95 protein-coding genes, 2 tRNA genes and 1 pseudogene (2 of these 98 cut by a window edge) are annotated in these 115,343 nt (G+C 60.6%); 57 read left to right on the top strand and 41 right to left on the bottom strand.

Features of this window, described 5'->3' with window-relative positions; genetic code table 11:
• A protein-coding gene (gene serB, locus ACR52_RS18690; RefSeq protein WP_048727596.1) for a phosphoserine phosphatase SerB crosses the window boundary here: on the top strand, positions 1-663 show its 3' portion. Its footprint begins 552 nt before the window's first position; only the last 663 of its 1,215 coding nucleotides appear in the window; the start codon falls outside the window, past its left edge; it ends in the stop codon at positions 661-663.
• 130 nt (positions 664-793) lie between these two features.
• Here the strand turns inward: serB and asd are convergent, their stop codons facing one another.
• From asd to ACR52_RS18675, 3 genes are read right to left on the bottom strand one after another with little or no spacing between them, the layout of a single operon-like run.
• On the bottom strand, positions 794-1,654 hold the full coding sequence (gene asd, locus ACR52_RS18685; RefSeq protein ID WP_048727595.1) for an archaetidylserine decarboxylase: 861 nt from the start codon (positions 1,652-1,654) through the stop codon (positions 794-796).
• A gap of 16 nt (positions 1,655-1,670) precedes the next feature.
• Positions 1,671-2,486, bottom strand: a complete 816-nt coding sequence (locus ACR52_RS18680; protein WP_048727593.1) for a rhodanese-like domain-containing protein — start codon at positions 2,484-2,486, stop codon at positions 1,671-1,673.
• A gap of 57 nt (positions 2,487-2,543) precedes the next feature.
• Positions 2,544-4,079: an HDOD domain-containing protein gene (locus ACR52_RS18675; protein ID WP_048727591.1), complete on the bottom strand. Its 1,536-nt coding sequence runs from the start codon at positions 4,077-4,079 to the stop codon at positions 2,544-2,546.
• 166 nt (positions 4,080-4,245) lie between these two features.
• On the opposite strand from ACR52_RS18675, the gene motA reads away from it, so the two are divergent.
• Positions 4,246-5,097, top strand: coding sequence for a flagellar motor stator protein MotA (gene motA / locus ACR52_RS18670; protein ID WP_048727588.1), 852 nt, complete (start codon positions 4,246-4,248; stop codon positions 5,095-5,097).
• 3 nt (positions 5,098-5,100) lie between these two features.
• Complete coding sequence (gene motB, locus ACR52_RS18665; protein WP_048727585.1) at positions 5,101-6,120, top strand: flagellar motor protein MotB; 1,020 nt, start codon at positions 5,101-5,103, stop codon at positions 6,118-6,120.
• Positions 6,121-6,318: 198 nt separating this feature from the next.
• On the opposite strand, the gene rsgA is transcribed toward motB, so the two are convergent.
• Positions 6,319-7,350: a small ribosomal subunit biogenesis GTPase RsgA gene (rsgA, locus tag ACR52_RS18660; RefSeq protein ID WP_048727582.1), complete on the bottom strand. Its 1,032-nt coding sequence runs from the start codon at positions 7,348-7,350 to the stop codon at positions 6,319-6,321.
• 108 nt (positions 7,351-7,458) lie between these two features.
• On the opposite strand from rsgA, the gene orn reads away from it, so the two are divergent.
• Both orn and ACR52_RS18650 read left to right on the top strand, forming a co-directional pair.
• Positions 7,459-8,001 (top strand): oligoribonuclease, encoded by a 543-nt coding sequence (gene orn, locus ACR52_RS18655; RefSeq protein ID WP_003171343.1) that lies wholly within the window; start codon positions 7,459-7,461, stop codon positions 7,999-8,001.
• Between the two features lie 393 nt (positions 8,002-8,394).
• Entirely contained in the window at positions 8,395-9,012 is a 618-nt protein-coding gene (locus ACR52_RS18650) for a trimeric intracellular cation channel family protein (RefSeq protein ID WP_172681530.1), read from the top strand.
• On the opposite strand, the gene queG is transcribed toward ACR52_RS18650, so the two are convergent.
• Positions 9,006-10,073 (bottom strand): tRNA epoxyqueuosine(34) reductase QueG, encoded by a 1,068-nt coding sequence (gene queG, locus ACR52_RS18645; RefSeq protein WP_048727576.1) that lies wholly within the window; start codon positions 10,071-10,073, stop codon positions 9,006-9,008. The two genes, ACR52_RS18650 and queG, sit on opposite strands and share 7 nt — an antisense overlap.
• A gap of 63 nt (positions 10,074-10,136) precedes the next feature.
• On the opposite strand from queG, the gene ACR52_RS18640 reads away from it, so the two are divergent.
• The 12 genes from ACR52_RS18640 to ACR52_RS18585 all read left to right on the top strand — a co-directional run bounded on the left by ACR52_RS18640 (position 10,137) and on the right by ACR52_RS18585 (position 24,481).
• Positions 10,137-10,997 (top strand): NAD(P)H-hydrate dehydratase, encoded by an 861-nt coding sequence (locus ACR52_RS18640; protein WP_048727572.1) that lies wholly within the window; start codon positions 10,137-10,139, stop codon positions 10,995-10,997.
• Positions 10,985-11,455 carry a tRNA (adenosine(37)-N6)-threonylcarbamoyltransferase complex ATPase subunit type 1 TsaE gene (tsaE, locus tag ACR52_RS18635; RefSeq protein WP_048727568.1) on the top strand — a complete coding sequence of 157 codons (471 nt, stop codon included), beginning with the start codon at positions 10,985-10,987 and terminating at the stop codon, positions 11,453-11,455. Before ACR52_RS18640 ends, tsaE begins: the two co-directional genes overlap by 13 nt.
• 15 nt (positions 11,456-11,470) lie before the next feature.
• Positions 11,471-12,892, top strand: coding sequence for an N-acetylmuramoyl-L-alanine amidase (locus ACR52_RS18630; RefSeq protein ID WP_048727565.1), 1,422 nt, complete (start codon positions 11,471-11,473; stop codon positions 12,890-12,892).
• Positions 12,892-14,805: a DNA mismatch repair endonuclease MutL gene (gene mutL, locus ACR52_RS18625; RefSeq protein WP_048727562.1), complete on the top strand. Its 1,914-nt coding sequence runs from the start codon at positions 12,892-12,894 to the stop codon at positions 14,803-14,805. Before ACR52_RS18630 ends, mutL begins: the two co-directional genes overlap by 1 nt.
• Positions 14,805-15,776: a tRNA (adenosine(37)-N6)-dimethylallyltransferase MiaA gene (miaA, locus tag ACR52_RS18620; RefSeq protein ID WP_048727558.1), complete on the top strand. Its 972-nt coding sequence runs from the start codon at positions 14,805-14,807 to the stop codon at positions 15,774-15,776. The genes mutL and miaA overlap by 1 nt, the downstream gene beginning before the upstream one ends.
• A 93-nt stretch (positions 15,777-15,869) precedes the next feature.
• On the top strand, positions 15,870-16,130 hold the full coding sequence (hfq, locus tag ACR52_RS18615; RefSeq protein ID WP_003188059.1) for an RNA chaperone Hfq: 261 nt from the start codon (positions 15,870-15,872) through the stop codon (positions 16,128-16,130).
• Positions 16,131-16,142: 12 nt separating this feature from the next.
• A complete protein-coding gene (gene hflX / locus ACR52_RS18610; RefSeq protein WP_048727555.1) occupies positions 16,143-17,444 on the top strand; it encodes a ribosome rescue GTPase HflX in 1,302 nt (433 codons plus the stop codon).
• A gap of 96 nt (positions 17,445-17,540) precedes the next feature.
• Positions 17,541-18,716, top strand: coding sequence for an FtsH protease activity modulator HflK (gene hflK, locus ACR52_RS18605; RefSeq protein ID WP_048727552.1), 1,176 nt, complete (start codon positions 17,541-17,543; stop codon positions 18,714-18,716).
• Entirely contained in the window at positions 18,716-19,582 is an 867-nt protein-coding gene (gene hflC, locus ACR52_RS18600) for a protease modulator HflC (RefSeq protein WP_048727549.1), read from the top strand. Before hflK ends, hflC begins: the two co-directional genes overlap by 1 nt.
• 293 nt (positions 19,583-19,875) lie before the next feature.
• Positions 19,876-21,063 (top strand): ATP phosphoribosyltransferase regulatory subunit, encoded by a 1,188-nt coding sequence (locus tag ACR52_RS18595; protein WP_048727546.1) that lies wholly within the window; start codon positions 19,876-19,878, stop codon positions 21,061-21,063.
• 54 nt (positions 21,064-21,117) lie between these two features.
• On the top strand, positions 21,118-22,407 hold the full coding sequence (locus ACR52_RS18590; RefSeq protein ID WP_048727542.1) for an adenylosuccinate synthase: 1,290 nt from the start codon (positions 21,118-21,120) through the stop codon (positions 22,405-22,407).
• A gap of 139 nt (positions 22,408-22,546) precedes the next feature.
• Positions 22,547-24,481 (top strand): methyl-accepting chemotaxis protein, encoded by a 1,935-nt coding sequence (locus ACR52_RS18585; protein WP_048727539.1) that lies wholly within the window; start codon positions 22,547-22,549, stop codon positions 24,479-24,481.
• A gap of 92 nt (positions 24,482-24,573) precedes the next feature.
• On the opposite strand, the gene ACR52_RS18580 is transcribed toward ACR52_RS18585, so the two are convergent.
• From ACR52_RS18580 to ACR52_RS18565, 4 genes are all read right to left on the bottom strand, one after another.
• The gene (locus ACR52_RS18580) at positions 24,574-26,139 is read right to left on the bottom strand and encodes an ABC transporter permease (protein ID WP_048727535.1); all 1,566 of its coding nucleotides are present in this window, start codon (positions 26,137-26,139) and stop codon (positions 24,574-24,576) included.
• On the bottom strand, positions 26,139-27,164 hold the full coding sequence (locus ACR52_RS18575; RefSeq protein WP_048727532.1) for an iron ABC transporter substrate-binding protein: 1,026 nt from the start codon (positions 27,162-27,164) through the stop codon (positions 26,139-26,141). The genes ACR52_RS18580 and ACR52_RS18575 overlap by 1 nt, the downstream gene beginning before the upstream one ends.
• 181 nt (positions 27,165-27,345) lie before the next feature.
• A tRNA-Leu gene (locus ACR52_RS18570) sits at positions 27,346-27,432 on the bottom strand.
• Between the two features lie 177 nt (positions 27,433-27,609).
• Positions 27,610-27,696: transfer RNA gene (locus ACR52_RS18565), tRNA-Leu, on the bottom strand.
• Between the two features lie 224 nt (positions 27,697-27,920).
• On the opposite strand from ACR52_RS18565, the gene rnr reads away from it, so the two are divergent.
• The 7 genes from rnr (at position 27,921) to dnaB (ending at position 35,194) form a co-directional block, all read left to right on the top strand.
• The gene (gene rnr, locus ACR52_RS18560; RefSeq protein ID WP_048727529.1) at positions 27,921-30,554 is read left to right on the top strand and encodes a ribonuclease R; all 2,634 of its coding nucleotides are present in this window, start codon (positions 27,921-27,923) and stop codon (positions 30,552-30,554) included.
• Entirely contained in the window at positions 30,551-31,306 is a 756-nt protein-coding gene (gene rlmB, locus ACR52_RS18555) for a 23S rRNA (guanosine(2251)-2'-O)-methyltransferase RlmB (RefSeq protein WP_048727526.1), read from the top strand. Before rnr ends, rlmB begins: the two co-directional genes overlap by 4 nt.
• 306 nt (positions 31,307-31,612) lie before the next feature.
• Complete coding sequence (gene rpsF / locus ACR52_RS18550; protein WP_048727524.1) at positions 31,613-32,035, top strand: 30S ribosomal protein S6; 423 nt, start codon at positions 31,613-31,615, stop codon at positions 32,033-32,035.
• Between the two features lie 28 nt (positions 32,036-32,063).
• Positions 32,064-32,294: a 30S ribosomal protein S18 gene (gene rpsR / locus ACR52_RS18545; protein ID WP_002551829.1), complete on the top strand. Its 231-nt coding sequence runs from the start codon at positions 32,064-32,066 to the stop codon at positions 32,292-32,294.
• Positions 32,295-32,330: 36 nt separating this feature from the next.
• Positions 32,331-33,224 (top strand): YybS family protein, encoded by an 894-nt coding sequence (locus ACR52_RS18540; protein WP_048727443.1) that lies wholly within the window; start codon positions 32,331-32,333, stop codon positions 33,222-33,224.
• An 18-nt stretch (positions 33,225-33,242) separates the two neighbouring features.
• Positions 33,243-33,689, top strand: a complete 447-nt coding sequence (gene rplI / locus ACR52_RS18535) for a 50S ribosomal protein L9 (protein ID WP_003171376.1) — start codon at positions 33,243-33,245, stop codon at positions 33,687-33,689.
• Positions 33,690-33,799: 110 nt separating this feature from the next.
• Complete coding sequence (gene dnaB / locus ACR52_RS18530) at positions 33,800-35,194, top strand: replicative DNA helicase (protein WP_048727438.1); 1,395 nt, start codon at positions 33,800-33,802, stop codon at positions 35,192-35,194.
• Between the two features lie 2 nt (positions 35,195-35,196).
• Here dnaB and ACR52_RS18525 read toward each other — a convergent pair whose 3' ends face one another.
• Positions 35,197-39,195, bottom strand: coding sequence for a dermonecrotic toxin domain-containing protein (locus ACR52_RS18525; protein WP_330219093.1), 3,999 nt, complete (start codon positions 39,193-39,195; stop codon positions 35,197-35,199).
• A 215-nt stretch (positions 39,196-39,410) separates the two neighbouring features.
• On the opposite strand from ACR52_RS18525, the gene ACR52_RS18520 reads away from it, so the two are divergent.
• From ACR52_RS18520 to ACR52_RS18495, 6 genes are all read left to right on the top strand, one after another.
• Positions 39,411-41,714 (top strand): YgiQ family radical SAM protein, encoded by a 2,304-nt coding sequence (locus tag ACR52_RS18520; protein WP_048727430.1) that lies wholly within the window; start codon positions 39,411-39,413, stop codon positions 41,712-41,714.
• A 109-nt stretch (positions 41,715-41,823) separates the two neighbouring features.
• Positions 41,824-42,756, top strand: a complete 933-nt coding sequence (locus tag ACR52_RS18515; protein WP_048727427.1) for a hypothetical protein — start codon at positions 41,824-41,826, stop codon at positions 42,754-42,756.
• The gene (locus tag ACR52_RS18510) at positions 42,753-43,202 is read left to right on the top strand and encodes a hypothetical protein (protein ID WP_048727423.1); all 450 of its coding nucleotides are present in this window, start codon (positions 42,753-42,755) and stop codon (positions 43,200-43,202) included. The genes ACR52_RS18515 and ACR52_RS18510 overlap by 4 nt, the downstream gene beginning before the upstream one ends.
• Positions 43,203-43,389: 187 nt before the next feature.
• Positions 43,390-46,680 (top strand): transglutaminase family protein, encoded by a 3,291-nt coding sequence (locus tag ACR52_RS18505; RefSeq protein ID WP_048727419.1) that lies wholly within the window; start codon positions 43,390-43,392, stop codon positions 46,678-46,680.
• A 197-nt stretch (positions 46,681-46,877) separates the two neighbouring features.
• A complete protein-coding gene (locus ACR52_RS18500) occupies positions 46,878-49,364 on the top strand; it encodes a circularly permuted type 2 ATP-grasp protein (RefSeq protein WP_048727416.1) in 2,487 nt (828 codons plus the stop codon).
• Between the two features lie 2 nt (positions 49,365-49,366).
• Positions 49,367-50,257, top strand: a complete 891-nt coding sequence (locus ACR52_RS18495; protein WP_048728172.1) for a transglutaminase family protein — start codon at positions 49,367-49,369, stop codon at positions 50,255-50,257.
• 188 nt (positions 50,258-50,445) lie between these two features.
• Here ACR52_RS18495 and ACR52_RS18490 read toward each other — a convergent pair whose 3' ends face one another.
• Positions 50,446-50,628 (bottom strand): hypothetical protein, encoded by a 183-nt coding sequence (locus ACR52_RS18490; protein WP_048727412.1) that lies wholly within the window; start codon positions 50,626-50,628, stop codon positions 50,446-50,448.
• 334 nt (positions 50,629-50,962) lie between these two features.
• Here ACR52_RS18490 and azu point away from each other — a divergent pair, with 334 nt between their 5' ends.
• The gene (gene azu, locus ACR52_RS18485; protein WP_048727408.1) at positions 50,963-51,409 is read left to right on the top strand and encodes an azurin; all 447 of its coding nucleotides are present in this window, start codon (positions 50,963-50,965) and stop codon (positions 51,407-51,409) included.
• A 44-nt stretch (positions 51,410-51,453) separates the two neighbouring features.
• Here the strand turns inward: azu and ACR52_RS18480 are convergent, their stop codons facing one another.
• The 4 genes from ACR52_RS18480 to ACR52_RS18465 all read right to left on the bottom strand — a co-directional run bounded on the left by ACR52_RS18480 (position 51,454) and on the right by ACR52_RS18465 (position 54,997).
• Entirely contained in the window at positions 51,454-51,795 is a 342-nt protein-coding gene (locus ACR52_RS18480; RefSeq protein ID WP_048727405.1) for a hypothetical protein, read from the bottom strand.
• 121 nt (positions 51,796-51,916) lie between these two features.
• Complete coding sequence (nadE, locus tag ACR52_RS18475; protein ID WP_048727402.1) at positions 51,917-52,744, bottom strand: ammonia-dependent NAD(+) synthetase; 828 nt, start codon at positions 52,742-52,744, stop codon at positions 51,917-51,919.
• A 3-nt stretch (positions 52,745-52,747) separates the two neighbouring features.
• A complete protein-coding gene (pncB, locus tag ACR52_RS18470; RefSeq protein ID WP_048727400.1) occupies positions 52,748-53,962 on the bottom strand; it encodes a nicotinate phosphoribosyltransferase in 1,215 nt (404 codons plus the stop codon).
• Positions 53,963-54,109: 147 nt separating this feature from the next.
• Complete coding sequence (locus ACR52_RS18465) at positions 54,110-54,997, bottom strand: LysR family transcriptional regulator (protein ID WP_048727396.1); 888 nt, start codon at positions 54,995-54,997, stop codon at positions 54,110-54,112.
• Positions 54,998-55,150: 153 nt separating this feature from the next.
• Between ACR52_RS18465 and amaB the strand changes: the two genes are divergently transcribed.
• The 9 genes from amaB to ACR52_RS18420 all read left to right on the top strand — a co-directional run bounded on the left by amaB (position 55,151) and on the right by ACR52_RS18420 (position 66,460).
• Positions 55,151-56,641: an L-piperidine-6-carboxylate dehydrogenase gene (amaB, locus tag ACR52_RS18460; protein ID WP_048727394.1), complete on the top strand. Its 1,491-nt coding sequence runs from the start codon at positions 55,151-55,153 to the stop codon at positions 56,639-56,641.
• Positions 56,642-56,932: 291 nt separating this feature from the next.
• Positions 56,933-58,216 (top strand): L-pipecolate oxidase, encoded by a 1,284-nt coding sequence (gene amaA, locus ACR52_RS18455; RefSeq protein ID WP_048727391.1) that lies wholly within the window; start codon positions 56,933-56,935, stop codon positions 58,214-58,216.
• A gap of 374 nt (positions 58,217-58,590) precedes the next feature.
• On the top strand, positions 58,591-59,727 hold the full coding sequence (locus ACR52_RS18450; RefSeq protein WP_048727388.1) for a branched-chain amino acid ABC transporter substrate-binding protein: 1,137 nt from the start codon (positions 58,591-58,593) through the stop codon (positions 59,725-59,727).
• A gap of 276 nt (positions 59,728-60,003) precedes the next feature.
• The gene (locus ACR52_RS18445; RefSeq protein ID WP_048727385.1) at positions 60,004-60,918 is read left to right on the top strand and encodes an ABC transporter permease subunit; all 915 of its coding nucleotides are present in this window, start codon (positions 60,004-60,006) and stop codon (positions 60,916-60,918) included.
• Between the two features lie 2 nt (positions 60,919-60,920).
• Positions 60,921-62,198, top strand: a complete 1,278-nt coding sequence (gene livM, locus ACR52_RS18440) for a high-affinity branched-chain amino acid ABC transporter permease LivM (RefSeq protein WP_048727383.1) — start codon at positions 60,921-60,923, stop codon at positions 62,196-62,198.
• A complete protein-coding gene (locus ACR52_RS18435; protein WP_046070666.1) occupies positions 62,195-63,070 on the top strand; it encodes an ABC transporter ATP-binding protein in 876 nt (291 codons plus the stop codon). Before livM ends, ACR52_RS18435 begins: the two co-directional genes overlap by 4 nt.
• Complete coding sequence (locus ACR52_RS18430) at positions 63,067-63,783, top strand: ABC transporter ATP-binding protein (protein ID WP_048727380.1); 717 nt, start codon at positions 63,067-63,069, stop codon at positions 63,781-63,783. The genes ACR52_RS18435 and ACR52_RS18430 overlap by 4 nt, the downstream gene beginning before the upstream one ends.
• Before the next feature lie 787 nt (positions 63,784-64,570).
• Complete coding sequence (locus ACR52_RS18425; protein ID WP_048727374.1) at positions 64,571-65,338, top strand: SDR family oxidoreductase; 768 nt, start codon at positions 64,571-64,573, stop codon at positions 65,336-65,338.
• A 216-nt stretch (positions 65,339-65,554) separates the two neighbouring features.
• A complete protein-coding gene (locus tag ACR52_RS18420) occupies positions 65,555-66,460 on the top strand; it encodes a cation diffusion facilitator family transporter (protein ID WP_048727372.1) in 906 nt (301 codons plus the stop codon).
• Positions 66,461-66,463: 3 nt separating this feature from the next.
• Here ACR52_RS18420 and ACR52_RS18415 read toward each other — a convergent pair whose 3' ends face one another.
• The 5 genes from ACR52_RS18415 to ureE all read right to left on the bottom strand — a co-directional run bounded on the left by ACR52_RS18415 (position 66,464) and on the right by ureE (position 70,173).
• Entirely contained in the window at positions 66,464-67,585 is a 1,122-nt protein-coding gene (locus ACR52_RS18415) for an AGE family epimerase/isomerase (protein WP_048727362.1), read from the bottom strand.
• 183 nt (positions 67,586-67,768) lie between these two features.
• Positions 67,769-68,341, bottom strand: a complete 573-nt coding sequence (locus tag ACR52_RS18410) for a HupE/UreJ family protein (protein ID WP_048727359.1) — start codon at positions 68,339-68,341, stop codon at positions 67,769-67,771.
• A 22-nt stretch (positions 68,342-68,363) separates the two neighbouring features.
• Entirely contained in the window at positions 68,364-68,978 is a 615-nt protein-coding gene (gene ureG / locus ACR52_RS18405) for an urease accessory protein UreG (protein ID WP_012721947.1), read from the bottom strand.
• Positions 68,979-69,001: 23 nt separating this feature from the next.
• The gene (locus ACR52_RS18400) at positions 69,002-69,676 is read right to left on the bottom strand and encodes an urease accessory protein UreF (RefSeq protein WP_048727352.1); all 675 of its coding nucleotides are present in this window, start codon (positions 69,674-69,676) and stop codon (positions 69,002-69,004) included.
• A complete protein-coding gene (gene ureE / locus ACR52_RS18395) occupies positions 69,673-70,173 on the bottom strand; it encodes an urease accessory protein UreE (protein ID WP_048727349.1) in 501 nt (166 codons plus the stop codon). Before ureE ends, ACR52_RS18400 begins: the two co-directional genes overlap by 4 nt.
• A gap of 278 nt (positions 70,174-70,451) precedes the next feature.
• Between ureE and ACR52_RS18390 the strand changes: the two genes are divergently transcribed.
• Positions 70,452-70,958, top strand: coding sequence for a C40 family peptidase (locus ACR52_RS18390; RefSeq protein WP_048727346.1), 507 nt, complete (start codon positions 70,452-70,454; stop codon positions 70,956-70,958).
• Positions 70,959-70,963: 5 nt separating this feature from the next.
• Here the strand turns inward: ACR52_RS18390 and ACR52_RS18385 are convergent, their stop codons facing one another.
• Together ACR52_RS18385 and ACR52_RS18380 are read right to left on the bottom strand one after the other, a co-directional pair.
• Positions 70,964-71,596: a TetR family transcriptional regulator gene (locus ACR52_RS18385; RefSeq protein WP_048727343.1), complete on the bottom strand. Its 633-nt coding sequence runs from the start codon at positions 71,594-71,596 to the stop codon at positions 70,964-70,966.
• A gap of 161 nt (positions 71,597-71,757) precedes the next feature.
• Positions 71,758-72,090, bottom strand: a complete 333-nt coding sequence (locus ACR52_RS18380; RefSeq protein WP_048727341.1) for a hypothetical protein — start codon at positions 72,088-72,090, stop codon at positions 71,758-71,760.
• 357 nt (positions 72,091-72,447) lie between these two features.
• On the opposite strand from ACR52_RS18380, the gene ACR52_RS18375 reads away from it, so the two are divergent.
• Together ACR52_RS18375 and ACR52_RS18370 are read left to right on the top strand one after the other, a co-directional pair.
• Entirely contained in the window at positions 72,448-74,517 is a 2,070-nt protein-coding gene (locus ACR52_RS18375) for an AsmA family protein (protein ID WP_048727339.1), read from the top strand.
• Between the two features lie 319 nt (positions 74,518-74,836).
• Positions 74,837-75,817 carry a hypothetical protein gene (locus ACR52_RS18370; protein WP_048727337.1) on the top strand — a complete coding sequence of 327 codons (981 nt, stop codon included), beginning with the start codon at positions 74,837-74,839 and terminating at the stop codon, positions 75,815-75,817.
• Positions 75,818-76,363: 546 nt separating this feature from the next.
• Here the strand turns inward: ACR52_RS18370 and ACR52_RS18360 are convergent.
• Entirely contained in the window at positions 76,364-76,894 is a 531-nt protein-coding gene (locus tag ACR52_RS18360) for a ferritin-like domain-containing protein (RefSeq protein WP_048727332.1), read from the bottom strand.
• 176 nt (positions 76,895-77,070) lie between these two features.
• Here ACR52_RS18360 and ACR52_RS18355 point away from each other — a divergent pair, with 176 nt between their 5' ends.
• Positions 77,071-77,961 (top strand): esterase/lipase family protein, encoded by an 891-nt coding sequence (locus ACR52_RS18355; RefSeq protein WP_048727328.1) that lies wholly within the window; start codon positions 77,071-77,073, stop codon positions 77,959-77,961.
• Here ACR52_RS18355 and ACR52_RS18350 read toward each other — a convergent pair.
• Positions 77,958-78,836 (bottom strand): DMT family transporter, encoded by an 879-nt coding sequence (locus ACR52_RS18350; protein WP_048727325.1) that lies wholly within the window; start codon positions 78,834-78,836, stop codon positions 77,958-77,960. The two genes, ACR52_RS18355 and ACR52_RS18350, sit on opposite strands and share 4 nt — an antisense overlap.
• A 97-nt stretch (positions 78,837-78,933) precedes the next feature.
• On the opposite strand from ACR52_RS18350, the gene ACR52_RS18345 reads away from it, so the two are divergent.
• The 3 genes from ACR52_RS18345 to ACR52_RS18335 all read left to right on the top strand — a co-directional run bounded on the left by ACR52_RS18345 (position 78,934) and on the right by ACR52_RS18335 (position 81,352).
• Positions 78,934-79,722, top strand: coding sequence for an AraC family transcriptional regulator (locus tag ACR52_RS18345; RefSeq protein ID WP_048727322.1), 789 nt, complete (start codon positions 78,934-78,936; stop codon positions 79,720-79,722).
• Between the two features lie 71 nt (positions 79,723-79,793).
• Positions 79,794-80,093, top strand: coding sequence for a PsiF family protein (locus tag ACR52_RS18340; protein WP_048727319.1), 300 nt, complete (start codon positions 79,794-79,796; stop codon positions 80,091-80,093).
• Between the two features lie 245 nt (positions 80,094-80,338).
• The gene (locus tag ACR52_RS18335; protein ID WP_048727316.1) at positions 80,339-81,352 is read left to right on the top strand and encodes an AI-2E family transporter; all 1,014 of its coding nucleotides are present in this window, start codon (positions 80,339-80,341) and stop codon (positions 81,350-81,352) included.
• Between the two features lie 44 nt (positions 81,353-81,396).
• Here ACR52_RS18335 and ACR52_RS18330 read toward each other — a convergent pair whose 3' ends face one another.
• Positions 81,397-81,666, bottom strand: a complete 270-nt coding sequence (locus ACR52_RS18330) for a hypothetical protein (protein WP_048727312.1) — start codon at positions 81,664-81,666, stop codon at positions 81,397-81,399.
• An 868-nt stretch (positions 81,667-82,534) separates the two neighbouring features.
• Between ACR52_RS18330 and ACR52_RS18325 the strand changes: the two genes are divergently transcribed.
• On the top strand, positions 82,535-82,873 hold the full coding sequence (locus ACR52_RS18325; RefSeq protein WP_048727309.1) for a hypothetical protein: 339 nt from the start codon (positions 82,535-82,537) through the stop codon (positions 82,871-82,873).
• A gap of 45 nt (positions 82,874-82,918) precedes the next feature.
• Here the strand turns inward: ACR52_RS18325 and ACR52_RS18320 are convergent, their stop codons facing one another.
• Positions 82,919-84,187: an Hsp70 family protein gene (locus ACR52_RS18320; RefSeq protein WP_048727307.1), complete on the bottom strand. Its 1,269-nt coding sequence runs from the start codon at positions 84,185-84,187 to the stop codon at positions 82,919-82,921.
• 238 nt (positions 84,188-84,425) lie between these two features.
• On the opposite strand from ACR52_RS18320, the gene ACR52_RS18315 reads away from it, so the two are divergent.
• Together ACR52_RS18315 and ACR52_RS18310 are read left to right on the top strand one after the other, a co-directional pair.
• Positions 84,426-85,373, top strand: coding sequence for a DnaJ C-terminal domain-containing protein (locus tag ACR52_RS18315; RefSeq protein WP_048727305.1), 948 nt, complete (start codon positions 84,426-84,428; stop codon positions 85,371-85,373).
• An 81-nt stretch (positions 85,374-85,454) separates the two neighbouring features.
• Entirely contained in the window at positions 85,455-92,444 is a 6,990-nt protein-coding gene (locus ACR52_RS18310; protein WP_048727301.1) for an NEL-type E3 ubiquitin ligase domain-containing protein, read from the top strand.
• A 283-nt stretch (positions 92,445-92,727) separates the two neighbouring features.
• Here ACR52_RS18310 and ureC read toward each other — a convergent pair whose 3' ends face one another.
• The 11 genes from ureC to urtA form a co-directional block, all read right to left on the bottom strand.
• A complete protein-coding gene (gene ureC / locus ACR52_RS18305; protein ID WP_048727298.1) occupies positions 92,728-94,428 on the bottom strand; it encodes an urease subunit alpha in 1,701 nt (566 codons plus the stop codon).
• Between the two features lie 155 nt (positions 94,429-94,583).
• Entirely contained in the window at positions 94,584-94,892 is a 309-nt protein-coding gene (locus tag ACR52_RS18300) for an urease subunit beta (RefSeq protein WP_048727296.1), read from the bottom strand.
• Positions 94,889-95,422: a GNAT family N-acetyltransferase gene (locus ACR52_RS18295; protein WP_048727293.1), complete on the bottom strand. Its 534-nt coding sequence runs from the start codon at positions 95,420-95,422 to the stop codon at positions 94,889-94,891. The genes ACR52_RS18300 and ACR52_RS18295 overlap by 4 nt, the downstream gene beginning before the upstream one ends.
• Positions 95,423-95,427: 5 nt before the next feature.
• Complete coding sequence (locus ACR52_RS18290) at positions 95,428-95,940, bottom strand: GNAT family N-acetyltransferase (protein ID WP_048727290.1); 513 nt, start codon at positions 95,938-95,940, stop codon at positions 95,428-95,430.
• A gap of 9 nt (positions 95,941-95,949) precedes the next feature.
• On the bottom strand, positions 95,950-96,252 hold the full coding sequence (locus ACR52_RS18285) for an urease subunit gamma (RefSeq protein ID WP_048727287.1): 303 nt from the start codon (positions 96,250-96,252) through the stop codon (positions 95,950-95,952).
• A gap of 85 nt (positions 96,253-96,337) precedes the next feature.
• Positions 96,338-97,177, bottom strand: a complete 840-nt coding sequence (locus ACR52_RS18280) for an urease accessory protein UreD (protein WP_048727284.1) — start codon at positions 97,175-97,177, stop codon at positions 96,338-96,340.
• Positions 97,178-97,220: 43 nt separating this feature from the next.
• Positions 97,221-97,919 (bottom strand): urea ABC transporter ATP-binding subunit UrtE, encoded by a 699-nt coding sequence (gene urtE / locus ACR52_RS18275; RefSeq protein ID WP_048727281.1) that lies wholly within the window; start codon positions 97,917-97,919, stop codon positions 97,221-97,223.
• A gap of 183 nt (positions 97,920-98,102) precedes the next feature.
• Entirely contained in the window at positions 98,103-98,963 is an 861-nt protein-coding gene (urtD, locus tag ACR52_RS18270) for an urea ABC transporter ATP-binding protein UrtD (RefSeq protein ID WP_048727278.1), read from the bottom strand.
• Entirely contained in the window at positions 98,960-100,039 is a 1,080-nt protein-coding gene (gene urtC, locus ACR52_RS18265; RefSeq protein ID WP_048727275.1) for an urea ABC transporter permease subunit UrtC, read from the bottom strand. The genes urtD and urtC overlap by 4 nt, the downstream gene beginning before the upstream one ends.
• A complete protein-coding gene (urtB, locus tag ACR52_RS18260; RefSeq protein ID WP_048727273.1) occupies positions 100,039-101,541 on the bottom strand; it encodes an urea ABC transporter permease subunit UrtB in 1,503 nt (500 codons plus the stop codon). Before urtB ends, urtC begins: the two co-directional genes overlap by 1 nt.
• Before the next feature lie 130 nt (positions 101,542-101,671).
• Positions 101,672-102,937 (bottom strand): urea ABC transporter substrate-binding protein, encoded by a 1,266-nt coding sequence (urtA, locus tag ACR52_RS18255; RefSeq protein WP_048727271.1) that lies wholly within the window; start codon positions 102,935-102,937, stop codon positions 101,672-101,674.
• A 730-nt stretch (positions 102,938-103,667) separates the two neighbouring features.
• On the opposite strand from urtA, the gene xerD reads away from it, so the two are divergent.
• The 4 genes from xerD (at position 103,668) to thrC (ending at position 108,409) form a co-directional block, all read left to right on the top strand.
• Positions 103,668-104,564 carry a site-specific tyrosine recombinase XerD gene (xerD, locus tag ACR52_RS18250; protein ID WP_048727268.1) on the top strand — a complete coding sequence of 299 codons (897 nt, stop codon included), beginning with the start codon at positions 103,668-103,670 and terminating at the stop codon, positions 104,562-104,564.
• A 165-nt stretch (positions 104,565-104,729) separates the two neighbouring features.
• Positions 104,730-105,461 (top strand): thioredoxin fold domain-containing protein, encoded by a 732-nt coding sequence (locus ACR52_RS18245; RefSeq protein ID WP_048727265.1) that lies wholly within the window; start codon positions 104,730-104,732, stop codon positions 105,459-105,461.
• 129 nt (positions 105,462-105,590) lie between these two features.
• Positions 105,591-106,895, top strand: a complete 1,305-nt coding sequence (locus ACR52_RS18240) for a homoserine dehydrogenase (protein ID WP_048727261.1) — start codon at positions 105,591-105,593, stop codon at positions 106,893-106,895.
• Between the two features lie 104 nt (positions 106,896-106,999).
• The gene (gene thrC, locus ACR52_RS18235; RefSeq protein WP_048727258.1) at positions 107,000-108,409 is read left to right on the top strand and encodes a threonine synthase; all 1,410 of its coding nucleotides are present in this window, start codon (positions 107,000-107,002) and stop codon (positions 108,407-108,409) included.
• A gap of 85 nt (positions 108,410-108,494) precedes the next feature.
• On the opposite strand, the gene ACR52_RS18230 is transcribed toward thrC, so the two are convergent.
• Positions 108,495-108,716: a hypothetical protein gene (locus tag ACR52_RS18230; protein WP_048727256.1), complete on the bottom strand. Its 222-nt coding sequence runs from the start codon at positions 108,714-108,716 to the stop codon at positions 108,495-108,497.
• A gap of 312 nt (positions 108,717-109,028) precedes the next feature.
• Between ACR52_RS18230 and ACR52_RS18225 the strand changes: the two genes are divergently transcribed.
• Positions 109,029-109,313 (top strand): DUF3509 domain-containing protein, encoded by a 285-nt coding sequence (locus ACR52_RS18225; protein WP_048727253.1) that lies wholly within the window; start codon positions 109,029-109,031, stop codon positions 109,311-109,313.
• A 172-nt stretch (positions 109,314-109,485) separates the two neighbouring features.
• On the opposite strand, the gene ACR52_RS18220 is transcribed toward ACR52_RS18225, so the two are convergent.
• Both ACR52_RS18220 and ACR52_RS18215 read right to left on the bottom strand, forming a co-directional pair.
• Entirely contained in the window at positions 109,486-110,370 is an 885-nt protein-coding gene (locus tag ACR52_RS18220) for a TIGR02285 family protein (protein WP_048727247.1), read from the bottom strand.
• Positions 110,370-111,569 (bottom strand): annotated as a pseudogene (locus ACR52_RS18215) (CaiB/BaiF CoA transferase family protein). Before ACR52_RS18215 ends, ACR52_RS18220 begins: the two are co-directional and overlap by 1 nt.
• 148 nt (positions 111,570-111,717) lie before the next feature.
• On the opposite strand from ACR52_RS18215, the gene ACR52_RS18210 reads away from it, so the two are divergent.
• Both ACR52_RS18210 and recJ read left to right on the top strand, forming a co-directional pair.
• Positions 111,718-112,260 carry a YaeQ family protein gene (locus ACR52_RS18210; protein ID WP_048727244.1) on the top strand — a complete coding sequence of 181 codons (543 nt, stop codon included), beginning with the start codon at positions 111,718-111,720 and terminating at the stop codon, positions 112,258-112,260.
• A gap of 102 nt (positions 112,261-112,362) precedes the next feature.
• Entirely contained in the window at positions 112,363-114,072 is a 1,710-nt protein-coding gene (recJ, locus tag ACR52_RS18205) for a single-stranded-DNA-specific exonuclease RecJ (protein ID WP_048727242.1), read from the top strand.
• Positions 114,073-114,207: 135 nt separating this feature from the next.
• Here recJ and ACR52_RS18200 read toward each other — a convergent pair whose 3' ends face one another.
• Positions 114,208-115,343: the 3' portion of a virulence factor family protein gene (locus ACR52_RS18200; RefSeq protein WP_048727237.1), read on the bottom strand. It continues 151 nt past the right edge of the window; 1,136 of the gene's 1,287 nt are visible here — the last part of the coding sequence; its start codon lies off the right edge, out of view; the stop codon is at positions 114,208-114,210.

The raw sequence follows: 115,343 nt of genomic DNA, 5'->3' as shown, positions 1-115,343 counted from the left end.
CTGTTCCGTCGCAATCGCCGCCTGGCGGTGTTCGACATGGACTCGACGCTGATCGAGGCTGAAGTCATCGACGAACTGGCCAAGGCGGCCGGTGTGGGTGAGCAAGTGTCCGAGATCACTGAACGTGCGATGGCCGGTGAACTGGATTTTCGCGCCAGCTTCAAGGAGCGCCTGGCGCTGCTCAAGGGGCTGGATGTGAGCGTGCTGGATTCCATCGGCGCGTCGCTGCGCCTGACCGAAGGCGCCGAAACGCTGTTCGCCGAACTCAAGCGCCTGGGCTACAAGACCGCGATCCTGTCGGGCGGCTTTACCTACTTCGCCAAGCAATTGCAGGCCAAATTGGGCATCGACTACGTGTTCGCCAACGAGCTGGAAGTCGTGGATGGCAAGGTGACCGGTGTGGCCGTGGAGCCGATTGTCGACGCACAGCGCAAGGCGGATCTACTGAAGGAATTGGCCCACAAGGAAGGGTTGCGTCTGGAGCAGACCATTGCGGTCGGTGACGGTGCCAATGACTTGCCGATGCTGGCGATTGCCGGGCTGGGTGTGGCATTCCGCGCCAAGCCGTTGGTCAAGCAATCGGCCAAGCAGGCGATTTCGACCTTGGGGTTGGATGGCGTGTTGTACCTGCTGGGCTTTCGCGACCGCGACGGACAGCTGTAACCCGATCTCCGATCGTTCCCACGCTCTGCGTGGGAATGCGTCCTGTGACGCTCCGCGTCGCGACCTTCAAGAGCGGACGCAGAGCGCCTAGGGCGGCATTCCCACGCAGAGCGTGGGAACGATCAATGTGTCAGTCCTTCGGTGACCCGATACCCTGGCCCATCTGCACCGGCGAACCTGCCACCAGCTCTTGCGCCCAGTTCACCTGATCCGGCCCGAACAGCACGATTGCGGTCGAACCCAACTTGAAGCGACCCAGCTCCGCACCTTTCTCCAGGTGAATCGGCGCACGGGCAGCTTCGTCGTAACGCACGGTTTTCAGCTCGCGTTTCGGCGGCGTGACCAATCCGGCCCATACGGTTTCAATCGAAGCGACGATCATTGCGCCTACCAACACCACGGCCATCGGCCCGCGTTCGGTGTCGAACAGGCAGACAACACGCTCGTTACGTGCAAACAGTTCCGGCACGTTTTCGGCAGTGGTCTGGTTCACCGAGAAAATTCGGCCAGGCACATAAACCATCTCACGCAAGGTGCCCGCCAGAGGCATATGCACCCGATGGTAATCCTTCGGCGACAGGTAGATGGTGGCAAAGTCGCCGCCCATGAACGGCGCAGCCACGGCCGCATCACCGCCCAGCAACTCCAGCACGCTGAAGCTGTGGCCTTTGGCCTGGAACACGCGACCATGTTCGATTGGGCCGAGCTGGCTGACCGCCCCATCGGCCGGGCTGAGTACCGCGCCAGGGGTCTGGTCCAGCGGGCGGGCGCCGTCTTTCAAGGCGCGGGTGAAGAAGGCGTTGAAGTGCTCGTAGGCGGTCACGTCTTCCACCAGGGCCTGGGACATGTCCACTTGATAGCGCTTGGCAAACCAGGTGGTGAAGGCGTTTTTGAACCAGCGCACGCGGCACTCGGCAATGCAGCCGGCCAACCGCGACAGCAGGTGGTGTGGCAGCAAGTATTGGCTGAGGATAAACAACTGCTTTTTCATTTACTGTCCTTAAACCTTAAATCTCAACGGGGGTGTCGGGGTGGTTGCCCCATTCGCCCCAGGAACCAGCATAACCTTTGACTCGCGGATAACCGAGCGCCTTGGCCACCAGGTAGGTGAAGCCAGAGCGGTGGTGAGTCTGGCAGTGAGTGATGATTTCTTTGTCTTTGGTCAACCCGAGGTCTTCGAGGATCTGCGGCATGTCACGGCGGATGCGTAGGTTGCGTGCCTTGTCCATACCGGCGGTCCATTCGAAATTCACTGCGCCGGGGATGTGACCGCCCTTGGCGGCGAGGACCTTGTCGCCGGAATATTCCAGCGGGCCGCGCGCGTCCCAGATACCCAGGTCGGCAGCGCCGAGACGGCTTTGCAAGTACTCGCGAGTGGCCGTTGGGCCCTCGTGCAGCGTGAGGCTTACGGGGCCGCCGACCGAGGCGGGCACTTCGGTGGAAACCGGGTGCTTGTCTGCCAGCCACGCCAGCAGGCCGCCGTCGAGGTAGTGGTATTTCTGGTGGCCGATCACGTCGAGCAACCAGATGAATCGCCCGGCCCAGCCGCCGCCTTCGTCGTCGTAGACCACGTAGGTAGCGTCGGGTGTGTGGCCCAGTTCGCCGAACAGTTTTTCCAGGTCGGCCTTGTTGGGCAGCAGGCCGGGGGCCGGCGGCAGGCCCAGTTGGGTGCGCTTGGGGTCAACGAAATGCGCGCCGGGGATATGCCCTTCGGCGTAGCGGGCGGCACTGGTGAGGTCCACCAGAATCAGGTGTTCGGCATCCAGTTGACCGAGCAGGTCGCTGGATTCGATCACCAGCGGCAAGCCAGAGAAGTCAGGCATGTGAGGTCTCCTGGGCACAAATGTTGGCGATAAAGGACGGCGATTGTAGCGCAAGCATCAGGCGCTGCGGTTGGTAAAGCAGTGCAGGGCTTTCTCGATGCATTGGGCGGTTTTGCCGAAAGCTTGCACAGTGGTTTCCGAGAACGGCCCGCCGCCCTGGTCGGCAACCATCAGCATCACCACCTTGCCGTTGCAGCTCAGCGAGCGCAGCAGCAGATGCTCGCCGGTGAACAGGCGGCGCAGGATCGGCGGCAACAATGCCGAGAACTGCGCATGGTTGTCGGGCGTGAGGCGCACCTGGGCTGACTTTTCCAGCAGGCGTTGCAGCAACGTGCTGTTGACCACGTCCAGGCTCAAATGCGCAGCGTCTTTCGGCAGGCCGTCGGCTTGATGGACGCGTAAGGTGCTCAGGGTGCGATCCGCCATGAACAGCAATACCCGCTGCATGCCGCTGGCCACCAGGGCTTCTTTGGCGCAGGTGGTCATGTGCATCGCGTTGGCAAAGCGGCTCGGTTCAACCAGCAATTCGGTGCAGCGCTTGCGCCACAGGGCGAGGGCTTCGGCGGTGGGCGGCGGCGCGGGCAGCAGGCCGCGATGGATCTTTTGCACATGCCAGGGCCAGAGCAGCGACAGCGCAGGGTGCCAAAGGTCGGGCATCAAGGTGGAGCGGGCGCTGGTCACGGCTTGCTGGTGAACCTGTTGTTGCACGTCGCCCAGCGGCTGTTGCAGGTACAGCGCGGTGAGGTATTGCCAGCGTTCGGTATGCGGGCAGGTCCAGGATTCCTGGGCCGACATCGCCAGGCCGTTGGCCAGCAGCACGGTGTTCGCCGGCTGGTTCAGCCAGCGACGCAGATTGGGTTCGGCATCGAGTAATTGCTGGTGGCGCAGCGCATCATCTTCGCGGGCGATGTGCAGCGCCTTGACCAGCAAACGCTGTTCTTTGAGCAGCAGGTTGTAGCCCTGTGATACCCAGATCGGCAGGTGCCAGGCTTCGGTCAAGCCGAGGCACAGGTCCAGCAGGCGTACGCCGAACAATTCCTGCTCGACCCTGCGCGCCGATTCGCCTTTGTGGATAACCCGCAGTTCCCATTCTTCCAGGAGCTTGGGGTAGGCTACCGCCATCGGCCACAGGGGTGACAGAAACAGCAGGCTGCCCCAGTGAATGTCTTGCCACAACCGCGCCAGGCGGCTGGCGAACAAGCCGCTGGCTTGCTGCGATGCGTGCTGGCTCACCAGCAGCAATTGACGCAACGCCACAGGGATCTCGTGGGCCGGCACCGAGGGCAGGCGCGCCAACAGTTCTTCGGCACGTTTGAGGCCCAGGCGGTTGAGCGCCACTTCGAGGTTTTCCGCCGGTTCCGTCAGGCTGCCATGGGTGTGGCTGTTGGCCTCGCGCATCACGCTGAGCACCAGCGCCGGGCTGTTGTGCATCAGCTCGGCAATATCCCGTAATGAGCTGCGGCTATCGCGAATGGCTTTGCACACACGTTCGTGGCTGGCCTGGGGAACGGGCAGCAGCACGTCGTCCAGACGCTTGATCCAAGCGGCGAGTGAGATAGGTCTTACAGATGGGACGTTCGTTTCATTAGCCATAAGGGGGCGCGATCATCACTTGCGGTCAACACGCCCAGAGCGGGCCGAACTGGCTTTTCGCCTTAACGGGCTATAGTCTGGCGCAGTTTTGCCGATAAGTAGAACAAGAGTTTTTCAGTTGCACCCAATATGTCCATGAACCCGACGGCGCAAGTACAGATCCCCTATGGCTAAAATTATCGGCATCATCGTCGTCTTCGCAAGCGTGCTCGGCGGGTACGTCCTGTCCCACGGCAAGATTGCTGCCTTGATCCAGCCCTTCGAAGTGCTGATTATTGGCGGTGCCGCGTTTGGCGCATTCTTGCAGGCCAACCCCGGCTACATGACCATGCATGTGATCAAGAAGTCGCTTGGCATGTTCAGCTCGCGCTTCTCCCACACCTTCTACCTGGAGGTTCTGGGCCTGGTCTACGAGATCCTCAACAAGAGCCGCCGTGAAGGCATGATGGCCATCGAAGGCGACATCGAAGACGCCTCGGCCAGCCCGATTTTCGCCAAGTACCCGGCCGTGCTCAAAGATGAGCGCATGACCGCCTATATCTGTGATTACCTGCGCATCATGTCCTCCGGCAACATGGCTCCCCACGAGCTGGAAGGCCTGTTCGACATGGAGCTGTTCAGCCTCAAGGAAGAGCTGGAGCATCCTTCCCACGCCGTGACCGGCATCGCCGACGGCATGCCTGGTTTCGGTATCGTTGCGGCGGTACTCGGTATCGTGGTGACCATGGCTTCCCTGGGCGAAGGCGACCAGGCGGCCATCGGCATGCACGTTGGTGCGGCCCTGGTAGGTACCTTCTTCGGTATTCTCGCGGCCTACGGTTTCTTCGGCCCATTGGCCACCTCCCTGGCACATGATGCCAAGGAAGAGATCAACCTTTACGAAGCCATCAAGGCCAGCCTGGTCGCTTCGGCGTCCGGCATGCCGCCATCGCTGGCCGTGGAGTTCGGTCGCAAGGTGCTGTACCCGAAACATCGCCCGAGTTTTGCCGAGCTGGAACAAGCGGTTCGCGGTCGCTAAGCCATGGAAAACAACCAGCCGATAATCATCAAGCGCGTCAAGCGCTTCGCTGCGGGGCACCATGGTGGCGCCTGGAAAATCGCCTTCGCAGACTTTGCGACGGCGATGATGGCGTTTTTTCTGGTGCTGTGGCTGATGTCCACCGCCACCCCCGAGCAGAAAATCGCCATCGCCGGTTACTTCAAAGACCCGATTGGCTTCTCGGAAAGCGGCACGCCCTTTGTGATCGACTTGGGCGGCTCGCCGCAGTTGGCGCCTGAGCGTACCATCAACCCCGAGGTCAAGACCGAATCGCCCCAGGAAAACATTCCGATCGAGCGCGAAACAGTCGAGAGCATGGCCGAACAGGTCGAGCAGGAACGCCTTGAATTGTTGCTGCAGGAATTGCAGACCAAGGTTGACGAAAACCCGCAACTGATGAAATTCAAGGATCAGATTTCGTTCGAGATCACGCCCGATGGTTTGCGCATCCAGATCACAGACGCCGCTAACCGGCCGATGTTCGACTCCGGCAGTGCACGCTTGAAGCCTTACTTTGAAGACATCCTGCTGGCCATGGCCGATACCATCAAGGCGGTGCCTAACAAGATCAGCGTCAGCGGCCACACCGACGCCAAGCCGTATGCGGGCCAGGGCGACTTCGGCAACTGGGAACTCTCGGCCAACCGCGCCAACGCCGCCCGCCGTGCGCTGGTGGCCGGCAGCTACCCGGACCCTCAAGTGGCGCGGGTGGTGGGTTTTGCTTCTTCGCAGCTGTTTGATCCGAAGGAACCGTTCAATCCAATCAATCGCCGGATCGACATCGTCGTGCTGACCAAAAAGGCCCAGCGCGCGATTGAAGGTGATCAGCCGCCGCCACCGCAACCGACCCAGGGTGTAGGTGCGCCAGGCGAAGTGCCGGCCGATCCGAACGCCATACCACCGGGGCAGGAGCCGTTGCCGGCGCATGAGCTGCGGCAGAAGCTGAACCTGTTTGATGATGGTGGGGTGAAGGATCCTACGGTGCCGGCGACGGGGTCGTAGCTGACAGCAAGCCCCTATGGTGAGCGGGCTTCTGTGGCGAGCGGGCTTGTCGAATCGTCGCACCGCCCGCGTTGGGCTGCGCAGCAGGCCCAAAACCTGATAGCGCGGTTTTTGCCTGCAAGAAATGCGGCTGTTGGAACGGGGCTGCTACGCAGCCCAACGCGGGGCAAGCCCGCTCGCCACAGTGTTGTGTGCGGCTTAGTAACTGCTTTCGGGCAAGCTCGCAATAATCGATCGATAGCTGTTCATCCGCTGCTGCTGCACGCGGCCATCTTCCAGCGCCTTGAGCAAGGCACAACCCGGTTCGCGGTCGTGTTTGCAGTCGCGGAAACGGCAGGTGCCGATCAGGTCGTTGAACTCGATAAAGCCCGCTTCCACATCGCTGCGGCTGACGTGGCCCAAGCCGAATTCACGAATACCAGGGGAGTCGATCAGCTCACCGCCGCCGGGGAAGTGAAACAACCGTGCAGTGGTCGTAGTGTGAGTGCCCTGGCCGGACAGCTCCGACAGCGGGCCCACACGCGTTTCAACTTCCGGCAGCAGGCTGTTGACCAGCGATGACTTGCCCACGCCAGACTGGCCGACAAACACGCTGATGCGGCCATCCAACTGCTGTTGCAGCTGTTCCATGCCATTGCCGTGATGGGCCGAGACCTCCAGCACCGGGTAGCCCAGGGTGCGGTAGACCGCCAGCAGTGCGTTAAGCGCCGGGGCGTTCTGCTCGTCGATCAGGTCGAATTTGTTCAGCAGCAACAGCGGGCGAATGCCGGCATGCTCGGCCGCGACCAAATAGCGGTCGATCAGGTTGGCATGCGGTTCCGGCAGCGGCGCGAACACGATGACGATCATGTCGACGTTGGCCGCTACCGGCTTGAGTTGGCCGCGGCTGTCAGGGCGGCGCAGCTCGGTGGTGCGTGGCAACTGGGCGACGATGACGCCGATGCCCTGGTTGCCGGCACGCCACACGACCTTGTCGCCGGTGACCAGCGCAGGCAGGTTGGCGCGCAAGTGGCAGCGGAACACTTGGCCTGCGAGTTCGCCTTCCAGCGCCTCGACTTCGACCTGCACACCAAAGTGCGCGATCACTAGGCCCGTTTGTTCGGGACCCAGGTCACCGCCCTCAAGCGCTTCCACTGCGGAGGATTCACGTTTGGCGGCGCGTGCGGCGCGTTCACCCTGAATCTTTTCGATGCGCCAGTTTTGGCGACGATTGAGCTGGCGTTTGGCCATTGGTGTTCCGTGTCGATAATGCAAAGGTTAGGTAAAACGGTCGCGAGTCTAGCACGCCGCTGCCTGCTAAACTGCGCAGCTAAGCCAAGGTGCCAAGAGAATCAAGCCATGCAAAACCCACAGAACCTGATTTGGATCGATCTGGAAATGACCGGTCTGAACCCCGACACCGACGTCATCATCGAGATGGCGACCATTGTCACCGATAGCAACCTCAACACCTTGGCTGAAGGTCCGGTGATCGCCATCCATCACAGCGACGCGGTGCTCGCCACCATGGACGAGTGGAACACCCGCACCCACGGCAACTCCGGCCTGACCCAGCGCGTGCGCGACAGCCGCATCAGCATGGCCGAAGCCGAAGCCGAAACCATCGCCTTCCTGGAAAAATGGGTGCCCAAGGGCAAGTCGCCGATCTGCGGCAACAGCATCTGCCAGGACCGGCGCTTCCTTTATACCCACATGAAGGGGCTGGAAAGCTACTTTCACTACCGCAACCTGGACGTGTCCACGTTGAAAGAGCTGGCTGCGCGCTGGGCGCCGGAAGTGAAAGATAGTTTCCATAAAGGCAGCACCCATTTGGCCCTGGATGACATCCGAGAGTCGATCGCCGAGCTGCAGCATTACCGCAAGCATTTCATCAAGGCTTGATCCGGTTTCTTGTTATAGATCGCTCCCACGCTCCGCGTGGGAGTGCAGCCCAGGACGCTCTGCGTCCCAAGGTTTGACGCAGAGCGTCACAAGAGGCATTCCCACGCGGAGCGTGGGAACGATCTATCCGGTTTCTTGTGATCTGGCGAGTAGTGGCGAGCGGGCTTGTTGTGATGAGCAGGCTTGTTGTGGCGAGCGGGCTTGCCCCGCGTTGGGCTGCGAAGCGGCCCTAATACTGCCAACGCATTCCTCCAAAAAGATATAATTGTCCGGTTTTGGGGCTGCTGCGCAGCCCAACGCGGGGCAAGCCCGCTCGCCACAACAAGCGTGCTCGCCGCAATAAGGCCCGCTCGCCACAAAAGCCCGCTCGCCACAACTTTTGCAAGGATCGCCATCATGCTGCTGATGCTCTACCTCATCGCCATCACCGCCGAAGCCATGACTGGCGCGCTGTCGGCCGGCCGGCGCGGCATGGACTGGTTTGGCGTGGTGCTGATCGCCTGTGTGACGGCGTTGGGCGGGGGGTCGGTACGCGACGTGTTGCTCGGTCACTACCCGCTGACCTGGGTCAAACACCCGGAATACCTGGTGCTGACCTCCGTCGCTGCGTTGGTGACGATCTTTATTGCACCGCTGATGCGCCACCTGCGTTCGCTGTTTCTGGCGCTGGACGCTGTAGGCCTGGTGGCCTTCACCTTGATCGGCTGTATGACGGCCCTGGAAATGGGGCATGGCATGTTGGTGGCGTCGGTCAGCGGGGTGATTACCGGCGTCTTCGGAGGCATCCTGCGGGATATCTTTTGCAACGATATTCCGCTGATCTTCCGCCGTGAACTGTACGCCAGCGTGTCGTTCCTCGCCGCCTGGTTCTACTTGCTCTGCCTGTACCTGGAGCTGCCCAGCGAACAAGCGATCTTGCTGACCCTGTTCAGCGGCTTTTTACTGCGTCTGTTGGCGATCCGTTTTCACTGGGAGATGCCCAAGTTCGTCTACAACGACGACGTTCATTGACGCTCGGCGTGCTGGTTCAGCGCCCATTCCACATGTTCGCGCACAAGCTCTGACGGGTAATCCCGCCGCGCCTTCAAGGCTTCCAATACCGGAATGCTCGACGGCGCATTGCCCAGGCCCACTGCCAGGTTGCGTAACCAGCGCTCGTAACCGGCGCGGCGCAGGGGTGAGCCTTCGGTGCTGCTGAGGAATTTATCCTCGTCCCACATAAACAGTTCGGCCAGCTCTGCGTTATCCAGGTTGTGCCGTGGCTTGAAATCGCCCTCGGCGGTGGATCGAGCGAAACGATTCCACGGGCAAACGATCTGACAGTCATCGCAGCCAAATACCCGGTTGCCGATCAGCGAGCGCAGGTCTTCCGGGATCGCGGTTTTGAGTTCGATGGTCAGGTAGGAAATACAGCGGCGGGCATCCAGCACGTAAGGCCCGACGAAAGCATTGGTGGGGCAGATGTCCAGGCAGGCGGTGCAGCGGCCGCAGTGTTCGGTGCTGTGGGGCGGGTCCACCGGCAATGGCAAGTCGACAAACAGCTCGCTCAGGAAGAAGTAACTGCCGGCCTTGCGATTGAGCACCAGGGTGTTTTTGCCGATCCAGCCTAGTCCGGCCTGTTCGGCGATGGCTTTTTCCAGCACGGGCGCGCTGTCGACAAAGGCGCGAAAACCGAATGGCCCGATCTGCGCCTGAATGCGGTCCGCCAATTGCTGGACGCGCTTGCGGATCAGCTTGTGGTAGTCGCGGCCCAGAGCGTAGCGCGAGATGTAGGCTTTTTCTGGTTTGGCCAGGAGTTGCGCCATTTGGGTGTCGCCGGGCAGGTAGTCCATGCGCAGCGACACCACGCGCAAGGTGCCAGGGACCAGCTCATCAGGGTGCGAGCGCTTGCTGCCGTGGGCGCCCATGTACTCCATCTCGCCGTGGTAACCCGCGTCGAGCCAGCGTTGCAGGTGCTGTTCATGCTCGCCAAGGTCCAGGCCGCTGATGCCGACTTGTTGAAAACCCAGTTCGCGGCCCCAGTCTTTGATCGATTGGGCGAGGGCGGGCAGATCGGAGGTAATAGCAGGCATGAGACACGGGAAACCACAGGTTAGATGCGTATAATTCTGCCAGACATCGGAGCCTGAAGACGCATGCCGCAGACAAAACACGAAATAACCGACGTACAGACCTTGTTGCCCGGCCATTTGCCGCAACTGGCTGCACGTTCCCCGGACGCCCATAAGGGCCAATTCGGTCACCTGCTGGTCATCGGAGGCGATCGCGGCTTTGGCGGCGCTGCGCTGCTGAGTGCCGAAAGTGCCTTGCGCGGCGGTGCCGGCATGGTGTCCTTGGCGACCCGTGCCGAGCACGTGTCGGCCGCGCTGACTCGCCTGCCGGAAGTCATGACCCTCGGCGTGAGTTCGGCCAACCAGTTGATGGGGTTGCTGGAAAAAATCTCGGTCATCGTCATTGGTCCGGGCCTCGGTGATGCCTCCTGGGGCAAGAGCCTGTTATCCGTCGCCGCCAACGCCACGCAGCCGCAAGTCTGGGACGCCGATGCCTTGAATCAACTGGCGACAGGCAGCGTGAGCCTGCCGGCTAATTGCGTGATCACCCCACATCCGGGCGAAGCGGCTCGCTTGTTGGGCCTTTCGACAGCCGAGGTTCAGGCCGATCGTCTTAAGGTGGCGCGCGCGTTGAGTCAAAAATTCAATGCAGTGGCTATTCTCAAGGGGGCTGGCAGCTTGATCGCCAGCCCGGACGGGCGTGTTTCCCGTTGCGATCAGGGCCATCCGGCCATGGCGACAGCGGGGCTTGGCGATGTACTGGCCGGCCTGGTGGGCGCGCTGCTGGCCCAGGGGATGCTGGCCTATGACGCCAGTTGCCTGGCCGTGTGGTTGCACGCCACGGCGGGGGATCGCCAAGGCACTTTTGGTCGCGGGCTGGCCGCCAGTGACCTGATACCCGCCGTTCGTCAATTGCTGGAGGAACAGTCGCCGTGCCTGAAGTAAACCTTTTCCTGGCCGACGAAGACGCAATGGTTGCGTTCGGTCATCGTCTTGCACAGGTTACAGGCGGTGCGGGGCTTATCTTTCTCGAAGGCAACCTGGGGGCGGGCAAGACCACGCTGTCCCGTGGGATTATTCGCGGTCTTGGCCATGAAGGGGCGGTGAAAAGTCCAACCTTTACCCTGGTCGAACCCTACGAAATCGGTAAGGTGCGAGCTTTCCACTTTGACCTCTATCGCCTCGTCGACCCCGAAGAGCTGGAGTACATGGGTATCCGTGATTACTTCGACGAAGACGCGCTGTGCCTGATCGAGTGGCCAGATAAAGGAACAGGCTTTTTGCCAAAGCCGGACCTGACCATTACCATTACGCCGCATGAGCAAGGACGTCAGCTGAAGTTGTTGCCCCAGAGCGCGCGCGGTGAGTCGTGGTGCGCCGCTCTGGCATTGGAATTCAAATAATTGGTGGGGTTAGGTATGCGCTTTCGCGCGTTGGTTGCTGTCGTAGGGGTGTTGCTTGCGGCAATGACTGTCAATGCTCTGGCTGCTTCACAGGTGAAAAGTGTTCGCCTGTGGCGTGCGCCGGATAACACGCGACTGGTGTTCGACCTGTCTGGCCCGGTCCAGCACAGCGTCTTTACGCTGTCGGCGCCTGATCGCCTGGTGATCGATATCAATGGTGCAACCCTGGCCGCGCCGTTGAAAGTCTCCACCGCCAACACTCCGATTACCGCCATGCGCTCGGCCCAACGTACGCCGACCGACTTGCGGGTGGTCATCGACCTGAAAAAGGCGGTCACCCCAAAAAGCTTCTCCCTGGCGCCAAACGCTCAATACGGCAACCGGCTGGTGGTCGACCTGTTCGACAATGCCGCCGATGCCGCGCCGCCGCCTGCGCCAACTCCGAGTGTTGCGACCTTGCCGGCCGTACCGGTCAGCCCGTCGCAGCCTCAGGTCAAGCTGCCACCGCCGCCGCCGGCGCCAGCGGGCAAACGCGACATTATCGTGGTGATCGACGCCGGCCACGGCGGCGAAGACCCGGGTGCCTCGGGCTCACGCGGCCAGCACGAAAAAGACGTGGTCTTGGCCATCGCCCGTGAACTGCAGCGCCAGGTCAACGGCATGAAAGGCTATCGCGCCGAGCTGACGCGTACCGGCGACTACTTCATTCCGTTGCGCGGACGTACCGAAATAGCCCGCAAGAAGGGCGCCGACCTGTTCGTATCGATCCACGCCGACGCCGCCCCTTCGGCTGCCGCTTTCGGTGCCTCGGTATTTGCCCTGTCGGATCGTGGCGCCACGTCCGAGACCGCCCGTTGGCTCGCCGACAGTGAAAACCGTTCCGACTTGATCGGCGGGGCCGGCAACGTGTCCCTCGATGACAAAGACAAGATGCTCGCCGGCGTACTGCTCGACCTGTCGATGACCGCCTCGCTGACCTCCAGCTTGAACGTCGGCCAGAAAGTCCTGAGCAACATCGGCCGCGTGACCTCCCTGCACAAGCAGCGCGTGGAACAGGCCGGCTTCATGGTATTGAAATCGCCCGACATCCCATCGATCCTGGTGGAAACCGGCTTCATTTCCAACTCCAACGAAGCATCGAAGCTGGCCAGCGCCAGTCACCAGCAAGCCCTGGCGCGCTCCATCAGTGCCGGTGTACGCCAGTTCTTCCAGCAGAACCCGCCACCGGGCACCTACATCGCCTGGCTGCGTGACTCTGGCAAAATCGCCCAGGGCCCGCGTGATCATCGCGTGCAGCCCGGCGATACCCTGGCCATGCTGGCGGTACGTTTCCAGGTGTCGGCGGCTACCTTGCGCAGCGCCAACAACCTGAAAACCGACGAGTTGAAAGTCGGCCAGGTGTTGAACATTCCCGGCACTGAATTGGCGGCACAGTAATGAGCGAATCAGTCTTGAACAGCGGCTCGCGCATCGAACTGCTCAGTCCGCGCCTCGCCAACCAGATTGCGGCGGGTGAGGTCGTTGAGCGGCCGGCTTCGGTGATCAAGGAACTGCTGGAAAACAGTATCGACTCCGGCGCCAAGCGCATTGATGTGGACGTGGAGCAGGGCGGCGTCAAGCTGCTGCGGGTACGTGACGATGGCAGCGGCATCTCCTCGGATGACCTGCCGCTGGCCCTGGCCCGTCACGCCACCAGCAAGATTCGCGACCTGGAAGACCTTGAACGGGTGATGAGCCTGGGCTTTCGCGGTGAGGCCTTGGCCTCCATCAGCTCCGTGGCGAGACTGACCTTGACTTCGAGAACCCGTGAAGCGGATCAGGCCTGGCAAGTGGAAACCGAAGGCCGCGACATGGCGCCTCGGGTCCAGCCGGCTGCGCACCCGGTGGGCACCTCGGTGGAAGTGCGCGACCTGTTTTTCAACACCCCGGCGCGACGTAAATTCCTCAAGGCCGAAAAAACCGAATTCGATCACCTGCAAGAAGTCATCAAGCGCCTGGCGCTGGCGCGTTTCGACGTGGCCTTCCATTTGCGCCACAACGGCAAGACCATCCTCAGCCTGCACGAAGCCCATGATGACGCCGCGCGCGCTCGGCGTGTGGCGGCGATCTGCGGCGCGGGCTTTCTGGAGCAGGCGCTGCCGATCGAGATCGAGCGCAATGGCCTGCGGCTGTGGGGTTGGGTGGGTTTGCCGACCTTCTCGCGTAGCCAGGCTGACTTGCAGTACTTCTTTGTAAATGGCCGTGCGGTGCGCGACAAGCTGGTGGCCCACGCGGTGCGCCAAGCCTATCGCGATGTGCTGTTCAACGGGCGGCACCCGACGTTTGTGCTGTTTTTCGAGGTCGATCCCGCCGTGGTCGACGTCAACGTGCATCCGACCAAACACGAAGTGCGCTTCCGTGATGGGCGCATGGTGCATGACTTCCTCTATGGCACCTTGCACCGTGCCCTGGGCGATGTGCGCCCGGATGACCAACTGTCGGCGCCGATCGTTACGGCGATGGTCCGCCCAAGCGGCCCCGAAGCGGGTGAGTTCGGGCCCCAGGGTGAAATGAGCCTGGCGGCCAACCTGCTGCAATCGCCGCAACCGCAGCCGAGTTACACCGCGCCTGGCGCCGGTGCTGGTGCGGGGTATCAGTATCAATACACCCCGCGCCCGCAATCGGCCGTGCCGGTGGCCGAGGCCCAGGCGGCGTATCGTGAATTTTTTGCTCCGCTGCCGGGTGCCGAGCCGGGGGCTGTCGCCTTGCCGGAAGGTGGCGGTGACATCCCGCCGCTGGGCTATGCGCTGGCCCAACTCAAGGGCATCTACATCCTCGCGGAAAACGCCCATGGCCTGGTACTGGTGGACATGCACGCCGCTCACGAGCGGATCATGTACGAACGCCTGAAAATCGCCATGGCCAGCGAGGGCCTCAGTGGCCAGCCGTTGCTGGTGCCTGAGTCCCTGGCGGTCAGCCAGCGTGAGGCCGATTGCGCCGAAGAGCACCACAGCGTATTCCAGAAACTGGGCTTCGAATTGCAACGCCTGGGCCCGGAAACCCTGGCGATCCGCCAGATTCCTGCGCTGCTCAAGCAGGCTGAAGCAAACCGGCTGGTGGCTGACGTGCTGGCGGACTTGATGGAGTACGGCACCAGCGACCGCATCCAGGCGCACATCAACGAATTGCTCGGCACCATGGCCTGCCACGGCGCCATCCGCGCCAATCGCCGCCTGGCCCTGCCGGAAATGAACGGCCTGCTGCGTGACATGGAAAACACCGAGCGCAGCGGCCAGTGCAACCATGGCCGACCGACCTGGACCCAAATGGGCCTGGACGATCTGGACAAACTGTTCTTGCGCGGCCGTTGATGAGTGCCTTGCCCCCCGCGATCTTCCTGATGGGCCCAACGGCCGCAGGCAAGACCGACCTGGCCATCGAGCTGACCAAAGTGTTGCCGTGCGAGCTGATCAGCGTCGACTCTGCCCTGGTTTACCGGGACATGGACATCGGCACTGCCAAACCTTCCAGAGAGCTACTGGCGCAGTATCCGCACCGATTGATCGACATCATCGACCCGTCCGAGAGCTATTCCGCCGCAGATTTTCGCAACGACGCCCTGGCGGCCATGGCCGATATCACCGCGCGCGGCAAAATCCCCTTGCTGGTGGGCGGCACAATGCTCTACTACAAGGCTTTGCAGGAAGGGCTGGCCGATATGCCGCCCGCCGACGCCCAGGTGCGCGCCGAGCTTGAAGAGGAGGCTGCATGCCTTGGCTGGCAAGCCCTGCACGACCAGTTGGCAGCTGTGGATCCGGTGTCCGCCGCGCGCATTCACCCCAACGATCCCCAGCGGCTCACGCGAGCTCTTGAAGTCTGGCGCGTGAGTGGCCAGACCATGACCGAGCATCGGCAGCGACAATCTGCGCAAAGTGCTGACGCAGGCGCATCTGGACAGTCACAATTGCCCTATACTGTGGCGAATCTGGCCATCGCTCCGGCAAATCGCCAGGTGCTGCATGAACGAATTGCACAAAGATTCACAATTATGTTGGAACAGGGGTTTGTAGACGAGGTCGTAGCACTGCGTTCAAGAGGTGACCTGCATCCAGGTTTACCTTCGATACGTGCTGTAGGCTACCGCCAAGTCTGGGATCATCTGGATGGCAAGCTGACGTCAGCTGAGATGCAGGAGCGCGGCATCATTGCCACGCGCCAATTGGCGAAGCGCCAGTTCACCTGGCTGCGCAGCTGGAGCGATTTGCACTGGCTGGACAGCCTGGACAGCGACAATCTGTCACGCGCCTTGAAATACTTGGGAACGGTCTCCATATTGAGCTGAGTCCTTGCAATTGCCGTCTATCCTTGGGGGTGTGACGGCCATAAGATATCTATTTTCCGATTTTTATTATTGATCCTTAAAGGAGTGCGGCACATGTCAAAAGGGCATTCGCTACAAGACCCTTACTTGAATACTTTACGTAAAGAGAAAGTTGGGGTTTCCATCTATCTGGTCAACGGTATCAAACTGCAAGGCACGATCGAGTCGTTCGACCAGTTCGTGATCCTGCTGAAAAACACCGTCAGCCAGATGGTTTACAAGCACGCTATCTCGACAGTAGTTCCAGTTCGTCCAATCCGTCTGCCTAGCGCTGCCGGTGACGAACAGGGTGACGCTGAGCCAGGTAACGCCTGATAGGAGTCTCCTTTGTTCTTTGAGCGCCACGGTGGTGGTGAGCGAGTGATCCTCGTTCACTTGGATGGACAGGACCCTGAGGCGCGCGAAGATCCGCAGGAGTTTCAGGAGTTGGCAAATTCGGCCGGCGCCGAGACCGTTGCGTTTTTTAACGTACCGCGTCATCGGCCAACCGCCAAATTCCTGATCGGCAGCGGCAAGGTCGAGGAACTGCGCGACCTGGTCCACGCCGAAGAAGCCGATCTGGTGATCTTCAATCACACGCTCACGCCCAGTCAGGAACGCAACCTCGAACGTGTTTTCGAGTGTCGCGTAATCGACCGCACCGGCCTGATTCTCGATATTTTCGCCCAGCGCGCCCGTACCCATGAAGGCAAGCTCCAGGTAGAACTGGCCCAGCTTGACCACATGAGCACCCGGCTGGTTCGCGGCTGGACTCACCTTGAGCGTCAGGGTGGTGGTATCGGCATGCGTGGCCCGGGTGAAACCCAGCTGGAAACCGACCGGCGTTTGCTGCGGGTTCGCCTGCGACAGATCAAGGGCCGCCTGGAGAAAGTACGCAGCCAGCGCGAACAATCGCGCCGTGGCCGTATGCGCGCGGATATCCCTACCGTTTCCCTGGTGGGCTATACCAACGCCGGCAAATCCACGCTCTTCAATAACGTGACGAAATCGGACGTGTACGCGGCCGACCAACTGTTCGCCACGCTCGACCCGACCTTGCGCCGTCTGGAGATTGACGACCTGGGGCCGATCGTCCTGGCCGATACCGTGGGTTTCATTCGTCACTTGCCCCACAAGCTGGTTGAGGCATTCCGGTCTACGCTGGAAGAGTCGAGCAACTCCGACCTGCTGTTGCATGTGATCGATGCGGCTGAACCGGATCGCATGTTGCAAATTGAGCAGGTAATGGTGGTACTGGGCGAGATTGGTGCCCAGGACTTGCCGATCCTCGAGGTCTATAACAAACTCGATTTGCTTGAAGGCGTTGAGCCACAAATCCAGCGCGACGAAGACGGCAAGCCCCAGCGGGTCTGGCTGTCGGCGCGTGATGGCAGTGGCCTGGAGTTGCTCGAGCAAGCCATTGCCGAGCTGTTGGGCAGCGATTTGTTCGTGGGCACCTTGCGCTTGCCTCAGCGTTTTGCTCGACTGCGTGCACAGTTTTTCGAACTGGGTGCGGTACAGAAAGAAGAACACGACGAAGAAGGTGTCAGCTTGCTGGCCGTTCGATTGCCGCGCTCGGAGCTCAATCGGCTGGTCAGTCGTGAGGGCATTGTTCCGGCAGAGTTCATCGAACAACACACTTTGCAATAAAAGCCTGGGAAAGCGGTTGTGCCGCGATAGCAGGCATTCTGTAGCATTGGTCGGCGCGCCGTGGGTGCGTCTTTGCTTTATCAGATGGAGAGCGCTATGGCTTGGAATGAGCCGGGTGGCAACTCGAATAATCAGGATCCTTGGGGTGGTAAACGCCGCAATAATGGCGACCGCAAGGGGCCACCGGATCTCGACGAGGCCTTCCGAAAGCTGCAGGAAAGCCTGAATGGGTTGTTCGGTGGTGGAAAAAAACGCGGTGGTGATGAAGGTGGTCGCACAAGCAAGGGCGGCGGCTACGGCCTGCTGGGTCTGGGTCTTGTCGTGCTCGCGGCCGTCTGGCTGTACAGCGCGGTCTACGTGGTCGACGAGCAGGAGCAAGCCGTGGTGCTGCGCTTCGGCAAGTACTACGAGACTGTCGGTCCTGGCCTGAACATCTATTTCCCGCCGATCGACAAGAAGTACATGGAGAACGTCACGCGTGAGCGTGCCTACACCAAGCAGGGCCAGATGCTGACCGAAGACGAGAATATCGTCGAAGTGCCGCTGACCGTGCAGTACAAGATCAGCAACCTGCAGGACTACGTGCTGAACGTTGATCAGCCGGAAATCAGCCTGCAACACGCAACTGAAAGCGCCCTGCGCCACGTGGTGGGTTCTACCGCCATGGACCAGGTGCTGACCGAAGGTCGTGAATTGATGGCCAGCGAAATCAAGGAGCGCCTGCAACGGTTCCTCGATACGTATCGCACCGGTATTACCGTCACCCAGGTCAACGTACAGAACGCAGCCGCACCGCGCGAAGTGCAGGAAGCCTTTGATGACGTGATCCGTGCCCGTGAAGACGAGCAGCGTTCGCGCAACCAGGCTGAAACCTACGCCAACGGCGTCGTGCCGGAAGCCCGTGGTCAGGCCCAGCGTATCCTTGAAGATGCCAACGGTTACCGTGACGAAGTGGTCTCCCGTGCCAAGGGTGAGGCGGATCGCTTTACCAAACTGGTCGCTGAGTACCGCAAGGCGCCGGAAGTTACGCGTCAGCGTCTGTACCTGGACACCATGCAGGAAGTCTTCAGCAACACCAGCAAGGTTCTCGTGACCGGCAGCAAGGGTGGGCAGAACAACCTGCTGTACCTGCCGCTGGACAAGATGATCGAAGGTGGTCGTAGCAGCACCAGCGCACCGTCCACCAGTTCCAATGCCGCTGCCAACGAAGCGAGCGCCCGTGCGGCCGCTGACTTGCTGCAACAGCAAACACGTACCAGGGAGAGTCGTTGATGAGCAATAAATCGCTGACCGCCCTGATTGTGGGCGTCGTCGTGGTCATCGCTGCCTGGAACTGCTTCTACATCGTGGCTCAGACCGAGCGCGCGGTGTTGCTGCAATTCGGTCGCGTAGTCCAGGCGGATGTCCAGCCTGGCCTGCATGTGAAGGTCCCCTACGTTAACCAGGTGCGCAAGTTCGACGCTCGCCTGATGACCCTGGATGCACCGACGCAGCGCTTCCTGACCCTGGAAAAGAAAGCTGTGATGGTTGACGCCTACGCCAAGTGGCGCGTCAAGGACGCCGAGCGCTTCTACACCGCGACCTCCGGCCTCAAGCAGATTGCCGACGAGCGTTTGTCGCGCCGTCTGGAATCGGGCCTGCGTGACCAGTTTGGTAAGCGCACCCTGCACGAGGTGGTATCCGGTGAGCGTGATGCGCTGATGGCTGACATCACGCGTTCGTTGAATACAATGGCGGAAAAAGAGCTGGGCATTGAAGTGATCGATGTTCGGGTCAAGGCCATCGATCTGCCGAAGGAAGTGAACCGCAGCGTGTTCGAGCGTATGAGCACCGAACGTGAGCGTGAGGCTCGTGAGCACCGTGCCAAGGGTAACGAGTTGGCTGAGGGTATCCGTGCGGATGCCGACCGTCAGCGTCGTGTACTGCTGGCAGAAGCCTATCGCGAGTCTGAAGAGGCCCGTGGTGATGGCGATGCTCAAGCGGCGTCCATCTACTCCAAGGCCTACGGCCAGGACCAGGAGTTCTACGCGTTCTACCGTAGCCTGCGTGCCTACCGTGAAAGCTTCGCGAACAAAACCGACGTCATGGTGCTGGACCCAAGCAGCGACTTCTTCCGCTACCTGGAAAAGTCCAAGTAACAAGCCTGTGATTCTGTAGGTCTCACTCCGTCGGGCGGCTAAAACGCCTGGCGGGGTGATCCTTTCAGAAAACGGGTGTATGATGCGGCAGCCGGGAAATTCCCGGCTTTTTTGCGTCTGCATGTTTGATTCGGCAGGCGTGACAGGTTTTTCGAGGAAAGTGCCCGACGAGGCCGTTTGCAGGTCGTTCGTCACGTCGCTCTTGCGCGTGGTTTATGCAGGGGGCGGGTATTTTCTGCTTCACTCAAGGCTCGGCCGAGGGTTGGCCGCCCGGATCATAGGGGAATGGCGTAATGGCAACGGTAGACCGCTGGCTGCTGCCAGATGGCATCGAAGAAGTACTGCCACCAGAAGCTGCGCGCATTGAAGTAGCGCGTCGCCAGGTGTTGGATCTGTTCCAGAGCTGGGGTTACGAGTTTGTCGTGACCCCCCATATCGAGTACCTGGAATCCCTGCTGACCGGTGCGGGCCAGGACCTGGATCTGCGCACCTTCAAGGTCATCGACCCGCAATCGGGCCGGCAAATGGGGTTCCGTGCCGACATCACGCCGCAAGTGGCGCGCATCGATGCGCACACCCTGCGCCGCGAAGGCCCGAGCCGTCTGTGCTACGCCGGCAGCGTGCTGCATGCGCAGCCGCGCGCCTTGTCGTCTTCCCGTAGCCCGATCCAGTTGGGCGCCGAGTTGTACGGCGACGCCAGCCCGAGCAGCGACGTTGAAGTGATCAGCCTGATGCTGGCCATGCTGCAACTGGCCGATGTGCCGGATGTCCACATGGACCTGGGCCACGTTGGTATCTACCGTGGCCTGGCCCGCGCGGCTGGTTTGTCCGGTGAAGTGGAGCAACAGCTGTTCGATGCCCTGCAACGCAAGGCTATCGATGAAGTCATCGCGCTGACCGCAAACGTGCCTGCCGATCTGGCTGACATGCTGCGTGCGCTGGTGAACCTGTGCGGCGGTCGCGAAGTATTGGTGGCCGCGCGTGAGCGTCTGGCCAATGCGCCAGCGCCGGTATTGGCCGCTCTGGACGACGTGCTGGCGATTGCGGAGCGCTTGTCGGCGCGGTTCCCGGACTTGCCGCTGTATTTTGACCTGGGCGAGTTGCGCGGCTACCACTACCACACCGGTGTGGTGTTCGCGGTGTTTGTGCCGGGTGTTGGTCAGGCCATCGCTCAAGGCGGTCGTTATGACGATATCGGTGCCGACTTCGGTCGTGCACGTCCGGCGACTGGCTTTTCCACCGATTTGAAAACCCTGGTGACCCTGGGGCGTGCTGAGGTCGAGCTGCCGTCTGGTGGCATCTGGATGCCCGACAGTACGGACGCAGCACTCTGGCAGCAGGTTTGCCAGTTGCGCAGTGAGGGTCAGCGTGTCGTCCAGGCCTTGCCTGGGCAGCCATTGGCCGCCGCCAGTGACGCGGACTGCGACCGGCAATTGATTCTGCAGAACGGGCTTTGGCAAGTATCGCCACTGGCTTCTTGAGTTTTCCTGCCGGCCAATGCCGGCACCAAGTTTGCGCGAATGAGGACAAGTGTTATGGGTAAGAATGTCGTAGTCCTGGGCACCCAATGGGGTGATGAGGGCAAAGGCAAGATCGTTGATCTGCTGACCGAACATGCTGCCGCCGTAGTGCGCTACCAAGGCGGCCACAACGCTGGCCACACCCTGGTCATCGATGGCGAAAAAACCGTCTTGCACCTGATTCCGTCGGGCGTACTGCGCGAAGGCGTGCAGTGCCTGATCGGCAACGGCGTAGTGGTTGCACCGGATGCCCTGCTGCGCGAGATCACCAAGCTGGAAGAGAAAGGCGTACCGGTGCGTGAGCGCCTGCGTATCAGCCCGTCCTGCCCGCTGATCCTGTCCTTCCACGTTGCGCTGGACCAGGCCCGTGAAAAGGCCCGTGGCGAGCTGAAGATCGGCACCACCGGTCGCGGCATCGGCCCGGCCTACGAAGACAAGGTCGCGCGTCGTGGCCTGCGTGTTGGCGACCTGCTCAACATGCCGCGCTTTGAAGACAAACTGCGTGAACTGGTGGAATACCACAACTTCATGCTGGTGGGTTACTACAAAGAGCCAGCCATTGAATTCGACAAGACCCTGGCCGAATGCAAGGAATACGCTGAGCTGCTCAAGCCGCTGATGTTGGACGTGACTGCCGAGTTGCACGACCTGCGTCGCGCTGGCAAAGACATCATGTTCGAAGGCGCTCAAGGTTCGTTGCTGGACATCGACCACGGTACCTACCCGTACGTGACCAGTTCTAACACTACCGCTGGCGGCGTTGCTACCGGTTCGGGTGTTGGCCCTATGTTCCTGGACTACATCCTGGGCATCACCAAGGCTTACACCACTCGCGTAGGTTCGGGTCCATTCCCGACTGAGCTGTTCGACGAAGTCGGTGCACACCTGGCTAAACAAGGTCACGAGTTCGGCGCGACCACCGGCCGTGCTCGTCGTTGTGGCTGGTTCGATGCCGTCATCCTGCGTCGCGCTATCGATGTGAACAGCATTTCGGGCATCTGCCTGACCAAGCTGGACGTACTCGACGGTCTGGAAACCATCAATATCTGCGTCGGCTACAAAGATGCAGAAGGTAAGGACGTTGCTCCGACTGACGCTGACAGCTACGTGGGTCTGCACCCAGTGTACGAAGAAGTACCGGGCTGGACCGAGTCGACCGTGGGTGCCAAAACCCTGGAAGAGCTGCCAGCCAACGCGCGTGCTTACATCAAGCGTGTTGAAGAGCTGATCGGCGCGCCGATTGACATTATTTCGACGGGCCCGGATCGCAACGAGACCATCGTTCTGCGTCACCCGTTCGCTTAATAAGCTGTTGATGTAAAAAGCAAAGGGCTCCTTCGGGAGCCCTTTTTCGTATCAGTTCGCCAAGCGGCACGACCCTTGCTGTGTTTCTTTCTTTCGCGGTGCTATCAAAATAATGGCGCCTGTGGTGGAGGGATTCCCGATGTCTGCCGTTCTCTCATTGTTACAAAGTCGTCTATTGCGGCCGGTGTTCGTTACCCTAGGTATCGCTCTTTTGGTGCAAGTGCTGGTGGCGGTCGCTCTAACCCGGAGCACGGTCACGGCGCTGGAAGCTGATTTGGGCAATCGCCTGGGGATCGACAGCCAGAAACTGTCCGGCGAATTGGCCCAGGCCGGTAAGGAAGTCACCTCCAGCCTGGACAGCTTGTCCGCCAGCACCCGCCAGCGTCTGACAGCAGGGCTTTCCACGCGCCTGCAGGGAGAGCAGAAGCAACTGCGTGCGACCCTGGAAAAAGACCTGCAAGACTCCGCCAATGACATGGCGCAACTTCTGGCCTCGGTGGCGCCCCGCGCCATGTGGGACAGCGACGTGCCGACGCTGTCGGAGTTTGCCCGTCGCGCCCAGCGCAACCCCAATGTGTTGTTCGTGGTTTACGACGACGCTGCGGGCGAACATCTGACTCGCTATCTGAACCGGGAAAATCCGATCAACCAGGCACTGCTGGCAAAGGGCGCGGGTGATCGTGCCTTGGATAAAGTGCTGGATGCGGCCAAGAACGACCCTTCCGTGTACTACGTCGAAGCGTCTATCAGCCCCAACGGGGTAGAGATCGGCAAAGTCCGCATGGGCGTCTCGACTGCCTCGGTAGAGGCCGATCTGCAAGCGCTGGATAAGCGTTTTGCAGCTCTGATCGCCAGCGGTGATCAGTTGGTCGCAGACAGCATCAAAGGCGCAGCGGCCGATAGCGCGGCCGCCATGGGCGCTCGCTTGCAGTCGGCGCAAGCCACTGCGACCCAGATGACCGCCAACACCACCGGCGCTGTGCAGGAAGCGGCAGGTACTTTGCGCTGGCGCATCGGCATGGGGCTCGCGGTGGTTGGCTTCGGCGTGTTGCTGTTGATCGCCGTGGTGCTGGGGCGCCGTGTGGTCAATCGCCTGAAGCTGTTGATTGCAGCTATGGATGATCTGGCGGCGGGCGATGGCGACCTCACCAAGCGCGTGCAAATCAGCAGCAGGGACGAAATCGGCGACATGGCCTCAGCGGTCAACCGCTTTGTGGATAAGTTGCAGCCCATCGTGCGCGAAGCGGGCGATGTGGCCCAGCGTACGGGCGTGGAAATCGGCGCCATGACTTTGCGCAATGCCGGTGCCGATGCGGCGGCTGGTTTGCAGCGTGATGAGGTGGCCGAGAGCTTGCGCGCACTGTCGCAAATGGCCGACGAAGCCCAGGCTGAAAGCCATGCCATGCAAGCCGCGCTGCAGCAGGTGGTGGATATTCGTCAGGCCACTGATGAGAACTCACGCACTTCGGCCGAAGTCGGCAGCTTGATCGAAGCGTTGGCGGGGCAGGTGCAGGCCGGTTCCAAGGTCATCGAGCGCCTGGCCCAGCAGAGCGAGCAGATCGAAGTGGTGCTGACGGTGATCCACGGCATCGCCGAGCAAACCAATTTGCTGGCCCTCAACGCCGCGATCGAAGCTGCGCGTGCCGGCGAGACCGGGCGCGGCTTTGCAGTGGTGGCGGACGAAGTGCGTGCACTGGCCAGCAAGACCCAAAGCTCTACCGGCGATATCCAGGCGCATATCGTGGCGTTGCAGCAAGGTGCGCGCGAGGCGGTGGAGACCATCGGCAAAGCCGGTCGTCAAGCCAGCGAAGGTTTGCTGGTGTTACGCGACAGCGTGCGCTTGCAGCAGACGGTGCAGGCTTCGGTGGAGCAAGTGCATGCGGCGATTGGCCTGGCCACTCGCGCGGCCGAGCACCAGGCGCAGGGCGCACATGCGGTGCGTGGGCGGGTCGAGGTGATACATGCCCAGGCCGAGCGTGCCGCGCAGGCGGTGGTGGAGACTACGGCCAGTGGCAAGGTGCTGGATGGGTTGGCCGCGCAGTTGAAGGCGAGTTTGGGGCAGTTCCGGGCCTGATGTCGTCTGTTCCGCCGTCATCGGGAGCAAGCCCCCTCCCACATTTGGAGCGCATTCCAAAATGTGCGAGGGGGCTTGCTCCCGATAGCGGTTCAGCGGCTCAGATACATCCGAGTCGTCAGTAGATATACCGGCAACCCCGACACCAGAATCAACAACGCCGCATAGGGCGCCGCTGCCGCGAATTCTACATTCGAGGTATGCGCCCACACCGCCGTCGCCAAAGTGTTTAACCCGGTCGGACTGAGCAGCAAGGTCGCCGTCAACTCCTTCATGGCATCGAGAAATACCAGCGCAAACGCCGCACCCAATGCCGGGAAGATAATCGGCAAGGTCACCCGGCAAAACGCACTGAACGACGATGCACCGAGCGTGCGCGCGGCCTCTTCCAGCTGCGGCGCGGCCTTGTTCAAGGCCGTACGAATCGGCGCCTGGGCCAGCGGTAAAAACAACAGCGCATAAGCGATCAGCAACAACGCCGACGTCTGATACAGCGCCGGCACGTAATGCAGCGCGAAATACACCAGCGTCAACGCAATCACCAGGCCGGGCAGGGCGTGCAGCAGGTACGGCAGGCGCTCGGCCCAGATCGCCAGCTGGCCTTTGTAGCGCACCACCAGCAACCCGACCGGCACCGCCAGCATCAGGCAAAGTGCTGCTCCACCAAGGGACAGCGCCAGGGAGGACAGCAGCGCCTCGCTGATCTCGGCCACCGGAAACGCCGCCGAAGAACCCACCGCCAACCAATACCCGAGCATGCCCAGCGGAATGCCGCTGCCGATGCTCGCCAGCGCCAGGCAATACAGCTGCCCCAGCGGCGCCCACTTGCCCAGCGCCACCTGTTCGGCATGCCGCGCCGCGCCCTGGCCGATGCGTACGTGTCGGCCCTTGCCGCGCACGCGCAACTCCAGCCACAGCAGCGTCAGGCACATCACCAGCAACACCGCTGACAGCATCGCGGCGTTGGCATTGCTGAATTCCAGTTCGAATTGCTGGTAGATCGCCGTGGTGAAGGTTTGCAGGCCGATGATCGACAGTGCGCCGAACTCCACCAGCATATGCAGCGCGATCAACAGCGCCCCGGCCAGCAGCGATGGCCACAGCAACGGCAAGGTAATCCGGAAAAATACACCCCAGCGATTCAGCCCCAGGGTACGGGCGGACTCCTCAAGGGAAGGATCGAGATTACGCAGGGTCGCCGCCACCGGCAGGAACACCAGCGGGTATTTGGACAGGGTCATCACCAGGATCGCCCCGCCGAGCCCTTCGAAATTGGCGCTCAGCGACACCCAGGTAAAGCTGCTGACAAACGCCGGAACGGCGAACGGCAGGCACAGGATCACGCCCCAGATGCGCCGCCCCGGCAGGTTGCTGCGTTCCAGCAGCCAAGCCAGGGACAGGCCGATCACCCCGCACGCCACCGTCACGCCGACCATCAGCGCGAGGGTGTTGCGCAGCAGCCCAAAGACGTAGGGCCGCCACAGCAGATGCACCGCCTCCGCCCAGCCGGCTTGCCAGGCTTTGAGCCCGACATACACCAGTGGCAGCAGGCTCAGGCCCACCAGAAGCAGGACGGGTAGCAACAGCCAGATCGACGGGCGTTTGCGTCGCGGGCTGAAACCCCCGCGAAGGGCGGGGGCGGGTAGCGATGGGTTCATCAGTTCAAGCCAACGTCACGTTCCAGGTCCAGGGCTTCTTCGGCATTGCCCAGGTCGGCGGGCGTGACTTTCGGAGGTTGCAGCTCGCTGAAAGGCTTGAGGCCGCGGTTGGATTCCATGCCCTTGCGCAGCGGGTATTCGGCCGAGGTATTGGTGATCACGCGCTGGCCTTCTTCACTGGTCATGAATGCCAGCAGTTGTTGGGCTTCTTTCGGGTGTTTACTGGATTTCAGTGCTGCAGCGGAAGACACGGTGATCAGTCCGCCCGCATCACCATTGGTGAAGTAATGCAGCTGGGAATCCAGATTGGTTTTTTCCTTTTTCAGGGCAAACCAGTAGTAGTTGTTCACCAGGACGGTGGCCACTTCGCCGTTTTCCACGGCCTTGAGGGCCACCATGTTGTTGCTGTAGACCTTGCCAAAGGCGCGCAGGCCGGTCAGCCATTCTTCAGCGGCTTCGCGGCCATGCAGCTTGATGATTGCCACGGCTTGTTCCTGGAAGGCACCGCTGGTAGGTACGAAGCCGACTTTGCCTTGCCATTCGGGGCCGGCGAAATCGAGTACCGACTTGGGCAGGTCTTTTTCAGCGATCAATTTCGGGTTGAAGGCCACGACGCGAGTGCGCGCGGTTACGCCCATCCAGTCGCCCTTGCTGCCGACGTAGTCCTTGGGCAGTACGTCGAGGGTGCTGGCGTCGATCTTCGCCAGCAAGCCTTGCTCGCCGAGTTTGTTCAGTGGCGGCGATTCTTCGGTGTAGATCACGTCGGCAGGAGAGCGGTCGCCTTCTTCGACAACCTGGCTGGCGAGCTGGTTGCTGCTGCCTTTGCGCACGTTGACGTGAATGCCGGTCTTGGCTTCGAAGGCCTTGGCGAGCTCATCGCCGACTTCTTTGTGTTGGCCGTTATACAAGGTCAGGGGCGCCTTGTCGGCGGAATAGGCGGCGGGTGAGAGCAGGGTCAGGCCGAGTAGAGTGATGGAAAGGCCACGCAGAAGGGATGTCTTGAGACGGGTATCGCGGATCATCATCCGAAGTTTTCCTCGCTTAAGTGCAACAAATCATTGCCGATTTATAGGGGGAGGATAAACGATAAAGCTTCTCAAGTGAGGCTGAGGCGGGAATCGAGGCCGAAGTTTTCAAACGTCAGAAACGCAAAAACCCGCTTTCGCGGGTTTTGGGAGGCTCAAGGTTGAACCTTGAGTTTCAAATTGGTGCCCAGAAGAAGACTCGAACTTCCACGACCTTGCGGTCACCAGCACCTGAAGCTGGCGTGTCTACCAATTTCACCATCTGGGCATTATCAGCAACGTTGCCGCTGTTGATGGGCGAACTATACGGAGGCCTTTTTGATCTGTAAACCCCTGATTCAAAAATATAAATCAAGTTTTCTTTTAAAAATCAAAGGCATGAAACGCAAAAACCCGCTTTCGCGGGTTTTTGTGAGACTCAAGGTAAAAACCTCAAGTTTTGAATTGGTGCCCAGAAGAAGACTCGAACTTCCACGACCTTGCGGTCACCAGCACCTGAAGCTGGCGTGTCTACCAATTTCACCATCTGGGCAGTATCTTGGACGTTGCCGTCGTCGATGGCGCGCACTATACGGAGAGGGCTTTTGGCTGTAAACCCCTGGAATGAAAAAAGCCTGGAAAATTTCGCCAATGGTCGTGCAAGGTGCTTTCCGGCGGCTGTAAAGGGCTTTTAACGGCTTGTTGATGCCTGAAATTTCCCGTTTCAATACGCGTATGCCAAACTAACCCGCATATAGACAAGGTGAAAACTCTCTAATGGCCGATTGGCAGTCCCTCGATCCCGAGGCCGCTCGTGAAGCGGAAAAATATGAAAACCCTATTCCTAGCCGTGAACTGATCCTGGCGCACCTCGCCGATCGGGGTTCGCCTGCTAGCCGCGAGCAGCTGGTTGAAGAATTCGGTCTGACCACCGAAGACCAGCTCGAAGCCCTGCGCCGCCGTTTGCGTGCCATGGAGCGCGATGCTCAACTGATCTACACCCGCCGTGGCACCTACGCGCCCGTGGACAAGCTCGACCTGATCCTTGGCCGCATCGCCGGCCACCGTGACGGTTTCGGCTTCCTGATCCCGGATGATGGCAGTGACGACCTGTTCATGAGCCCGGCGCAAATGCGCCTGGTATTCGATGGTGACCGGGCTCTGGCCCGCGTTTCCGGCCTGGACCGTCGTGGTCGCCGTGAAGGCGTGATCGTCGAAGTGGTGTCGCGTGCCCATGAGTCCATCGTCGGTCGTTACTTCGAAGAAGGCGGCATCGGCTTTGTGATTCCGGATAACCCGAAGGTCCAGCAGGAAGTGCTGGTGACCCCGGGTCGCAATGGCGCCGCCAAGGTCGGTCAGTTCGTCGAGGTGAAAATCACCCACTGGCCAACCCCGCGCTTCCAGCCGCAGGGCGATATCGTTGAAGTAGTCGGCAACTACATGGCGCCGGGCATGGAAATCGATGTTGCATTGCGCACCTACGATATTCCCCACGTCTGGCCAGAGGCCGTGCTCAAAGAAGCCGCCAAGCTGAAGCCGGAAGTTGAAGAGAAAGACAAAGAAAAACGCATCGACCTGCGCCATCTGCCGTTCGTCACCATTGACGGCGAAGATGCTCGCGACTTCGATGACGCGGTCTACTGCGAAGCCAAGCCCGGCAAACTGCGCCTGTTCTCCGGCGGCTGGAAGTTGTTCGTCGCGATTGCCGACGTGTCCAGCTACGTGAAGATTGGCTCGGCCCTGGACAACGAAGCCCAGGTGCGCGGCAACTCGGTGTACTTCCCTGAGCGCGTGATCCCGATGCTGCCTGAGCAGCTATCCAACGGCCTGTGCTCCCTGAACCCGAAAGTCGACCGTTTGGCCATGGTGTGCGAGATGACTATCTCGAAAACCGGCGAAATGACCGACTACCAGTTCTACGAAGCGGTGATTCACTCCCAGGCCCGCCTGACCTACAACAAGGTCAGTACCATCCTGGAGCAGCCGAAAACCACCGAGGCCAAAGCCCTGCGCGGTGAGTACGGCCATGTCGTGCCGCACCTCAAGCAGCTTTACGCCTTGTACAAGGTGTTGCTGGGCGCACGCCATGTGCGTGGCGCGATCGATTTTGAAACCCAGGAAACCCGGATTGTCTTCGGTTCCGAGCGCAAGATCGCCGCAATCACCCCGACGACCCGTAACGATGCGCACAAGCTGATCGAGGAGTGCATGCTGGCGGCCAACGTGGCTACCGCTGAATTCCTGAAAAAGCACGAAATTCCTGCGCTGTACCGGGTGCACGACGGCCCGCCGCCGGAGCGTCTGGAAAAACTTCGCGCGTTCCTCGGTGAGCTCGGCCTGTCCCTGCACAAAGGCAAGGACGGCCCGACGCCGAAGGATTACCAGGCCTTGCTGGCCAGCATCAAGGACCGTCCGGATTACCATGTGATCCAGACCGTGATGCTGCGCTCCTTGAGCCAGGCGGTGTACAGCGCTGACAACCAGGGCCACTTTGGCCTGAATTACGAGGCGTACACCCATTTCACCTCGCCAATTCGCCGTTACCCGGACCTGCTCACGCACCGGGCGATCCGCAGTGTGATCCATTCCAAGCAGAACACCCCGCACGTCAAGCGCGCCGGTGCGATGACCATTCCGAAGGCGCGGATCTATCCGTACGACGAACCGGCCCTGGAACAGTTGGGCGAGCAGTGCTCCATGAGCGAGCGCCGCGCCGACGAAGCCACCCGCGACGTCGTGAACTGGCTCAAGTGCGAGTTCATGAAGGACCGCGTGGGCGAGTCGTTCCCGGGCGTGATCACTGCCGTGACCGGTTTTGGCCTGTTTGTCGAGCTGACCGATATCTACGTCGAGGGCCTGGTGCACGTCACCGCCTTGCCGGGCGACTACTACCACTTCGACCCTGTGCATCACCGCCTGGCGGGCGAGCGCACCGGTCGCAGCTTCCGCTTGGGCGACACGGTGGAAGTGCAGGTCATGCGCGTCGACCTTGACGAGCGCAAGATCGACTTCGGCATGCCTGACAAGCCCGTCGAACCGACTGGCCGTAAAAAACGTGGCAGCGAAACCGCAGCGCCGGCCAGCAAAGGCAAGAGCGCTCCCGCGAAAGCGGCCGTTGCCGAGCCTGCCCCGGCCAAGGCCGGGCGTCGTCCTGCTGCCAAGGACAAGGCGCCGGAAGCCTACCGCCCGAGCGATGCGGCGGCAAAAAACGCCGAGCTGCGCAAAAGCCGCGAGTTGAAGCAGCAGTTGCTCAGCGAAGCCAAAAGTGGTGGTAAAGCGGCGTCTGGGGGAAAGTCCCAAGGGGCGGAAAAACCGTCGAGCAAGCCCAGTAAACACCGGAAAGGCCCGCCAAAAGCGGGTTCGGCCCCCGCGAAAAGCGGCGGGTCGCGCAAACCTAAGGCCAAGTCATGAGTCTGGAAAAAATCTACGGCGTGCACGCCGTAGAAGCATTGCTGCGTCATCACCCGAAACGCGTCAAGCAAGTGTGGCTGGCGGAAGGTCGCAGCGAGCCACGCGTGCAAGCGCTGGTCGAGCTGGCCAACCAGAATAAAGTTGCCATCGGCCAGGCCGAACGTCGCGAGATGGATGTTTGGGTCGAGGGCGTTCACCAGGGCGTGGTAGCGGACGTAAGCCCGAGCCAGGTCTGGGGCGAAGCGATGCTCGACGAGCTGCTCGATCGTACCGAAGGCGCACCGCTGTTGCTGGTGCTCGACGGCGTGACCGACCCGCACAACCTTGGCGCCTGCCTGCGTTCGGCGGATGCTGCCGGTGCGTTGGCGGTGATTGTGCCTAAAGACAAATCGGCCACGTTGACGCCGGTCGTGCGTAAAGTTGCCTGCGGGGCTGCGGAAGTGATTCCATTGGTCGCCGTGACCAACCTGGCGCGCACCCTGGAAAAGCTCCAGCAGCGCGGCCTGTGGGTCGTGGGCACGGCGGGCGAGGCTGAGGTCAGCATTTATGACCAGGACCTCACCGGGCCGACCATCCTGATCATGGGTGCTGAAGGCAAAGGCATGCGTCGCCTGACGCGTGAGCATTGTGATTACCTGGTGCACCTGCCGATGGCCGGTAGCGTCAGCAGCCTCAACGTGTCGGTTGCCACCGGTGTGTGCCTGTTCGAAGCCCGGCGCCAGCGTGGCGTCAAGGCCAAGACCAAGAAGTAGCCCGGCCTGGCGCAGGTCAGAATGTGGGAGGGGGCTTGCTCCCGATAGCGGTGGATCAGTTACAGATGATGTGACTGACCTACCGCAATCGGGAGCAAGCCCCCTCCCACATTTGTTTTGTGGTGTTTACAAGATTGTTCAAATAATCACCAATCACCTTGCGCCCTTTCTCCCCCTTCTCTACAATTGCGCCCCTTGCCTTCCTGGCAGGCACTGATGTGCCTCCCTGCGGCAAGATCCATAAGTGTCATTCACTCCTTGTCTGACCGTTTTTGAGCGGCAGGCTACAACCCGTAAGGAGCATTCATGCGTCATTACGAAATCATCTTTTTGGTCCACCCGGATCAAAGCGAGCAAGTCGGCGGCATGGTAGAGCGTTACACCAAGCTGATCGAAGAAGACGGCGGCAAAATCCACCGTCTGGAAGATTGGGGCCGTCGTCAACTGGCCTACGCAATCAACAATGTTCACAAGGCTCACTACGTGATGCTGAACGTTGAGTGCACTGGCAAGGCTCTGTCCGAGCTGGAAGACAACTTCCGCTACAACGATGCAGTGATCCGTAACCTGGTCATCCGTCGCGAAGAAGCCGTTATCGGCCAATCCGAGATGCTCAAGGCTGAAGAAAACCGCAGTGAGCGCCGTGAGCGTCGCGACCGTCCTGAGCACGAAGGCGCTGAAAGCGCTGATAGTGATGACAGCGACAACAGCGATAACGCTGACGAGTAATCCACGGACCTTTTAAGGAGCCTATCAAATGGCACGTTTCTTCCGTCGTCGTAAATTCTGCCGCTTCACCGCTGAAGACGTGAAAGAGATCGATTACAAAGATCTCAACACTCTGAAAGCCTACGTATCCGAGACCGGCAAAATCGTTCCAAGCCGTATCACCGGTACCAAAGCACGTTATCAGCGTCAGCTGGCCACCGCTATCAAGCGCGCCCGCTTCCTGGCCCTGCTGGCCTACACCGACAGCCACGGCCGCTGAGACCGGGCAGTCGACAAGTAGTAAGGGATTGAATGCATGCGCGCCTTAGCTGAGTTCATCATGCGCGGTCGTGTGCAGGCCACTCTGGTAGTGGCTGGATGTGCAGCATTGCCGTTGTTGTATTGGTTGGGTGCTGCCGCTGGATGCCTTGTGCTCCTGCGGCGCGGTTTTCAGGATGCCATTGGCGTCCTGGCCCTGGGATTGCTGGCTGCCTTGATCTGGTGGCTGCAATTGGGCGAACCCAAGGTGCTTATGGTGCTGTTGGGGTCGTCGAGCCTTGCGTTGGTTTTACGCGCAAGTGAGTCCTGGGTCCGCACGCTGCTGGTCAGCGTGGCATTGGGGTTGGTGTTTTCAGTGTTGCTCGGCGCGGCTTTCCACCCGCAAATCGAGGCGCTGGCGCAAGAGATCGTCAAGGTCCTGCCGCTGGCTCTCGGGGATCTCTACCAGCAGTTATCGGTAGACGAGCGAGCGCGCCTTGCGGCGCTGATAGCACCGGCCCTGATCGGCCTGATGGCGGTAGTGTTGCAGATTGTCAGTGTGCTGAGCCTGATGCTTGGGCGTTACTGGCAGGCGTTGTTGTACAACCCGGGTGGTTTTGGTCGCGAATTTCGCAGTATCAGAATCCCCGCGGGCCCGGCGATGTTGCTGCTGGCATGCATGGTTGTCGGACCGAACTTCGGTCCACAGGCAGCCCTGTTATTGCTGTTTTGCAGCGTACCGCTGGTGTTCTCCGGACTGGCCCTGATTCACGGGCTGGTGGCGCAGAAGCGCCTGGCCAGGTTCTGGCTGGTGGGGTTGTACGTCACGCTGATGCTGTTCATGCAACTGATCTATCCGTTACTCGTGGTTTTGGCCATTGTCGACGGCCTGATTGATTTTCGCGGTCGTCTGGCGCCGAAAGACGCCGATAACGCGAACGGTGAAGGTTAAAAGTTAGAGGATTTTCACATGCAACTGATCCTTCTGGAAAAAGTCGCCAACCTGGGCAACCTGGGCGACAAAGTGAACGTTAAGGCCGGCTACGGTCGTAACTACCTGCTGCCATACGGCAAAGCCACCGCTGCAACCGCTGCCAACCTGGCTGCGTTTGAAGAGCGTCGTGCCGAGCTGGAAAAAGCAGCAGCAGACAAAAAAGCTTCGGCCGAAACTCGCGCTGCCCAACTGGCTGAGCTGGAAGTGACTATCACTGCCACCGCCGGTGACGAAGGCAAGCTGTTCGGTTCGATCGGCACCCACGACATCGCTGATGCACTGACCGCCTCCGGCGTTGAAGTGCAGAAGAGCGAAGTTCGTCTGCCGAACGGCACCATCCGCAACGTAGGCGAATTCGACGTAGCCGTGCACCTGCACGCTGAAGTTGAAGCCACCGTACGCGTTGTCGTGGTAGCAGCTTAAGCAGCACCTAACTGACTGGCACCTAGCGTGCCAGACGGTTAACATCGGGCACGATCCTGTTCACAGGTCGTGCCTTTTGTTTTTCTACAGCCCCCTAATTTCAAGTGGCCATGAACGATATCTCCGCTCCTGAGCAATACGATCTGCAAACCGCGTCCCTGAAGGTGCCGCCGCATTCCATCGAGGCCGAACAGGCCGTGCTCGGTGGTCTGATGCTGGACAACAACGCCTGGGAACGCGTGCTTGATCAAGTCTCGGACGGTGATTTCTATCGACATGACCACCGCCTGATCTTCCGCGCCATCGCCCGCCTGGCTGACCAGAACTCACCGATCGACGTGGTGACCCTGGCCGAGCAACTGGACAAGGAAGGCCAGACTTCGCAAGTCGGCGGCCTGGGCTACCTGGGCGAACTGGCGAAAAACACGCCGTCGGTCGCCAACATCAAGGCCTATGCGCAGATTGTTCGCGCGCGGGCCACCCTGCGGCAGTTGATCGGCATCGCCACCGAGATCGCCGACAGCGCCTTCAACCCGGAAGGCCGCACCGCTGAAGAGATTCTCGACGAAGCCGAACGGCAGATCTTCCAGATCGCCGAAGCCCGTCCGAAAACCGGCGGCCCGGTCAGCGTCAACGACCTGCTGACCAAGGCCATCGACCGGATCGACACCTTGTTCAACACCGACAACGCCATCACCGGCCTGTCCACCGGCTACACCGACCTTGATGGCATGACCAGTGGCTTGCAGCCTTCGGACTTGATCATCGTCGCCGGCCGTCCGTCCATGGGTAAAACCACCTTTGCGATGAACCTGGTGGAGAACGCTGTACTGCGCAGCGACAAGGCCGTACTGGTCTACTCGCTGGAGATGCCAGGCGAATCGCTGATCATGCGTATGTTGTCGTCCCTGGGGCGTATCGACCAGACCAAAGTGCGTGCTGGTCGCCTTGAAGACGACGATTGGCCGCGCCTGACCTCGGCGGTCAACCTGCTCAACGACCGCAAGCTGTTTATCGATGACACCGCGGGCATCAGCCCCTCGGAAATGCGCGCGCGTACCCGGCGTTTGGTGCGTGAGCACGGCGACATTGCCCTGATCATGATCGACTACCTGCAACTGATGCAGATCCCGGGCTCCAGTGGTGACAGCCGTACCAACGAGATTTCCGAGATTTCCCGCTCGTTGAAAGCCCTGGCCAAGGAATTCAACTGCCCGGTGGTTGCCCTGTCGCAGCTCAACCGCTCCCTGGAGCAGCGCCCGAACAAACGCCCGATCAACTCCGACTTGCGGGAGTCCGGAGCGATCGAGCAGGATGCTGACGTCATCATGTTTGTTTACCGGGACGAGGTGTATCACCCGGAGACCGAGCACAAGGGCATCGCCGAAATCATCATTGGTAAACAGCGGAACGGTCCAATCGGCACCACACGCCTGGCGTTTATCGGTAAATACACCCGCTTTGAAAACCTCGCGCCGGGCAGTTATAACTTCGACGACGAGTAAGTTCAGGTCAGGAGGTCAAGCAGGTTATTGATCGCGGCTTCGTCGTATTGGTAGTTCCAGCGCAATTCAGTGCCGGCCGGAATATCTTCGCTGGCAAAAAATCCCGACAGTAATGCCTTCTCCAGAGGCTCGTTGCCGATTTGGGTCTTAACCCTGAACTTTGCAACTTCAACGTTATACCCCGCCGCAGCCTGCCTGACCGGCTTTCCTGCTTCGTATTCGAAAATCGTGTTTATCCTGGAAAGGATGTTATCCCCCGAGAACTCTGGCGGGTTAGCGGCGCGCCCCGAGGAGGGTGCATTGATATCCAACAGATAAGGATCCCTTCGGTAAACTGCTACGTTGTGGGGGACCAACTCTCCGCCATACACGCCGAGGGCTTCGCCCCTTTGAATGGGCTTTCTGGTGATGACGGTGTCCTGCTTGATCAGCACCGATTCCTCCGGGAATTTTTGATGGGCAGCGGTGAAAACGGTGAGTTCGAGTTTGTCCTCATAAAGTCGCGCCACCTCTTCGTAGCCTTCCCACTGAATGTAAGGTTTCACCAGGTTGCTGCTGAATGTTGCATTTGTGGTGTTTGATCTACTGCGGGTCTGCAATTCCTTGATGCGCATGGGGCGCCCACTCAGGCTGCGCAACGGATATCGGCCATTGTTGGCGCGATCATATTTGCGTAGATAGTTCTGGCTGTGTTGATAGCTTTTCTCGGTGCGCATGCGCTCGCGTTCCTGAGGTGTGAAGCGCGGGATCACTGTGCTCTCTTCGGCCGAGCCATAGTCGCTGGAAGACTCTGCTGACTCGAACTCATCACTCGACTCCATGTGGATCTGCAGAGGCACCTGAGAGGGTTGCATGCCTCCCGGCAGGAGGCCTTTGGTTTGATCTATTTCCCATCGCCCTCCCTGCGCCCGACGCAGGTAGGGCCTGTAGGCCCTGAACGGGCTGCGTGCGTCGATCAAAAACCAGCCAAGGTCGCTGATTTTGATTTGAAAGTATTTACCGTTGTCCTGGACGTAATACCGATAGCGTCCATCGGGCAGAGGAGGCGCTTGATAGATGCCATCCTCGCGCAGTGTCAGCCCTGGCAGAGTGCCCGTTTCGGCGAACAACGGGTCCAGTGGCTCCCCGGCAGCGCTTGAGAGTGCGCTCATGGCGACCCTGGCACGAATGGCCGGAGAGTTGGCTGTACGTGACAAGCTGATTTTTTGGATGGCGTGCTTAAGGGAGTCGGCTCCCGACTGCTCCAGGAGTGCCGCGCGTTCGGGGTCGGAAAGTGTTTGCTCAAGGGTGCCAGCAAGATCGTTGAGCGAACCCGAGGGCTGGCCTTTGGTATCCAGTCGCGCGTACAACTCGCCCTGGCGGATCAAGGTGTGCTGAACACGGGCATCCGAGGGGCCTATGCAACCCAGCAGTGCGCCTTCACGACTGCCGTCGTACACCTCGATCTTGCGCGAGCTTGGCCAGCCGGGCAGTTGCTCCAGGCTGTACAGCGTCAGTGGCACGCTTTCACGGCTGCTCATCGAGTCGAGAAAAACCCCTGACTGAGCACGCCATGCCTGGGTCGCCGCATCGTATTGCTCGGCCTCCCAGCGCGACAGTGGCGCCAAGCTTTTAGTCTGTTGCAGGCTCTGCTGTTCGGCTTGGGAGAGGGTGGCTTCCATTTCCTCAAGATGACTTTTTGATAGTCGCGGCATAAGCGCGCGAATGCCTATCTCCGTGGGGGTGACGGCTGTTTCGCCGGGCGCGGTGAGCAGGGAAAGCAGCCGTTGTTTTTGCTGCGACGCTTGTGTTTCCAAGCGCATGGCCACGTTCTCGACCTTGGTCATAAAGGCGGGATACCAGTCGAGCAGCAGTGTGTTGAATTCAGTCTGCGCCATCTGCTCTTCCAGGGCATGCAACAGTTCACCCTTTCTGAATCGCGCTTCGCTGATCTTGATTTCAACCGTACCCGTGCCGTGACTCACTAGCACCTGTTGTTGCTCGCCGACAATCTTCAACACATGGTTGGCGGGCCATTCGGGGAGTGAAGTGAGCAGGTGAAACTGAATCAGCGGCGAGTGGGCAGTAACCGATGCGCCTTCGGCGCGCGCCAGGTTGAAGTCATTGATTTCCTGCTCCAGGTTGAAGTGCTTGACCGTGTCACGCAACAACGGCGGAGGGCGCAGCATGGCCTGGTGGACTTCGCTCAGGCTGGCCTTGTCCAGGCCGCTGAGCAGCAGGATCGGTTCCACCTTCGGTTGGGTGATATTGGCTGCATCGGGCCCCAGGCGCTTGATCAGTTTAAGATCGTCCCAGCTCTCTGGTGCTTCATGGGTCTGACGCCACCCGCCTACGCCATTACTCAGGAGTGGAGGGCAATAAGCGTCCTGCACGCTTGGGTGTGACAGTTCCCATTGCTTGCCATCCGGGGCGCGCTGGACTGCATGGGGGTGATCATCCAGTTTCAGATAGTGCTGTTGCCCGTGTTTGTACAAGCCTTGGCTGTCGGCCACTACGTGGTCAGGCAATGGATCGGGGTGGCGGTAGGGTTTGATGTCGGCGCTCCACAAGCGCCAGCCCTTGCTGCGCACGCGCACCTTCACCAGTTTGGCACCGAAGCCGACTGTGCGGGTGACGCCGGCGGTGGCCACTGCCAGGGCGGCGGTATCCACCAGGTCGAGCAAGTCGTTCAAGGCTTCATCGCTGTCGCCGCGGCTCCAGGCCGCAAACCCTTCATACACCGTGTTGAGCACCTGAGTCGCAGTGACCACCAGCAGTACTTCTCCCACGATTGGAATGAACGACGCGGCGAAGAACAGCGCGGACTTGCCCAGATCGATGTAGCCCTGCAGGCGTTTTTGCCGGCTTATCAGGTCGGCTTCGGCGGTGGGTACGGCAACGATGCGTGCGTCGTTCTTGATCTGAGTGATTCGCTGGCGGGCAATGGCCTGGAACAGCTCACCCTTAATTGCGGTGAGGCTGACCGTTGCCTCCAGTCTGGCAGGATAGGTTCTTCGATTCGTTAGCAGTTCAGGCCCGCCAACGTAAGCCGGAGTCACGCTCAAGAGGTTGCCTTGATGTTGCAGCGGCACAAGGTGCTTGAAGAAGTCTTGGTAATCGGGTTTTAGCAGGCGCTCTGTCAGGCGCTCCTTGAGGTCATCCATGGAGGCGTGTTTACGCAGCGGGGCGCTCGGGTCTTCGGGTGTATAAAGCATGAACGGGATGCCGATGCTCGACGCCTCGATCACCAGGACATTGGGCAGCACCACCCTATTCAGGGTCAGGTGGTTGTACGTTATCGCCAGGTGGTTTCCCGAGCGCTGGAGGCTGTGCAATTGCAAATGCTGTCGGGGCCGTAACTTTTTACGCATGTAAGCAACATGCAGCGTGACTCCGAAGGCGTGCTGCGCCTGAGCCCTGACCACGTTGAGCACCTGGGCGGCAGTACGACCAGAGGTGGCGCCCGTCGCGGGTTCGAGGATGTTGCTGAGGTGTTTCAGGTACTGGCCGCCCAGGTCCAGCTCGCGGCAGAAGCGGGCGAACGATGCTGCGCATATGGTACTTGGCACCTCACCGGACTTTGTGACGTTGAAAATGGCGGTGCCGATTTCCAGTCCACCAACGTCGGTTTCCGAGGCTTCGAAGTTTTGCAGGGCGGCTTCCAGCAGCGTCTGGCGGGTGGTTCTGGCGTGATTCTTGATCAGGCCAAGCAGGTGATGATTTTTCCATTCGCGGGACAGAATGGCGTCCTCGTCCTGGATAAAGCCAAAGAACCAGGATTGGAGTCGCTCTCGCAGCAGTGGGCGCGTAAAGGTTTCGGGGCTTTGTACTTCATCCAGCAGCGCCTTGAGGTCGTGCCTGGATTGATTACTGCTGATCAGGCTGCTGCGAAAGTCTTCACGCAATTGTGCGGGAGCCTGGCTCAGCCAGGCAGGCAACTGGTCCTTTATAAAGCCCAGGTGGGGAGTCAGGGGAGAGGCTGATGCTTGGCGGGCGGGCGGTTGAAGCGATTGTGTGGTCATTGATCGAGCCATGTGCTGGGGTTGATCGCTTCCAGCCTATCCATGGTTTTTTTGACGCGGGCCTAACGCAGTAGCCCCAGAAGGGGGCGACAATCTGCATGGCCGATCGAACTGGCAGGTACCCAGATTAAAACCCGACCATTGCCGTCGGAATTGGTCAAATTTTGTGCTATATTCCGCGCCCGCGATTTTTCATCTCAACACCGGTCATCGTCATGCAAACAGCCAAGCCGTTATTTGACTATCCCAAGTACTGGGCCGAATGTTTCGGTCCTGCGCCATTCCTGCCGATGAGCAGGGAGGAGATGGATCAGCTTGGCTGGGATTCATGCGACATCATCATCGTCACCGGTGATGCCTACGTCGACCACCCGTCGTTCGGGATGGCAATCATCGGCCGGCTGCTGGAGTCCCAGGGCTTTCGCGTCGGGATCATTGCCCAGCCGAACTGGCAGTCCAAAGACGACTTCATGAAGCTCGGCGAGCCGAACCTGTTTTTCGGCGTCGCGGCCGGCAACATGGACTCGATGATCAACCGCTACACCGCCGACAAGAAAATCCGTTCCGACGACGCCTACACCCCTGGCGGCATGGCCGGCAAACGCCCGGACCGCGCGAGCCTGGTGTACAGCCAGCGCTGCAAGGAAGCCTACAAGAACGTGCCGATCGTGCTCGGTGGCATCGAAGCTTCCCTGCGCCGTATTGCTCACTACGACTACTGGCAGGACCGGGTACGCAACTCGATCCTGATCGACGCGACTGCCGACATCCTGCTGTACGGCAACGCCGAGCGGGCCATCGTCGAAGTCGCCCAGCGCCTGTCGTGGGGCCACAAGATCGAAGACATCACCGATGTGCGCGGCACCGCGTTCATTCGCCGTGACACGCCGGCGGGCTGGTACGAAGTGGACTCCACGCGTATCGACCGTCCGGGCAAGGTCGACAAGATCATCAACCCGTACGTGAACACCCAGGACACCCAGGCCTGCGCCATCGAGCAGGAAAAGGGGCCGGTTGACGATCCGGAAGAGGCCAAGGTCGTACAGATCCTGGCCAGCCCGCGCATGACCCGCGACAAGACTGTGATCCGCCTGCCATCGGTGGAAAAAGTCCGTGGCGACGCGGTGCTCTACGCCCACGCCAACCGCGTGTTGCACCTGGAAACCAACCCAGGCAACGCCCGCGCTCTGGTGCAGAAGCACGGCGAAGTGGACGTGTGGTTCAACCCGCCGCCCATCCCGATGACCACCGAAGAAATGGACTACGTGTTTGGCATGCCTTACGCGCGCGTCCCGCATCCTGTGTATGGCAAGGAAAAGATCCCGGCCTACGACATGATCCGCTTCTCGGTGAACATCATGCGTGGCTGCTTCGGCGGCTGTACCTTCTGCTCGATCACCGAGCACGAAGGCCGGATCATCCAGAACCGCTCCGAAGAGTCGATCATTCGCGAAATCGAAGAGATCCGCGACAAGGTGCCGGGCTTCACCGGCGTGATCTCCGACCTCGGCGGGCCGACCGCGAACATGTACCGCATTGCCTGCAAGAGCCCGGAAATCGAATCCGCGTGCCGCAAGCCGTCGTGCGTGTTCCCGGGTATCTGCCCGAACCTGAACACCGACCACTCGGCGTTGATCCAGCTGTACCGCAGCGCCCGTGCGTTGCCGGGTGTGAAAAAGATCCTGATCGCCTCCGGCCTGCGCTACGACCTCGCCGTCGAGTCGCCGGAATACGTGAAGGAACTGGTCACCCACCACGTTGGTGGTTACCTGAAGATCGCCCCGGAACACACCGAGGAAGGTCCGCTCAACCAGATGATGAAACCGGGCATCGGCAGCTATGACAAGTTCAAGCGCATGTTCGAGAAGTACACCAAGGAAGCGGGCAAGGAGCAGTACCTGATCCCGTACTTCATCGCCGCCCACCCTGGCACCACCGATGAAGACATGATGAACCTGGCCTTGTGGCTCAAGGGCAATGGCTTCCGCGCCGACCAGGTGCAGGCGTTCTACCCGTCGCCGATGGCCACCGCCACCGCGATGTACCACTCGGGCAAGAACCCGCTGCGCAAGGTCACCTACAAGAGCGACTCGGTGACCATCGTCAAGAGCGAAGAGCAGCGCCGTCTGCACAAGGCCTTCCTGCGTTACCACGACCCGAAGGGCTGGCCGATGCTGCGTGAAGCGCTGACCCGCATGGGCCGCGCCGACCTGATCGGGCCGGGCAAGGAGCAACTGATCCCGTTGCACCAGCCGGCTACCGACAGCTACCAGAGCGCGCGTCGCAAGAACTCGACGCCGGCCGGCAGCCATAAGGTCGCCAAGGAAGCCACCACCAAGATCCTCACCCAGCACACCGGCCTGCCGCCCCGTGGCAGCGACGGCAGCAACCCGTGGGACAAGCGCGAACAAGCCAAGGCTGCAGCCATGGTGCGCAACAAGCAGGCGGCGAAAGAACGCACCGATGCGGCCAAGGGCAAAGGCAAGAAGCCTGTCCGCAAGCCGGTCGTGCCGCGTTGATCGTAGCCTGAACATGCAAAACGCCAGCCTCGTGCTGGCGTTTTGCTTTCTAGGCGGTGGGCTGACCGTTTGTTAAGGTGGCGCCCATTCATTTCAAGGAAGAACACCCATGGGCAACCCGCTGCTCAACATCGGCATGGACTCCAACCGCTCGCAGTTCATGGTACGCCAGCGCATCGAAGGCCAGATCAACTTGCCACGGCTGTTTGCGGCCATCGACGCCGACCCCGGCATTGTCGGCGCGGGCGTGGTGTATATCGACGCCGACTTCAACGTCGTGACCCTGCGCGAGTTCAAGCCTATCTGCAGTATCAAGCCCAAGCGCGTCATTATTCGCGAGGCGCAGAAGTACATCGCGCCGGCACAGTTTGTGGAGCAGGTAAAGAATGACCCGCGAGAAGGACGCCTGCGCAAAGAAGCGTTCGACATGGGATTGTCCTGCGGCGCCGCCGTTATCGGTTGGATAGTCGTTTTCAGCGGCAGTGTGGCCGTACCGTTCACGGCGGGTGCCAGCGCATTTGTGGTGGGTATTGGCGTGACAGCCGCGCTGGCCAGCAGTGCGCAGTGTGGCTTTGGTGTGGCGCGTACCTACAACGAGGTCCTCGAACCCGACGCCAACGACCGTATGGATGACTCCGAATGGTACGGCGCCGTTTCTCCCTTGCTTGATGGGGCGTCCCTGCTGGGGGTCGGTGTCGGCGCGTTGACAACGGTGCGACTACTTAAAGCCAGCAAAGCTGCCGCATTGGGTAAAAGTTGGTATGAGTTGCTCAAGGGGCTCAGTCGCCAGGAGCGCAAGAAACTGACCAAGGAATTGCTGAGCCTCAAAGACCCGAGCCTCACGCCCAAGTTGCTCAAGTTGCAGCAGCGCTCGGGCAAATTGACGAAGAGCTTCAGCTCCACCGAAATCCGTCACGCAACCCTGACCCAAATGAAAGATGCGCTGGGTGGCCTATTGGGCGTCGTCGGTAGCTATCGTACCGGCCATGTGGGCACTGCCAGCACCCTCGCAATCGGCTTGTATGAGGACTTGACGGAATGAATGGCTTTCCCGACCTGGGTAGTTTTCTTGCCCGCTACTTCCCCGTGTTCATGGGCACGATATTCATGGCGATCTTTTCCGGCGCCGGTGCTGTTTCCTTGGCAGGAGTGACTTATCTGCGTGGGGTGGATCTCTCTCTCAAGGCCGATTACTCCGTGCTGGCCATTCTGGTGCTGGTGGCGGTGCTGGTCGTTGGAAACGTGATGATTGCGCGAGGTTATCCTTGGGCTGCCAGGCTGGTAGCGGGCTACCTGCTGGGTTGCTTGTTGTGTGTGGTTCCGATGATTCAGTACCACCCTCATATGTTGGTCTATTGCTCGACAGTCGTCTTCCCGCTGTTGGGGCTCCTGCTGCTCAACAGCAAGCGCCATCGCGAGATGCGCCAGAAGCTGCTTGAAGTACGTCAACTGCGCCAGGCCGTTATTGCAAAGCGCAAGGCCCGTTGACTGGGTAGATTCACCACCCACCCTCACACTCACGCCACAAATATGTGCAACGCTTGCACCATCGCCCCTACGTTGGCGCTGTTTTGGTGCTGTACTGCACCGGGTCTTACGATAAAGCGCAATGTCCGCCGCTCTGGCATAAGTCTTGCGCGCTTTGTGTCCATGCCCTGGCTCGCAGGAGGCCGCCGTGTCGATTCATGTCGCGTTGCACCACGTTACGCATTACCGCTACGACCGCGCTGTCGAACTCGGCCCACAGATCGTGCGTTTGCGCCCGGCTGCCCATAGCCGCACGCGGATTCTGTCCTACGCACTGAAAGTGCTGCCCGAGCAGCACTTCATCAATTGGCAACAAGACCCCCAGGGTAATTACCTGGCGCGGCTGGTGTTCCCGGAAAAGACTGACGAGTTGCGCATCGAAGTCGACCTGGTCGCCGAGATGGCGGTGTTCAACCCGTTCGACTTTTTCCTTGAGCCCTACGCGGAAAAAATCCCGTTCAGCTATGCCGCCGATGAGCAGCGTGAGCTGGCGCCGTACCTGGAAACCCTGCCGCTGACGCCCAAGTTCGCCGCGTACCTGGCCGGTATCGACCACACACCGCTGCCGGCCGTGGATTTCCTGGTCGGCCTGAACCAGCGCCTGGCTGCCGACATCGGCTACCTGATCCGCATGGAACCGGGCGTGCAAACCCCGGAATTCACCCTGGATAACGCTTCCGGCTCGTGCCGCGATTCGGCCTGGCTGCTGGTGCAATTGCTGCGCAACCTGGGGCTGGCGGCGCGGTTTGTCTCCGGTTACCTGATCCAGCTCACCGCCGACGTCAAAGCCCTCGACGGCCCGTCCGGCACCGAAGTCGACTTCACCGACCTGCACGCCTGGTGCGAAGTGTATTTGCCCGGCGCCGGCTGGATCGGCCTGGATGCCACTTCCGGGTTGTTCGCCGGTGAAGGCCACATCCCGTTGGCCTGTAGTCCCGATCCTTCTTCCGCCGCACCGATCAGCGGGTTGGTGGAACCGTGCGAGTGCGAATTTACCCACGAGATGTCGGTAGAGCGCATCTGGGAAGCACCGCGTGTCACCAAGCCCTACACCGAAGAGCAATGGCTGGCGATCCAGGCCTTGGGCCGGCAGATCGACGGCGACCTGCTCAAGGACGACGTGCGTCTGACCATGGGCGGTGAGCCGACCTTCGTCTCCATCGACGATCCCGACGGCGCCGAGTGGAACACCGCCGCCCTTGGCCCGGACAAGCGTCGGCTGTCAGCCGAGTTGTTCCAGCGCATGCGCAAGCACTACGCGCCCAAAGGCCTGGTGCACTTCGGCCAGGGCAAGTGGTACCCCGGCGAGCAACTGCCGCGCTGGTCGCTCAACTGCTACTGGCGCCGCGATGGGGTGCCGATCTGGCACAACAGCGCGTTGATCGCCGATGAACAACAGGACTACGGCGCGGACGGCGTGATGGCCGGGCGTTTCCTCGCCAGCGTCGCCGAGCGCCTGAAGCTGCCAGCGCGCTTTGTGTTCCCGGCCTTCGAAGACAATTTCTACTACCTGTGGCGCGAAGGCGCGCTGCCGCAAAACGTCACCGCCCAGGACCCGCGCCTGAGCGATGACCTGGAGCGTGAACGCCTGCGCAAAGTGTTCGGCCAGGGCCTGGATAAAGTCATCGGCCAAGTATTGCCGCTGGCGCGCACGGCGGCTAACGACCGCTGGCAGAGCGGGCGCTGGTACCTGCGCGATAACCACTGCCGGCTGGTGCCGGGTGATTCGCCGCTGGGTTATCGCCTGCCGTTGGCGTCGCAACCTTGGGTGACAGCGGCGGAATATCCGTTTGTGCATCCGACTGATCCTAACCAGGATCAACCGGAGTTGCCGACCACCACGCAACTGCAAAGCCACGCCGAACCTGCGTCGAGCGAAGACCGCACGCCGAAGGTCGACGAATCCGCCGACTGGCTGACCCGCACCGCGCTGTGTGCTGAGGCGCGGGAAGGGCGCCTGTACCTGTTCATGCCGCCGCTGGAACGTGTTGAGGATTACCTGGAATTGGTGACCGCCATCGAGGCGACCGCCGAAGAGTTGCATTGCCCGGTGCTGCTGGAAGGTTACGAGCCGCCGGCCGATACACGCCTGAGCAACTTCCGCGTGACGCCGGATCCGGGTGTGATCGAGGTCAACGTGCAGCCGTCCGCCACATGGGACGAGCTGGTGGAACGCACCGAATTCCTCTACGAAGAAGCGCGGCAAACCCGTCTGACCACTGAAAAATTCATGATCGACGGCCGTCACACCGGCACCGGCGGCGGCAACCACTTTGTAATGGGGGGCGCGACGCCCAAGGACTCACCGTTCCTGCGCCGCCCGGACTTGCTGCGCAGTTTGATCAGCTACTGGCATAACCATCCGTCCTTGTCCTACCTGTTCTCCGGCCTGTTTATCGGCCCGACCTCACAGGCGCCACGGGTGGACGAAGCGCGCAACGATGCGCTGTACGAGCTGGAAATCGCCTTCGCGCAAATGCCCGAACCCGGTGAAGAATGTGCGCCGTGGTTGGTGGACCGTCTGCTGCGCAACCTGTTGATCGACGTGACGGGCAACACTCACCGCGCCGAATTCTGCATCGACAAACTCTACTCACCCGACGGCGCCACTGGCCGCCTGGGCCTGCTGGAATTGCGTGCCTTTGAGATGCCGCCCCATGCGCGCATGAGCCTGACCCAGCAACTGCTGCTTCGGGCACTGGTGGCGCGCTTCTGGCGTGAACCCTATGCGCCGCCGAAACTGGCGCGCTGGGGGACCGAGCTGCATGACCGTTTCCTGTTGCCGCACTTTATCGAGCAGGATTTTGCCGACGTGATCGTCGAGCTCAATGCGGCCGGTTACCCACTGCGTGCCGAATGGTTTGCTGCGCACCTGGAATTCCGTTTCCCCAAGGTCGGCGACTACGCCGTCAGCGGTATCGAACTGGAACTGCGCCAGGCCCTGGAACCCTGGCATGTGTTGGGCGAGGAAGGCGCGGTGGGCGGTACGGTGCGTTATGTGGATTCGTCCCTGGAGCGCTTGCAGGTGAAGTTGAGCGGGCTGCCGCCGCAACGCTATCTGCTGACCTGCAACGGCATCCCGGTGCCGCTGCAACCGACCGGGCGCATCGGCGAGTTCGTCGCCGGCGTGCGTTATCGCGCCTGGCAACCGGCGAATTGCCTGCAGCCGACCATCGCGGTGCATGCGCCGTTGGTGTTCGACCTGCTGGACACCTGGATGCAGCGCTCGCTGGGCGGTTGCCAATACCACGTCGCTCATCCGGGCGGACGCAATTACGACAGCTTGCCGGTGAACGCCAACGAAGCCGAGAGCCGGCGCATGGCGCGGTTTTTCCGCTTGGGGCATACACCTGGAAAGCTCGCTGTGCCAACAGTCGTGATCAACGACGAATTGCCGATGACCCTGGATCTGCGACGCTTCCCCAATAAAAACGACTGAACTCAGTCCCTCGGTGGGGATGGGCTTTTGTGGCGAGGGAGCTTGCTCCCGCTGGGGTGCGAAGCGCCCCCCAAAGCAGGCGACTGCTACGCAGTCGAACGGGAGTAAACTCCCTCGCCACAGCAAGCCCGCTCCCACAGGGGATTTGCAGTGTTTGTTAGGTTAATCTGAGCCCCCTTGCCTCTGCCGAGCGTTCCATGCCCGACTTGCTCGACCGTTACCCGCTGACTGCGGGCACTTATCACGAACTGCTGGACGACAGCGGCGCGGTCCGCGCCCATTGGCAGCGCCTGCTTGATCACCTGCAACGCAGCACGCCCGCGCAGCTGGCCCAGCGCCAGGCGCTGCTGACCCGGCAGATCCAGGAAAACGGCGTGACCTACAACGTCTACGCCGACCCCAAGGGTGCTGATCGCCCGTGGGAACTGGACTTGCTGCCGCATGTGCTGGCCTTTGACGAGTGGCAGCACCTGTCGGCCGGCATCGCCCAGCGCGCGCGCCTGCTCAATGCGGTGCTGGCCGATCTGTATGGCCCGCAGCGCTTGATCAAGGAAGGGCTGCTGCCGGCCGAGCTGGTGTTCGGGCATAACAACTTCCTGTGGCCGTGCCAGGGTATCCAACCGCCGGACGGGGCGTTTTTGCACCTGTATGCCGTGGACCTGGCGCGCACCCCGGATGGACGTTGGTGGGTCACCGCCGACCGCACCCAGGCCCCTTCGGGCGCCGGTTACGCGCTGGAAAACCGCACCATCGTCTCCCGCGCCTTTCCGGATTTGTACCGCGACTTGCAGGTGCAGCACCTCACCGGTTTTTTCCGCACGCTCCAGGAAACCCTGGCCCGCCAGGCGCCCAGCGACGACCAGCCGCCGCTGATCGTGCTGCTCACGCCCGGCCGTTTCAACGAAAGCTATTTCGAACACCTGTACCTCGCGCGCCAGCTCGGCTACCCGCTGGTGGAAGGCGGTGACCTCACGGTGCGTGACAGCACGGTGTTCCTGAAAACCCTCAGCGGCCTGCGCCGGGTGCACGCGATCATGCGCCGCCTGGACGACGATTTTTGTGACCCGCTGGAGCTGCGCACCGACTCGGCCCTCGGTGTGCCCGGCCTGCTCGATGCGGTGCGCCAAGGCAATGTGCTGGTGGCCAATGCCTTGGGCAGCGGCGTGCTGGAGTCTCCTGGGTTGCTCGGCTTTTTGCCGAAGATCAACCAGTTCCTGTTTGGCGAAGAACTGATCCTGCCGTCCATCGCCACCTGGTGGTGCGGCGAGGCCCCGGTGCTCGCCGAGGCCCTGGAGAAACTGCCCGAGCTGCTGATCAAACCGGCGTTTCCGTCGCAGAGCTTCGCACCGGTGTTCGGGCGCGATCTGAATGAAGAGCAGCGCCAGGCGCTGGCCGAACGCATGTGTGCACGGCCCTATGCCTATGTCGCCCAGGAACTGGCGCAGTTGTCCCAGGCGCCCGTCTGGCACACCGTCGATGATCACTTACAACACCGCGCCATCGGCATGCGCGTGTACGCCGTGGCCAGTGATGACGGCTACCGTGTCTTGCCCGGCGGCCTGACCCGCGTGGCCGCCGACGCCGATGCCGAAGTGGTATCGATGCAACGCGGTGGTGCGAGCAAGGACACCTGGGTGCTCGGCGAGCGTGCGGCCGGTGGCGAGCAATGGCGTGCACAGCGCACGATTGGTGCTCACGACCTGGTGCGCCGCGATCCGTATCTGCCGTCACGCGTGGTGGAAAACCTGTTCTGGTTTGGCCGTTACTGCGAGCGCTGTGATGACAGCGCGCGCTGGTTGCGTATCGTGCTGGCGCGCTATGTCGACGGCGACGATCCCCTGGCCTTGCAGGCCGCGGTCGAGCTGGGTGAAAACCTGCGTCTGTTGCCGGAGGAGGGTGAGTTGCCGGAACGCCTGATGGCCGCTTTGCTTGGCGATGACTGGCCGTCGAGCCTGCGCGCCAACCTGCAGCGCTTGCAGTGGGCGGCGTCCCAGGTGCGCGGCAAGTTGTCCCGGGAAAACTGGCAGGCACTGGTCGAGTTGCAACGCGAAGCCATGGAGCTGGAAAGCGAAGAGCCGGACTTCGGCGAGTTGCTGGACTTCCTCAACCGTCTGGTCATGTCCCTGGCGGCGTTGTCCGGGTTTGCCCTGGACGACATGACCCGTGACGAAGGCTGGCGCTTTTTGATGATGGGGCGGCGCATTGAGCGCCTGCAATTTCTCAGCAGCAGCCTCGCGGCGTTCCTGCGTGGCGTGGCGGTGTTTGATCAGGCGGGGCTTGAGTGGTTGCTGGAGCTGGGTAACAGCAGCATCACCTACCGGTCGCGCTACCTGGCGGTGCCGCAGTTGATCCCGGTGTTGGACCTGTTGTTGCTGGATGAACAGAACCCCCATGCGGTGCTGTTCCAGCTCAAACTGGTGAACCGCACCCTGCGTCGCCTCAATGATGATTTCGGCGTGCCACGGGAAACCGGGCTGGCGCCCTTGGTCGAGCGCCTTGCGCGTTTCGACCTCAGCTGCCTCGAGAACCCACTGTTCGGCGAACCCAGTGTGCGTGCCGCTTTGGAAGGCCTAGCCGACCTGCTGCAGGCCGTCGCCGATGAAAGCGGGCAAGTCTCCGATCGCCTGGCCTTGCGCCATTTTGCCCATGTGGATGATGTCAGCCAGCAAACGGTGTCGGTGTGATGATGAGTGCGCGCTACCAGATTTTCCACGATACCCATTACCACTACGACAGCCCGGTGTCCCTGGCCCAGCAGTTGGCGCATTTGTGGCCACGGCCTTGCGCCTGGCAGCGTTGCACTGCTCAACAGTTGGACATCAGCCCGGAACCGTCTTCACGTCGCGATGAGCTGGACGTGTTCGGCAACCCGATCACCCGCCTGGCGTTTGAGCGGCCCCATGACGAATTGCTGGTGAATGCCGGGCTGACCGTGGAAGTGCTGGCGCGGCCGGTGCTGGATTTCCAGCAGTCGCTGGCCTGGGACCAGACTCGCGACAGCCTGACTTACGGCAGCCAGCCGATGTCGCCGCAACTGATCGAAGCGTGCCGCTACCGGTTCGAATCGCCTTACGTGCATTTGAAGAAAACGTTCGTCGAGTTCTCCGAAAGTTGTTTCCCCGCCGGTCGTCCGCTGCTGTTGGGTGTGCAGGCGCTGATGGAAAAAATCTTCGATGAGTTTACCTTCGATGCCGAAGCTACCCAGGTCGCCACGCCGCTGGTGGAAGTGCTGGAGCGACGTCGCGGCGTGTGCCAGGACTTCGCCCACCTGATGCTCGCGTGCCTGCGCTCGCGCGGCCTGGCGGCGCGCTACATCAGCGGGTATCTGTTGACCCAGCCACCGCCCGGCCAGCCACGGTTGATTGGCGCCGATGCGTCCCATGCGTGGGTTTCGGTGTATTGCCCGGTGTCGGGTTGGGTGGATTTCGATCCGACCAACAATGTGCAACCGGCACTGGAGCACATCACCCTGGCCTGGGGCCGGGATTTCTCCGATGTGTCGCCGTTGCGGGGGGTGATTCTGGGGGGAGGGAGCCATGACCCGGAGGTGCGGGTGACGGTGATGCCGCTGGAGTAGGAGCGAGCTCGTTGTGGCGAGAGCACTTGTTGTGGCGAGCTGGCTTGCCCCGCGTTGGGCTGCGCAGCAGCCCTAAAAAACCGTCACCGCTGTCTTTCTGATGTAACGGGGTGATCCTATTAGGGCCGCTTCGCAGCCCAACGCGGGGCAAGCCCGCTCGCCACAACAAGCCCGCACCACAATAGAATTTATTCAGCCGGGTCTTTCGGTGTCTCGGTGTCTTCAGTCGCCACTTCACCTTCCGCATCCGGGTTCAGTGCGCCTGCTTCTTCGTCGGCAGAGGCTTTCTTGCGTTGCAGTTTTTCCTCTTTCTTCTGTTCCTTGGCCAAGTCTCTCTGACGTTTGGCGAAGGAGTAATTAGGTTTGGCCATGGGCGATCCTCTTGGGGTCGAAGGTGAGGGTGGGCGGCGCGCAGCTGCCTTGGGTCGCTATGGTAGCAGCTTAGCAGCGCGCTTTGCTTTCACTTACCGCAAGCGTAGGCGGCCAGCAGGCCGTTGAACAGGTGATTGAGGCGCATGGTTCGGACTCCAGTGGGTGATGCGCCGATCATAGGTGGGGTGTGGCACTTTGGCTGGTTGATTGTGTCGATAAGTCTGATAGCCTAAAGTTGTATACAATCTGTTGATTCAGGTCATAAGAATTCTTGCCTGCCTCAGGCACCCTTGTCGCACTATGCGTTTATTAAACCCTGCCTTGGAGATCCACATGTTTGCCAAACTCGTTGCTGTTTCCCTGCTGACTCTGGCGAGTGGCCAGTTGCTTGCTGCAGAGTGCAAGGTCACCGTCGACTCCACCGATCAGATGTCCTTCAACACCAAGGCCATTGAAATCGACAAGAGCTGCAAGACGTTCACCGTCGAGTTGACTCACTCTGGCAGCTTGCCGAAAAACGTCATGGGCCATAACTGGGTGCTGACCACCGCAGCCGACATGCAACCGGTCGCTACCGATGGCATGGCCGCCGGTATCGACAAGAACTACCTGAAAGAAGGCGACACTCGCATCATCGCCCACACCAAGATCATCGGTGCCGGCGAGAAAGACTCGGTAACCTTCGATGTGTCGAAGCTGGCCGCCGGTACTGATTACGCCTTCTTTTGCTCGTTCCCTGGCCACATCTCGATGATGAAAGGCACTGTAGTTGTGAAGTAAGCCGACTGCGGTCAAAAAAAAGCGCCTGTTCAGGCGCTTTTTTTTCAAGGCGTTATTAATTCGAAAGATTCAAGATCGAGGCCTAACTCCAGGTGTTGAGGGGTTAGTCTTTTTTCAGCGCTGTCCATGAAATGGAGCGCCCGCCCGCCATCAACCTGCGATTTTCCACGGCAATCAAGCATTTGCCAGGATTCTGTGATGAGGCTTTGTTGCCACTCACAACGGGTCTCGGCGGAATTGTCAGTGAAAAAATTGGGTAGGCGCAGTTCGGTGCCAAGGACCGTGGGTGATTGCTCGCTGAGCGACTCAGGAGGCGTCAGGTCGAGCGTGGCACTTTCCGTAGTTGAGGAAAGGAGTGCGATCAGAACAATAGCTGTGCGTGACATACCGAGGTTCCCAATGGGTAGGGTAGGTCACGAGACTGCAGTGGGGCCTTGGTGCATTCAATAATCAGCGAGTGAATCAGACCGTTCCCACGCAATCATAGGAACGATCCAAAGGCAGGCCTTACGGCGTAAACGGCATCACGCGCTTGTGTTCGGTCTTGCGATACGTGTCACAGATGATCCTGAACGCTTCCTCACGCACGGGCTCACCGTGCAGGAATGCATCGATCTCGGCGTAGGTCACGCCGTGGGACGCTTCGTCCGGCTTGCCCGGCGATAGGTCTTCCAGGTCCGCAGTAGGAATCTTCTCCACCAGCGACTCCGGCGCACCAAAGTGCCGTGCAATCGCACGCACCTGGTTTTTCACCAGCCCGCTCAACGGTGCCAGGTCGCAGGCACCATCGCCGAACTTGGTGAAAAAGCCCATCACCGCTTCCGATGCATGGTCGGTGCCGATCACCAGGCCGCCGGCCGCACCGGCGATGGTGTACTGCGCCACCATGCGCATACGTGCCTTGGTGTTGCCCAGCACGAAATCGCGGGACACCGCCGCCTTGCCTTCAAACGCCGCGACTTCATTGGCCAGGGATTTCACTGCCGGGCCGATATTCACGGTGTGGCGCTCATCCGGCTCGATGAAGTCCACCGATGCCTGGGCGTCGAGCTCGTCAAACTGGGTTTCGTAAGGCAGGCGCACGGCAATAAAGCGGTACGCCTCATCCCCGGTGCTGGCGCGCAGTTCCTGCATCGCACGTTGGGCCAACAGGCCGGCGGTCAGGGAGTCGACCCCACCGCTGATGCCCAGTACCAACACCTTGAGTCCGGCATTGCGCAGGCAATCCTGGATAAAGGCCACGCGACGGACAACCTCGGCTTCAAGGGCGGCCTGGTCGATGAACGGCGCTTGGACCTTGAGCTGCTGCGCAATCTCACGCTGTACGGCTTGCATGATTCACTCCTTGCTGGAAAGGGCAGGTACTTTGAAAACGTGACGCAAATAGGCGACGAAATTCGGGTCGGTGCAGTGGGTCTTGCCCGCTTCATCGGAGATCTTCGCGACAGGCTGGCCATTGCAGGCAGTCATTTTAAGCACGATGCTCATCGGCTCCACCCCTGGAATATCGCAGGTCAGGTTGGTGCCGATACCAAAGCTCACATTGATCCGACCGCGCAGCGCCCGGAATATCTCCAGGGCCTTGGGCAGCGACAGGCTGTCGGAGAACACCAGGGTCTTGCTCATCGGCTCGATGCCGAGCTTGTGGTAATGGGCGATGGCTTTTTCTGCCCACTGTATCGGGTCACCGGAGTCGTGGCGCAGGCCGTCAAACAGCTTGGCGAAGTACAAGTCGAAGTCGCCAAGGAAGGCGTCGGTGGTGATGCAGTCGGTCAGGGCGATGCCCAGCAGGCCACGGTATTCGCGAACCCAGCAATCGAGGGCGGCGATCTGGCTGTCGATCAGGCGTGGGCCGAGTTGCTGGTGGGCCATGATCCATTCGTGGGCCATGGTGCCGAGCGGCTTCATATCGAACTCGCGGGCCAGGTGCACGTTGCTGGTGCCGACGAAACGGCCAGGGAAGTCGTGTTTGAGCACGCTGACCACTTCTTCCTGCACCCGGTACGAGAAGCGTCGACGGGTGCCGAAGTCGGCGACTTGCAGCTCGGATAACTCTTCGCTGCTGGCGTTGGCGGTCAGCCAATCAAACTTGCGATACAGCTGCTCGCGCGCCTGCTCGAGGATCACGGTCTGGTAGCGGTAGCGGTTACGCACTTCGCTGACGATGGCCAGCATCGGCACTTCAAACAGGATCACATGCAGCCACGGCCCGCGCAGGCGGATAAACAGCTCGCCGTTTTCGATGCCGGTCTGCACATAACGCAAGTTGAAGCGGAACAGCCCGAGGAAGCGCAAAAAATCCGGTTTCATGAAACTGATGCGTTCGAGGAAGCCCAGTTGATCCGGGCTCAGGCTCAACTCGGCGAGGCGTTCGATCTGGTAGCGGATTTCCGCCAGGTACGGGCGCAGGTCTTCACTGTTACGGCAACGAAACTCCCATTCAACTTCCACATTCGGGTAGTTGTGCAGCACCGCCTGCATCATGGTCAGCTTGTAGAAGTCGGTGTCGAGCAGGTTCTGCACGATGCGATCGGCAAACACACTCTCGCTCATAGCGGGAATCTCCAGACGGATCGGCGATGGGCGCCGACCTTTACGCACAATTAAGGAAGGGTGCTAGTGGCGCATAGACCTGTGGGGTTTTGCCAGTGATTTTTTCTGTGCGACGTGCTCCCGATGGCGGCGGTACAGAAAAAATATTTACACCTGCTCCATCATCCACTTCACAAACTCCCGCACCTTGGGCACCTCCGCCGAATGCTCCGGGTACGCCAGGTAATACGCATCCTGACTCGGCATCGCGTGCGGCCAGGGGATTACCAGCTTGCCGTCTGCCAATTCCTCTTCCACCAGAAACCGCGGCAACAGCGCTACCCCGCAGCCCACCTGCGCCGCGCGAATGCACATATAGAAGGTGTCGAAACGCGGCCCATGGTAGCTGTGCTCGGTGTGGAACCCCTGGCTGGCAAACCAGTCGTGCCAGCCCTGGGGTCGCGAGGCGTTTTGCAGAAGCACCAGGTCGCTCAGTTGCGTGGGGTCGGTGAACGGCTGCGTGGGCAGGCTCTCCGGGGCGCACACTGGCACCAGTTCTTCGCTGAACAGTTTCAGGCTTTCGGTGCCGGGGCGTGAACCCTGGCCGAAGTAGAAGGCCATGTCGGCCTTGCCTTGCAGCAGATCGTCGGGTTCCTGCTCGTTGCACAGGTCCAGATGGATCTGCGGGTGACGCAAGCGCCAGCCCTTGAGGCGCGGCACCAGCCAGCGCGCGCCGAAGGTGTAGGGCGTGGACACGCGCAGCACTTCAGTCTCGCCGCCGTAGGAGCGCAGGTAGTGGGTAGACATCTCCACTTGGGTGAGGATCTTGCGCACTTCCACCAGGTACAGGTCGCCCGCCGGGGTCATCTGCAAGCGGCGGCGCACCCGGCGAAACAGCAGGTGCTGCAGTAATTCTTCCAGCTGGGCGACCTGTTTGCTCACCGCGCTTTGCGTGAGGTTCAGCTCCTCGGCGGCGCGGGTGAAGCTCAGGTGACGGGTGGCGGCTTCGAAACACTGCAGGGCAGTGATCGAGGGCAAATGTCTTTTGTTCAGCACGGCACGCCTCTTTTTATTCTTTGCATGAATAAACGGAATGATATCTCGCCTAATCGTCGTTTGTTGGCAAGTCTTGGGCCAGCTACAAATAAGGTCTGGATCGCCGTGCCTGGCGCGGTGCGATTTTTTGTTTGCAGATTGAAGGAGTGACCCATGGTTGCCGCATTGCTTGACCGTCTCGGGGTAAACCCGGCGTTGTACCAGTCGGGTAAACAACCCGTGCATTCGCCGATTGATGGCAGCCGTATCGGCAGTGTGCACTGGGAAGGTGCCGCCGAGGTGGAGCAGCAGGTCAGTCGCGCCGAGCATGCATTCGACGCCTGGCGCAAAGTACCGGCGCCCCGTCGCGGTGAATTGGTGCGCCAGTTCGGCGATGTGTTGCGTGAATACAAGGCCGACCTGGGCGAACTGGTGTCCTGGGAAGCGGGCAAGATCACTCAGGAAGGCCTGGGTGAAGTGCAGGAAATGATCGACATCTGCGACTTCGCCGTGGGCCTGTCCCGCCAACTGTACGGCTTGACCATCGCCTCCGAGCGCCCAGGCCACCACATGCGTGAAACCTGGCACCCGCTGGGCGTGGTCGGCGTGATCAGCGCCTTTAACTTCCCGGTCGCCGTGTGGGCGTGGAACACCACCCTCGCGCTGGTGTGCGGCAACGCCGTGATCTGGAAACCCTCGGAAAAGACCCCGCTCACCGCCCTGGCCTGCCAGGCGCTGTTCGAGCGCGTGCTGAAGAAATTCAACGACGCCCCTGAGTACTTGAGCCAGGTGATCATTGGCGGTCGCGACGCCGGCGCCGCACTGGTGGACGACCCTCGCGTGGCCCTGATCAGCGCCACCGGCAGCACCCGCATGGGCCGCGAAGTGGCGCCGAAAGTCGCCGCGCGCTTTGCCCGCAGCATCCTTGAGTTGGGCGGCAACAACGCGATGATCCTCGGCCCAAGCGCCGACCTGGACATGGCCGTGCGCGCCATCCTGTTCAGCGCCGTTGGCACCGCCGGTCAGCGTTGCACCACTCTGCGCCGCCTGATCGCCCATGAATCGGTAAAAGAAGAAATCGTCACCCGCCTCAAGGCCGCCTACTCAAAAGTGCGCATCGGCCACCCGCTGGAAGGCAACCTGATCGGCCCGCTGATCGACAAGCACGGCTTCGAAAACATGCAGGACGCCCTGGAGCAAGCCTTGAGCGAAGGCGGCAAGGTATTTGGCGGCAAGCGTCAGTTGGAAGACAAATTCCCCAACGCTTACTACGTGTCCCCGGCGATTGTGGAAATGCCCGAGCAAAGCGACGTGGTGTGCACCGAAACCTTCGCGCCGATCCTTTACGTGGTCGGTTACAAAGACTTCCCTGAGGCGCTACGGCTGAACAACGCCGTGCCACAAGGCCTGTCGTCGTGCATCTTCACCACCGATGTGCGCGAAGCCGAGCAGTTCATGTCGGCGGTGGGCAGTGACTGCGGCATCGCCAACGTCAACATCGGCCCGAGCGGTGCAGAGATTGGCGGTGCGTTTGGCGGTGAGAAAGAAACCGGTGGCGGTCGTGAGTCGGGTTCGGATGCATGGCGCGGGTACATGCGCCGGCAGACCAATACCGTGAACTATTCGCTGGAGTTGCCGCTGGCACAGGGCATTACTTTCGACTGATCACCTGTCGAAACACGGTTAAAAATGTGGGAGGGGCGGTGCGACGATTCGACTTGCTCCCTATGCGGTGGAACAGGTTTGAACGTGTTGGCTGATACACCGCCATCGGGAGCAAGTCGAATCGTCGCACCGCCCCTCCCACATTTGATGATCGTTCCCACGCTCCGCGTGGGAATGCATCCTGTGACGCTCCGCGTCACGACTTTAAGAGCAGGACGCGGAGCGTCCAGGGCAGCATTCCCACGCAGAGCATGGGAACGAGCGGCGGTGTATTCATCCCGGAGTCTGGCAATGCCATTACGCGAAACGTGTTTGTGGGAACAGCTCACCCCTGGCCGGCCGGATCGCGCCGCGCTCAAGGGCGAGGTGAAGGTGGATGTGTGCGTGATCGGCGCCGGTATTACCGGTTTGTCGGCCGCCATTCACTTGCTGGAACAGGGTAAAAGCGTCGCCGTACTGGAAGCTCATCGTACCGGCCATGGTGGTTCGGGGCGCAATGTCGGGCTGGTCAATGCCGGCATGTGGATTCCGCCGGACGACATCGAAGCCGGTTTCGGCGAGGTGGTGGGCAGCCAGCTCAACCGCATGTTGGGCGCGGCGCCGTCGCTGGTGTTCAGCCTCATCGACAAATACACCATCGATTGCCAATTGCGCCGCGAGGGCACGTTGCACATGGCGCACAACGCCCGTGGCCAGGCGGATTTGCGCAGTCGTGAAGAACAATGGAAGCGTCGTGGCGCGCCGGTTGAGTTGCTCACCGGCCAGGCTTGCGAGCAAGCCACCGGCACCCAAAAGATCTCCGCCGCCTTGTTGGATCGGCGCGCGGGCACGTTGAATCCGATGGCCTACACCAGTGGTTTGGCCAACGCGGCGGCGCGATTGGGTGGGCAACTGTTCGACCATTCCCCGGTCACGCAACTGGAGCGCCAAGGTGCGCACTGGTCGGTGCAAACGGCGAACGGTGCGGTGCAGGCTGCACAAGTCGTGATCGCCTCAAACGCCTACACCGAAGGTGAATGGACCGAACTGCGGCGCAATTTCTTTCCCGGCTACTACTACCAGGTCGCTTCCGCGCCGCTCACCGACGACGCCGCCAAACAGATCCTCCCCGGCGGGCAAGGTTCGTGGGACACGCGCCAGGTGCTCAGCAGCATCCGCCGCGATGCTGACGGCCGTCTGTTGCTCGGCAGCCTGGGCAACGGCAACCAGAAACCGGCGTGGTTCCTCAAGGTGTGGGCCGATCGGGTGCAGCAGCACTACTTTCCGTACCTCAAATCGGTGCAGTGGGAATGCACCTGGACCGGCTGCATCGCCTTCACTCCCGATCACCTGATGCGCCTGTTCGAGCCGGCCCCTGGGCTTGTGGCAGTCACGGGCTATAACGGGCGCGGCGTGACCACCGGCACCGTGGTCGGCAAGGCGTTTGCCGATTACGTGTGTCACCAGAATCCCCAAGCCTTGCCGATTCCATTCACGCCGATGCAGCCGCTGGCAGGGGTGGGGCTGCGCAGCTGTCTGTATGAGGCTGGATTCTCGCTGTATCACGCCGGGCAATGCCTGAGGATCGTGATCTGATCAGCGAAATACCGTTCAAAAGCCTGCATTTTCTTAGCAGGCTACTCATCTGTATTGGTGCAAGTCGTAGCATTCGCGCACTGTAAATGTGCACTTCCGTTACGCAGTTTGTTACAGCTGTAGGAAGAGCCGTTTATAGGTCTGGTTGCAGGTGCGACCTGTCGAGGTTGTACTTTTTTGGTCGGTGGGTTGCACCTCTTGATGCTAGAGGGTTGCACGTACTGGCAAGCGGAGTCGAAACGCCTGTAATAACAATGACACCGTGTCTTTTTGAAGAATAAAAAAGTAATGGCACGGGGCTTGCTCTGAGCTTTCAGTGAAAAGTTTGAATGCAAGTTGTCGTGCCAAAAATCAAAAATATCGGAGCACCACTCATGTCCCAGACGTTTTACAAGAAAGGTTTTCTGGCCCTCGCCATTGCAGCGGCGCTGGGTGTTTCTACGTTTGTTCAAGCTGATGTGAAGATTGGCGTTGCGGGGCCAATGACGGGCGCCAACGCTGCTTTCGGTGAGCAGTACATGAAGGGTGCCCAAGCGGCAGCCGACGTCATCAACAAGGCCGGCGGCATCAACGGCGAGCAGATCAAGCTGGTCGCCGGCGATGATGCCTGCGAACCCAAGCAAGCCGTGGCCGTGGCCAACCGCTTGGCCGACCAGGACAAGGTCATCGGTGTGGTCGGGCACTTCTGCTCGTCCAACACTATCCCGGCGTCCGAGGTGTATGACGAGGCCGGCATCATCGCGATCACTCCTGGCTCCACCAACCCACAAGTGACTGAACGCGGCCTGAGCGGCATGTTCCGCATGTGCGGCCGTGACGACCAGCAAGGTATCGTCGCTGGCGACTACATCGTCGACGTGCTCAAGGGCAAAAAAATCGCGGTCATCAACGACAAGGACACCTACGGCAAAGGCCTGGCTGACGCCACCGCTGCCCAGTTGACCAAGCGTGGCGTCAAGCCGGTGCTGGAAGAAGGCCTGACCCGTGGCGAGAAAGACTTCAGCGCCCTGGTCACCAAAATCCGCTCTCTGGGCGCCGACGTCGTGTACTTCGGCGGCCTGCACCCGGAAGCCGGTCCCCTGGTTCGCCAGATTCGCGAAGCTGGCCTCAAAGACGTGAAGTTCATGTCCGATGACGGCATCGTGACTGACGAACTGGTGGCTACTGCCGGTGGTGCGCAGTATGTGGATGGCGTCTACATGACCTTCGGCGCTGACCCGCGCCTGCTGCCAGACAGCAAGACCGTCGTGGAAGAGTTCAAGAAAAACGGTTACGAGCCTGAAGGCTACACCCTGTACGCCTACGCTTCGGTCCAGGCCCTGGCTGCCGGCTTCAACGGCGCCAAAAGCAACAAGGGCGAAGACGCCGCCAAGTGGCTCAAGGCTCACCCGGTTAAAACCGTAATGGGCGAAAAAGCCTGGGATGCCAAGGGCGACCTGAAAATCTCCGACTACGTGGTTTACCAGTGGGATAAAGACGGCAAATACCACCAGCTGGAAAAGCAGAAGTAAGCAGAACGCCTGATTCTTTGTAGGGGCGAGCTTGTTGTGGCGAGGGAGCTTGCTCCCGCTGGAGTGCGCAGCACTCCCAAACCGTTCACCGAGTTACATCTGATGTATCTCGATCGCCCAGTTTGGGGCTGCTTCGCAGCCCAGCGGGAGCAAGCTCCCTCTCCACCCAAGCGCGCTCCCGCACGGGTGGGCGGGGCGGGTGTTAAACCTCTGTTTTCCTCCAGAAGGACCGCACACCCCCCCGGTGTGCAGGTTCTCACCGCGTGAGATTGCGTTATGGATGGTATTTTCCTGCAGCAACTGGTCAACGGCCTGACCCTCGGGTCGGTCTATGGCCTGATCGCCATCGGCTACACAATGGTCTATGGCATCATTGGCATGATCAACTTCGCCCATGGCGAGGTTTATATGATTTCCGCTTACCTCGCGGCGATCAGTCTGGCACTGCTGGCTTATTTCGGCATCGAATCCTTCCCGCTGCTCATTCTCGGCACTCTGGTCTTCACCGTGGTCGTCACAGGCGTTTACGGTTGGGTCATAGAACGTGTCGCCTACAAACCGCTGCGCAACTCTACCCGACTGGCTCCGCTGATCAGCGCCATCGGGATCTCCCTGATCCTGCAGAACTACGCGCAGATCGCCCAGGGTGCGAAACAACAAGGTATTCCTACGCTGCTGGCCGGAGCCTGGCGTGTCGATATCGGCACCGGGTTCGTTCAGTTGACGTACACCAAGGTCTTCATTCTGGTCGCCGCGTTCGCGGGCATGGCCCTGCTGACCTACATCATCAAGTACACCAAGCTTGGCCGCATGTGCCGCGCCACCCAGCAAGACCGCAAGATGGCTTCGATCCTGGGCATCAACACCGACCGCGTGATCTCTTACGTCTTTGTCATCGGTGCAGCCATGGCGGCCCTGGCCGGCGTGCTGATCACCTTGAACTACGGCACGTTCGACTTCTACGCCGGCTTCATCATCGGCATCAAGGCATTTACCGCAGCGGTACTCGGCGGCATCGGTTCCCTGCCTGGGGCCATGCTTGGCGGGATCATCCTGGGTATTTCCGAGTCGCTGTTCTCGGGGTTGATCAACTCTGACTACAAAGACGTGTTCAGTTTCTCCCTGCTGGTGGTGATTCTGATTTTCCGTCCTCAGGGCCTGCTTGGTCGCCCACTCGTGGCGAAGGTGTAAACATGTCTGCTGCCAAACCAATCGATATCAAGAAAAGTGTGGTCGATACGGTCCTCGCCGGGCTGATTTCGTTGATCGTGTTCGGTCCTATCGTCGGCGTGGTCCTCGACGGCTACAGCTTCAACCTGGAACCTGCGCGTGTGGCCATCCTGGTCGCCATCGTGATGGCCGGGCGCTTTGCCCTCAGCCTGTTCCTGCAAACCCCCAAGGGCCTGAAGATTCTGCAGGGCTTCGAGAGCAGTGGCTCCGGCGTGCACGTGCTGCCACCGGACTACAAGTCGCGGCTGCGCTGGATCATCCCGGCACTGATCGTGATCGCCATCGTGTTCCCGATCTTCGCCAACAAGTACTTGCTGACCGTGGTGATCCTCGGGCTGATCTACGTGTTGCTGGGCCTGGGCCTGAACATCGTGGTGGGCCTGGCCGGCTTGCTCGATCTCGGTTACGTGGCGTTCTACGCCATCGGTGCCTACGGCCTGGCGTTGGGTTATCAATACCTGGGCCTGGGTTTCTGGAGCGTGCTGCCATTGGCGGCGATCGCGGCGGCGCTGGCGGGGTGCATACTCGGATTCCCGGTGCTGCGAATGCACGGTGACTACCTGGCCATCGTGACCCTGGGCTTCGGCGAAATCATCCGCCTGGTGCTGAACAACTGGCTGTCGTTCACCGGCGGTCCAAACGGTATGCCGGTGCCATCGCCGACCTTCCTTGGCCTGGAATTCGGGCGTAAAGCGAAGGAAGGCGGGATTCCGTTCCACGAATTCTTCGGCCTCGATTACAACCCCAACATCAAGTTCATGTTCATCTACATCGTGCTGTTCCTGGTGGTGCTGGCCGTGCTGTACATCAAGCATCGCCTGACCCGCATGCCGGTCGGTCGTGCCTGGGAAGCGTTGCGCGAAGATGAAATCGCTTGCCGCTCCATGGGCCTGAACCATGTGCTGGTCAAGCTCTCGGCGTTCACTATCGGCGCGTCCACAGCCGGTTTGGCCGGGGTGTTTTTCGCCAGCTATCAGGGCTTCGTCAACCCGTCGTCGTTCACCTTCTTTGAGTCGGCGTTGATCCTGGCCATCGTGGTACTGGGCGGCATGGGCTCGACCGTCGGTGTGGTGATCGCGGCGTTCGTCTTGACCGTTGCGCCTGAACTGCTGCGCAGCTTCTCCGAATACCGCGTGCTGCTGTTTGGCGTGTTGATGGTGGTGATGATGATCTGGCGACCGCGCGGCCTGATCCGGATCAGCCGAACTGGTGTAACACCACGTAAAGGAGTGGCGCCATGAGCAAGGAAGTCGTCCTGTCCGTGGAACACCTGATGATGCACTTCGGAGGCATCAAGGCCTTGAGCGATGTAAGCCTCAAGGTCGAACGCAACTCGATCTTCGCCTTGATCGGCCCCAACGGTGCCGGCAAGACCACGGTGTTCAACTGCCTCACCGGCTTCTACAAAGCCAGTGGCGGCAAGATCGAACTCAACGTGCGCGGCCAGCAGACCAACGTGATCCAGTTGCTCGGCGAGCGCTTCAAGGCCGTCGACTTTGTGTCGCCGAAAAGCTTTCTCAGCCGTGTGTACTACAAGATGTTCGGCGGCACCCATTTGGTGAACCGCGCCGGGCTGGCTCGTACGTTCCAGAACATTCGCCTGTTCAAGGAAATGTCGGTGCTGGAAAACCTGCTGGTGGCCCAACACATGTGGGTCAACCGCAACATGCTCGCGGGCATCCTCAACACCAAGGGCTACCGCAAGGCTGAAAGCGACGCCCTCGACCACGCCTTCTACTGGTTGGAAGTGGTGGACCTGGTGGACTGTGCCAACCGCCTCGCCGGCGAACTCTCCTACGGCCAGCAGCGCCGCCTGGAAATCGCCCGCGCCATGTGCACCCGGCCGCAGATCATCTGCCTGGACGAACCGGCGGCGGGCCTCAACCCCCAGGAAACCGAAGCCCTCAGCGCGATGATTCGCCTGTTGCGCGACGAACACGACCTCACGGTGGTGCTGATTGAACACGACATGGGCATGGTGATGAGTATTTCCGACCACATCGTGGTGCTCGACCACGGCAACGTGATCGCCGAGGGCGGCCCGGAAGCGATCCGCAACGACCCGAAAGTGATTGCCGCCTACCTGGGCGCGGATGAAGAGGAGCTGGTATGAGTGCACCTATCCTCGAAATGAAGGACCTGGACGTGTTTTATGGCCCGATCCAGGCCCTGAAAAAGGTCTCGCTGTACATCAACGAAGGCGAAACTGTCAGCCTGATCGGCTCCAATGGCGCGGGTAAATCCACGCTGCTGATGTCGATCTTCGGCCAACCACGGGCCGAGTCGGGGCAGATCCTCTATAACGGCGTCGACATTACCCACAAGTCGTCCCACTACATCGCCTCCAACGGCATTGCGCAGTCGCCGGAAGGGCGGCGGGTGTTCCCCGACATGACTGTCGAGGAAAACCTGCTGATGGGCACCATCCCGATTGGCGACAAGTATGCTGCGCAGGACATGCAGCGCATGTTCGAGCTGTTCCCACGGCTCAAGGAGCGGCGTACCCAGCGCGCCATGACCATGTCGGGCGGCGAACAGCAAATGCTCGCCATCGCCCGTGCACTGATGAGCCGGCCCAAGCTGTTGCTGCTGGACGAGCCGAGCCTGGGTCTGGCGCCGATCGTGGTGAAGCAGATCTTCGCCACCCTGCGCGAACTGGCGGCCACCGGGATGACCATCTTCCTGGTGGAGCAGAACGCCAACCATGCGCTGCGGCTGTCGGACCGGGCGTATGTAATGGTCAACGGCGAGATTCGCCTGACAGGCACCGGTAAGGAATTGCTGGTGAACGAGGAAGTGCGCAATGCCTACCTCGGCGGGCACTGATCTAAAAACCGACGCAGCACCCCTGTGGGAGGGGGCTTGCTCCCGATAGCGGATTTTCATTCAACAGAGGCCTTGAATGTTAAATCGCTATCGGGAGCAAGCCCCCTCCCACATTTGTTTTGCGTGCTCCACAGGGCATTCTCCAAATTGTGGAAAACAAATCTGGCCACCCTCTAAAGCGCGACATATAGCCGCCGCAAATCCCTGTTTTGTCACAGTTTTGACTTGTCCCCATTCACTGTGGAACCGGCTGTGGGTAACGTGGGAGTAGCTGGCTGAAAGCCTTTGATTACGTGGCTTGTAGCGCGGCGGTTGTTTTTTGACCAGTCACTTTTTCGCGACCTGTCGAAGGGTTTGTCAACCTGTTTAAAGACACAGGTATATGACCGAATTATGTCGGTTCAGCCTGTGGATAAGTCTGTGACTAAACTCTGGAAAGACCTCCGCAGAGGCCGGAATGACTGGCCTGGAGCCATCGTTCGAATCTTGATTCTATTGATGGGGCTACATACGCCCTCGCCCAGGTCAAGCAAAAAACTTTCTAAAACCGCCTGAAAGCCTTGTACACAGCGGCCTGAGGCTTTTTGCACTTGCCCCCAAAGACTGTGGGCCCAGTTGTGGATAACCTGCGCGTATATGGCTGCAAGCCACGGTTCATAAGGCTTTGCTCGGACTGGTTAATAATTGATCAGGGCTGCATGAAGGTGTGTGCATATCGGTTGCCGCGACGGCGGCGTAAGGGCATTCTGCTGGCTGATTTTTTCTCGATGCCCGCAAGGAGAACACCATGTCCGACACGCTGTTTATTACTGGCGCAACCTCAGGCTTCGGCGAAGCCTGTGCCCGTCGTTTTGCCGAAGCCGGCTGGAAACTGGTGCTCACCGGTCGTCGTGCCGATCGCCTGAATGCACTGGTCGAAGAGCTTTCCAAGCAGACCGAAGTGCACGGCCTGGTAGTGGACGTACGTGACCGCAAAGGCATGGAAGAGGCGATTGCCAACCTGCCGCCGTCATTCGCCACGCTGCGCGGGCTGATCAACAACGCCGGCCTGGCCGTGGGCACCGACCCTGCGCCCAAGTGCAGCCTCGACGATTGGGAGACCATGGTCGACACCAATATCAAAGGCCTGCTGACGACCACCAGCCTGCTGCTGCCACGCCTGATCGCTCACGGCCGTGGCGCCGGGATCATCAATTTGGGCTCCATCGCCGGCAGCTACCCGTACCCAGGCAGCCATGTGTATGGCGGCTCCAAGGCGTTCGTGAAGCAGTTCTCGCTGAACCTGCGCTGCGACCTGCAAGGCACCGGCGTGCGCGTGACCAACATCGAGCCGGGCCTGTGTGAAAGCGAGTTCTCCTTGGTGCGCTTCGGCGGCGACCAGTCGCGCTACGACGCCACCTACGCCGGCGCTGAGCCGATCCAGCCGCAGGATATTGCCGACACCATTTTCTGGGTAATGAACACGCCGGCACACGTCAACATCAACCGTCTGGAGCTGATGCCGGTGAGCCAGACCTGGGCCGGGTTTGCGATTGAGCGTGGCGCCAAAGGCTGATCACTTCTGTGGCGAGGGCGCTTGCTCCCGTGGGGCTGCGTAGCGGCCCCAGAATCTTAGGGCCGCTTCGCGCCCCAGCGGGAGCAAGCTCCCTCGCCACAGGGTTTTTCAACAACCTTTGAAATGCGGCAAATCGGCCAAAATAGGACATAAGGTACACTCCATCCCGGAAAACCCTCCGCATCGTGCGGTTTAAAGGTTTTAACGGGAGGAAATGTGAGTAACCGAGGTGAGCAGGCACTGCTCAAACAATCGACCATCCTGATGTTCGCCGTGGCGATCGCCGGGATTGTCACGGGTGTGGTATCCGGCGCCCAATCCATTTTATTCGACGGCTTTTTCTCGCTGATCGCCACCGCCATCAAGGTGTTGATGCTGATCACGGCCAAGCTGATCGCGAAGAAAAGCAACGAGCGCTTCCAGTTCGGCTATTGGCACCTGGAACCCATGGTGCTGTTGATCGAAGGCAGCTTCCTGCTGTTGATCGCCATCTATGCATTCCTCAACGGTGTGTTCGGCATTATCAATGGCGGGCGCGAGATCGAGCTGGGGTTGGTGATCAGCTACGCGGCGGTGTTTACCTTTGTCGAGTTCGCCTACTTCTTCTACGTGCGCCACCGCAATCGCACGCTGAAATCATCGCTGATCCAGTTCGACAACATCAGTTGGATGGTGGACGCGATGCTCTCGGTGGGCTTGCTGATCAGCTTTCTCGCCGCGCTGTTGCTCAAGTCCCAGGGCTATGGCGAGTGGGCGGTGTATGTCGACCCGTTGATCCTGATCCTGCTGGCCCTGAGCATGCTGGCGCCGGCGTTCAAGATCCTGCGCCCAGCGCTGCGTGAGGTGCTGGGGATTGCCCCGGATCATCTGGATGACAAGGTGCGTGAAGTGATGGACGCGGCCCAGGCCAAACATGGTTTCGATGACTACGTGTCCTATGTGCAAAAGCACGGGCGCGCGCGGTTTATCGAGATTCATGTGGTGTTGCCGGCGGATTACCCGGTGGATAACGTCGCGACGCTCGACGGGCTGCGCGAAGAGATATCCACAGGGCTCGGCACGCCGGATGCGGCGCGCTGGCTGACGATCAGTTTTACCGGGGATCGCAAGTGGATTGCGTGACGGTCAGCCGAGATACCTGACCAAGCCCTGATAACAGGTCGCCAAGTGATACGGCGTGGTCGACGGCATATCCCGCCGGCTCACCTTACCCTTGGCGTCCAGGCATTCATGCCAGCCCTTCTCATGCAGGAAATGCGCTTGCAACGCCAGCAACTGGCGCTGCAACACCGCCTCACTTTCCGGTCGCAAGGTCAATGCCCGCAGGTATTCGGCCTGGGCCCAGATACGTTGCGTGCCGTCACGCACGGTGCCGTCGAGGGCCAGCATCCCACTGACCGCGCCCGTGACGTTATCCACACCCATTTGCTCGGCATAGGCAAACGCCCGCGTCAGCGACGCATGCAGCGCGGTGCCGCGCAGCACTTGCGAAGACTCCAGCAAAAAGAACCATTCGAACTGGTGCCCCGGCTCAAACCAGTTATCCACAGCGCCCAGCGGTTTTTCCATCATCACCCCGTGCTGGCGGTCGATGAAGCGCTTTTGCAGGGCGTTGGCCAAGTCCAGCAATGCGTCCTGGGTGATGGCGTCTTCGCGCACGGCCAACGTGGCGAGGAAGCCTTCGGCGAGGTGCATCAGCGGGTTTTGCAGCGGGCCGGACTTGAGGGATGCCCAGTTGCGCTCCAGCACCGCTTCATACAGGCCGTCGCCGGTGGCGAAACGTTGCGCGACCACTTCCAGCGCGGCATCGAGCACCGATTCCACCAGCGGCTCGCGCACCTTTGCCCAGTAATGGGCGCACGCGAAGATGATGAAGGCGTGGGTGTAGAGGTCTTTGCGCTTGTCCAGCGGCTGGCCGGCAGGGTCGATGCTGTAGAACCAGCCGCCGTGCTCCGCATCATGGAAGTGCCGTTGCAACGAGCGGAACAGCGCCGCCGCGCGCTCCTCGGCAAAAGCCGCACCGGGTTCGCCGATCAGGCTGGCAAACAGGTAAAGCTGCCGGGCACAGGCCATGGCGCGGTAGCGTTGCGCAGGTAAAGGGCGGTGATCGGCGTCCAGCGCCTCATAGGGCAACGCCAGGTCGGCATTCCAGCCCGGGCCCTGCCAGAGCGGCACGATCAAGTCATGGAAGTGCGTGAGCACGGCATTCAACGAAGGCTGGGGGGCGGAGCTTGGAGCGATGGGCATCGGCTGGCGTCGTCACGGCAGGGGTGTAGGCGCGCATGGTAGCAGAGGGGCAGCGGCAAGTTGTGAGCTGATCGTTCCCACGCTCTGCGTGGGAATGCCTCTTGTGACGCTCTGCGTCACGGTTTGGGACGCGGAGCGTCCCGGGCTGCATTCCCACGCAGAGCGTGGGAATGATCTTTACAGTCAGCCCGCGAGCAGCCATACCCCTGTCGCCGCCGACGCCGCCCCGGCAATCCGCACCAACGGCGCCGCCGCAGTCGGCAGGAAGCGCACCACCGCATAACCGGCCGCGTGCAATGCGGCCGTTGCGCCGACAAAACCTGCGGCATACGCCCAAGGGCTGGACATGTCCGGTAGCTCCAAACCGTGGGCCACACCATGGAACAGCGCAAACAATGCAGTCGCACCGACAGCCAGGAACAACGGCGGACGCACCGCCAGTGCCACCGCCAGGCCCAGCGCCAGCACCGATGCAGCAATCGCGCTTTCCAGCGCCGGCAATTGCAACCCTTCAAAACCGAGCAGGCCGCCGATCAACAGGGCACCGACAAAGGTGCACGGAAGTGCCCAGCGCGCGTTGCCCTTTTGCTGCGCCGCCCATAGGCCGACCGCGACCATCGCCAGCAAGTGGTCAAGGCCACCCAATGGATGGCTGATGCCGGCCATCAAGCCGTTGTCGCCGTGGCCAGGGTGGGCGAAGGCGAGGGCAGGGGCCAGCAGCAGGGCGGCGGCAGCGATGAGTTTTTTGAGGCTCATGGACAGGTTCCTTATAGGTTGATCAGGCGGCGGTCAGCAGGCCCTGGCGTTCGATAAAGGCGACGATCTCTTCCAGGCCGACGCCGGTTTTCTGGTTGCTGAACACAAAGGGTTTGCCGTTGCGCATACGCTGGGTGTCGCTGTTCATCAGCTCCAGCGAGGCGCCGACCAGCGGCGCCAGGTCGATCTTGTTGATCACCAGCAGGTCGGATTTGCAAATGCCGGGCCCGCCTTTGCGCGGCAGCTTGTCGCCGGCGGACACATCGATCACGTAGATGGTCAGGTCCGACAACTCCGGGCTGAAGGTCGCCGAGAGGTTGTCACCGCCGGACTCCACCAGGATCAGGTCCAGGCCGGGAAAGCGCCGGTTGAGCTGGTCTACGGCCTCCAGGTTGATCGACGCATCTTCACGAATCGCGGTGTGCGGGCAGCCGCCGGTTTCCACGCCGATAATGCGCTCCGGCGCCAGGGCCTGGTTGCGCACCAGGAAATCGGCGTCTTCGCGGGTGTAGATGTCGTTGGTGACCACCGCCAGGTTGTAGCGATCGCGCAGCGCGAGGCACAGGGCGAGGGTCAGGGCGGTCTTGCCGGAGCCCACTGGGCCACCGATGCCGACACGCAAGGGTTGTGTGTTCATGCGACTCTCCAAAATAAAAGTCCCTAGGACCGGAACAGGCGGCTGTATTGGCGCTCGTGGGCCATGCACGCCAGGGACAGGCCGAAGGCGGCGCTGCCGAAATGGTGGGGTTCGATGTGGCCTGCGTCCTGCTGGGCTTGTTGCAGCAATGGCAGCAGTTCGCTGGTCAGGCGCTGGGCGGCTTGCTGGCCCAGTGGCAAGGTTTTCATCAGCACGGCCAATTGGTTTTCCAGCCAGCTCCAGAGCCAGGCGGCGAGGGCATCGTCGGGGCTGATGCGCCACGCCCGCGCGGCCAGCGCCCAGCCGAGAGCCAGGTGCGGCTCGCCGCGTTGTTCAAGAAACGTACGGGCGGCGCTGTCCAGTTCCGGCAAGCCGTTGAGCAACTGTTGCAGCGAGTAGCCCATCTGCCGGCTTTCCTGATACAGCTCTCGGGTCTCACGGCTGGCGCGGTGCTCTTCGCACAACTGAGCCAGACGCGGCCAATCCTCATCAGCGGCGGCCTGGCAATGGGCAAGCAAAAGAGGCGCTTCGAAGCGGGCGAGATTGAGCAGCAACTGGTCGCTGATCCAGCGCCGTGCGCTGGCCGCATCATCGACGCGGCCGTTCTCCACGGCCATCTCCAGGCCCTGGGAATAGCTGTAGCCGCCAATCGGCAATTGCGGACTGGCCAGACGCAACAGCGCCCACGCTGGGTTCATAGACGCACGCCGAATTGGTGCAGCTTGGGCGGATAGTTGAAGTCTTCGTCGCCGTGGCGCGAATGATGGTGGCCACCGCCGTAAGCCCCATGTTCCGGCTGGAACGGCGCTTCGATAGTCTCGGTATGGGCACCGAGTTGTTCGAGCATGGCCTTGAGCACGTAGTCATCGAGCAAGCGTAACCAGCCATCCCCGACTTGCAGGGCTACATGGCGATTGCCAAGGTGATAGGCGGCGCGGGTCAATTCAAGTGCGCTGCTGCAGGTGACGTGCAGCAGGTGTTCAGGGCGGGCGCATACGCGAACGACACGTCCGTCTTCAGCCTGTAGGCATTCGCCGTCATGCAGCGGCGGCTGTCCGCGCTCCAGAAACAGGCCGACGTCTTCACCGTCAGCACTGAAACAGCGCAGGCGGCTTTTGCTGCGGGCTTCGAAATTCAGCAGCAACTCGGCGGCCCAGAGGGCTTGGGGGGCGATTCGGCGGTGGATCACCAGCATCAGGCAGCTTCCAGCTATGGGCGATGGAAGTGCTAGAGCAAGGGGCTTGCCAACCCGAATAGGGAGTAGGAATTGCCTGAAGGCAATAGGTGTGTGCCACGCAATAGAGCGTCGCGAAATTACCGGAGCGCTCTAAAGTGGTGCGCCAAATGGCGTTGGCGCACCCGTGATGGGCGTTTTTGGGATTTGCCCTACAAGGTCTGCGGAATTGGCGTCCATAACGTTACGCCTTAATTCTTTAGGATTTGCGCCGTGTTTAATTCTTAGCGACGTTCATCATGTTCAGGTCCTTTTTTTGTGTCGTCATGGTCAGCCTGTGTTGCGCCATCACCTCGGCTTCGGCCAATTTAAAACCCCAGGCAACCTTCAGTTCTTCCGTGCAGAGCCTGCGGGCGCCCGCCATCGACGATGTGATCGACCGCGCCCATGAACTGCTGGGCACGCCTTACAAATTCGGCGGCACGTCGGCAGAGCAGGGGTTTGATTGCAGCAGCTTCCTGGTCTATCTGTTCAAGACCGAAGCCAACATTCACCTCCCCCGCACAACGGCGGCGATGCACCGCTCTTCGGCCGCCACGATCAAGCGCACTGCGCTCAAGCCTGGGGATGCGGTGTTTTTCAAGGGCAATGGGCGCGGGCAGGTCAGCCATGTCGGCCTTTATATAGGCGCGGGCAAATTCATCCATTCACCGCGTACCGGCAAGAATGTGCGCATCGATTCGTTGAGCAACAGTTACTGGAACAAAAACTACACCACTGCCAAGCGCTTTCATAAGGCGGGCTGACCGGCTTACTCGGTGCTGCCCAGGCCTTGCCAGTGCTTGAGGCCGATGAAGATAAAGCGCAGTTGCTGGGTGATTTTCGCCTGGGGCGTGAGGTGGGCAGGCAGGGCCTGGGCCGGCGGGTCGATGATGTCGGGCAGGGTGGCGAACACGCTTTTAACGATCAGGTCGGCCATCACGTGCAACCCCTCGGCATCCAGGTGCTGCAGTTTGGGCATCCGCGTGAGGTCGGCCGCCAGGTCACTGGTGATGTCTTCGCGCAGGGCGCCGATGGCTTGGCGTACGGCCAAACAGCCACCGTACTGTTCGCGGGCCAGGAACAGGAATTGCGAGCGGTTGGCCGAGACCACGTCGAGAAAGATCCGCACGGACGCATCGATAATGCCGCCCATCACGAATTCGTTGTGGCGCACCAGTCGAATGGTTGCACGGAAGGTCTGGCCTACTTCACTCACCAGTACCAGGCCGAGTTGATCCATATCGGCAAAGTGACGGTAGAACCCAGTGGGCACGATCCCGGCCGTCTTGGCCACTTCGCGCAGGCTCAGGCTGCCAAACCCACGGCCGCACTCCATCAGATGGCGGGCTGCGTCCATCAAAGCGAGGCGGGTCTGTTGCTTCTGTTCGGCGCGGGGCAGCATGGCAGGCGGGCTTTGTCGGCAAGTACAGCGACGCACTCTAGCAAAACAGCTTCGTTGGCGTCGAACTTGGAGTCAGGTGCAGGGGGGAGGAACGTGACGCAGGCTACAAAAAGTCAAAAGCCCGATCGGCGGATCGGGCTTTTTTCTGGGCCGCCACAGGGTTAGCTCTGTGCTTGATGCATTTCTTGCAGACGGTCCGCACCACCTTCGGCAATACCTTGGGTGTAAGCACGTTCGTCGGCTTGTTCAGCGCCGCCTTCAACCAGGCCCTCGGTGTAGGCGCGTTTGTTGGCGTGTTCCGAACCATTTTCAGCAACAGCGCCTTTGGCGTAGTCACGGTTTTCGTCTTCTTGCGAACCGCTGCGGGCCAGGGTCTGGCTGAAGTGAACGGCGTCGGCTTTGACTTGTGGGGTTACTTGTTCGGCGGCTGGCAGGGCGAAGGCACTGGAAGCCAGGATGGATAACAGGACGGTAGCGAGTACTTGGCGTTTCATGATGGGTTGCTCCTTGGGAGGGCGATAAAGTGGGTACGGGGCTAATGCTACTCTCGATATGTCGATATAAAAGTTCATAAACACAATGGTAATAATCAACGGAATTGATTGTTCCCGGCAGAGGCTCTAGATCGAGCCTCTCAAGCCCGCGGTTTTGCACCGTGGTGGGTATTTTCGACACGAGCCTGGGTAACAATGGTGCGTCGTTGATGATTGAATCTGTCTGGATGATCAGGAAAATGGCTTTTAGCGGCTAAATCGGTGAGCGGGTTAAACCCACAGGCGGTTTGCCAGTCGTAGTGTTATAGGCTGCTCTATAGAGGTAGCTAAGCCAGTCGTATTCAGGAGTCCTGTGCAATGACGCGCACTCGTAAAATTGTCGCTTGGAGCTGCGCCAGCTTCGTTCTATTAATTGCCGTGGTGGTGTTGGTCCTGGTGTTCTTTGACTGGAACCGCATCAAGCCGCCGCTCAATGCCAAGGTCTCCGAAGAGTTGCATCGCCCGTTTGCCATCAATGGCAATCTGGCGGTGGTGTGGCAGCGTGAGCCGGATGAAGGCGGTTGGCGCGCCTGGGTGCCGTGGCCCCACGTGATTGCCGAAGACCTGACCCTGGGCAACCCCGACTGGTCGAAAAAGCCGCAGATGGTCACCCTCAAACGCGTGGAGCTGCGTATTTCGCCCCTGGCCTTGCTGGTGCAGCGCGTAGTGATCCCGCGTATCGACCTCACCGAGCCAAGCGCCGAGCTGCAGCGCCTGGCCGACGGCCGCGCCAACTGGACCTTTAAATTCGACCCCAAGGACCCCAACGCCGAACCCTCGAATTGGGTGGTCGACATCGGCGCCATCGGTTTCGACAAGGGCCACGTGACCCTCGACGACCAGACCCTCAAGACCCAGTTGGACGTGATTGTCGACCTGCTGGGCAAACCCATTCCGTTCGGCGAAATTGTTGGCGATGCCGATGCAAAGAAGGCGCTGGAAAAAGGCTCGGCACCGCAGGACTACGCCTTCGGCCTCAAGGTCAAAGGCCAGTACCACGGTCAGAAACTCGATGGCACCGGCAAGATCGGTGGCCTGCTGGCGCTGCAGGACGCGGCCAAGCCGTTCCCGCTGCAAGCCCAAGTGAAGATCGCCGACACCAGCATCGCCCTGGCCGGCACCCTGACCGACCCGCTGAACCTCGGCGCCCTGGACCTGCGCCTGAAACTTTCCGGCAGCAGCCTGGGCAACTTGTACCCGCTGACCGGCGTGACCCTGCCGGACTCGCCGGCGTACTCCACCGACGGTCATCTGATCGCCAAGCTGCATGAAGCCAGCGGCGCGTCGTTCCGCTACGAAAACTTCAACGGCAAGATCGGCAACAGCGATATCCACGGCAACCTGGCCTATGTCGCCAGCCAGCCACGGCCCAAGCTGAGTGGCGCGCTGGTGTCCAACCAACTGTTGATGACCGACCTGGCCCCGCTGATCGGCGCCGACTCCAACGCCAAGCAAAAAGCCCGTGGCGGCGAAAGTAAACAGCCGGCGACCAAAGTGCTGCCCGTGGAAGAGTTCCGCACCGAACGTTGGCGTGACATGGATGCCGACGTGGAATTCACCGGCAAACGCATCGTGCACAGTGCCGACCTGCCGTTTAACGATCTCTACACGCACCTGGTGCTCAACGACGGCGTACTGAGCCTTGAGCCGCTGCGCTTCGGCGTGGCCGGCGGCAAGCTCGATGCGCAGATTCGCTTGAACGGCCGCATCACGCCGATGGAAGGTCGCGCCAAACTCACCGCGCGCAACTTCAAGCTCAAGCAGTTGTTCCCGACCTTCGAACCGATGAAAACCAGCTTCGGTGAGCTCAATGGCGATGCCGATATCGCCGGGCGCGGCAACTCCGTGGCGGCGCTGCTGGGCAGCTCCAACGGTGACCTGAAGATGCTGATCAACGACGGCGCCATCAGTCGCAGCCTGATGGAAATCGCCGGGCTCAACGTGGGCAATTACGTGGTGGGCCGCCTGTTTGGCGACAAGGAAGTGAAGATCAACTGCGCAGCGGCAGACTTCGGCATCAAGACCGGCCTGGCCACCACCCGGTTGTTTGTGTTCGATACCGAGAACGCCATCATCTACATCGACGGCACGGCGAACATGGCCACCGAGCAGTTAGACCTGACTATCACCCCGGAATCCAAGGGCTTTCGCCTGTTCTCCCTGCGCTCACCGTTGTACGTCAACGGCCCATTCATCAAACCTAACGCGGGCGTAAAAGCTATACCCCTGGCGCTGCGTGGCGCGGGCATGGTTGCGTTGGGCGTGATTGCCGGCCCGGCTGCCGGGTTGCTGGCACTGGTCGCGCCGAGTGGCGGCGAGCCGAACCAGTGCGCGCCGTTGCTGCAACAGATGAAGGAAGGCAAGGCGCCGAAGACTGTGAAGGGCTGATACAGCGCAACCGTGAGAAAGGGCGACTCCTTGGGTAATGCCAGTGAGTTAAGGGGGCGCACTGTACTTGTGGCGAGGGAGCTTGTCGGATCGCCACAGGTTACTTCCCGCTCTTTCTATTTCTTAACTGATCGGCATTAGACTCCTTGGGTCGCCTTTTTTATGGGCGACGCGGTAGTTTGCTTGGATCAGTTCCGTAAGCATGTTCCTGGTCTTACGTAGTTCATTTCTGAAACGGTAAAACCTCCCCTGATTCCCCTTACACCTCCTGCGGCGCCTTCATATAGTCGGCCGCCACAGTCACTTGGAGGTGTAAGCAATGCAGGGACCCTATGTATTTATCAATGAGCGACCGCTGCCTTATCTATTGCTCAAACTCAGCCTTTCTCTTAATCCCCATACGCAAACAAAGTTCGACATCCTCAACCAGCACATTCGCAACACCGTGGTACTGCCTGGGCAGCTCGTGATCATTCCCGATGCACGGACGGCGTCCTGCACCGCAGAAGAGGCGTGGCTGATGGGCTCGGCGCAAAACGTGAAGCATGCGCTATTGGCGCACTCTGCGGCCGATCAGTTTTTGATCAAAAACTACGACCTGTTGCAAGCCATCATGACCAACGCCTCTATTGGAATAGGGAGCGCCAGCAACGCCTGGAGTAAGCACCTGGAGGCAATCGAGAAGACCCTCGAGGAAGTCTCTGCTTTGCATAAGCAGTATTTGAGCAAGGGCACTCCGGCCTCACGGGATGAGTTCCTGACTAAGCGCCGCGCGTTGTTTGCAAAACTCGATGGTCAGCTTTCTGGCATGGCACGTTTTGGTACAGGCCTGAAAAATGAAGGCTCAATCAAGAAAATGTTAGGCATCTCCAGTAAAAGCTATTGGCAGCACGGTGAAATTCGCCGGTATGAAGAGACGGTAAAGCGTATCGCCAAGGCTTCACAGATGCTGAAGAAGGGGACTTACATTGGTATCGCCCTGGACGTTGGGGCGACGGCGTTGGAAATAACAGAAGCGTGTTCCACAGGGCGGGAGCAGGAATGTACGCGGGCAAAGTATGTGGAGGGCGGGAAGTTGGTGTTAGGCGTGGGTGGCGCCGCTTTCGGGGGATACGCAGGAATGGGATTTGGAGTTGCCGTATGTGCACTTGTCTTTGCCATACCTACTGTGGGAACGAGTGCGCTAGGCTGCGCCATAGTGGGTGGGGCCCTTGGGGGCGTAGCCGTGGGTACCATAGGAAGCCATGCCGGTGAGCAAATAGGCACCCGCCTTTACGAAGTTTCAGGGGGTGGAACATGATGCCAGAGTCTATCGGTATAGGGTCGGGTGTGTTGATGCTGCTGTGTTTTCCATTAAATTTTTATGTCATCTATACAAGACTTGAAGAGGCCGAAGACTATCTAAAATTCAGCACATTCATAGTGACGTTCAAATATAGGTTTGGAGTAGGACCGTTGGGTGGGAAGTTGAAACGCCTCTTCGCGATTGCCCTCGTCATCCTTATGCCGAGAGTTTTTCAATGGCGATACCTCGTACTCGTTGAGGATGTGAAGCGTATCCCAACACCTCTCAAACTCTGGATAGTAGTTCCCTACCTGCTCACAATGTCGTCCATGGCGGGAATGGCTCTGTCATGGTTTCTGACTAACTGACGGTCGTATCGGGTAAAAAAGGGACGCTGGATAACCAGCGCCTAATGTCGATCAGTTAAGCAGTAGAAAGCGGGGCCGCTTCGCGGCCCAACGGGACGGTGCGGCGATCCGACAAGCTCCCTCGCCACAGTTACGGTGTTTACCCGTAACTGATCGGTATTACCCTCAGCGCCCCCTTTTTTCGCGCAGCGATTTACAGGCTTTCTAGAATATCCGCCATATCGTCCGCATGCTCTTCTTCCTGAGCCAGGATTTCTTCAAACAGGCGGCGCGTAGTTGGGTCTTTATCCCCGATGTACTGGATGATTTCGCGATAGCTATCAACCGCAATCCGCTCGGCCACCAAGTCTTCGTAGACCATTTCCTTCAACGAGTTACCCGCCACGTATTGAGCGTGGGAGTTCTTCGACAGCAGGTCCGGGTTGAATTCCGGTTCGCCGCCCAACTGCACGATGCGCTCGGCGAGTTTGTCGGCGTGCTCGGCTTCCTGAGTGGCGTGCTCAAGGAATTCCTCGGCGGCGATGTGGGCTTTTACGCCGCTGGCCATGAAGTAGTGGCGCTTGTAGCGCAGTACACACACCAACTCGGTGGCGAGCGAGCCGTTGAGCAAGCGGATGATTTCTTCGCGGTCGGCGTCATAGCCTTCGGTCACGGCACCGTTTTCGACGTTCTGACGGGCGCGTTGGCGCAGGGTCGCAACGTCAGTCAAGTTTGCTTCAGTCATCTCAATCTCCTGGTGCTAATCCGGTTTTGCGCCACGCTCTGCCGGCGTGATCGCTCCAAGTTGTGAGTCCTGGGCGCAGCAAAAAGTTTTATTGGATTTGCCGGGAGGTGTCATCAGTGCGTCGCCGGACTGCGCTAACCTGCCCTCATCCTTTCTTGATCAAGGACGTTCGCTTCATGTCGCAGTCGTTAGCCACGCGTTACCCCTTGGTGCTGGTGCCGGGCATGCTCGGGTTTGTGCGCCTGGGATTTTTCCCTTACTGGTACGGTATCGTCCCCGCACTGCGGGCGGGTGGCGCGCAGGTGTTCCCGGTGCAGGTGGCGCCGCTCGACTCGAGCGAGGTACGCGGCGAGCAGTTGCTGGCGCAGATCGAGCAGATCCGCCGCGACACCGGCGCCGACAAGGTCAACCTGATCGGCCACAGCCAGGGCGCGCTCACCGCGCGGTATGCGGCGGCCGTGCGGCCGGAATGGGTTGCGTCTGTGACATCGGTGGCCGGGCCCAATCATGGTTCGGAATTGGCGGACCATATCCACATGCATCACCCCGCTGACAGCGCGAAAGGCCGGATCATGAGCGCGCTGTTTCATCTTGTGGCCTGGGTGATGGGCGTGCTGGAAACCGGCTATCGGGGCCCGCGCTTCAAGGCGGATTTGCAGGCGTCGCACCAATCGCTGACCAGCGAGGGCGTGGCGCTGTTCAACCGCCAGTATCCCCAGGGGCTGCCGGATACCTGGGGCGGGCAGGGCGCCGAGGTGGTCAACGGCGTGCGCTATTACTCGTGGTCCGGCACCTTGCAACCGGGTATCACGGATCGCGGGCGTAACCTGTTTGACGGCACGAACCGCAGTTGCCGGTTATTTGCTCGCAGCTTTGTACGCGAAAAAGGCCAGTGCGATGGCATGGTCGGGCGCTACAGCTCACACCTGGGAGTGGTGATCGGCGACGACTACGCCCTGGACCACTTCGATATCGTTAACCAGTCCCTGGGCCTGGTAGGCAAGGGCGCCGAGCCGATCAGGTTGTTTGTCGAACATGCCCAGCGCTTGAAAGCTGCCGGGGTTTAGGCCCGGCGACGCACCGGCGTGGTCCAGCGCTCCGACAGGATCACCCCGCCCAATGTCAGCAAGCCGCCCACCAGGTGATATGGCGCCAACTCTTCTTTTAACACCACCGCCGCAATCAGCGCTGTGATCAGCGGCAGCAAGTTGAAAAACAGCGTGGTGCGGCTTGGCCCCAGGGTCTTAACCGAATGCATCCACGCCAGTGGTGCGAGCATCGAGGCCAACAGGCAGGCGTACAACACCAGCGGAATATTCGCCCAGCCCAGGCCGGCTTTCGCCGAGAACAGGAACAACGGGAACAGCACCACCACCGCCACCAGCACCTGCAAATACAGCAACACCAACGGCGGCAGGCGCAACTGCCATTTTTTCAGCAGGGTGCTGTAGACCGCGTAGGCCAGGGTGGCCACCAGCATCATGCCGTCGCCCAGGTTGACTCCGTGTTGCAGCAGCGCGCCCAGGCTGCCAGCCGAGACCACCACCACGACGCCTGCGAACGACAGGACTGCGCCGGTCAGTGCGCCAAACGTCAGGCGCTGGCCGAGGCTGATGATTGCAGCGGTCAGCGCCATCAACGGCATCAGGGAGAGGATGATGCCCATGTTGGTGGCGGTGGTCAGCGACGCGGCGTAGTACGCCAGGCTCTGGTACACCGCCATGCCCAATACCCCGAGGATGAAGATCTTGCCCAGGTTCGGGCGAATCAGCGCCCAGTTGGCGATCACTGGCTTGAGCATGAATGGCGTGAACAACGCTGCCGCCAGCAACCAGCGGTAAAAGCCGATTTCAGCGGGGAATAGCGCGCCCACGGCCAGTTTGTTGACCACGGTGTTGCCGGCCCAGATGAAAATGGCCAGCAAGGGATAAGCGTATTGCATTAAAAATAACCAGGTGTGTTGATGAGACGGGATTATCCCCTGTCTGGATCGACGCCTATACTGCGATCCAGACAAACGACCTCTGAATCCAGACAATATGGCCCGACATACCGTACGCCTCGCCGATTTCCGCAGTTTGCCGAGCCCGGTGTACTTCCGTTATTCGGATTTCGCCCCGGACACCGAGTGCACCCCGCACCGGCATTTCTGGGGCTCGCTGGATTATTCGGCCAACGGGGTGATGCGCATGCAAGTGGCCGGCAACCGCTTTATGTCGCCGCCGCAATACGCGGTGTGGATCCCACCCAACACCGAGCACAGCTCCTACAACGCCCAGGCGATTGTCTACCGCTCGGTGGGCCTTTCGCCTCAGCTCTGCGAGCAACTGCCAGAGCAACCGTGCACCTTGGCGATCAGCGAGATCCTCAAGGCGATCCTCAGCGACTTCGCCCGGCGTGACGTCAACATCCCCAACACTGAGGCTGATATTCGCCTGGCCCAGGTACTGGTGGACCAACTCAAACAGGCGCCGATCCACGATGGTTTCCTGCCCTACGCCCGCCACCCCGGGCTGCTCGGCGTGTTGGAAGGCATGCAAGCGGAACCAGGCGACAACCGCCCCCTGGCGCAATGGGCCGAGCAGGTGCATGTGAGCGAACGCACCCTGGCGCGGCAGTTTGTGCGGGAGCTGGGCATGAGCTTTGGCGAATGGCGCCAGCGCCTGCGCTACCTGGCAGCTATCGAGGCGCTAGACAGCGAACGCAGCGTGCAACACGTAGCTTTTGACCTGGGTTACAGCACCGCCTCGGCGTTTATCGCGATGTTCCAACGCCACGCTGGCTGCACGCCGGAGCAATACCGCCGGGCAAACATTCGCAGCCGATGAAGATGTAACAGGTTTTGACTACACTCCTCGTCAGGCCGTACCCCCCGGTGCGGTAACAGGGAGAAAACTCCATGAAGATGCTGCGTATTCCGTTGTTGATGATGGGCCTGCTGTTGTGTTCCCAGGGTTTTGCCGCCACCGCCCAGCAAAATAAAATGACCACCTGCAATGCCGAAGCGACGACCAAGACGCTCAAGGGCGACGACCGCAAGGCCTTCATGAAAACCTGCCTGTCGGCGCCAGCGGCCAATGATGCGAAGACCCTTACGCCGCAGCAGCAGAAGATGAAAGACTGCAATGCGGACGCCAAGACCAAAGCCTTGGCTGGCGATGCACGCAAAACCTTTATGAGCACCTGCCTGAAGAAATAATAGCCCCGGGCCATAGAAGGCTGCGACACTCGCACACAGCCCCCTGTCGTAGGCGTTGGCCTTTAGTGACGAGGGAGCTTGCTCCCGTTGGAGTGCGAAGCGCTCCCAAACCAGTCAAACAGGTGCATCTGTTGTATCTTGATCGACGGGTTTGGGGCAGCTTCGCAGCCCAGCGGGAGCAAGCTCCCTCGCCACAGCAAGCTCGCTCCTACAACATCCTTTAACGCCGTTCGTTTTGAGGCTGTATGCCAACGTTTTCTCAGCGTCACGTGTTGTTGCTGGCCAGCTACATCATCATCTTCGGCGGATTGCTGCTGGTCCTGCCGCTGAAATTGCTGCCCAGTCTGCTGGCCGGCTTGTTGGTTTTTGAACTGGTCAACATGCTTACCCCCCAACTGCAGCGGCTGATCGAAGGTCGGCGAGCGCGTTGGCTGGCGGTGGCGTTGCTCGGTACCCTGATCGTCAGCGTGCTGACCCTGATCTTTGCCGGCGCCATCAGCTTCCTGCTCCACGAAGCGGAAAACCCCGGGGCCTCCCTCGACAAATTCATGGGCGTGGTCGACCGCGCGCGCGGCCAGCTGCCGCCGTTTATCGACGCCTACTTACCGGCCAGCGCTGCCGAATTCCGCGTGGCCATCGGCGACTGGCTGAGCAAGCACCTGAGCGAACTGCAACTGGTCGGCAAAGACGCCGCCCACATGTTCGTCACGCTGCTGATCGGCATGGTGCTCGGCGCGATCATGGCCCTGCAGCGCGTCCCCGACCTGACCAAACGCAAACCGCTGGCCGCCGCGCTGTTCGACCGCCTGCACCTGCTGGTCCAGGCGTTTCGCAACATCGTCTTTGCCCAGATCAAGATTGCTGCGCTCAACACGGTCTTCACCGCGGTGTTCCTGGCCGTGGTGCTGCCGCTGTGCGGTATCCACCTGCCGTTGACCAAAACCCTGATCGTATTGACCTTCCTGCTGGGCCTGCTGCCGGTGATCGGCAACCTGATGTCCAACACCCTGATCACCATCGTCGCGTTGTCGCTGTCGATCTGGGTGGCGGTGGCGGCATTGGGGTATTTGATTGTGATCCACAAGGTCGAGTACTTCCTCAACGCGCGCATCGTGGGCGGGCAGATCAGTGCCAAGTCGTGGGAATTGCTGCTGGCGATGCTGGTGTTTGAAGCCGCGTTTGGCCTGCCGGGTGTGGTGGCGGGGCCGATTTACTATGCGTATTTGAAGAGTGAGTTGAAGCTCGGCGGGATGGTTTGACCGCTGTCTTCCGGCAGGGCGACTGAAAGCCGCCCTGTTCCCGCTTAGGCCGCTTGTGGAGTTAGCCTGCGCCCAATCACATCCATCAAATCACACCCATCCCGCAAGGGGATGGCCAGCAATTGTGCGAAGTCGTGAAGCACCACGGCATCACTGCTGATCTCTTCTCGGAATGCGAGGTTTTCAAGTAATTGCGTCACTGCGCGAATGCGGTACGCGGCGGCTTCGTGGAGGACGTCGAGAGGGGCTTGGGTGTCGATGATTAGAGCGGGGATGGTGCAGTCGTTGCCGGTTAGCGGGATGTATCGAGTCATAACGTGACGCTCCAGGTTCAATTGGCTTATCTAATATAAAAACGACTGCCGGATGTGCAGCCGCTTTCTGAACCGTGGTTTCCAGGTCGCCAAACCTGGTCGCTTTTTTGAGCGACGGGCGGACTATATGCTTCCTCGCGGAAATCGTGCAAGGCGCGGGGCGGGTTGGTTACAAGATTCAGGCGGGAGGCCGTTCAGTCAAAACGGTGGCGTGCCGGACGCGATCTTTGTGGCAAGCAGGCTTGTCGTGGCGAGCGGGCTTGCCCCGCGTTGGGCTGCGAAGCGGCCCCAGTCAAGAAGAATGCGGTGCTTCAGGCACTCCGTGGCGCCTGGTTTTGGGGCTGCTTCGCAGCCCAACGCGGGGCAAGCCCGCTCGCCACAACAAGCCCGCCTGCCTCAGCCCGCTTGCCTCAACTAGCCTGTTGTGAGCCGCGCCCGGTTGCTGATCAAGGATTTTGACGCCAAGGGCACGGTAAAGCGTGCAAGGCGCGGGGCGGGTTGGTTACAAGATTCAGGCGGGAGGCCGTTCAGTCAAAACGGTGGCGTGTCGAACGCGATCTTTGTGGCGAGCAGGCTTGTCGTGGCGAGCGGGCTTGCCCCGCGTTGGGCTGCGAAGCGGCCCCAGTCAAGAAGAATGCGGTGCTTCAGGCACTCCGTGGCGCCTGGTTTTGGGGCTGCTTCGCAGCCCAACGCGGGGCAAGCCCGCTCGCCACAACAAGCCCGCCTGCCTCAGCCCGCTTGCCTCAACTAGCCCTTATTGACTCGTTCACACCTGTTATTTTTGACAGTAGACAGTGTTTTTTCTACCTGCTTATCTACCTGGCAAGACAGTCAGCGGGTGCTGGCTCTGCCTACCGGGAGAACGTTCATGAGTGCAATCGAGCTAAGTGGCGAAGCCAGCGTTATCGACGTGCTGCAAAAAACATCGAAACCGGTAGTGCTGGTGTTTTTGGGTAACCTGACCAAGGCCGATGGGACTCCGTCTGCAAGCGGCAAGATGAAGGCGGTGATGGAGGCGTTGGCGGAAGATTCTGTTGTGAGCGGCGCCCAGTTGCTGATCAAGAACTTCGACGCCAAGGGCACCGTTGAAAAACTCTACGATGTCCAGTCAGGTCCGACGACGCTGCTTCTCCAGACCAAAACGATCGTGGGCCACTACCCCCAGGACTGGATGAAACAAACCATTAAAGATGCATTCCACCTTTGAACGCTCGATCGTTCCCCGCGCAAGGGAACGATCAACTTCAACGAATCAGCAGCCGTACCGCTTGCTGGCCTCAATCGCCAACCCGCTACCAATGCTGCCAAAGATATTCCCTTCCACATGCCGCGCATTCGGCAGCATCGCCGAGATGCTGTGGCGCAGTGCCGGGATGCCGCTGGAACCACCGGTAAAGAACACCGTGTCTACCTGCGCCACATCCACCGAAGCATCATTCAACAGCTGCGTCACCGCGTTGCGCACTCGCTCCAGCAGGCTGTCGATGGCCGACTCGAACAACGCCCGGCTCAATTCCACGCTCAACCCCGGTTCAACCCGATCCAGCAGCACATGGCGGCTGTCTGCGTGGGTCAGCTGGATCTTGGTTTCTTCCACTTCCATGGCCAGCCAGTGCCCGGCGCGCTGTTCGATCAGCTTGAACAGGCGGTCGATGCCGCCGGTGTCTTCGATGTCGTAGCGCATGCTGCCGAGGGCCAGCTGGGATTTTTGCGAGTACACCGAGTTGATGGTGTGCCAGGTGGCCAGGTTCATGTGGTGGCTGGTTGGCATGTAGGCGCCGCTTTTCATGCGGCTGCCGTAGCCGAACAGCGGCATCATGCCTTGCAGGCTGAGCTGTTTGTCGAAATCGGTACCGCCGATGTGCACGCCACCGGTGGCGAGGATGTCGTCGTGGCGGTTGTCGTTGTGACGGCGGTCGGGGGACAGGCGCACCAGCGAGAAGTCGGAGGTACCACCGCCGATGTCGACGATCAGCACCAGCTCTTCTTTTTCGATGGTGGACTCGTAGTCGAACGCGGCCGCAATCGGCTCGTACTGGAACGAGATGTCCTTGAAGCCGATGGCCCGTGCCACGTCGACCAGGGTGTTTTCGGCTTCCTGGTCGGCCATCGGGTCGTCATCGACGAAGAACACCGGGCGGCCCAGCACCACTTCTTCGAACTCACGACCGGCGGTGGCTTCGGCGCGGCTCTTGAGTTGGCCGATAAACAGCCCGAGCAGGTCGGTGAACGGCATGGCCGTGCCCAATACGCTGGTGTCGTGCTTGATCAGCTTGGAACCCAGCAGGCTTTTGAGCGAGCGCATCAGCCGGCCTTCGTAGTTTTCCAGGTATTCGTGCAGGGCCAGGCGACCGTACACCGGGCGGCGCTCCTCGAAGTTGAAGAACACCACCGACGGCAACGTGATCTTGTCGTCCTCCAGCGCGATAAGCGTCTCCTCGCCGGGGCGGATCCAGCCGACGGTGGAGTTGGACGTGCCGAAGTCGATGCCGCAGGCACGGGCTGGGGATGGGTTTTTCATGTCTATCGGGTTCCGGTTGAAAAACGGCCGCGCAGTGTATGCCAGTCGGCGGCGGATGCGTAGGCCGACCATCCGTTAAATTGTGCTTGAAACTGGGCGATTCGCCCCCACATGTGTTGCATACGGCGAGTGCCGATAACACGTTGACGCAACCCCTGGCCACTAGACTTAACAGATGCAAAACAGCGCATGTTTTGCCCCGGGCTGTGCGATCTCGATTAAGGAGGGTGACGCTTCGATGGATTTCAAAGACTACTACAAGATACTGGGTGTCGAGCCGACGGCCGATGACAAGGCAATCAAGGCTGCCTATCGCAAGCTCGCGCGTAAATATCACCCGGACGTGAGTAAGGAAAAAGACGCGGAAGAGAAATTCAAGGACGCGTCCGAAGCCTATGAAGCGCTTAAAAGTGCCGACAAGCGCGCGGAATACGACGAACTGCGCAAATACGGCCAGCACGGCCAGCCGTTCCAGGGCCCGCCGGGCTGGCAGAGCCGTGGTGGGTTCGGCGGCGGTGGCGGTGGCGCGGGCACTGAAGATTTTTCCGATTTCTTCAGCTCGATCTTCGGCGGCCGTGGCGATGCCTTCGGCGGTGGCCAGCGCCGCCCTACCGGGCGCAAAGGCCAGGATGTGGAGATGCAGCTGTCGGTATCTCTCGAGGACACACTGTCCAACGAGTCCAAGCAGATCAGCTTCCAGGTGCCGCAATACGATGCCTCGGGTCGGCACGTCAGCAACACCACCAAGAGCCTGAACGTGAAGATCCCCGCCGGCGTGGCCGATGGCGAGCGCATCCGCCTCAAAGCGCAGGGCGCACCGGGCATTGGCGGTGGGGCCAATGGCGACCTGTATCTGATCATCAAGTTTGCGTCGCACCCCAAGTTCGAGGTGGACGGTGAAAACCTGATCATCAACTTGCCCCTGGCGCCTTGGGAATTGGCGTTGGGCGCGGAAGTGGCGGTGCCGACCCTCACCGGCAAGATCAACCTCAAGGTGCCGGCCGGCAGCCAGAACGGCCAGCGCATGCGCGCCAAGGGCCATGGCCTGCTGAACAAGGCCGGGCAGCGCGGCTATTTGTTTGTGCAGCTCAAGGCCGTGATGCCCAAAAACAGCGACGAGGAGGTCAAAGCGTTGTGGCAGGAGTTGGCGCAGAAAGCGGCGTTCAATCCCCGTGAGCATTTCTGATCGGCGATAAATAGCTAGGGCTTTTCAGGTAGGGCTATTCGATAGGCTGGTTTTTTTACAGCCCCTCATGGATGGCCCTTTATGTCAGAACAACCCGTTCCCCCTACCGCCGAAGGCTCCTTTAATGTTGACCTTCGGGGTGTGCACTACGACTTCCTCAAAGACCGCGTGCCTGCCTGGTTCAACCAGGGTTCCAGCCAGCGCCAGGAAGAACTCGCCAACCAGGTAATAGAACTGCCCAGTTGGTATCTGAGCGCCACGGCTGAGCAAAAGTCTGCCCTGGCCGACAGCCATACGCGCTACCGCGAGACCTTGAACCAGGTGGAGAACACCCTGGGCGGTATCAAGGATGTACTCGCCTTTGCCGAGCAACCGCTTAAAGACGCGATCAAAAAACGCTTCAACCTGGATGTGGATGTCAAGAACGTCTACTTCGCCCGCAAATATGCGTTTAAAAGCCGCGACGACCTGTTCGGTGCGCTTGTCTTCGAACAGGCGAGCGACCTGGCGCTACGTTATGAATACCGTGGCGTTTCGTTGCTTGAGGCCGCCCTGGCCAATTTTACGCCCGAGGAAGCCCAGGCCAGTGCCTGCAGTGATTGCCAGATCATCACCCGGTGGAGCGCGTATGACGGTGAAGTCATACCGACGTTTCACGCGGTCAATCGCCAGGCCCTGCCCATCGCCCCGCATGAATTTGCCCACCTGTGCCGCGCCCTGGACTTGGGGACTTTGTATCAGCAGCACATCAAGGCCATCGTCCAGCCAGAGGCTCTAACCGAACGCACCGCGCTGCAAACCCAACTGCAAGAGCATCACCGCCAACTGCTGGCGCTGAGCGCCGAGGTGGCCGTTCACACGCCTGAGTGGGGGATCAGCGCCGATGCTTACCGCATGATCAAGCCGGTGATCACCGACCCGAGCAGCGCCACCCTCGATGGCAAGCCGGTGACGTTTGCTGCGCTGAAGCTATTTGGCAGTGTATTGGTGGGGCCGTTGATGATCGGGCCTGACCGTAAAGACAGTGACAGGGTCGAGCGCCTGGTGGTGTATATCCCCAATGACCCCCAGCAGCCGCTCAAGGAATATGCCTCCAGCGCCGAGTTCATGGTCGACCTCAGGGCCCGTTTGCACAGTGCTTCGTACCGCCGCTTTTTCAGCCGCTTTGTGCCCCAGCGCGAGCAGGGGAGTGTTTTCCAGCATTTCAATGCGCTGTACAAACCGTCCAGGGACAACGGCGCGGCCGGCGATTACCCGATAGCGTCAAGGCCGGTGAAATTGCCCCTGGATGAGCGAGTGATCGGCGCCAACCTGTGGGAGCAGTTGCGCGCGGACCAGCTGCGCAAGATTTTCTCCGACGCCCGCGCCGTTGCTGTGCCCACCGGCGACGAAGACCGCAAGGCGCGAATGGACCGGCTGTCGAGCTACATGGACGCGGTGATGAGCGTGTTCAACCTCGCCGCTTTTGTGGTGCCGGGGCTGGGGCCGATCATGCTGGCGGTCGGTGGGGCGCAGATGTGCACGCAAGTGTATGAAGGCATCGAAGCTTACGAGCAAGGCGATTTAAAGACCATGTGGGCGCACTTCTCGAGTGTGGCGCTCAATGCGGCGATGCTGGCCGCCGGGGCCAAGGTGTTGCCCGAAATCAAGCTGGCGAGCAGTGTCGACCACCTTAAGCCGGTGACGCTGCCAACCGGCAAGCAGGTGCTGTGGAACCCTGATATGACGCCCTATAAGGTGCCCGTCGAATTGGCTCAAGACGCCAAGCCAGACGCTTTGGGCCTGTACCGGCAGAACGGGCAGACGCTATTGCCCCATGAAACTGATCACTATCAGGTCCGGCAGGAGGCCGACACCGGCCAGTACCGCATCCAGCACCCCAGCCGCCCCGGTGCGTATGAACCGCAACTGGAACATAACCTGAGCGGCGCCTGGAGTCATGAAGTCGAAGAGCCGTTGACGTGGGACAAGCCGACCCTGATCAGGCGCCTGGGCCTGGAGCAGCGTGGGCTCGACACCCAGACACTGGAACAGGCCCGCATCGCCAGCGGCGTCGATGAAGACACCTTGCGCCAGACCTTCGTCGAGCATGAGCCGGTGCCCTTGTTGTTGCAGGACTCGATCCAGCACTTCAAGGCCCACCAGGACCTGACGACCTTTGTCGAGCACATGCACAGCCGCGACCCGGCGGTCTACGCCAAGGCTGACCCGGCGCTGCAACTGCAGATGATTCAGCGTCGCGGAATGTTGCCCGTCAACGCACCGCTTCGAGTCCTGGATGGCGAACTCAGGGTACTTTGGGACGCTGATGCCCCGGCAACGGTATTCAGGCGCGTGGTGGTGGTCACTGAAAGCCAACTGGCGCGCGGCGAGCTGCTCGAAGAGGTGTTGAGTTCCCTGCAAGGCGTTGACCTCGGCCTCAAGGAAATCCCCGGCAATGCTGAAGACGCGCTGGCGGTACGCGCCGGCAAGCTGCGCGAGTACATCGCCACTATCGTCGAGACGTTCAAGGGCTCATTGGCTGAAGAGCGCTACGAAGCATTAAATGCGACCGACGACCCAGAGGTGGGACGGGTCTTGGGCACTTACCCCAAACTGCCGACGTCGATGGCCGCCGAGTTGATCAAAAGCCTGACGGGCGAACAATTGCAGACCTTTCGCGACAGCGGGGTTTTGCCTGAAGAGCAGCGTGCGCAGGCGCGCTGGTTTGAGCAGGAAACACGCGTATCGCGTGCCTATGAAAGGCTGCACCTGGACAGCCTGGCGGACATCGACAGCCAGCGCCTGGCCCTGCGCACCCTGGAAACCTTGCCTGGGTGGCGGCGCGGAACGCGGGTGGAACTGCGCCAATATTCGGCCCAGGGCACGTTGCTCGATGCGATAGGTTCCACGGATTCAACCCCCTTCAAGACCTTGGTACTCAAGGACAATGGCTTGTTCGAGGCGCCCATGCCCCGGGATTTCTACGCGGCGACCTGGGACCTGCTGTCCGCCGCAGAGCGCCAGGCCCTGGGGTTTACCGATGCGTTGCAAATGAAGGCCGCTATTTCGCACTCACCGCTGCCTCGCGCACCGCTGCGCACGGTGTTGCTGGAGCATCCTGTGCTTAGGCCAAGCATTGAAGCGGGGCAGCGACTGCTGGGCGGTGGCCGTGGGTTTCGACAGCTGCTGAGCCGTGTCTTTGGCCCTTCGGAGGTGGCCGTAAACGCCCGTGTCCGCGCGTTGTACCCCGCCATGACTGACGAGGAAGTCACGGCCTTTGTCCAGTCATTGGGGAGTAATGTCCAAGGTGGGCTGGCGCTTCGGGAAGCTGAGTTCAAGACGCTGCGCAAGGCGCTGCAGGTTTGGGTTCAAGCCAATGCTCCGGGCGTGGTGGATCCCTTCGACCCAGTGCTTCGTTTCGCCAAGGATATTGTGAGCCACTGGCGTCGTACGAGTAGAGGCCCCCTGCGGTGGGTGGCGAGGGGCGGGCTGGAGCTGCCGGTATTGAGCGCCGACTTCAGTCATGTCGAGCAGCTTGATCTCTACGGTGCCAAATGGTCGGGCAACGCGGATGCATTCCTTGAAAAATTCACCCAGCTCAAAACGTTGAGCATTCGCAAATGCGGGCTCACTGCGCTGCCCGCCGCCATGGGTGCCATGAACACCCTGACCTCGTTGGATTTATCCACCAACACCCTTCGCTTGACCCCCCAAAGCGCCAGAGTACTGAGCACCCTCGGCAACCTTGAAACGCTTTACCTCTCCGGTAATCCACTGGGGGTTGCCCCGGATTTCAGCGCAATGGCGCACTTGAAACGCCTGGGGTTGAGGGGCACGCAACTGGAGCAGTGGCCAACGGGGTTGGCCGCGCGCACGGGGTTGGAGGTCGTTGACTTGAGCCATAACCTATTGCGTGAGGTGCCCGCGCACTACCTTAACCCGCCGGTTGAGCAGCTCGAAGAGAGCGCACGACTCAATAGCGTCACCCTGCTTGAAGGCAACCCATTTCCTGCCGATTATTGGCAGCAGTTCGATCGCTATTGGCGGCGCCTGGAACAGGCCCAGCCGGGCCTGGCGAAAAACGCCCGCGACGGCGCGTTTGACAGTGGCAACCCCAGGCTTGAAAAGGTTCGGCGCATGTACCCGGACAAGCGCACGCACGAGGCCAGGGAGTGGCTCTGGAACTTGGGTGAAAATCCCGACACCGAGCTGGCCCGGCTCGAACAGGAGTTCAATAGCCTGCAACGGCAGTTAAACGCCTGGTTGTTCTCGGGGGGCGGCGAACGCCAACGCTATGTGAGGACACACCAACGGCAAGCCAACGCCAGTGGCCAGAATGCTCGTTACCAGGCCCAGCAACGGATCCTCGCGTGTTGGCGCCGGGACACCCCGCAAGTGCTTAACAATGACCGGCAACCGATTGGCCTGGAGCTGGACCTGAGTGGCCTGGCGCTGCCGAGCTTGCCGGATCTGGATGTCGATTTCAGCCATGTGGGTTCACTGAAATTGAGCAACATGGGGCTCAGCGCTTCGCCGGAAGGGTTCCTGGCGCGCTACCGGCATCTGCGCTGGCTGGAGCTGTCAAACAACCAGCTGCGCGAGCTGCCGCCGGCCCTGAGGGACATGCATGGCCTGACCCGTTTGTTTTTGAATAACAACCAAATCCGCCTGAGCCCAGAAACGGCGCAGATCCTGTCGCAGCGCGTGACACTGCGAGCGCTCTGGCTGCACCACAACGTGCTCGGCACCCCGCCGGATTTCAGCCTGATCACCGATATGCGCTCGCTCAACCTGAACAACGCGGGTATTGATACCTGGCCCGCCGGTTTGGCCGAGCAACCGAGGCTGGACAGCATCGATCTGAGGAACAACAACATCACCACCCTTCCGGCCTCAGTCATTGCGCCACCTGACGAGCAGTTGGCGCAGTCGGCGCGGGTTAATGGTGTGACGTTTGTATCCGGCAATCCGTTGACTGAGGGCACCCTGCAACAGGTCAGGGCGTACAACCGGCGATTGGAGCAGGCGGGGCTGGCGTCAGCGAGCAATCCGAACAACCTGGTGACCACCGCGCTGAACATCCGTGCGCCGGTCGTACCCGGAGCCGGCGCGCAGCAGCCGTTCCTGCGCTGGGCCCAGGACCTGCCCGCGAGCCAACTGTCAGCCAAAGAAGCCCAGTGGCAGGCATTACGTGGCGAGGAGCGTGCAGGCCCGTTCTTCGACATCCTTAATCGCCTGGACCCGGCCGGCACCGGCCATGCCGACCTGCAACGTCGCGTCTGGGAAGTGATCGACAGCATCAGCGAAAACACTGCGGAATCGGACAACCACCGCAAGGCGTTATTCGACCGAGCGGGCGAGCCGGGTTGCTGCGACCGCGCGGCGTTCTCGTTCAGCAATATGGAAGTGATGACACTGGTCTACAAGGCGCGTGCGCAAGCCACGGGGCAGGTGCAAGGTGCACAGCTGTCGAGTTTGTCCAAAGGTTTGTTCCGTCTGCACGAAGTCGACAAGTTTGCATCAACGGACATCCAGCGCAGCGAGGCCATCGTCAATGACCCTGCGGTTTCGATAGCCGATAAGTTGCCCCATACAGCACGTCTGGCTGAAGAAGTGGAGATCCGGCTGGCGTATCGCTTCGGCCTCAAGGACCGGTTGCAATTGCCGGGGCAGCCGCAGCAAGTCCGGTTCACCAGCATGGGCGGGGTCACACCGGCGATGCTGGACACCGCCTACGAAAAAATCGTCGCCCTGGACAACTCCGCCGAAGAGTTTCAGGCCCTGTTGTCCCAGGATTTCTGGCAGGACTATGTAACCCACAAGCACCGTACGCAATTTGATGCGCAGAGCGAGCCCTATCAGCAGCAGCTGGTCGCGCTGCATGCGGCGCGGGTTGCCGAGACGTTGTCCGACGGGGTCTATAAGGAGAAAGCCGATAACCTGCAAGCGCAGCTGGCGATCAAGGAAAGTGCATTGATCGAAGCATTGAGCCGCCAGGAAATCGCGCAGATTCTGTTGCCGCGCGAAAACCTTGAAGTGCTGGTGCCCGCCAGCGAACGAGCAACGCCTGGGTTGCAGCTCTCACAGGCGCAAGCCATCGATCTCAATGGGAAACAGTACTTCATTGCGAGCATGCCTGATGCCGGGGACGGCGAGCACTACGTGTTGTGGGTGCAGGCGCGAGATAATCCGTTTGCCCTGGCCAGCAGCGGGATCATCGCCAAACCGGATGTAGCCGGGGGTTGGACGCGCAGAGGCTTGTCGGGAGGGATGAGGCCAGGTGCTGCCGAGGAGGTGTTTGAAGACACCACCGAGTCCATGCCGGTGGCGCCCTACACGGCGGACGAACTCGCTTCGATGAAGCGCGAAGTTCATTTCATACACCTCAGAAATATACCCGGCAGTTATGACCGTGTTAACAACGGCAGGTATCCGCTCAGGGATCTACAGGGCAAACCGATACGTATTCGAGAACTGCAGAGAACCGTCATTGCGCAGTCGGGTGTTCAATACCGTTCAGCGCCCATCAAGCCGTACATTCAGTTTGAAGGGTTTGAGGCCGTGGGGGCACTTTATGAGCAGAAACTGCAGCGGCGTGTGTTCACTGCGCAGGATATGAAGGTGCCCCAGGAAAAGTCGCTGATAGGGCAGTCCATGGTGGTGGCCAACACGCGTATCGCCCAAGGGGAAATCGTCGGCGTTTACGGCGGGACCGTTCTTCCCTCTGGAGTGGGCAGTCCCGGAGGGCAGACTTACATCATGCTCGCAGGCGTTAGACCGACCCCTGGAAAACTGGGAGTGGAGCCGATCGAAATCTCGGGGGACAACATTCTCTCCAGGATCAATACCCACTTTGAGTACGACGCTGACGGCAAACCTGTGCGTCAGGCCGTGGGGGGTTACAACGTTGAAGGTGTCGGGTTCGACGTTGACGCGGATGAGGTATGGGGTGTGGGGCCTGCAGCAAAAACAACGCGTACCCGTTTTCTACTGACGGCGGTATTTGCGACCGAAAATATTCCTGCGGGCGCTGAGCTGCGAATGGATTATCAGTACAGCGAAGGCATGATAGAAGCACAGTTTGCGTAACGCGGCGGTTGCCACTGGCCGTCTGATTCCGGGGCCTGTGGCTAATGCCGATCAGTTAAGAAATAGAAAGGGCGAACAATAACTTGTGGCGAGGGAGCTTGCTCCCGCTGGACTGCGTAGCAGTCCCATCTTTGGGGCCGCTTCGCGGCCCAACGGGAGCAAGCTCCCTCGCCACAGTTACGGTGTTTACCCTTAACTGATCGGCATTAGGGCCTGTGGCCATTTGATCAGCCGCTGCATTCAGCCCCGAAGACGAACAGTCTTCGGGGCTGAATCGTCTTCGTCAGAACAAAAAGTAGCGCTGGGCCATGGGCAGCACATCGGCCGGTTCGCACCACAGCAGCACGCCGTCGGCCTTGACCTGGTAAGTCTGCGGATCAACCTCGATATCCGGCAGGTAATCGTTGTGGATCAGGTCGGTTTTCTGCACGTTGCGGCAACCCTTGACCACAGCAATCTGCTTTTTCAAACCCAGGGCCGCGGGCAGTCCGGCATCCTGCGCGGCCTGGCTGATAAACGTCAGGCTGGTGGCGTGCAGCGAGCTGCCGAAGCTGGCGAACATGGGGCGGTAGTGCACCGGCTGCGGTGTGGGAATAGACGCGTTGGCGTCGCCCATCAGGCTTGAGGCAATCGCGCCGCCCTTGAGAATCAGGGTCGGTTTGATGCCGAAGAATGCCGGGCGCCACAGCACCAGGTCGGCCCACTTGCCCACTTCGATCGAACCGACGATATGGCTGATACCGTGGGTGATCGCCGGGTTGATCGTGTACTTGGCGATGTAGCGCTTGGCGCGGAAATTGTCGTTGCCGGGGCCGTCACCCGGCAGGGCGCCGCGCTGTTTTTTCATTTTGTCGGCGGTCTGCCAGGTGCGCGTGATCACTTCGCCAACGCGGCCCATGGCCTGGCTGTCGGAGCTGATCATCGAGAAGGCGCCGAGGTCGTGCAGGATGTCTTCGGCAGCGATGGTCTCGCGGCGGATGCGGCTTTCAGCGAAGGCCACATCTTCGGCAATGCTCGGGTCCAGGTGATGGCAGACCATCAACATGTCCAGGTGCTCGTCGATGGTGTTGCGGGTGAACGGCCGCGTTGGGTTGGTGGAGCTGGGCAGTACGTTGGGGAAGCCACAGGCCTTGATGATGTCCGGCGCGTGACCGCCCCCGGCACCCTCGGTGTGGTAGGTGTGAATGGTGCGACCCTTGAGCGCGGCGAGGGTGGTTTCGACGAAGCCGGATTCGTTGAGGGTGTCGCTGTGGATCGCCACTTGCACGTCGTATTGGTCGGCGACGCTCAGGCAGTTGTCGATACTGGCCGGTGTGGTACCCCAGTCTTCATGCAGCTTCAAACCAATCGCGCCGGCCTTGACCTGTTCGATTAACGGCTCCGGCAAACTCGCGTTGCCCTTGCCGGTAAAACCGATGTTCATCGGGAACGAGTCACTGGCTTGCAGCATGCGCGCCAGGTGCCACGGGCCCGAAGTACAGGTGGTCGCGTTGGTGCCGGTAGCCGGCCCGGTGCCGCCGCCGATCATGGTGGTGACGCCGCTGGTCAGCGCTTCTTCGATCTGCTGCGGGCAGATGAAATGCACATGGGAGTCGATGCCGCCGGCGGTGAGGATCATGCCTTCACCGGCGATCACTTCGGTGCTGGCGCCGATGGCCATGGTCACACCCGGCTGGATATCCGGGTTGCCGGCCTTGCCGATCGCATGAATGCGGCCGTTCTTCAAGCCGACGTCGGCCTTGACGATGCCCCAGTGGTCGATGATCAGTGCGTTGGTGATCAGGGTGTCCACGACCTCATGGGCGAGCAATTGGCTCTGGCCCTGGCCATCGCGGATCACCTTGCCGCCGCCGAATTTCACTTCTTCGCCGTAGACGGTGAAGTCCTGCTCCACTTCGACGAACAACTCGGTGTCGGCCAGGCGCACCTTGTCACCGACGGTGGGGCCGTACATGTCGGCGTAGGCTTGTTTGGAAATTTTCATTAAACGTTGTCCTCGATCGTTGTGGCGAGGGAGCTTGCTCCCGTTGGGCTGCGTAGCGGCCCCAAGGCCATACACTGGGGGTGGGTCAGACGGATTGAGTCAGCTCATCTGCGGGTGCTGCGCACCCGAACGGGAGCAAGCGCCCTCGCCACAGGTCAGTCGAGATTGCCCATGATCCGCCCGGCAAAGCCGAACACCCGGCGCTTGCCGCTCAAGTCGACCAATTCCACCTCACGACTCTGCCCCGGCTCAAACCGCACCGCCGTGCCCGCCGGAATATTCAGGCGCATGCCGCGGCTCAATGCACGGTCAAACGTCAGCGCGTCATTGGTCTCGAAAAAGTGGTAGTGCGAGCCGACCTGAATCGGCCGGTCGCCGCTGTTGGCCACGCTCAACGTGACGGTGCGGCGGCCAACGTTGAGTTCGATCTCGCCAGGCTGGATCTGAAATTCACCAGGAATCATGCAGGTTGCCCCAGGGTCTTGAAGTAGATGGCGGTCGGGCTGTAGCGCCCGTCCGGGCTTTGGCAGTAATCGGGCAGTTCACCGATCTTGGTGTAGCGCAGCGACTGGTAGAAGGCTTCGGCGCTGGAGCCGGCTTCGGTGTCCAGGTACAGCAGGCCGCGCTTGTGCTGGCGCGCGGCGAGTTCCAGGGTGCTCATTAACTGCTGGCCGAGGCCATGGCGGCGCGCGTTGCTGTGCACCAGCAGCTTTTGCACTTCGGCGCGGTTCAGGCCGTTGGCTTTCTGGCACAGCGCCAATTGCACGCTGGCGATCACCTGTTCGTTGCGCACCACTACCCACAGCAGCAGGCTGGCGTCTTCGATACTCGCCTGCACGCCGCTCAAATAGGTGCGGGCCTGGGTCTCATCGAAGTCGGCCATGAAACCGACCGAGGCGCCGTGCCTGACCGCGTCCAGCAACAGCTCAATCAGGCCCAGGCGGTAATGGGCAAAACTTTCAGCATTGACTCGACGCAGTTGAGCGGCGTTCATCAATCTCACTCCTTGGGCGGTTCTGCGCCCGGATTCAACGTCAGTTGCATAAAGGTCAGGTCCAGCCAACTGCCGAACTTGATGCCCACCTGCGACATCTGCCCGGTGGTGATGAAACCCAGGCGTTCATGCAGGCGGATCGAGGCCTGGTTGCCGCTTTCGATGGCGGCGACCATCACGTGTTTGCCACACGTTTTGGCGCGTTCAATCAGCGCTTGCATCAGGCGCGGGCCGAGGCCTTTGCCGCGTTGGTCGTTGCGCACGTACACCGAGTGCTCAACGCTGTAGCGAAAGCCTTCAAAAGGACGCCAGTCGCCGAACGAGGCGTAGCCGATGACTTCATCGTTCTCGATGGCGACCAGGATCGGATAGGCCTGGGCCTGGCGCGCGTTGAACCAGGCCTGGCGGTTGCCCAGGTCCACCGGTTGTTCGTTCCAGATTGCCGTGGTGTTGAGTACCGCATCGTTGTAGATGTCACGGATGTGCGGCAGGTCGTGCTCGGTTGCATCACGAATCATGGCCGGGCCTCAGGCGATGGGCTGGTGGACGGTGACCAGTTTGGTGCCGTCGGGAAAGGTGGCTTCCACCTGGATATCCGGGATCATTTCCGGGATACCTTCCATCACCTGTTCACGGTTGAGCAGGGTGGTGCCGAAATGCATCAGGTCGGCCACGGTGCGGCCGTCGCGCGCGCCTTCCATCAGCGCTGCGGAAATATAGGCGATGGTTTCCGGGTAGTTGAGCTTCACACCGCGCGCCAGGCGGCGCTCGGCGACAAGGCCGGCGGTGAAGATCAGCAGTTTGTCTTTTTCCCGTGGGGTCAGGTCCATGGTTCAGTCCGTGGTGAAATACATTCGTAAATACAAAGGAGATCAAGTGTGGGAGGGGGCAAGCCCCCTCCCACATTGTTGATCTTCATGTGCTCCAGATTCGTGGTGCAACGGCTTCTCGACCAAGCACTGCAGGGCGTAACAATTTCCATAAATCAATCAACCATCCCCGCGCCAGCAGCGCTTCACTGGCCAGGCAACGAGCTACCAGCAAGCCGGGCAGTTGTGTCAGGTCGCCGCGCACGGCGTTGGGCAGGGCGCGGCACTGTTCAAGCAATTCAGGGGCGACGTCGCCGGTCAGCAGCAGGGTTGCGAACACCGGTTGCCCATCCAGCCCGATGGGCGAGTCGAGTAAACCGTCGGCGCCCACAATGCGCTGGCGTTCATGCCAGAGCAACTGGCCGTCGCGGCGGATATCCAGGTGTGATTGAAAGTGCCCCAGGTCGAAACGCTCGCCACTCGCTGGGCGTCCGAGGGCGATCACGTCCCAGTAGAACAACCGGGCATCGCCGTGCAGGTCGATGCGTGTGGTGAGTTCGGCCTGGGCGGCACTGAATACGATGGTTTCCTGGGGCAGCCATTCCAGCGTCGCGCCGGCTTCCACGGTCAATTCGAGCTGCTGAAACGCCGGGCCGCTGGCGCGGTACCACTTGGCCGCGCCAGGGCTAGTCAATTGCGCCCAGGCGCCTTCGGCAACGTGGGCGCAGATGTTCAGGCGGTCGCCGCCGGCAATCCCGCCGGGCGGGTGCACGATGATGTGCTGGCACACCTCGGGGCCTTCGGCGTACAGGTGTTTTTGCACGCGTAGCGGGCCCACATGGCGGCGCATCACCGGGCGCGTGGTGTCGTCGAAACGCGCGTAGCCGAGTTCCAGCGCGGCGTGCCAGCTGGGGGTGAACAGGGCAGGGGAAACGGGCTGGTTCATGGTTAAGTGCTTATCGTTAGGACGCTACAGATTAGAGCGTAACTTATATAGAAACCAAGCCACGCACACCCTCGCTTTCCATATTTTCGCCACGGCCCTGCTGGACGATTTCGCCCCGTGACATCACCAGGTACTGGTCGGCCAGTTCGGCGGCGAAGTCATAAAACTGCTCCACCAGCAGGATCGCCATATCGCCGCGTGCCGCGAGCTTCTTGATCACCGCGCCGATCTCCTTGATCACCGACGGCTGGATGCCTTCGGTGGGCTCATCGAGGATCAACAGGCGCGGGCGGCTGGCCAGGGCCCGGCCAATCGCCAACTGCTGTTGCTGGCCGCCGGACAAATCGCCGCCACGCCGATGTTTCATTTGCAGCAGCACCGGGAACAGTTCGTAGATGAATGCCGGCACTTCCTTGGCTTCGGAGCCTGGGAAACGCGACAGTCCCATCAGCAGGTTCTCTTCCACCGTCAGTCGGCCGAAAATCTCCCGGCCCTGGGGCACGTAGGCGATCCCGGCGTGCACGCGCTGGTGCGGCTTGAAGCCAGTGATGGCCTTGCCCTCCCAGTTCACCGCGCCTTCCTTGGTCGGCAGCAGGCCCATCAGGCACTTGAGCAAGGTGGTCTTGCCCACGCCGTTACGGCCGAGCAGGCAGGTGACTTCGCCGATTTTCACGTCAAAGCACAGCCCGCGCAGGATGTGGCTACCGCCGTAGTATTGGTGAAGGTGTTGTACTTGTAGCATTTGAACTCCGTTAGTTGGGCTTCAAGTCGCAAGCTGGCCGATTGATCTTTCCCACGCTCTGCGTGGGAATGCATCCCGTGACGCTCCGCGTCACCCTTGCGCAGGACTTGAGCGCTGCATCGACAGCGGAACGCGGAGCGTCCCCGGCGGCATTCCCACGCAGAGCGTGGGAACGATCAGCTTTCAGCGACCGAGGTAAACCTCGATAACCCGCTCGTTTTCCTGCACCTGCTCCAGCGACCCTTCGGCCAGCACGCTGCCTTGGTGCAACACAGTCACGTGGTCGGCAATCGAGCCGACAAACCCCATGTCATGCTCCACCACCATCAGTGAGTGCTTGCCCGCCAGGCGTTTGAACAGCTCGGCGGTGAATTCGGTTTCGGCGTCGGTCATGCCAGCCACCGGTTCGTCCAGCAGCAACAGTTGCGGGTCTTGCATCAGCAACATGCCGATTTCCAGGAACTGCTTCTGCCCGTGAGACAGCAAGCCCGCCGGGCGATGCACCGAGGCGGTGAGGCGAATGGTGTCGAGCACCTCAAAGATGCGGTCTTTTTGCTCGCCGCTCAGGCGTGCGCGCAGGCTGGCCCATACCGACTTGTCGGTCTTCTGCGCCAGCTCCAGGTTTTCGAACACGCTGAGGGGCTCGAACACCGTCGGTTTCTGAAACTTGCGCCCGATGCCGGCCTGGGCGATCTGCACTTCGCTCATGCCTGTCAGGTCGAGGGTTTCGCCAAACCAGGCATTGCCGTGGCTGGGTCGGGTCTTGCCGGTGATCACGTCCATCAGCGTGGTTTTGCCCGCGCCATTGGGGCCGATGATGCAGCGCAGTTCGCCGACGCCGATGTACAGGTTGAGGTCGTTGAGCGCCTTGAAACCGTCGAAGCTGACGCTGATATCTTCCAGGGTCAGGATGGTGCCGTGGCGGGTGTTCAGGCCCTTGCCGGCGGCCTGGCCGATGCCGATGGCATCGCGGCTGCTGCCCGCGTCTTTGTTCGGTTCGAGAATAGGTTCAAGCATAAATTCCGCCGTCGCTGTCACTCTCATTGCTCACCCCGTTTCTTCAACAGGCCGATCACGCCCTTGGGTAAATACAAGGTGACGATGATGAACAACGCCCCCAGGAAGAACAGCCAGTATTCCGGGAACGCCACGGTGAACCAGCTCTTCATGCCGTTGACCACGCCGGCGCCCAGCAGCGGGCCGATCAAGGTGCCGCGCCCGCCCAAGGCGACCCACACAGCGGCTTCGATGGAGTTGGTGGGCGACATTTCGCTGGGGTTGATGATGCCCACTTGCGGCACATACAACGCTCCCGCCAAACCGCACAGCACGGCGCTTAACACCCACACGAACAGCTTGAAGCCGCGCGGGTCGTAGCCGCAGAACATCAGGCGGTTCTCGGCGTCGCGCAGTGCCGTCAACACGCGGCCGAACTTGCTCTGCGCCAGGCGCCAGCCGATGTACAAACTTGTCACCAGCAACACCACCGTGGCAAAAAACAGCACCGCCCGCGTGCCCGGTTCGGTAATCCCGAAGCCCAGGATGCTGCGGAAATTGGTGAAGCCGTTATTGCCGCCAAACCCTGTCTCGTTGCGAAAGAACAACAGCATCCCGGCGAACGTCAGGGCCTGGGTCATGATCGAGAAATACACGCCCTTGATCCGCGAGCGAAAGGCGAAGAAACCGAACACCAGCGCCAAGAGTCCTGGCGCCAATACCACCAGGCACATGGCCCAGAGGAAGTGCTCGGTGCCTACCCAGTACCACGGCAATTCGGTCCACGACAGGAACGTCATGAACGCCGGCAGTTCATCGCCGCAGGCCTGGCGCATCAAGTACATGCCCATCGCATAACCGCCGAGGGCAAAGAACAAACCGTGGCCCAGGGACAACATCCCCGCATAGCCCCACACCAGGTCCAGGGCCAGGGCGACGATGGCGTAGCAGAGGATCTTGCCCGTCAGCGTGAGGGTGTAGGCCGAGACATGAAAGGTGTTGTCGGGCGGCAATAACGACAGCAGCGGCAGCGCCAGCAGCGCGGCGAGGATCACTACGCCGACCGCAATCGTCACCTTGGTGCCGGCTTTTTGCGCGGCCGTGAGCATCAATGGCTGGTTCATCAGTCGATCACCCGTCCTTTCAGTGCGAAGAGTCCCTGCGGGCGTTTCTGGATAAACAGAATGATCAGCGCGAGGATCAGAATCTTGCCGAGCACGGCACCGATCTGCGGTTCAAGAATCTTGTTGGCGATGCCCAACCCGAAGGCGGCCATCACGCTACCGGCCAACTGGCCGACACCGCCGAGCACCACCACCAGGAACGAGTCAATGATGTAGCTCTGGCCCAGGTCCGGGCCGACGTTGCCGATCTGGCTCAGGGCTACGCCGCCCAGACCGGCGATGCCGGAACCGAGGCCAAACGCGAGCATGTCCACGCGCCCGGTGGGTACGCCGCAGCAGGCGGCCATGTTGCGGTTCTGGGTAACGGCGCGCACATTGAGGCCCAGGCGTGTCTTGTTCAACAGCAGCCAGGTCAACACCACCACGAACAGCGCGAAGGCGATGATCGCGATGCGGTTGTACGGCAGCACCAGGTTGGGCAGCACTTGAATGCCGCCGGACAGCCACTCGGGGTTGGACACTTCAACGTTCTGCGCACCGAACACCAGGCGCACCAGTTGGATCAGCATCAGGCTGATGCCCCAGGTGGCGAGCAGGGTTTCCAGCGGCCGGCCGTACAAGTGGCGAATCACCGTGCGTTCGAGGGCCATGCCGATCACTGCAGTGACGAAAAACGCCACTGGCAGCGCGATCAGCGGGTAGAACTCGATGGCCTGGGGCACGTAGCGCTGCATCATCAGTTGCACCACATAGGTCGAGTAGGCACCGAGCATCAGCATCTCGCCGTGGGCCATGTTGATCACGCCGAGCAGGCCGAAGGTGATTGCCAGGCCGAGGGCCGCGAGCAGCAGGATCGATCCGAGGGACATGCCGCTGAACGCCTGGCCGAGGATTTCGCCGAGCAGCAGTTTGCGCTTGACCTGGGCCAGGCTGGTCTCGGCGGCGGTGTGTACGGCGGCATCGGTTTCGACGCCGGGGGCGAGCAGGGCTTCGAGGCGGGTGCGTGCGAGAGGGTCGCCGGTGCTGCCGAGCAAGCGCACGGCGGCCAGGCGTACCACCGGGTCGGTATCGACCAGTTGCAGGTTGGCCAAGGCCAGGCTGAGGGCGGTGTGCACCTCCTCGTGGGTTTCTGCGGCGACTTGCTGGTCGAGGAATTTCAGTTGCGCAGGTTGCGCGCTTTTCTGCAGGGTTTGCGCAGCGGCCAGGCGTACCTTGGGGTCGGCGGCGAGCAGTTGCTGGCTGGCCTGCACGTTGTCGATCAGGCCGCGCAGGCGGTTGTTCAGGCGTACGGTTTTGGTTTCACCGTTGACCGTGAGTTGGCCTTGTTGCAGGGCGTCCACCCACTCGATGCGCGCAGGATCAGGCTGGGCGGCCCAGTCCTGAAGCAGCTTGGCTTGTTGCGACGGGTTGGCGGCCAGGAAGTCTTCGGCGTCGTTTGCATATGCCGCCAGGGGCAGCAACAGCAGGGCCGTGAGGATGAGGCGGTGGAGGGCAGTGGGCATAACAAATGGTTCCTATAGATCGTTCCCGCGCTCTGCGTGGGAATGCCGCCATGGACGCTCCGCGTCCGCTGTGTGACGCAGAGCGTCACGGGATGCATTCCCACGCAGAGCGTGGGAACGATCAGCGGCTTTAGTTGCTCTTCACGGCGTAGTCCGGCTTCTTGTCATTGCCAGGAATGTACGGGCTCCACGGCTGCGCGCGAATCGGCTCCTGGGTCTGCCACACCACCGAGAACTGACCGTCGGCCTGGATCTCGCCGATCATCACCGGCTTGTGCAGGTGGTGGTTGGTCTTGTCCATGGTCAGGGTAAAGCCCGACGGCGCGGCGAAGGTCTGGCCGGCCAGCGCTTCACGCACTTTGTCGACGTCGGTGGACTTGGCTTTCTCAGCGGCCTGCGCCCACATGTGGATGCCCACATAGGTGGCTTCCATTGGGTCGTTGGTCACGGCTTTATCTGCGCCCGGCAGGTTGTGTTTCTTGGCGTAGGCTTTCCAGTCAGCAACGAATTTGGTGTTCACCGGGTTCTCCACCGACTGGAAGTAGTTCCAGGCCGCGAGGTTACCCACCAGCGGTTTGGTGTCGATGCCGCGCAGTTCTTCTTCGCCCACCGAGAACGCTACCACCGGTACGTCGGTGGCTTTCAACCCCTGGTTGGCCAGCTCTTTATAGAACGGCACGTTGGAGTCGCCATTCACGGTGGAGACCACGGCGGTCTTGCCGCCGGCCGAGAATTTTTTGATGTTGGCGACGATGGTCTGGTAATCGGCATGACCGAACGGGGTGTAGACCTCTTCGATGTCTTTATCCGCTACGCCTTTGGCGTGCAGGAACGAACGCAGGATTTTATTGGTGGTGCGTGGGTACACATAGTCAGTGCCCAGCAGGAAGAAGCGTTTGGCGCTGCCACCTTCTTCGCTCATCAGGTATTCCACCGCCGGGATCGCCTGCTGGTTAGGCGCCGCACCGGTGTAGAACACGTTGGGCGACATTTCTTCGCCTTCGTATTGCACCGGGTAGAACAGCAGGCCGTTGAGTTCTTCGAACACCGGCAGTACCGATTTACGCGATACCGAAGTCCAGCAACCAAACACCACCGCGACCTTGTCCTGGGTCAACAACTGCCGGCCTTTCTCGGCGAACAGCGGCCAGTTCGAGGCCGGGTCGACGACCACCGGTTCGAGCATTTTGCCGTTCACGCCACCCTTGGAGTTGATCTCGTCGATGGTCATCAAGGCCATATCTTTGAGCGATGTTTCGGAAATCGCCATGGTCCCGGAGAGCGAGTGCAGGATGCCGACCTTAATCGTCTCGGCCGCCTGGACGGTCCAGGTCATGCCCATCGCGGCAATGCTTGCCGTGAGTGTGAAAGCCTTGAGCAAGTTACGACGCTTCATTGTGCGATCTCCATGAACCTGTTTTTAGAGGGCTAGATACGGACGCTGAAAGGGGTGTTTGCAAAGGCTGTGCCGAGGTGCGCGCAGGGCGTTTTCAGTGCAGTTGTGGCAAGGCGTGTCGTGCTTGATGCACTGATTTGGCGCGCCAGCAGGGCGGGTGGTGCGGCGGTTGCGCCGAAAGGGGGCTAGTGCGGGTAATGCCGATTAGTTAAGGGGGCGCACTGTACTTGTGGCGAGGGAGGTCCCACTACCTCTTCGACGTAGCGCTGTCGCGCAGCAAACTGGGACCTCTGTGGCGAGCGGGCTTGTCCCGCGTTGGGGTGCGAAGCGCCCCTGATGAAGACGAATGCGGTGTATCGGGCACTCCTCTGCGCCTGGTTTTGGGGCTGCTGCGCAGCCCAACGCGGGACAAGCCCGCTCGCCACAAGAATGCGCTCGCCTGAAATTGTTTATGCAAGACTCAAGACTTTAGGGTGAAATTTTAACCCTTTAAAATCAGTAAGTTATTTTAAGTTTGATAAGAGCTTGCTCCCGTTGGGCTGCGCAGCAGTCCTGAAACCTGCAACAGACGTCTTTCTGTTGGACCTCAATGGTCAATTAGGGCCGCTTCGCGCCCCGACGGGAGCAAGCTCCCTCGCCACAGGTTATTTTGCCTGCCTTCATTGATGTGTGGATGCCTATGCTGCGATAGGATCTACCCGACACCACCATTTTCCCTGCCTGAGCGCCTATGCCCGCCATTGACCACCCTCTGATCGACCGTTTCCTCGACGCCCTGTGGCTGGAAAAAGGCCTGTCTGACAACACCCGCCAGGCATATCGCAGTGACCTGGCCCTGTTCAATGGCTGGTTGCAGGAAAAAAACCTCGAACTGATCAACGCTGGCCGCGAGCTGATCCTGGATCACCTGGCCTGGCGCCTGGAGCAGAATTACAAGCCGCGCTCCACGGCCCGATTTCTCTCCGGCGTGCGTGGCTTTTATCGCTACCTGCTGCGCGAAAAGCTGATCGCCCTCGACCCCACCCTGCAGGTCGACATGCCGCAACTTGGCAGGCCATTGCCCAAATCCCTGTCGGAAGCCGACGTCGATGCCTTGCTCTCCGCGCCTGATCTGAGCGAGGCCATCGGCCAGCGTGATCGCGCGATGCTGGAAGTGCTGTACGCCTGTGGCCTGCGGGTGACCGAGCTGATCAGCCTGACGCTGGAGCAAGTCAACCTGCGCCAGGGCGTGTTGAGGGTGATGGGCAAGGGCAGCAAGGAGCGACTGGTGCCGATGGGCGAGGAGGCGATTGTGTGGGTTGAGCGCTATATGCGCGATGCCCGCGGAGAACTGCTCGGTGGGCGCCCCAGCGATGTGCTGTTCCCCAGCCAACGCGGCGAGCAGATGACTCGCCAGACGTTCTGGCACCGCATCAAGCACCAGGCCAAGGTCGCCGGGATCGGCAAGAGCCTCTCGCCTCACACGTTGCGCCATGCGTTTGCCACCCATTTGCTCAACCATGGGGCGGATTTGCGTGTGGTGCAAATGCTGCTCGGACACAGCGACTTGTCTACCACCCAGATCTACACCCATGTGGCGCGGGCACGCTTGCAGGATATGCACGCCAAGCACCATCCTCGCGGCTGAGATCTGTCTGTAAATGGCCAATTTATCCCGCCACGGGCTGCCCTGCGGCCCAACTGTGGTAGGCTTTGCCGGTTAGCAAAGGGGACGGCCAGACTTGTGTTTACAGGCCCGTGTTTCCAGATCGGTGTTCCGCACCCGTCCCTGCATCTGCCTTCAGGAGTTCCCATGCGCTTGACCCAGATTATTGCCGCCGCAGCCATTGCGTTGGTTTCCACTTTTGTCGTCGCCGATGACGCCGCCGAGCAGACCATTCGCAAGAGCCTGGCCAACCTGCAGCTCGACACGCCGATCGAAAGCATCAGCGCCAGCCCGATGGCCGGCCTGTACGAAGTCAAGCTCAAGGGCAGCCGCGTGCTGTACGCCAGTGCCGATGGCCAGTACATCGTCCAGGGCTACCTGTTCCAGTTGAAAGACGGCAAGCCGGTCAACCTGACCGAGAAAGCCGAGCGCCTGGGCGTGTCCAGGCTGATCAACGGTATTCCGGTGGCTGAAACCGTGGTTTATCCGGCCATCGGCGAAACCAAGACCCACATTACCGTCTTTACCGACACCACCTGCCCGTACTGCCACAAGCTGCACGCCGAAGTGCCTGCGCTGAACAAGCTGGGCATCGAAGTGCGCTACGTAGCGTTCCCGCGTCAGGGCCTGGGCTCGCCGGGTGATGAGCAGTTGCAAGCCGTCTGGTGTGCGGCCGACAAGAAAGCGGCCATGGACAAGATGGTCGACGGCAAGGAAATCAAGTCGGCCAAATGCGCCAACCCGGTTTCCAAGCAGTTCGCCCTCGGCCAGTCCATCGGCGTGAACGGTACACCGGCTATCGTTTTGGCTGACGGCCAGGTGATTCCGGGCTACCAGCCGGCACCACAAGTTGCCAAACTGGCGCTGAGTGCCAAATAAACCAGCATCGTCGAACCTTTGACGATCATGGCCCGCTGACAGATCAACGGGTTATTAATTGAAAGCCGCAGTTGTGCGGCTGTTTTCCACGGCCGACCTTGCGTCGGCCGTTTCATGGGGAGTTCTTCAGTGAAACCGGTCAAAGTAGGCATCTGTGGGTTAGGGACCGTCGGTGGCGGCACCTTCAACGTACTTCAGCGTAACGCTGAAGAAATTTCCCGCCGTGCAGGGCGCGGGATTGAAGTGGCGCAAATTGCCACGCGTTCGCCAAAGCCTCAGTTCCAAACGACCGGTATTGCGATTACCAACGATGTCTTCGAAGTCGCCACCAACCCTGAGATCGATATCGTCATCGAGCTGGTAGGCGGCTACACCATCGCCCGTGAGCTGGTGCTCAAGGCCATCGAAAACGGCAAGCACGTGGTCACCGCCAACAAGGCGCTGATCGCCGTGCACGGCAACGAGATCTTCGCCAAGGCCCGCGAAAAGGGCGTGATCGTTGCGTTCGAAGCCGCCGTGGCCGGTGGTATCCCGGTGATCAAGGCGATCCGTGAAGGCCTCTCGGCCAACCGTATCAACTGGGTGGCCGGCATCATCAACGGCACCGGTAACTTCATCCTCACCGAAATGCGCGAGAAGGGCCGTACCTTCGAAGACGTGTTGGCCGAAGCCCAGGCCCTGGGTTACGCCGAAGCCGACCCGACGTTTGACGTCGAAGGCATCGATGCAGCCCACAAGCTGACCATCCTGGCGTCCATCGCGTTTGGTATCCCGCTGCAGTTCGACAAGGCCTACACCGAAGGCATCACCAAGCTGACCACCGCTGACGTGAACTACGCTGAAGCCCTGGGCTACCGCATCAAGCACCTCGGTGTGGCGCGCAGCACCCCGGCCGGTATCGAGCTGCGTGTGCACCCGACGCTGATCCCGGCCGACCGCCTGATCGCCAACGTCAACGGCGTGATGAACGCCGTGATGGTCAATGGTGACGCCGCCGGTTCGACCCTGTTCTACGGCGCCGGCGCCGGCATGGAGCCGACCGCTTCGTCGGTGATCGCCGACCTGGTGGACGTGGTTCGCGCCATGACCAGCGACCCGGAAAACCGCGTACCGCACCTGGCCTTCCAGCCGGACTCTCTGTCGGCCCACCCGATTTTGCCGATCGAAGCCTGCGAAAGTGCCTACTACCTGCGCATCCAGGCCAAGGACCATCCGGGCGTGTTGGCCCAGGTGGCCAGCATCCTGTCGGAGCGCGGTATCAACATCGAGTCGATCATGCAGAAGGAAGTCGAGGAACAAGACGGCCTGGTGCCGATGATCCTGCTGACCCATCGCGTGCTTGAGCAGCACATCAACGATGCCATCGCCGCGCTTGAAGCGTTGCAGGGCGTCGTTGGACCGGTGGTGCGGATTCGCGTCGAACATCTTAATTAACGCAGCTGCGAGCTATCAGCCACAAGCTGCAAGTAAAAGCCGAGGCGCTTTTAACTTGTAGCTTGCAGCTTGAAGCTTGAAGCCCAAACCGAAGGTTTGCTTTTATGCGCTACATCAGCACCCGCGGCCAGGCACCGGCCCTGAACTTCGAAGACGTCCTGCTGGCAGGCCTTGCCACTGACGGCGGCCTGTATGTGCCGGAAAACCTGCCACGCTTTACCCAGGAAGAAATCGCTTCCTGGGCCGGCTTGCCGTACCACGAGCTGGCGTTCCGGGTCATGCGCCCGTTCGTCACCGGAAGCATCCCGGATGCCGACTTCAAGAAAATTCTGGAAGAGACCTACGGCGTCTTCTCCCACAGCGCCATCGCCCCGTTGCGCCAATTGAACGGCAACGAATGGGTGCTGGAACTGTTCCACGGCCCGACTCTTGCGTTCAAGGACTTCGCCCTGCAACTGCTGGGTCGTCTGCTCGATTACGTGCTGGAGAAGCGCGGCGAGCGCGTGGTGATCATCGGCGCTACTTCTGGTGATACCGGCTCGGCGGCCATCGAAGGTTGCAAGCATTGCGAAAATGTCGACATCTTCATCCTGCACCCGCACAAGCGTGTGTCGGAAGTGCAGCGTCGGCAGATGACCACTATCTTCGGTGAGAACATCCACAACATCGCCATCGAAGGCAACTTCGATGACTGCCAGGAAATGGTCAAGAACAGCTTCGCTGACCAGAGCTTCCTCAAGGGCACGCGTCTGGTCGCGGTGAACTCGATCAACTGGGCGCGGATCATGGCCCAGATCGTCTACTACTTCCACGCCTCCCTGCAGTTGGGTGGCCCGGCACGTTCGGTGTCTTTCTCGGTGCCAACCGGCAACTTCGGCGACATCTTTGCCGGTTACCTGGCACGCAACATGGGCCTGCCGATCAACCAACTGATCGTCGCCACCAACCGCAACGACATCCTGCACCGCTTCATGAGCGGCAACCAGTACGTCAAGGAAACCCTGCACGCCACGCTGTCGCCGTCGATGGATATCATGGTGTCGTCGAACTTCGAACGCCTGCTGTTCGACATGCACGGTCGCAACGGCGCAGCACTGGCCGGCCTTATGGATAGCTTCAAACAAGGTGGCGGTTTCAGCGTCGAGCAAGAGCGTTGGACCGAAACCCGCAAGCTGTTCGACTCCCTCGCCGTGGACGATGCACAGACTTGCGAAACCATCGCTGAAGTCTATGCCCAGACCGGCGAGCTGCTCGACCCGCACACCGCCATTGGCGTCAAGGCCGCGCGCGAATGCCGCCGCAGCCTGGACATTCCGATGGTGATCCTCGGTACCGCGCACCCGGTCAAATTCCCGGAAGCGGTGGAGAAGGCGGGTGTTGGCAAGGCGCTGGAGCTGCCGGAGCACTTGGCAGACCTGTTTGAGCGTGAAGAGCGCTGCACCGTGTTGCCTAATGACCTGAAGGCGATGCAGGCGTTTGTCAGCCGGCATGGGAATCGTGGTAAGCCTTTGTAAGGCGAACTGCGCAGACAAAAACGCCGCTTTCCCTTCCCTGGGTCAGCGGCGTTTTCGTTTTTGGCACTCCCCGCAGCGTGCTGGGCTAAACGAGCAATTTAATGGCTATCCCGGTGACTGAAGCAACAGTTGCGACGACGGCCATTGCTACGCCCATGGGATACCAGAAAGTCTCGCAGGTTATCTTCAGGGATTCGGCGTGGAGTTTGTTTTGCTCTGCATTCATGCGTGCTATCTCAGCAAGAATACGGGATACCTCGGCGTTCATTCTGTCTGTCGTCGTATGGTGTTCATTGTGTTCCTCCATCGTATTTATCCTTCGCAATAGGGCCTTTAACATGCGCTTTTATCTGCGTAGCAGCGTACCCAGCGCTCGCCGAGTATAGGATTCACTTCAGGTCCCAGCCGTCGACGAACCCCAAAACAGCAACCCATTGCGTAAGCAGTTATGTGCCGCCGTTTTTTCGTTGTCATGTTGCAAGCGCATGCTGTTCCAAGTCACTCCCCCACGGCCGCATAAAGACGAAAAAGCGAACTTTCCTACGCAACAACCAGTCACTTAGGATAGATGCAGCTCCCGTTGAAACGATTGTTCCCGAACTATTGAGTGGTGATCGAGATGGAAAGTATCAGCCTATTGCTCGAAGAAGCATTGAGCCCCTATCAGGTTACGCTGACCACCTCTGGTGCGCAGGGCGAGTGCCTGGTGACCGTTAAGAATCCTGCGGGCGCGATCATGGTCGAGCGTGAAGTCGACCGCGCGCAATTGACCGACAAGCGCGTGCTGGTGGATGTGGTGGATTGCCTGTTGCGCGACCTAAAAATCGCCGAAGGCCGCCTGGAACCCTCGGTCATCGCGGCTTTACGCAACGCTGCCCAGACCCGCAGCGCCGCCCTGGCATGAAGAATTATTTATCTCAGGAACCTTCCTACACCATGGCCGGTCAGATTTTTTAACAGCAAGAGCAAACATTGTGCTCCGGTGTTTGTGGCTTGCTGTACTGGTCTTTTTTTAGACCACGTTTAACCCCGAGTCGTCTCCCCACTTCTCGGGGTTTCTTTTTGTCCGCGATTTGTCAGGGCTCGGCCGAGTCCTGGAAAAAACTCGGGTTATCGTGCAGGTAGTGCTCGCGCGTGGCGGGGTCCAGCCACGACGCATAGGACTGCTGCGCTTGCGTCTGAGGTGTGTCGCGCAGCAGTTGATTGATTCGTTCGATGGCCTGGCGGCCCTGGGCGGTATTCGAACAACCAATATACGTGCGTTGGTACGGCATGGAGCCTTTGATCGGGAAGAACACCAGGTCCTGGGGATCAATGCCCTGTTGCATGGCGTGATAACGGATCTCTGTCCAGTAACCCAATACCGCTTCCAGTCGGCCAAGCCGCTGCATCTGCAGCAAGCTGCCCAGGGCGTCGTTGCCGTAATGGAGTGCCAGCGTGTGAGGGTCGGCGTGTTTGAGCTGTTCATCGATGACAGGACCGTAGCTGCGTTCGGCCGTAGCACCGAGGCGTGTGTTGTGAGCCTCGAGAAAAGCCGGCAGATCGAACTGGTCCTCGACGATAAAGGGCGCCATCACGTCCTGTTGGCTCCGGCGGATCATCACCCCATTGCTGACCACTACAAATGCCTGTGTCGAAAACACCACGTACTTTGCCCGCTCCGATGTCCACAGCAGCGAGGGGTCGCAGGTGAAAGAAGGTTCGCGCATCATCTGTGTGCCCCGGGCGCGGTTAACGTGCAGGACCTGATGTCGATACTCCGGCAGGTGCTCGATGAGGATGGGCAGCAGTTGGTCCACCGCCCCCTGGCCTTTCTGCGGCCCTTCGAAAATGGTCAGTGGCGGCAAGTCGCGCAGTAACCAGATCAGCGTGTCCTCGGCACTGGCCGACAGCGGCCAGTCGCCGACCATCACAGCGACGACAAAGAGGTGAGCGAACCAGCGCCTGCCGCGACGAGCCATCAGATCGCGCCATCCTCACGCAAGCGGGTGATTGCCAGGGCGTCATACCCCAGTTCATTGAGCAACGCGTTGTTGTGTTCACCCAGTTGCGGCCCGACCCATTCGCAACTGCCCGGCGTGTCCGACAACTTGGGTACGATGCCCGGCATCTTGAAGTCCTTGCCACCGGGCAGCTGCGCCTTGAGGAACATTTCGCGGGCCAGGAATTGTGGGTCCCCCAGCATGTCCTCGGCACTGTAGATCCGGCTGGCAGGCACCTCGGCCTTGTTGAGTTGCTCCACCACCTGCTCCAGCGGCAAGGTGTTAACCCAGCGATCAATCACCCCGTAAAGCTCATCGCGACGACCATCACGCCCGTCGTTACTGGCCAGCTCGGGATCGTTGGCCAGGTCTTCACGGCCGATCGCCGACATGAAGCGCTTGAAGATTGCATCGCCATTGGCCCCAATCTGCACATGCTTGCCGTCAGCGCTGGTGTGGATTGAAGACGGCGTAATGCCAGGCATGATGTTGCCGGTGCGTTCGCGAATAAACCCGAACACGTCGAACTCGGGGATCATGCTTTCCATCATGGCGAAGATGGCTTCATACAACGCCACATCCACCACCTGGCCTACACCACCGTTGACCTCGCGGTGCCGCAACGCCATCAGTGCACCGATCACCGCCCACAAGGCTGCAATGGAGTCGCCAATAGAAATCCCGGTGCGCACTGGCGGGCGGTCCTCGAAGCCGGTGATATAGCGCAACCCGCCCATGGATTCTCACACCGCACCAAACCCCGGCTGGTCTTTCATTGGCCCCGTCTGGCCAAAGCCCGAGAGGCGCACCATCACCAATTTCGGGTTGAGTGCGTGCAAGGTTTCCCAGCTCAGGCCGAGCTTTTCCAGCACGCCGGGGCGGAAGTTCTCGATGAGGATGTCGGCGTCCGCCAGCAACTGCTTGAGAATCGCCAGGCCGTCCGGGTGCTTGAGGTTCAGCGTCAGCGACTTCTTGTTACGCGCCTGCACAAACCACCACAGTGAAGTGCCTTCATACAATTTGCGCCATTTGCGCAGGGGGTCGCCGCCGTCCGGGGATTCGACCTTGATCACGTCGGCGCCGAACTCGGCGCAGATGCGTGAGGCGAACGGGCCGGCGATCAGGGTGCCGAGTTCGATGACTTTCAGGCCGGCAAGCGGTTTGGCATTAAACGACATGAGGATCCTTTCAAGCGCAGGGCAAGGGTATGAAGCCTTGTAACATAGGCGAGCGGCCCAGGGATAAGGGTGATGCAGCGCAGGATTCGTTGAATGACCTCGCCATCGGTTAGACTGGCCGCCTTTCCCAGTCTCTAGAAGCCCGTTCATGGCCCAGCCGTCCACGACCTACAAATTCGAACTCAACCTCACCGACCTCGACCGTTCGGTGTACGAGAGCGTTAAACAGACCATTGCCCGTCACCCTTCGGAAACCGAAGAGCGCATGACCGTACGCCTGCTGGCCTACGCCCTGTTTTACAACGAGCAGTTGGCTTTTGGTCGTGGTCTATCAGATGTAGACGAACCAGCCCTGTGGGAAAAAAGCCTGGATGATCGGGTTCTGCACTGGATTGAAGTCGGCCAGCCCGATGCCGACCGCCTGACCTGGTGCTCGCGTCGCACCGAGCGCACCACCTTGCTGGCTTATGGCAGCTTGCGCGTGTGGGAGGGCAAAGTGGTGCCGGTGGCTAAGAACCTGAAAAACGTGCACATCGCCGCCGTGCCTCAGGAAATCCTTGAGACCCTGGCCAAGGACATGCCCCGCGTCATCAAGTGGGACGTAATGATCAGCGAAGGCACGATCTTCGTCACTGATGACCGTGGCCAGCATGAAGTGCAGCTGGATTGGCTGGTTGGCGAACGCGATTGAATTGAAGCAGCTTCAAGCCACTAGCTTTTAGCTACAAGCTTGAAGCTTGAAGCTTGAAGCTTGCCACTTACATTTCCCCTACAGAGAACTCCCCACCGTCCCATGCGTATCGATCCCCGCCCGTTGCCCGCTGTCCTGCCGTTTCTCGGTGAATTGCCACCGCTGTTGACCCGTCTCTACGCCGCGCGCGGGGTGCAGTCCGAGGCCGAGCTGGACAAGAGCCTGGCACGGTTGATTCCCTATCAGCAGCTCAAGGGTATCGATGCGGCCGTGGACTTGCTGGTGACGGCCCTGGAGCAGCGCCAGCGCATCCTGATCGTCGGCGACTTCGATGCCGATGGCGCCACTGCCAGCACCGTGGGCACCCTGGGTCTGCGTTTGCTCGGTGCGGCCCATGTCGACTACCTGGTGCCCAACCGGTTTGAATACGGCTACGGCCTGACCCCGGAAATCGTCGCCGTGGCGCTGCAGCGCGAGCCGCAGCTGCTGATCACCGTGGACAACGGCATCTCCAGCGTCGAAGGCGTCGCGGCGGCGAAAGCGGCGGGGCTGCAGGTGCTGGTCACCGATCACCACTTGCCGGGGGATGAGTTGCCGGCAGCGGACGCTATCGTCAACCCAAACCAGCCCGGCTGCGAGTTCCCGAGCAAGGCCCTGGCCGGTGTCGGCGTGATCTTCTACGTGCTGATGGCCCTTCGCGCGCGTTTGCGCAGCCTGGGCTGGTACGACAACAAACCGCAGCCGAACATCGGCGAATTGCTCGACCTGGTGGCCCTCGGCAGCGTCGCCGACGTGGTGCCCTTGGACGCCAACAACCGCATTCTGGTGCATCAGGGCCTGGAACGGATTCGCGCCGGTCGCGCCCGGCCCGGGATCAAGGCGATCCTCGAAGTGGCCAAGCGCGATCACGCCCGCATTACCTCCACCGACCTCGGCTTTATTCTCGGGCCTCGGCTCAACGCTGCGGGCCGCCTGGATGACATGAGCCTGGGCATCGAATGCCTGCTCACCACGGATTTCGCCGCCGCGCGGGAAATGGCCGCGCAACTGGACGGCATGAACCAGGACCGCAAATCCATCGAACAAGGTATGCAGCGCGAGGCCCTGGCCCAGCTCAAGGACTTGCCGGTGGAGTCGATGCCCTACGGCTTGTGCCTGTTCGACCCGGAGTGGCACCAGGGCGTGATCGGGATTCTGGCGTCGCGCATGAAAGAGCGTTATTTCCGCCCGACCATCGCCTTTGCCGATGCCGGTGATGGCCTGCTCAAGGGCTCTGGACGCTCCGTGGCGGGTTTTCACATCCGTGATGCCCTGGCGGTGGTTGCGAGCCAGCATCCCAACCTGATCGCCAAGTACGGTGGCCACGCCATGGCGGCGGGGCTGACGCTGCCCGAGGCGAATTTCCCACTGTTCGCCGAAGCCTTTGATGCCGAAGTGCGTCGGCAACTTCGCGAAGAAGACCTCACCGGCCGCCTACTGTCCGACGGCACCCTGGCGGTGGAAGAGTTTCACCTGGAACTGGCCCGCGCGCTGCGCCATGCCGGCCCGTGGGGGCAACACTTCCCCGAGCCGTTGTTTCACGGTGTGTTCCAGTTGGTGGAGCAGCGCGTGGTGGGGGAGCGGCACCTGAAGGTGGTGCTCAAGACGGAGTGCGGGTCTGTGAAGCTCGATGGCATTGCGTTTGGGGTAGACCGTGAGGTCTGGCCGAACCCGACGGTGCGTTGGGTGGAATTGGCCTACAAGCTGGACGTGAACGAGTTCCGTGGGCAGGAAACCGTGCAGTTGATGATTGCGCATATCGAACCGCGCTAATTGAGCCATACCGCAAAACAAAATGCGGGAGGGGGCTTGCTCCCGATAGCAAAGTGTCAGTCAAGGATGCTGTGACTGATCCACCGCTATCGGGAGCAAGCCCCCTCCCACAGTTTTTTTGCATACAGCCCGAGATTACTCGGCTTTATCCTTGGCCTGATGCTTCTCGATGATATCCACCAAACGCTTCGCCAGCGCCGGGTAGTTCTCGTCGAAGTGATGCCCGCCTGGCAGCTTGATCGCTTCGCCCACGGCGGTCTTCTCGGTGCAGCCGCTCTCGTCGACTTCTTCCGCGCCGTAGATGCACACCACCTTGTCTGCCGGCAGCTTGGCCATTTCCGGACCGGTCGCCGCTTCCTTGCCGGCATTGCCGAGCCAGCCTTCCACTTCGATCTCAAAGCTGCCGGTGCGGGCGAAGGCCAGCAGGATGATAGCGTCGACCCGTTGCTGTTCGTTTTCCGGCATGCGGTTGTAGATCGCCGGCAGCACGTCGGCGCCGAACGAATAACCGGTCAGCACGAAACGCTTGGTGCCCCACTTCTGCCGGTAGTGCTGCATCAGCTCGCTGAGGTCTTTGGCGCTTTGTTCCGGGGTCTTGTGCTGCCAGTAGTAGCGCAGGGTGTCGATGCCGACCACCGGGTAGCCGATCTTGGCCATTTCGCCGGCCACGTCGCGGTCCAGGTCGCGCCAGCCGCCGTCACCGGAGAGGAACAAGGTGACGGTGTCCTTGGCTTGGCCTGCGGGAACTTCGACCACAGGAATCGCCAGGCCGCCGTTGTCCGAGCCGACCAGTTGCTTGCGCAGCTCGTTGTTCAGCACTTGCGGGTAGTGAATGTCGTAATCGCTGATGCTGGTGGTTGCGCGCGGGGTGTCGCGTACGAAACTGGCGCTTTCGTCGTCAGGGTTGTCGTTCCACGCCACCAGCCAATTGCCATGTGCGGCGGTTTTCGGCAGCGGGTCCTTGCAGCCCTCCTGCACCAGGGCGAAGCCGACGGAAATGGCGTTGGCCTTGTCGTCGTTCTGTGTGGCCAGCCAGCGCCAGGCGAGCGCAGCGCCAGGGCCGATGCCGCTAACCAGCGTCGCCGGGCCCTTGAGCTGGCCCAGGGCGCTTTGCAGCGATTGTTCCTGCAGCTTGCAGTCATCCTTGGGCAGGATCACCTGAACGATTTGTGCCTTGCCGCCCTGGCTCAGGGCGATCAGTTGGCTGTCGGTCAGGATTTCATCGGCCATCACCGCTACGGCCACCCGGGCTTTGGGTGTGCCGGCGGGCG

Origin of the sequence: Pseudomonas fildesensis (genome assembly GCF_001050345.1) — a bacterium.
Classification (GTDB): domain Bacteria; phylum Pseudomonadota; class Gammaproteobacteria; order Pseudomonadales; family Pseudomonadaceae; genus Aquipseudomonas; species Aquipseudomonas fildesensis.
Note: the sequence above shows the minus strand (reverse complement) of the source record. Positions and strands in the feature narration are given on the sequence as shown.

What these genes read in the sequence shown, in the direction of transcription:
- asd (WP_048727595.1), bottom strand. Translation starts at nt 1,654, where the DNA reads ATGAAAAAGCAGTTGTTTATCCTCAGCCAATACTTGCTGCCACACCAC.
- ACR52_RS18680 (WP_048727593.1), bottom strand. Translation starts at nt 2,486, where the DNA reads ATGCCTGACTTCTCTGGCTTGCCGCTGGTGATCGAATCCAGCGACCTG.
- ACR52_RS18675 (WP_048727591.1), bottom strand. Translation starts at nt 4,079, where the DNA reads ATGGCTAATGAAACGAACGTCCCATCTGTAAGACCTATCTCACTCGCC.
- motA (WP_048727588.1), top strand. Translation starts at nt 4,246, where the DNA reads ATGGCTAAAATTATCGGCATCATCGTCGTCTTCGCAAGCGTGCTCGGC.
- motB (WP_048727585.1), top strand. Translation starts at nt 5,101, where the DNA reads ATGGAAAACAACCAGCCGATAATCATCAAGCGCGTCAAGCGCTTCGCT.
- rsgA (WP_048727582.1), bottom strand. Translation starts at nt 7,350, where the DNA reads ATGGCCAAACGCCAGCTCAATCGTCGCCAAAACTGGCGCATCGAAAAG.
- orn (WP_003171343.1), top strand. Translation starts at nt 7,459, where the DNA reads ATGCAAAACCCACAGAACCTGATTTGGATCGATCTGGAAATGACCGGT.
- queG (WP_048727576.1), bottom strand. Translation starts at nt 10,073, where the DNA reads ATGCCTGCTATTACCTCCGATCTGCCCGCCCTCGCCCAATCGATCAAA.
- ACR52_RS18640 (WP_048727572.1), top strand. Translation starts at nt 10,137, where the DNA reads ATGCCGCAGACAAAACACGAAATAACCGACGTACAGACCTTGTTGCCC.
- ACR52_RS18630 (WP_048727565.1), top strand. Translation starts at nt 11,471, where the DNA reads ATGCGCTTTCGCGCGTTGGTTGCTGTCGTAGGGGTGTTGCTTGCGGCA.
- mutL (WP_048727562.1), top strand. Translation starts at nt 12,892, where the DNA reads ATGAGCGAATCAGTCTTGAACAGCGGCTCGCGCATCGAACTGCTCAGT.
- miaA (WP_048727558.1), top strand. Translation starts at nt 14,805, where the DNA reads ATGAGTGCCTTGCCCCCCGCGATCTTCCTGATGGGCCCAACGGCCGCA.
- hfq (WP_003188059.1), top strand. Translation starts at nt 15,870, where the DNA reads ATGTCAAAAGGGCATTCGCTACAAGACCCTTACTTGAATACTTTACGT.
- hflK (WP_048727552.1), top strand. Translation starts at nt 17,541, where the DNA reads ATGGCTTGGAATGAGCCGGGTGGCAACTCGAATAATCAGGATCCTTGG.
- hflC (WP_048727549.1), top strand. Translation starts at nt 18,716, where the DNA reads ATGAGCAATAAATCGCTGACCGCCCTGATTGTGGGCGTCGTCGTGGTC.
- ACR52_RS18595 (WP_048727546.1), top strand. Translation starts at nt 19,876, where the DNA reads ATGGCAACGGTAGACCGCTGGCTGCTGCCAGATGGCATCGAAGAAGTA.
- ACR52_RS18590 (WP_048727542.1), top strand. Translation starts at nt 21,118, where the DNA reads ATGGGTAAGAATGTCGTAGTCCTGGGCACCCAATGGGGTGATGAGGGC.
- ACR52_RS18585 (WP_048727539.1), top strand. Translation starts at nt 22,547, where the DNA reads ATGTCTGCCGTTCTCTCATTGTTACAAAGTCGTCTATTGCGGCCGGTG.
- ACR52_RS18580 (WP_048727535.1), bottom strand. Translation starts at nt 26,139, where the DNA reads ATGAACCCATCGCTACCCGCCCCCGCCCTTCGCGGGGGTTTCAGCCCG.
- ACR52_RS18575 (WP_048727532.1), bottom strand. Translation starts at nt 27,164, where the DNA reads ATGATGATCCGCGATACCCGTCTCAAGACATCCCTTCTGCGTGGCCTT.
- rnr (WP_048727529.1), top strand. Translation starts at nt 27,921, where the DNA reads ATGGCCGATTGGCAGTCCCTCGATCCCGAGGCCGCTCGTGAAGCGGAA.
- rlmB (WP_048727526.1), top strand. Translation starts at nt 30,551, where the DNA reads ATGAGTCTGGAAAAAATCTACGGCGTGCACGCCGTAGAAGCATTGCTG.
- rpsF (WP_048727524.1), top strand. Translation starts at nt 31,613, where the DNA reads ATGCGTCATTACGAAATCATCTTTTTGGTCCACCCGGATCAAAGCGAG.
- rpsR (WP_002551829.1), top strand. Translation starts at nt 32,064, where the DNA reads ATGGCACGTTTCTTCCGTCGTCGTAAATTCTGCCGCTTCACCGCTGAA.
- ACR52_RS18540 (WP_048727443.1), top strand. Translation starts at nt 32,331, where the DNA reads ATGCGCGCCTTAGCTGAGTTCATCATGCGCGGTCGTGTGCAGGCCACT.
- rplI (WP_003171376.1), top strand. Translation starts at nt 33,243, where the DNA reads ATGCAACTGATCCTTCTGGAAAAAGTCGCCAACCTGGGCAACCTGGGC.
- dnaB (WP_048727438.1), top strand. Translation starts at nt 33,800, where the DNA reads ATGAACGATATCTCCGCTCCTGAGCAATACGATCTGCAAACCGCGTCC.
- ACR52_RS18525 (WP_330219093.1), bottom strand. Translation starts at nt 39,195, where the DNA reads ATGACCACACAATCGCTTCAACCGCCCGCCCGCCAAGCATCAGCCTCT.
- ACR52_RS18520 (WP_048727430.1), top strand. Translation starts at nt 39,411, where the DNA reads ATGCAAACAGCCAAGCCGTTATTTGACTATCCCAAGTACTGGGCCGAA.
- ACR52_RS18515 (WP_048727427.1), top strand. Translation starts at nt 41,824, where the DNA reads ATGGGCAACCCGCTGCTCAACATCGGCATGGACTCCAACCGCTCGCAG.
- ACR52_RS18510 (WP_048727423.1), top strand. Translation starts at nt 42,753, where the DNA reads ATGAATGGCTTTCCCGACCTGGGTAGTTTTCTTGCCCGCTACTTCCCC.
- ACR52_RS18500 (WP_048727416.1), top strand. Translation starts at nt 46,878, where the DNA reads ATGCCCGACTTGCTCGACCGTTACCCGCTGACTGCGGGCACTTATCAC.
- ACR52_RS18495 (WP_048728172.1), top strand. Translation starts at nt 49,367, where the DNA reads ATGAGTGCGCGCTACCAGATTTTCCACGATACCCATTACCACTACGAC.
- ACR52_RS18490 (WP_048727412.1), bottom strand. Translation starts at nt 50,628, where the DNA reads ATGGCCAAACCTAATTACTCCTTCGCCAAACGTCAGAGAGACTTGGCC.
- azu (WP_048727408.1), top strand. Translation starts at nt 50,963, where the DNA reads ATGTTTGCCAAACTCGTTGCTGTTTCCCTGCTGACTCTGGCGAGTGGC.
- ACR52_RS18480 (WP_048727405.1), bottom strand. Translation starts at nt 51,795, where the DNA reads ATGTCACGCACAGCTATTGTTCTGATCGCACTCCTTTCCTCAACTACG.
- nadE (WP_048727402.1), bottom strand. Translation starts at nt 52,744, where the DNA reads ATGCAAGCCGTACAGCGTGAGATTGCGCAGCAGCTCAAGGTCCAAGCG.
- pncB (WP_048727400.1), bottom strand. Translation starts at nt 53,962, where the DNA reads ATGAGCGAGAGTGTGTTTGCCGATCGCATCGTGCAGAACCTGCTCGAC.
- amaB (WP_048727394.1), top strand. Translation starts at nt 55,151, where the DNA reads ATGGTTGCCGCATTGCTTGACCGTCTCGGGGTAAACCCGGCGTTGTAC.
- amaA (WP_048727391.1), top strand. Translation starts at nt 56,933, where the DNA reads ATGCCATTACGCGAAACGTGTTTGTGGGAACAGCTCACCCCTGGCCGG.
- ACR52_RS18450 (WP_048727388.1), top strand. Translation starts at nt 58,591, where the DNA reads ATGTCCCAGACGTTTTACAAGAAAGGTTTTCTGGCCCTCGCCATTGCA.
- ACR52_RS18445 (WP_048727385.1), top strand. Translation starts at nt 60,004, where the DNA reads ATGGATGGTATTTTCCTGCAGCAACTGGTCAACGGCCTGACCCTCGGG.
- livM (WP_048727383.1), top strand. Translation starts at nt 60,921, where the DNA reads ATGTCTGCTGCCAAACCAATCGATATCAAGAAAAGTGTGGTCGATACG.
- ACR52_RS18435 (WP_046070666.1), top strand. Translation starts at nt 62,195, where the DNA reads ATGAGCAAGGAAGTCGTCCTGTCCGTGGAACACCTGATGATGCACTTC.
- ACR52_RS18430 (WP_048727380.1), top strand. Translation starts at nt 63,067, where the DNA reads ATGAGTGCACCTATCCTCGAAATGAAGGACCTGGACGTGTTTTATGGC.
- ACR52_RS18425 (WP_048727374.1), top strand. Translation starts at nt 64,571, where the DNA reads ATGTCCGACACGCTGTTTATTACTGGCGCAACCTCAGGCTTCGGCGAA.
- ACR52_RS18415 (WP_048727362.1), bottom strand. Translation starts at nt 67,585, where the DNA reads ATGCCCATCGCTCCAAGCTCCGCCCCCCAGCCTTCGTTGAATGCCGTG.
- ACR52_RS18410 (WP_048727359.1), bottom strand. Translation starts at nt 68,341, where the DNA reads ATGAGCCTCAAAAAACTCATCGCTGCCGCCGCCCTGCTGCTGGCCCCT.
- ureG (WP_012721947.1), bottom strand. Translation starts at nt 68,978, where the DNA reads ATGAACACACAACCCTTGCGTGTCGGCATCGGTGGCCCAGTGGGCTCC.
- ACR52_RS18400 (WP_048727352.1), bottom strand. Translation starts at nt 69,676, where the DNA reads ATGAACCCAGCGTGGGCGCTGTTGCGTCTGGCCAGTCCGCAATTGCCG.
- ureE (WP_048727349.1), bottom strand. Translation starts at nt 70,173, where the DNA reads ATGCTGGTGATCCACCGCCGAATCGCCCCCCAAGCCCTCTGGGCCGCC.
- ACR52_RS18390 (WP_048727346.1), top strand. Translation starts at nt 70,452, where the DNA reads ATGTTCAGGTCCTTTTTTTGTGTCGTCATGGTCAGCCTGTGTTGCGCC.
- ACR52_RS18385 (WP_048727343.1), bottom strand. Translation starts at nt 71,596, where the DNA reads ATGCTGCCCCGCGCCGAACAGAAGCAACAGACCCGCCTCGCTTTGATG.
- ACR52_RS18380 (WP_048727341.1), bottom strand. Translation starts at nt 72,090, where the DNA reads ATGAAACGCCAAGTACTCGCTACCGTCCTGTTATCCATCCTGGCTTCC.
- ACR52_RS18375 (WP_048727339.1), top strand. Translation starts at nt 72,448, where the DNA reads ATGACGCGCACTCGTAAAATTGTCGCTTGGAGCTGCGCCAGCTTCGTT.
- ACR52_RS18370 (WP_048727337.1), top strand. Translation starts at nt 74,837, where the DNA reads ATGCAGGGACCCTATGTATTTATCAATGAGCGACCGCTGCCTTATCTA.
- ACR52_RS18360 (WP_048727332.1), bottom strand. Translation starts at nt 76,894, where the DNA reads ATGACTGAAGCAAACTTGACTGACGTTGCGACCCTGCGCCAACGCGCC.
- ACR52_RS18355 (WP_048727328.1), top strand. Translation starts at nt 77,071, where the DNA reads ATGTCGCAGTCGTTAGCCACGCGTTACCCCTTGGTGCTGGTGCCGGGC.
- ACR52_RS18350 (WP_048727325.1), bottom strand. Translation starts at nt 78,836, where the DNA reads ATGCAATACGCTTATCCCTTGCTGGCCATTTTCATCTGGGCCGGCAAC.
- ACR52_RS18345 (WP_048727322.1), top strand. Translation starts at nt 78,934, where the DNA reads ATGGCCCGACATACCGTACGCCTCGCCGATTTCCGCAGTTTGCCGAGC.
- ACR52_RS18340 (WP_048727319.1), top strand. Translation starts at nt 79,794, where the DNA reads ATGAAGATGCTGCGTATTCCGTTGTTGATGATGGGCCTGCTGTTGTGT.
- ACR52_RS18335 (WP_048727316.1), top strand. Translation starts at nt 80,339, where the DNA reads ATGCCAACGTTTTCTCAGCGTCACGTGTTGTTGCTGGCCAGCTACATC.
- ACR52_RS18330 (WP_048727312.1), bottom strand. Translation starts at nt 81,666, where the DNA reads ATGACTCGATACATCCCGCTAACCGGCAACGACTGCACCATCCCCGCT.
- ACR52_RS18325 (WP_048727309.1), top strand. Translation starts at nt 82,535, where the DNA reads ATGAGTGCAATCGAGCTAAGTGGCGAAGCCAGCGTTATCGACGTGCTG.
- ACR52_RS18320 (WP_048727307.1), bottom strand. Translation starts at nt 84,187, where the DNA reads ATGAAAAACCCATCCCCAGCCCGTGCCTGCGGCATCGACTTCGGCACG.
- ACR52_RS18315 (WP_048727305.1), top strand. Translation starts at nt 84,426, where the DNA reads ATGGATTTCAAAGACTACTACAAGATACTGGGTGTCGAGCCGACGGCC.
- ACR52_RS18310 (WP_048727301.1), top strand. Translation starts at nt 85,455, where the DNA reads ATGTCAGAACAACCCGTTCCCCCTACCGCCGAAGGCTCCTTTAATGTT.
- ureC (WP_048727298.1), bottom strand. Translation starts at nt 94,428, where the DNA reads ATGAAAATTTCCAAACAAGCCTACGCCGACATGTACGGCCCCACCGTC.
- ACR52_RS18300 (WP_048727296.1), bottom strand. Translation starts at nt 94,892, where the DNA reads ATGATTCCTGGTGAATTTCAGATCCAGCCTGGCGAGATCGAACTCAAC.
- ACR52_RS18295 (WP_048727293.1), bottom strand. Translation starts at nt 95,422, where the DNA reads ATGAACGCCGCTCAACTGCGTCGAGTCAATGCTGAAAGTTTTGCCCAT.
- ACR52_RS18290 (WP_048727290.1), bottom strand. Translation starts at nt 95,940, where the DNA reads ATGATTCGTGATGCAACCGAGCACGACCTGCCGCACATCCGTGACATC.
- ACR52_RS18285 (WP_048727287.1), bottom strand. Translation starts at nt 96,252, where the DNA reads ATGGACCTGACCCCACGGGAAAAAGACAAACTGCTGATCTTCACCGCC.
- ACR52_RS18280 (WP_048727284.1), bottom strand. Translation starts at nt 97,177, where the DNA reads ATGAACCAGCCCGTTTCCCCTGCCCTGTTCACCCCCAGCTGGCACGCC.
- urtE (WP_048727281.1), bottom strand. Translation starts at nt 97,919, where the DNA reads ATGCTACAAGTACAACACCTTCACCAATACTACGGCGGTAGCCACATC.
- urtD (WP_048727278.1), bottom strand. Translation starts at nt 98,963, where the DNA reads ATGAGAGTGACAGCGACGGCGGAATTTATGCTTGAACCTATTCTCGAA.
- urtC (WP_048727275.1), bottom strand. Translation starts at nt 100,039, where the DNA reads ATGAACCAGCCATTGATGCTCACGGCCGCGCAAAAAGCCGGCACCAAG.
- urtB (WP_048727273.1), bottom strand. Translation starts at nt 101,541, where the DNA reads ATGCCCACTGCCCTCCACCGCCTCATCCTCACGGCCCTGCTGTTGCTG.
- urtA (WP_048727271.1), bottom strand. Translation starts at nt 102,937, where the DNA reads ATGAAGCGTCGTAACTTGCTCAAGGCTTTCACACTCACGGCAAGCATT.
- xerD (WP_048727268.1), top strand. Translation starts at nt 103,668, where the DNA reads ATGCCCGCCATTGACCACCCTCTGATCGACCGTTTCCTCGACGCCCTG.
- ACR52_RS18245 (WP_048727265.1), top strand. Translation starts at nt 104,730, where the DNA reads ATGCGCTTGACCCAGATTATTGCCGCCGCAGCCATTGCGTTGGTTTCC.
- thrC (WP_048727258.1), top strand. Translation starts at nt 107,000, where the DNA reads ATGCGCTACATCAGCACCCGCGGCCAGGCACCGGCCCTGAACTTCGAA.
- ACR52_RS18230 (WP_048727256.1), bottom strand. Translation starts at nt 108,716, where the DNA reads ATGGAGGAACACAATGAACACCATACGACGACAGACAGAATGAACGCC.
- ACR52_RS18225 (WP_048727253.1), top strand. Translation starts at nt 109,029, where the DNA reads ATGGAAAGTATCAGCCTATTGCTCGAAGAAGCATTGAGCCCCTATCAG.
- ACR52_RS18220 (WP_048727247.1), bottom strand. Translation starts at nt 110,370, where the DNA reads ATGGCTCGTCGCGGCAGGCGCTGGTTCGCTCACCTCTTTGTCGTCGCT.
- ACR52_RS18210 (WP_048727244.1), top strand. Translation starts at nt 111,718, where the DNA reads ATGGCCCAGCCGTCCACGACCTACAAATTCGAACTCAACCTCACCGAC.
- recJ (WP_048727242.1), top strand. Translation starts at nt 112,363, where the DNA reads ATGCGTATCGATCCCCGCCCGTTGCCCGCTGTCCTGCCGTTTCTCGGT.